Genomic DNA, 114403 nt, shown 5'->3' with positions numbered 1-114403 from the left:
AAGAAGGGCGCCATGGGGCGCCCTTCTTCGTTTCAGGATGGCGAAACCTTCGTCAGCGACGCTTGCCGCCCCCGAGCAGGGAACCCATCAGCCCCCTCACCAGTTGCCGTCCCAGCTGGTTGGCGGCCTGGCGCACGGCGGTCTTCATCGCCTGGCTGGCGAAGGTGCCCAGCAACTCGCCGGCCAGATCGCCGATTCCGGACTGACTGGCCGTCGGCTTGCCCGGCGTCTGCTCCGGCTCGCCCACGGGCGCCTGGGCCGCCCGGGCGGTGAGCATTTCGTAGGCGGACTCGCGGTCGACCGGTTTGTCGTAGCGCCCGGCCAGGGGCGAGCTGCGCACCAGCGCCGCGCGCTCGGCGGCGTCCAGCGGCCCGATACGGGATTGGGGTGGCGCGATGGCGACCCGCTGAACCATGGCCGGGGTGCCCTTCTCTTCCAGGGTTCCCACCAGGGCTTCGCCGATACCCAACTCGGTGAGCACCTTGAGGGTGTCGAAATCCGGGTTCGGCCTGAAACCGTCGGCCACCGCCCGCAGGGATTTCTGCTCCTTGGCAGTGAAGGCCCGCAGGCCGTGCTGGATACGCAGGCCGAGCTGGGCCAGCACATCGTCCGGCAGGTCGCTGGGCGACTGGGTGACGAAGTAGACGCCGACGCCCTTGGAGCGGATCAGCCGCACCACCTGCTCCAGGCGTTCCTGAAGGGCCTTGGGCGTATTGGTGAAGAGCAGGTGCGCTTCGTCGAAGAACAGCGCCAGCACCGGCTTGTCGGCATCGCCCCGCTCCGGCAACTGCTCGAACAGCTCCGCCAGCAGCCAGAGCAGGAAGGTGGCGTAGACCTTGGGGGCCTCGTGGACCAGCCGACTGGCATCCAGAAGATGGATGCGCCCACGGCCGTCGCGGTCGGGCTGGAGGATGTCTTCCAACTGCAGGGCGGGCTCGCCGAAAAGCGCCTCTGCGCCCTGCTGTTCCAGGGTCGCCAGGCGACGCAGCAGGGCCTGGGCCGAGGCACCGGCGAACAGCGCACGGTCCTCGCCCAGCAACTCGGGGTGATCCTTGAGGTGGTTGAGCAGCGCCTTCAGGTCCTTCAGGTCGAGCAGCAGCAGGCCCTCGCGATCCGCCACCTGGAAGGCGGCGTAGAGTGCCGCCTGCTGGCTGTCGGTCAACTCCAGCAGGTTGCCCAGCAGCAGCGGCCCCATCTCGCTGAGGGTGGTTCGCAGGGGATGGCCCGACTGGCCCGCGACATCCCAGAGGCTGACCGGATAGGCCTTGGGCGAATGCCCCAGCCAGGGCATCGACGCGATGCGCTCGGCCACCTTGCCCCGGGGATTGCCGGCGGCGCCCAGGCCGCAGAGATCGCCCTTGATGTCCGCCGCGAAGACGGCGACACCGGCATCGCTGAAGGCTTCCGCCAGGCGCTGCAGGGTGACCGTCTTGCCGGTCCCGGTGGCGCCCGCGACCAGACCGTGACGATTGGCCAGTTTCATCGCCTGCGCGACCGCTTCGCCTTGCGGATCGGCGCCTAGGATCAGGGAGAGATCTTCGGGCATTTTGCCCTCCTCGAATTAAAGCTTTCTGGGGTTCCCGCCGATAGATAAACCGACGTTTTCGCTCGGCTTTTTCAGCACGCGAGTGCCACGAAAAGACTGATGCCTGACCTAACCGGACGCAAGCAAACATGATCAAAAACCTGCGGTTCAGCCACAAGATTCTGCTTGCCGCCTCGCTGGTGGTAATAGCAGCGTTCTCGCTGTTCACCCTGTACAACGATTATCTGCAAAGGAATGCGCTCCGTAACGACCTGGAAAACTACCTGCAGGAAATGGGGGATGTGACCGCCAGCAACATCCAGAACTGGCTCTCGGGCCGGATCCTGCTGGTGGAAAGCGTGGCCGAATCCCTGGCCGCCAACCCCTCGGCCGAGGCGGTGCCCGGCATCCTGCAGCAGCGGGCCCTGGCCTCCACCTTCGCCTTCACCTACTTCGGCAGCCAGGACGGCCAGTTCACCATGCGCCCGGACAGCGCCATGCCCGAAGGCTACGATCCGCGCACCCGCCCCTGGTACCAGGGCGCCAAGACCGCCGGCGGCACGACCCTCACCGAGCCCTATGTGGACGCGGCCACCGGCCAACTGATCATGACCATCGCCACGCCCGTGCAGTCCCTGGGCGTGGCGGGTGGCGACCTCAGCCTGGAAACCCTGGTGAAGATCATCAACGCCCTGGACTTCGACGGCATGGGCTACGCCTTCCTGGTCAGCGCCGACGGCAAGATCCTGGTCCACCCGAACAAGGACCTGGTGATGAAGAGCCTGCGCGACGTCTTCCCGCAGAACACGCCGAGCATCAGCACCGGCTTCTCCGAGGTGGAACTGGACGGCGCCACGAACATCCTCACCTTCGCCCCGGTCAAGGGCCTGCCGACGGTGAACTGGTACATCGGCGTCGCCGTGGAGAAGAGCAAGGCCTACGGCATGCTCACCGAGTTCCGCACCTCCGCCCTCATCGCCACCGTAATCGCCGTGGTGCTGATCATCCTGCTGCTGGGCATGCTCATCCGCGTGCTGATGCAACCCCTGCACACCATGGGTCGCGCGATGCAGGACATCGCCCAGGGTGAAGGCGACCTGACCCGCCGCCTGGCGATCCACGCCCAGGACGAGTTCGGCGAGTTGGCCAGCGCCTTCAATCGCTTCGTCGAACGCATCCACGGCTCCATCCGCGAGGTGTCCTCGGCCACCGGCCAGGTCAGCCAGGTGGCCCGACTGGTGCTCAGCGCCTCCAACTCGTCCATGAGCAACTCCGACGAGCAGGCCAACCGCACCAACAGCGTGGCCGCGGCCATCAACGAACTGGGCGCCGCCGCCCAGGAAATCGCCCGCAACGCCGCCGACGCCTCCCACCAGGCGTCGTCCGCCCGCACCCTGGCGGAAGACGGGCGCCAGGTGGTGGAACGCACCATCGGCGCCATGAACGAGCTGTCCACGAAGATCCGCGCCTCCTGCGGCAATATCGAGACCCTGAACAGCAAGACGGTGAACATCGGGCAGATCCTCGAGGTCATCAAGGGCATCTCCGAGCAGACCAACCTGCTGGCGCTGAACGCCGCCATCGAGGCCGCCCGCGCCGGTGAGGCCGGTCGTGGCTTCGCCGTGGTGGCGGACGAGGTGCGCAACCTCGCCCATCGCACCCAGGAATCGGCCCAGGAAATCCAGAAGATGATCGAGGAGCTCCAGGTGGGGGCCCGCGAAGCGGTGGAGACCATGACCGAGAGCCAGCGCTACAGCGAGGAAAGCGTGCAGATCGCCAACCAGGCCGGCGAGCGCCTGGGCAGCGTGACCCAGCGTATCGGCGAGATCGACGGCATGAACCAGTCGGTGGCCACCGCCACCGAGGAGCAGACCGCCGTGGTGGACTCGCTGAACATGGACATCACCGAGATCAACACCCTGAACCAGGAAGGCGTGGAAAACCTCCAGGCCACCCTGCGCGCCTGTGCCGACCTCGACCAGCAGGCCGCGCGCCTGCAGCAACTGGTAGGCAGCTTCCGCATCTGAGGCGGCAGTCCCCCGGATGGAAGAAAGGCGCCCTAGGGCGCCTTCTTCTTGTCCTCCCGCTCGCGCCGCATCCGCTCCCAGAGCGCCTCGGCACCGGGGAAATCGGTGCCATGCTCCTCGCTCAGCTCGTCGGGGTCGTAGCGACGGACACAACCCTCTCCCAGGGTCGGTGGTGGCGTGGCGGTGGCGCGATCGAGGGGATCGGACATGAGCGGATTCCTCAGACTTCCGGCGGCTGGTCGCGCTCATGCTGGGCGAAGGCCTTCACCGCCCGCAAGACGTCGCGACGGCTGATCACCCCCACCAGCACGCCCTCCTCCACCACCGGGAACTGCTCGCGGCCTTCCCGCAGGAATCGCTGGCAGATCTCGATGATGTCGGCGTCGGGGGAAACCGTCTCCAGCTGGGTGCACATGTAGTTGGCGACGCAGCCGCCGACTTCTTCGTAGTAGGCACCGGAGAGGATGCCGCGCAGGCAATCGCCATCCGAGATCAGGCCGATCAGGTGGCCCTGGGAATCCACCACCGGTGCGCCGTTGATGCGGTGTTCCAGCAGGCGCTCGATGGCGAGGAAGAGGTCGGTGTCGGACCGGAACGTCACCTGATGGTGAGTCATGTAGTCACGCACCTTGATGGACTTGAGCATGGCGGGCTCCTTTGGCCGTCGACCGGCAATGGCGCCCGCCGACGGGATCAATCGAAGACGACCGTCTTGTTGTCGTGCACCAGCACCCGGTCTTCAAGGTGATAGCGTAGCCCACGGGACAGGACCATCTTCTCCACGTCCTTGCCGAGGCGAACCATGTCCTCGACGCTGTCGCGGTGAGAGACCCGCACCACGTCCTGTTCGATGATGGGGCCGGCGTCCAGTTCTTCCGTGACGTAGTGACAGGTGGCGCCGATCAGCTTCACCCCGCGCAGGGAGGCCTGGTGATAGGGCTTGGCGCCCACGAAGGACGGCAGGAAGCTGTGATGGATGTTGATCACCTGGTGGGCATAGCGCTGGCACAGCGCCGGCGGGAGGATCTGCATGTAGCGCGCCAGTACCACGGTATCGGCGTTGTGCTCCTCCACCAGGCGGGAGACCTCGTCGAAGGCCGGCTGCTTGTCCTTCGGGTCCACCGGGACATGGAAGTAGGGGATTCCGTGCCATTCCACCATGCTGCGCAGGTCGTCGTGGTTGGCGATGACGCAGGGAATCTCGCAATCCAGTTCACCGCTGTGCCAACGGTGCAGCAAGTCCGCCAGGCAGTGGGACTCGCGACTGGCCATCAGCACCACGCGTTTCTTCACTTCCGAGTCGGTCACCCGCCACTCCATGGAGAACTGACGGGCGATGGGGGCGAAGGCCTGGCGAAAACCCTCCAGGTCGAACGGCAGGGAGTCGGCCCGGATTTCATGGCGCATGAAGAACCAGCCGCTCTGATTGTCCGAATGATGGCTGGCTTCGGTAATCCAACCGTTATAGGTAGCCAGGAAGTTGCTGACCTTGGCTACGATGCCGACGCCGTCCGGACAGGCAATCACCAGACGAAATGTGCGCATGGGGGAACACTCCAGAGACTTCGCGAAGGCGGCCATTCTAGCCACAGCGCGGGAAAACTTCAGTAACCCCGTGAAGCCCGGGGCTGAAGGTCGTCCGGATCAATTCAGAGGCCATAACTAAGAGCGGTGAACCCATCGAAATTAGCCTCTGCCGCAGCATAAATAGGTGGCACCCGGTCTACGCGACTAATATCAACTAGGCGCAACCAGGAAAGCGTACAAAAGTTTTCCTGCTTATTTACTTGCAGATAATCGCTGTCTATTATTGCTGACACTTAGCTAACGCAAGTCATCACTAGATTCCAACAAGGGACGCCGTCATGTCGCTGATCAACGAATACCGGGCCACGGAAGAAGCCATCAAGGAGCTCCAGGAGCGCCTGAAGAACCTGTCCCAGGACGACAAACTGCAGAAAGAACTCGAGTTCGAAGGCAAACTGCGCGCACTGATGGGTGAATACCAGAAGTCGCTGCGCGACATCATCGCCCTGCTCGACCCCGAATCCCGCAACGCGAAACTGCCCCGCGCCACCAAGGCCGCGGCGCCCACCGCCAAGCGCGCTCGCAAGGTCAAGCAGTACAAGAACCCGAACACCGGTGAGGTCATCGAGACCAAGGGCGGCAACCACAAGACTCTGAAAGAGTGGAAAGCCAAGTGGGGCGCCGACACTGTTGAAAGCTGGGCCACCATTCTGGGCTGAGTCTCGCGCAATTAAGAACGCCAGCAATCGCTGGCGTTTTTTATTGCCCGAAGAAATGCCCGGATTGTTTTCCGGGTCTTTCTCACAACTGATAGCGCGTGCGCAGCTCCGTGGCATATCGACGCCACTCCAGCAACACCGCCTGCTGTGCGGGCTCTGCCTTTGACTGGAACTCCTCCAGGGCCTGGAAAAAACTCTCCAAGGTATTAGGCGCCCCGAATTCCGGGCTCTTCAGGCGATTTCTGCAAAACTCGACCCAGCGCGAGCGGTCGACTTCCGACAAAGTTTCGGGGAAGTTTCTGGCGCGGTAACGGAATAGCAACTCCGGCAAGCGCGGATCATCGAATGGCCAGTTCTCCAGACCAAGGCGCTGTGGGTCGGCGCGTCGAACTTGTTCGCACAATCGACGATCGCGATCCCCGAGGAATCCGTCATACAACTGCTGCTCCGGATCATCCAGGGCCGTGAACGCTTCCTCGGCATAAAGGATCGGCAACTTCGGTTGCCAGAGCGGAGCTTCTTCCACCAGCAGGGCGGCGCGGCGCTGGCAGAGTTCCAGGTCGACGCCCAGGCGCTGGCGATCGCCCTCCCGCAGCACGTTCAAGGGCGCCACCACCGGACAACGATTGATGTGCAGCAGCTTGAGGGGCACCGGCAACTCGCCCTCGGCCAACTCGTCGCGACGGGTATAGAGGCGCTGCCGCAGCTGTTCGGCGGACAGCTCCAGCAGGGGCGCCGGATCGGCCTGCAGGTCGAGCACGACCAGCGCGTTGCGATTGCGCGGATGCCAGGCCAGGGGCAGGGACACCGACAGGAAATGCCGCTCCGCCGAGAAGCGCCCCGAGATATGAACCAAAGGCTGCAGCAGGCGGACCTGATCCTGGACCTTGTGCTTGCTGCGCAACTGGAAGAGGTAATCGAACAGCTTCGGCTGGCGCTGGCGCACCAGGCGCGCCAGCGCGATGGTGGCGCGCACGTCGGACAGCGCATCGTGGGCCTGGCCATGGTCGATGCCGTTGGCGGCGGTGAGCAGCTCCAGGCGCAGGCTGACCCGCCCGTCCTGCTGCGGCCACTCGATGCCCTCCGGGCGCAGGGCGTAGGCGGTGCGCATGAGGTCGATCAGGTCCCAGCGGCTGTTACCCCCTTGCCATTCGCGGGCATAGGGGTCGTAGAAGTTGCGGTAGAGGCTGTAGCGGGTGACCTCGTCGTCGAAGCGCAAGCTGTTGTAGCCGGCGCCACAGGTTCCCGGGAGCGACAGTTCGGCATGCACCCGGTGCATGAACTCGGCCTCGCCCAGGCCTTTCTCCGCCAGGGTGCCCGGCAGGATGCCGGTCACCAGGCAGGCGGCGGGATGAGGCAGGATGTCGTCGCTCGGCCGGCAGTAGAGGTTGATCGGCTCACCGATCTCGTTGAGCGCTTCGTCGGTGCGGATGCCCGCCACCTGCAGCGGCCGGTCGCAGCGCGGATTGATGCCGGTGGTTTCGTAGTCGTGCCAGAAGATGCTGGAAGTCACGGCGTCCCCCCTTGTTGGTGAGGCCGCAGTCTAACACCGGGGCCCGGGCGCCCCACGGCCGGAGCGGTTGCCGAGCGGATCGGCCCACCCCTAGAATCGCCGCCACCCGACGATCTCCAAGGACAAGGAAGGCCCCATGCCCAGACTCCCCCACGCGACGAGCACCTCTCGCTCCGGGCGTATCGCCGGTCGCCTCTGCAGTCCTCTCACGGCATGACGCCCAGCCCCGCCCCTGCCGGTTGCCTCGATACCGGCCGCTCGCTAGCATCGGGCTTTCCCCTCGACGCCCCGCCGATGCCCGCCACCCGACCAGACCACGCCGACACGCCGTCCTTCCCCCTGGATACGCGCTACCAGGTGGAAACGCCCGAAGGCATCGACCTGGTGCTGCGGCCGGCCGGGGTCCTGCCACGTGCGCTCGCCTACGCGATCGACCTGGGCCTGCGTGGCGTCATCATGCTGGTCCTGTTCGTCGTGCTCGCCCTGCTCGGGCAGTTCGGCTTCGGTCTCGGGCTGATCCTGATGTTCCTGCTGAACTGGTGGTACATGGTGCTCTTCGAGGTGCTCAACCAGGGACGCTCACCCGGCAAGCACATCATGGGACTGCGCGTCGTGCATGACGACGGCACGCCCATCGGCTGGGCCTCCTCCCTGGTGCGCAACCTGCTGCGCGTGGTCGACCTCCTGCCCTTCGGCTACTGCGTGGGCCTGGTCAGCAGCCTGCTGCACCCGGCCTTCAAGCGATTGGGCGATATCGCCGCCGGCAGCCTGGTGGTCTACCGCGAGGGTCGCGGCGAACGGCCGGCCCTGCCCGAGGCGACGGCGGAACGCGCGCCCTTCTCCCTGACCCTCGCCGACCAGCGCGCCCTGATCGGCTTCGCCGAACGCCAGGCGAGCCTTTCGCCGGCCCGCCGGACGGAATTGGCCGCCCTGCTCGCCGAGCCCCTGGGCACCTCGGCGGAACAGGCCCAGGCCCGGATCAATGGCATCGCACGCGGGCTGATGGGGACGGAGACGCCATGAAGCAGGTCCTCTTCGAGCGCCAGCACCAGGCCCGCTGGAACGCCTTCGCCGAAACCCTGGCACGCCTGGAGAAGGGCAAGGCCGCGCGCCGACTGGACGACTTCGCCGCCGACTACCGGCAACTCTGCCAGCACCTCGCCCTGGCCCAGGAGCGTGGCTACAGCAGTCACCTGGTGGAGTACCTGCAAGGCCTGGCCATGCGCGGCCACCAGCAGTTCTACCGCCATCGCAGCCACCTCGGCTCGCGGCTGCTGGGCTTCATCCTTGGTGGTTTTCCGCGTCTGGTGCGCAGCCAGTGGCGCAGCATCCTCGCCGCGAGCCTGCTGTTCTACGGCAGCCTGCTGCTCATGGGCCTGCTGGTCCACACCTGGCCGGACCTGGTCTACAGCCTGATGGACCCGGAACAGGTGTCCTCCATGGAAAGCATGTACGACCCGGACGCCCGCCGGATCGGCCCCATGAGCGAGCGCGACTCCGGCGATGACTGGATGATGTTCGGCCACTACATCATGAACAACATCGGCATCGCCTTCCGCACCTACGCCGGCGGCCTGCTGTTCGGCGTCGGCAGCCTCTTCTTCCTGCTGTTCAACGGGCTCTACATCGGCGCCGTGGCCGGCCACCTGACGCAGATCGGCTTCGGCCAGACCTTCTGGTCCTTCGTCATAGGCCACGGCGCCTTCGAGTTGACCGCCATCGCCTTCGCCGGGGGCGCCGGGCTGCAGCTCGGCTGGGCCCTGCTCGCGCCGGGGCGCCTGAGTCGCGGCGAGGCCCTGCGCCTGGCCGCCGCACGCAGCATCAAGCTGGTAGCGGGCGTCATCCTGCTGCTGGTGATCGCAGCCTTCGTCGAGGCCTACTGGTCGTCCATGACCCAGGTGACGCCCCAGGTGAAGTACGCCGTGGGCGCCGCGCTCTGGCTGCTGGTGGGGCTCTACTTCGGCCTGGCCGGCAGGAGGTCCCATGCGGCTGACTGACGCCAGCGTCGCGATTCGCCCCCGAACCAGCTGGGAGGCCCTGGACCTGGGCGTGCTGCTGGCGCGCCGGCACTTCGGCCTGCTGATGGGCAGCTGGGCCCTGGTGACCCTTCCGCTGTTCGCCCTGCTCAGCGCCCTCTGCTGGAGCTACCCAGGCCTGGCCGTGTTCCTCTTCTGGCTGCTGAAGCCGGCCTACGAACGCCTCCCGCTGTACATCCTCTCCCGCGCTCTGTTCGGCGACACCCCCAGCCTGAAGGAGGCGCTGCGCGCCTTCCCACGCCTGCTGAAACCGCAGCTGATCGCCAGCCTCACCTGGCGTCGACTCAGCCCCACCCGCAGCTTCGACCTGCCGGTGCTGCAACTGGAGGGGCTTTCCGGGCAGGCCCGCAGTCAGCGCCTGGTGGTGCTGGGCCAGCGCGATGCCGGTGGCGCCACCTGGCTGACCCTGATCGGCGTCCACCTGGAACTGGTGCTCTGGTTCGGCCTCACCAGCCTGCTGTACCTGATGCTGCCGGAACAGGTCACCGAGGAATGGAGCTGGCAGAAACTCCTGGAAATGGCCTCCGGCGACTGGCTCTGGCTGGAGCACCTGTCCAACGGCTTCTACGCCCTGGCGCTGGTGCTCTGGGGGCCGATCTACGTGGCGTGCGGCTTCACCCTCTACCTCAACCGCCGTACCGCGCTGGAAGCCTGGGACATCGAGCTGCAGTTCCGCCGACTGCGCCAGCGCCTCACCGGAACCGCCTATGCCGTGCTGCTGGGCCTGGGTCTGCTGCTGGCCCAGGCGCCCCCACCGGCGCTGGCGGCCTCCCCCATCGCCACCTGCCCCGCGCCCCAGGCCTTCCTCGACGGCCCCTCGGCGCAGCGCCTGACCCAACAGGCCCTGACCGGCGCCCAGGCCCAGGCGGACATCCAGGCCCTGCTGGACCAGCCGCCCTTCCAGAACCGTGAGACCGTCACCCTCTGGCGCCTCGGGGGTGACCGGCCCGCAGCGGAAGGCAGCGACGACAACCAGGGCTGGCGCGACTTCATCCGCCGCCTCTTCGACTTCGCCCAATACGCCCGGGGCCTGGACAGCGTCACCCTGGTGGCCAAGGCCCTGCTCTGGGGCCTGGTTATCGGCCTGCTGGTCCTGCTGCTGTGGCGCTACCGGGACTGGATCAGCGCCTTCGCCGAACGCGTCGGCCTGCCCCGACGGCGAACCCGCGAAGCCCCGGCCGTGCTCTTCGGGCTGGAACTGGCTCCCGAAAGCCTGCCCGAGGATGTCGCCGGTGAAGCCGAGCGGCTCTGGGCGGAGCATCCCCGGGCAGCCCTGGGCCTGCTCTATCGCGCCCTGCTGAGCCGATTGCTGCATGACTTCCGCCTGCCCCTCAGGCCCTCCCACACCGAAGGCGAAGTCCTGCAACTGGTGGGCAGCCTCGGCCAGGATGAACTGGAAGCGTACAGTCGGACACTTACCCGCCATTGGCAGGACCTGGCCTACGGCCACCGCCTGCCCGAGTCGACACTGCGCCAGGACCTCTGCGACGGCTGGCGGCGCGTATTCGCCACGGCGGCCACGCCATGAGCCTGCGACCGCGTTTCCTCATCGGCACCACCGTGCTGCTGCTCCTGGGGCTGGCGCTCGTCTACATCGTCGGGCGCCTGGAGCCCTACACCGAAACCCTCGAGCACGGCCCCTCGCCCGAGGCCAGGGGCAACCCCTACCTCGCCGCCGAACACTTCCTGCGCAAACAGGGGCTGGACGTGAACCGCGCCGACGGCCTGGAGGTGCTGGACCGGTTGCCAAGCGCCGGCCATACCCTGCTGCTGCTCGGCAGCCGTGAACGGATGACCCCGCGCCAGGCCGACCGCCTGCTGGACTGGACCAGTCGCGGCGGCCACCTCCTGTTCATCGCCGAACGGCTCTACGACGAGGACACCGGCAAGAGCGGCGACCTCCTGGCGGACCGCCTGGGCGTCCAGCAGTACGAAAGCTCCGACCTCAAGGAAGACGCTGAGGGCGAAGAATCGGCGGATGGCGATGCCGCCCCAGCCGATAAGGACGGGGAGCGGGCCGAGCACGACCCCTTCCCCGAGCTGACCAAGCTCTACCTGGAGAACGAACGGGCCCCCGCCTACGTCAGCTTCGACACCGGGTTCCACCTCTACGACAGCCAGAACCGTGCCCACGCCTGGGCCAACAGCGCCCATGCGACCCACATGCTCCAGCTCAACCAGGGCGACGGAGTGGTCACCGTGCTCACCGACGGCTGGATCTGGCAGAACAACGAGATCGACCAGTACGACAACGCCTGGCTGCTCTGGTACCTCAGCCAGGACAGCGCCGTCACCCTGCTCTATCGCGCCGAACGGGACAGCCTCGCTACCCTGCTCGGCCGCCACTTTCCCGAAGCCCTGGTGGCCCTTGGACTGCTCCTGATCCTGTCGCTCTGGCACCTTGGCCAGCGCCAGGGCCCCCTGCAGGCTCCCGCCAGCCTCGCCCGTCGGCAACTGGAGGAGCACCTGCGCGGCAGCGCCGACTTCCGCCTCCGCCACAGTGGCCAGGCCGGCCTGCTACAGGGCCTGCAGAAAGACATCCAGCGCCGCGCCCGGCACCGCCACCCCGGTTTCGAGCGGCTGCCCGTGGCCGACCAGTGGCAGGTGCTGGGTCGCCTGACCCGCCTGCCACCGAGCGCCATCAGCCAGGCCATGCGCCCGCTGCCGAAGCAACGGCTCAACGCCGCCGAATTCACCCGCCAGGTCGCCCACCTGCAAACCCTCAGGAATGCCCTATGACGAGCGAACAGATACCCGACCCGTCGCCCTCCGAAACCGGCGGCGCCGTTCCCTCGGCCGCCACCCAGCGAGCCCGCGCGACCCAGTTGGCCCAGGCCCTGCGCCAGGAACTGCAGAAGGCCGTGGTGGGCCAGGCTGCGGTCATCGACGACGTGCTGACCGCCCTGCTCGCCGGCGGCCACGTGCTGGTGGAAGGTGTCCCCGGACTCGGCAAGACCCTGCTGGTACGCGCCCTCGCCCGTTGCTTCGGTGGCGAGTTCTCGCGCATCCAGTTCACCCCGGACCTGATGCCCAGCGATGTCACCGGCCACGCCGTGTACGACATGCAGAGCGAACAGTTCAAGCTGCGCAAGGGGCCGGTCTTCACCCACCTGCTGCTGGCGGACGAGATCAACCGCGCCCCGGCCAAGACCCAGGCCGCCCTGCTGGAAGTGATGCAGGAACGCCAGGTGACCCTGGAGGGCCGGGCGCTACCGGTGCCCCAGCCCTTCCTGGTGCTGGCCACCCAGAACCCCATCGAGCAGGAGGGCACCTACCCCCTGCCGGAGGCGGAACTGGATCGCTTCATGCTCAAGCTGCGCATGGACTACCCGGCCGCCGACGAAGAACTCAGTCTGGTGCGCCAGGTCACCCGCTCCGCCAGGGCCGACATGCTGGACGTGACGCCCCTGCGCACCCTGCTCCAGGCCCGGGACGTGCTGGCCCTGCAGAAGATCGCCAGCGAACTGCCGGTGGATGACCAGGTGCTGGACTACGCGGTGCGCCTGGCGCGCGCCACCCGCAGTTGGCCGGGGCTGGTCATGGGAGCCGGCCCCCGCGCCTCCATCGCCCTGGTACGTGGTGGCCGCGCCCGCGCGCTGCTGCGGGGCGGGGACTTCGTGCTGCCTGACGACATCAAGGGCTGCGCCCTGGCCGTGCTGCGCCACCGCGTGCGCCTGTCGCCGGAACTGGATATCGAGGGCCTGTCGGTGGACCAGGTGCTGCAACAACTGCTCGACCAGGTGCCGGCACCCCGCCTATGAAGCCTTCCTCCACGCTGCTGGCGCTGACCGGAGGCTTGCTGGCGCTGGCCCTGGCACTGGGCGTCACGTCGGCCCTGGGCGTCCGCGTGCCGGCACAACTGGAGCCCCTCTGGTGGGGCCTGCTGGGGGCGTTGCTCCTGCTCGCCCTGCTGGATGCCCTCTGGCTGCGCCGCCTGCCCTCGCCACGCCTAGAACGCACCCTGCCGGGCAACCTGGCCCTGGGACGCTGGAGCGAGGTGCGCCTGACCCTGCATCACGACTACGACCGCTCCGTGCAGGTGGAGCTGTTCGACCAGGTACCGGGCGCCATGGCGTTCGAAGACCTGCCAAGACGGGTGGCGCTGCACCCGGGCGAGCACACCGACTTCGGTTACCGGGTGCGCCCTGTACGGCGAGGGCACTTCCACTTCCCCGCCTGCGAGTTGCAACTGCCCAGCCCCCTGGGCCTGTGGCGACAGCGGCGCGCACTCGAACTGCCCGGTGAAGCCCGCGTCTACCCCGACTTCGCCCGCCTCTATGGCGCCCAGCTGAAGGCGGTGGATGACTGGTTGAGCCAGATCGGCGTGCGCCAGCGGCCGCGCCGTGGCCTCGGCCTGGAATTCCACCAGCTACGGGACTTCCGTGATGGCGACACCCTGCGCCAGATCGACTGGAAGGCCACCGCCCGCAAACGCACCCCCATCGCCCGGGAGTACCAGGACGAGCGGGACCAGCAGATCGTCTTCCTGCTGGACTGCGGTCGTCGTATGCGCAGCCGGGACGGCGACCTGTCCCACTTCGATCACGCCCTCAACGCCAGTCTGCTGCTGAGCTACGTCGCCCTGCGCCAGGGCGATGCGGTCGGCCTGGCCACCTTCGCCGCCGACCGGGACCGCTACCTGCCCCCGGTCAAGGGGCCGGCCCAACTCAATGTATTGCTCAATGGCGTCTACGACCTGGACAGCACCTTGCGCCCAGCCGATTTCACCGCCGCCGCCGACACCCTGCTGGCCCGCCAGCACCGCCGCGCGCTGGTGGTCCTGGTGAGCAACCTGCGGGACGAGGACGACGCCGAGCTGTTCAACGCGGCCAAACGGCTGGGCCGCCAGCATCGCCTGCTGGTGGTGAGCCTCCGCGAAGAGGTGCTCGACCACCTGCGCCAAGCCCCGGTGCAAGGGTTCGAGGACGCCCTGGCCTACTGCGGTACGGTGGACTACCTCAACGCCCGCAACGGCCTTCACGAACGCCTCGTCGCCCACGGCGTCCCGGTGCTGGACGCCCGCCCCAGCGAGCTGGGGCCGGAGCTGGTGAGCCGCTACCTGGCCTGGAAGAAGGCGGGAGCCCTGTAACCCCGGGAGCCGGCGGACCGCTTCGCGGGCAAGCCCGCTCCTACAGGGCTGCGGCGTGAACTGGTTTCGCAGGAGCCGGCTCGCCGGCGAATGACACGGACCTATTCGCGGGCGAGCCCGCTCCCACAGGGCTGCGGCGTGACCTGGTTTCGTAGGAGCCGGCTCGCCGGCGAATGACGCGGACCTATTCGCGGGCAAGCCCGCTCCTACAGGGCTGCGGCGTGGCCTGGTTTCGTAGGAGCCGGCTCGCCGGCGAATGACGCGGAGCGCTTCGCGGGCAAGCCCGCTCCTGCGACGAAAAAAAGGCGAAGCCACCGGCTTCGCCTTTCTCATTCGTCATATCCGTGAACCGGACACTCAGTGGTGCTTGCGCGGCACCGGCTTGAGCAACTCGGCCGGAGGGGTCTCGCAATTGATCTTGCGCCCCAGCAGCGCCTCGATGGGCGGCAGGGCGAAGGCATCGTCCTCGCCCGCGAAGCTGATGGAGGTGCCACTGGCGCCGGCGCGGCCGGTACGGCCGATGCGGTGCACGTAGTCGTCCGGGTCTTCCGGCAGGGTGAAGTTGATCACGTGGCTGATGCCGTCGATGTGGATGCCACGGCCCGCCACGTCGGTGGCCACCAGCACGCGGATCTTGCCTTCGCGGAAGCCTTCCAGGGTGCGGATGCGCTTGTGCTGGGGCACGTCACCGGACATCTGGGCGGCACTGATGCCGTCCTTGGTCAGGCGTTCCTCGATGCGGCGCACCTCGTCCTTGCGGTTGGCGAAGACCATCACCCGCACCCAGTTGTTCTGGGCCACCAGGTTGTAGAGCAGCTTGTACTTGTCGCTGCCGGCCACGGCGTAGACATGCTGCTCAACGGTTTCGCTGGCCACGTTCTCCGGCTCGATCTCGACGATGGCCGGGTCGACGGTCCACTGCTTGGCGAGGTTCATCACGTCTTCGGTGAAGGTCGCGGAGAACAGCAGGGTCTGGCGCTCGCCCTTGTAGGGAGTCTGGCGAATGATCTGGCGAACCTGGGGGATGAAGCCCATGTCCAGCATGCGGTCGGCCTCGTCCAGCACCATCACCTCGACCATGTCCAGGTGCACCTCGCCGCGCTGGTTGAAGTCCAGCAGGCGACCGGGCGTGGCCACGAGGATGTCGCAGAAGCGGGATTCCAGCTGCTTGAGCTGCTTGTCGAAGTCCATGCCGCCCACGAAGCTCATGACGTTGAGCCCGCTGTACTTGGTCAGGCCCTCGGCATCCTTGGCGATCTGCACCACCAGCTCGCGGGTCGGCGCGATGATCAGCGCACGGGGCTCGCCCATGTAGCGCTCCTTCGGCGGCGGAGTCTGCAGCAGCTGGGTGATGGTCGAGATGAGGAAGGCGGCGGTCTTGCCGGTGCCGGTCTGGGCACGGCCGATCGCGTCCTTGCCCTTGAGGGTATGGCCGAGCACCTGGGCCTGGATCGGGGTGCAGTAGGGGAAGCCCAGGTCGTGGATGGCATGCATCAGCCGAGGGTCGAGGTTGAAGTCATGGAAGCGGGTCTTGCCTTCCTGGGGCTCCACCACGAAGTCCTCGAGCTTCCAGGTGTCGACCTGCGCCGCAGCCTTGGCCGGACGCTCACGACGCGGTTTATCGGACCTGGGCTTGTCGCTGCGCGGTTTTTTCTCAGCGCGTGGCGCACGTTCGCCCGCGTCCTGGGCCTTTTCACCGGCCTCGCGGGGCGCTTTCTTAGGTTTGGCCGGACGCTCGTCCTTCGGGGCCTGAGTGGGGGTTGGAGCGGTAGGAGCCGGAGCGGCCTGGGGGGCCTCGCCCTTGCTGAAAATCTTCTTGAGTGCCTTGAGCACGGTGATCTCGTCGATTGATTAAGGAATGAACGGCTGCCAGTGTAAAGCAAGATGCCCGCCAGGCGAAATGCCACGGGCATCTCCGCTCTTGACTTGGCCTATGGAAGTGTCTCCAGCAGCAGCCGACGTACATTGCCGCCCATGATCGCGGCGATATCGGCATCGCTGAAGCCATCCTCCTTCAGCCCCTGGGTCAGCAGGGCCAGGCCGCTGGTATCGAAGGGCGTATGCACGGTGCCATCGAAGTCCGAGCCCAGGGCGACATGGGCCACCCCTACCCGGTCGGCGGTGTAGCGGATGGCGCGGACGATGGCCTTGACCGAGGTGTCGCAGACGGCGGTGTCCCAATAGCCGATGCCGATCACCCCGCCGGTGGCGGCGATGCCCCGCAAGTGGGCGTCGCTCAGGTTGCGCGTCCCGGGACAGGTGCCTTCGACACCGGTGTGGGACACCAGCACCGGGCGCTCGGCCATCTTCAGTACATCGTCGATGAGGGCCCGGGACGCATGGGCCAGGTCCACCAGCACCTTCTTCTCTTCCAGGTGGGCGATGACACGACGCCCGAAGGGGGTCAGGCCTCCTTTTTCCAGGCCATGGGCGGAGCCTCCCACCTCGTTGTCGAAGAAGTGGGTTAGGCCGGCGATACGGAATCCCGCGTCATAGAGACGGTCGACGTTTTCCAGCCTGCCCTCGAGGGGGTGCAGGCCTTCGGTGGCGAGCAGGGCGGCGACCCGGTTGGGGTCCCGCTCCCAGGCCGCCAGGTAGTCGGCGAAGTCCTGGCGGCTGCGCACCAGGACCAGCTTGCCCTGGCTGCGGGCGGCGGCATCCTGCAGGCGCTGCGCCTGGTAGAGCGCACGTCCCAGCAGGCTGTTCCAGGTCGACTTGGGCCAGCGCTGCGCCAACACCAGGAGGGTGATGTTGTCGCTGTCGGCGCCGTTGCGTTCGTAATTCAGCCCGCGCGGAGTCTTGGTGACCGTGGAGAACACCTGCAAGCCCACGCGCCCCTCCAGCAGTCGCGGAAGGTCGCTGTGGCCGAAGTCGTGGCGCTCCAGCAGGTCGCGGTTCCAGAGCAGCGCATCGTCATGCAGGTCGGCGACGAACAGGGTCTTGTGCAGGTTCTCGGCTGCACCGGACGCCTGGTAGGGCGGCGGCGTCGCCACCGTGTTCATGTTGCGGTCGATCAGTTGCGGCAGGAAGAAGAACAGGCCCAGCCCCACGGGGAGCAGCACCAGCAGAGCGATCAAGAGTTTGCGCATAACAGCATCCCGGCTTTGTCATTGTGCGGCGACTCTAGCAGACCGTTGATGACCGGATGGCTCGCGCTCCGGCGCGAACCTGGCACCCGCCTCCTCTCCAGCGCGGACCATGGGCTGTCGGCATCACTAGCCACTCAAACGATTCCGGCCGTCCTGCTTGGCCTGGTAAAGCGCTTCGTCGGCCCTTCCGATCAGGGCCTGGAGGCTGTCCGGGCGGCGCATCTCCGCCAGCCCGATGGACACGGTGATGCCGGGCAGGACCCCCAGCGGGGAATAGAAGGAAGGAATCTGCGCCAGGCTGTGGCGCAGTCGCTCGCCGATGACGCGGGCCTCGTCACCGGCTATCTCCGGCAGGAGGATGACGAACTCCTCGCCTCCGAAACGGGCCATGCTGTCTTTGGGCCTCAACTGGTTCCGCAGGGTATGGGCCACCAGGCAGAGCGCGTAGTCGCCGGCCAGGTGGCCGTGGCAGTCGTTGTAGGCCTTGAAGTGGTCGACATCCAGCATGAGCAGCGACAACGGTTGCTCATTGAAGGCGCAGCGGTTGCTCTCCCGCTGGTAGATATGCTCCAGCCAGCGGCGGTTGAAGAGCCCGGTCAGGGTATCGATCTTGGCGCTCTGCTCGGTGTCGAGAATGACCCGGTTCCCCTGGCGCACGCGCTCGCAGAGCACCTCCAGCAGGTTCTGCATCAGTTGCGGCGCCTGCTGGAACAGGCTGGCCAGGGAGTGTCGATGCAGGCGCAGGGCACTGGTGGGCTCGCTGGCGACCACGTAGGCGCAGGGGCGGTCGTTGTCGATGAAACTGATCTCGCCAGCGCACTCCCCGGGCTCGACGGTGCTCACCGGGCTGTTGTCCAGGGACCCCAGGTAGACCTTCAGCCGCCCCTTGAGCACCAGGTAGAGGTACTGGTTGCGATTGAAGGGCGAAAGCACGACCTCGCCCGCCTCCAGGTCGCAGGCGTGAAACTCCTTCAGCAACAGCTGGAGGTTGCTTGCGGCGACGTTCTGGAACAGGCGCAGGCGACTCAACAGCGCCAGGTCTTCTTGCCAATGGACATGCTTCATGGCTGCAACGACCTCGGGAGGCAGTCGAAGCGGACGACACCGCTGACCATCCCTGTCTCAAGTGTTAACCCGGTGCGACAGTATTCCCGCACTTTTTGTCTGGCAATGCCTGCCCCCCAGCTGACCGACAGACGGCCGGATCACTGTCAGGAACGCGACGATTCCGTTCATTCGCAACCGTTTTGCAACAGGTTTCAGGGCGCGCAACGGTACCCGGGCGAGCGTCCCCGAGCGCGACGGTTCAATGGATGGAGGCGATGGAGAGCCGCCCGGAAGGGCGGCCCGCGCCTGGAGTATAGATAGCTCCTGGCCATCAGTCGGAACTTCGCGCCACAGTCCACCGGGCGGGTCAGGTCCGGGAGGCGGGATCAGCTGTGCAGGCGCTCCACCAGCCAGGCGCCGATGTCGCGGACCTGCTGCGGCAGCACCTCGTGGGCCATCGGGTAGTCACGCCAGCCCACCGGAACCCCGGCGGCGGCCAGGCGGTCATGGGCGGCACGGCCCATCGCGGGCAGCACCACATCGTCGAGGGTGCCATGCAGGCAGAGCACCGGCAGTTGCCGTTTCGCATCCGGCAGCGTCATGCCGTCGGTGAAGGTGGGGCCATAGGTGGACAGCGCCAGCACGCCCCCCAACTCGTCTTCCCAGCGCAGGAAGGCGGTGTGCAGCACCACGGCACCTCCCTGGGAGAATCCGGCGAGGAAGATGCGGCGCGGCTCGATGCCGCCATCCACCTGGGCCTGCGCCAGGGCCATCACCTGCTGCGCGGAGGCCTCCAGCTGCGCCTCGTCGATGGCCCGCTCCGGACTCATGGCGAGGATGTCGTACCAGGACGGCATGGCCCAGCCGCCATTGATGGTGACCGCGCGGGTCGGGGCCTGGGGCAGCACGAAGCGCGTGGTGCCGAGCACGTCCTGCAACGCCTCGGCCACCGGCAGGAAGTCATAGCGGTCCGCGCCCAGGCCGTGGAGCCAGATGACGCAGGCATCGGCACGGTGTGTGGGTTCGAGGATCAGTGTGTCGCTCATGTGGGGCTCCGTTGTGGTGCATCTGCACATTCGTAGGGCATCACCCTCTGAAGGGGTGGTTTGATAACTGAAAAATATGTCGCACCGCTAAAACTTTACCTATTGACCTATCGGAATCGGCCTACTGGCACCTTGCTGGTACGCCCCTTGCAGAAATACCCGGGACTGATTCACGTGCGGTGGGCGGTAACACAGGCCCCGCCGTGCAACGGGTTGGGCAGCGGCCAGGCCGCTGCCTTGCAGGTGGGCCGCCGTTGCCATTCCGGCACCGAGCGGGTCGCAAATCCGTCTCCAGCCCACTCGACCAGTGGGCGAGGAAAGGTCTGGTGGCGAGCGGAGCAGCGCCAACTAGACTCCTTCCTTAGGTCTGACACACCGGTTGACCTTTTCCAGTGCATGAAAGGTCGAACCTGCCTCACGAGGGTACGGCGGTGGGACCGAGACTCCAACACCAATAAAAGCAACTGGAGGTTTTGATGAAGATGGTGAAATCCACCCTGGCCGTGCTGACCGCGGCAACCGTTCTCGGTGTCAGCGGTTTCGCTCAGGCGGGCGCCACCCTGGACGCGGTGAAGAAGAAGGGCTACGTGCAGTGCGGCATCAGTGACGGCCTCCCGGGCTTCTCCTACGCCGATGGCAAGGGCAACTACAAGGGCATCGACGTGGACGTGTGCCGCGCCGTCGCCGCCGCCGTGTTCGGCGACGCCAGCAAGGTCAAGTACAGCCCGCTGACCGCCAAGGAACGCTTCACCGCCCTGCAGTCCGGCGAAGTGGATGTGCTGTCCCGCAACACCACCTGGACCAGTTCCCGCGATGCCGCCATGGGCCTGAATTTCGCCGGCGTGACCTACTACGACGGCCAGGGCTTCCTGGTGAACAAGAAGCTCGGCGTTTCCAGCGCCAAGGAACTCGATGGCGCCACCGTCTGCATCCAGGCCGGCACCACCACCGAGCTGAACCTGTCCGACTACTTCCGCGCCAACAACCTGAAGTACACCCCCATCACCTACGACACCTCCGACGAGAGCGCCAAGTCCCTCGAGTCCGGTCGTTGCGACGTGCTGACCTCCGACCAGTCCCAGCTCTATGCCCAGCGCATCAAGCTGGCCGCACCGGACGAGTACGTGGTGCTGCCGGAAGTGATCTCCAAGGAACCCCTGGGCCCGTCCGTGCGCCAGGGTGACGAGGAGTGGTTCGACATCGTGCGCTGGTCGCTGTTCGCGATGGTCAACGCCGAGGAACTGGGCATCACCTCGAAGAACGTCGAGGAGATGGCCAAGACCACCAAGAACCCGGACATCGCCCGCCTGCTGGGCACCGAAGGCGAGTTCGGCAAGGACCTGAAGCTGCCGAAGGACTGGGCGGTGCAGATCGTCAAGCAGGTCGGCAACTACGGCGAGATCTTCGAAGCCAACGTCGGTGCCGGCAGCGAGCTGAAGATCGAACGTGGTCTCAACGCCCTGTGGAACAAGGGCGGTCTGCAGTACGCACCGCCGGTGCGCTGACCGTCGCCCGGCGGTGACATGAAGTCGCCGCCGGGTCTGAGTTCCATACAAGACGTGAACCCTGGCCGGCCGTCCCCCATCCGGCCGGCCAGCGGTTCCTAGAGGGCTGTCATGCAAAAACCCGCTACCGCCCCGCGTGCCCCGAAAGGCTCGGTCCTGACCGACCCCAAGGCGCGCGCGTGGCTATTCCAGATCATCGCCGTCATCGCGGTCGTCGCAATGGGCTGGTACCTGTTCCAGAACACCCAGCACAACCTCGAACAACGCGGCATCCTTTCCGGCTTCGATTTCCTCGAGCAGAGCGCCGGCTTCGGCATCTCCCAACACCTGATCGACTACAACGAGAGCCACAGCTACGCCCGGGTCTTCGTCATCGGCCTGCTCAACACCCTGCTGGTGTCGGGCATCGGCATCTTCTTCGCCACCCTGCTCGGCTTCCTGCTGGGCGTGGCGCGCCTGTCGCCGAACTGGCTGATCCGCAAGCTCGCCACCGTCTACATCGAAGTCTTCCGCAACATCCCACCGCTGCTGCAGATTTTCTTCTGGTACTTCGCGGTGATGCTGCCCATGCCGGGGCCGCGCCAGAGCCTGGCCCTCGGCGAGCACTTCTTCCTCAACAACCGCGGCCTGTACATGCCGGCCCCCACCATGGCCGAAGGCTTCTGGCCCTTCCTCGTCGCCGTGGCGCTGGCATTGCTCGGCATCATCGCCATCGCCCGCTGGGCCAAGGCCAAGCGTGAAGCCACGGGCCAGCGCTTCCCGGTGCTGCTCAGCGCCCTGGCGCTGCTGGTGGTGATCCCGGGGCTGGCGTCCCTGGCGTTCGGCTCGCCCTTCACCTGGAGCATGCCGGCGCTGCAGGGCTTCAACTTCCGCGGCGGCTGGGTGGTGATCCCGGAACTGATCGCCCTGACCCTGGCGCTGACCGTGTACACCGCCGCCTTCATCGCCGAGAACGTGCGCTCCGGTATCCAGTCGGTGAGCCACGGCCAGACCGAAGCGGCGCGCTCCCTCGGCCTGCCCGGCGGCAAGACCCTGCGCCTGGTGATCATTCCGCAGGCCATGCGCGTCATCATCCCGCCGCTCACCAGCCAGTACCTGAACCTGACCAAGAACTCGTCGCTCGCGGCCGGCATCGGCTACCCGGACATGGTCTCGCTGTTCGCCGGCACCGTGCTGAATCAGACCGGACAGGCCATCGAGGTGATCGCCATCACCATGAGCGTCTACCTGGCCATCAGCATCAGCATTTCGATGTTGATGAACTGGTACAACAAGCGCATCGCGCTGATCGAGCGGTGAGGCCCGAACCATGACGACACATGTATTCAAGCCCGACCAGCCGCCACCCCGGACCACCGTGGGCGCCGTCGGCTGGCTGCGCAGCAACCTCTTCTCCAATTGGTTCAACACCCTGCTGACCCTGCTCGCCATCTACCTGGTGTGGCTGATCGTGCCGCCGCTGCTGCAGTGGGCCTTCTTCCAGGCCGACTGGACCGGCACCACCCGCGCCGACTGCACCAGCGAGGGCGCCTGCTGGGTCTTCATCAAGGTGCGCTTCGCCCAGTTCATGTACGGCTTCTACCCGGAAGCCCTGCGCTGGCGCGTGGACCTGGCCGTCTGGGTGGCGATCATCGGTGCCGCACCGCTGTTCGTCCCCCGGTTCCAGTTCAAGGTGAAGTACGGCCTGGCCTTCCTGGTGATCTACCCGCTGGTGGCCTACTGGCTGCTGCATGGTGGATTCCTGGGGCTGGAAACCGTCTCCACCAGCCGCTGGGGCGGCCTGATGCTGACCCTGGTGATCGCCGCCGTGGGCATCGTCGGCGCGCTGCCGCTGGGCATCATGCTGGCCCTGGGACGACGCTCCAATATGCCGGCGATCAAGGTCATCTGCGTGACCTTCATCGAATTCTGGCGGGGCGTGCCGCTGATCACCGTGCTCTTCATGTCCTCGGTGATGCTGCCGCTGTTCCTGCCGGAAGGCCTGTCCTTCGACAAGCTGCTGCGGGCCCTGATCGGCGTGATCCTCTTCCAGTCGGCCTACATCGCCGAAGTGGTGCGGGGCGGCCTGCAGGCCATCCCCAAGGGGCAGTACGAGGCGGCCGGGGCCATGGGCCTGGGCTACTGGCGGATGATGGGCCTGGTGATACTGCCGCAAGCCCTGAAACTGGTGATCCCCGGCATCGTCAACACCTTCATCGCGCTGTTCAAGGACACCAGCCTGGTGATCATCATCGGCCTGTTCGACCTGCTCAACAGCATCAAGCAAGCCACCACCGACCCGGCCTGGCTGGGGATGGCCACCGAAGGCTACGTCTTCGCCGCCCTGGTGTTCTGGATCTTCTGTTTCGGCATGTCCCGCTACTCCATGAGCCTGGAGCGCAAGCTGGACACCGGCCACAAGCGTTAGGAGTCACCCCATGACTGAAGCAAGCAAGAAAACCGCCGGCGAACCCATCATCCGCCTGCAGGGCGTGAACAAGTGGTACGGCCAGTTCCACGTGCTCAAGGACATCAACCTGGACGTGCAGCAGGGCGAACGCATCGTCCTCTGCGGCCCGTCCGGTTCCGGCAAGTCCACCACCATCCGCTGCATCAACCGCCTGGAGGAACACCAGGCCGGCCGGATCATCGTCGATGGCACCGAACTGACCAACGACCTCAAGCACATCGAGGCGATCCGCAGCGAAGTGGGCATGGTGTTCCAGCACTTCAACCTGTTCCCGCACCTCACGGTGCTGCAGAACTGCACCCTGGCCCCGATGTGGGTGCGCAAGATGCCCAAGCGCCAGGCCGAGGAAATCGCCATGCACTACCTGGAGCGCGTGCGCATCCCGGAACAGGCGAACAAATACCCCGGCCAGCTCTCCGGCGGCCAGCAGCAGCGCGTGGCCATCGCCCGCGCCCTGTGCATGAAGCCGAAGATCATGCTGTTCGACGAGCCCACCTCCGCGCTGGACCCGGAAATGGTCAAGGAAGTCCTCGACACCATGGTCGGGCTGGCCCAGGACGGCATGACCATGCTCTGCGTGACCCACGAGATGGGCTTCGCCCGCACCGTGGCGGACCGGGTGATCTTCATGGACAAGGGCGAGATCGTGGAACAGAACGAGCCCCACGCCTTCTTCGACAACCCGCAGAACGAGCGGACCAAGCTGTTCCTGGGACAGATCCTGCACTGAGTACGGATGGCCGAATGAGAAAGGGAGCCCTCGGGCTCCCTTTTTCATGGCTTCGCGGATTGGCCCGCGGTACGCACCCTCATCAGTCGCCGTAGATATCGAAATCGAAGTACTTGGCCTGGATCGCCTGGTACTTGCCATTCTGCCGCAGGGCCTTGATCGCCCCATCGAACTGCTCACGGAGCGCGTCATCACCCTTGCGCACGGCGATCCCGGCGCCCTCGCCGAAATACTTGGGATCGTTCAGCACCGGCCCGACAAACTCGTAGTCCTTGCCGTTATCGGTCTTCAGGAAGCCTTCGTTCAGGGGGAAGACATCCGCCAGCACGGCATCCAGGCGGCCGGACAGCACGTCCAGGTAGATCTCGTTCTGGGTGCTGTAGCGCACCACCTTCACCCCCTTGGGCTCCAGCACCTCGGTGGCGAAGCGATCGGTGGTGGTGGAGCGCTGGGTACCGACGGTCTTGCCCACCAGGCTCTTGAACTCCGGATCCACCGCACTGCCCTTCTTCATCACCAGGCGCGCCGGGCTGTAGTAGTACTTGCCGGTGAAATCCACCGACTTGCGACGCTCCTCGGTGATGGTCATGGACGACAGCACCGCATCCACCTTCCTCACCTTGAGGGAGGGAATCAGCCCGTCGAACTCCTGCTCGATCCACTGGCACTTGACCTTCATTTCCTCGCACAGGGCATTGCCGATGTCGTAGTCGAAACCGGCGATCTGGCCGTCCGGGGTCTTGAAGGCGAAGGGCGGATAGGCGGCTTCGATGCCGATGCGCAGGGCATTGTCGGCGGCGAAGGCGCTGGAGGCGATGAGGCCGAGGGCAAGGCTGCCCAGGAGGACGAACTTCTTCATGGTGTGGCTCCCGCAGTACGGAATGGGGTCCGCCACGGTGCGTGACGAACCGGTTCGAAATGGATGTGCGAGGCAGCGAAGGAAACCGCGCCGAGGCGGTTTCGAGGGGGCGTTGGCTGATGCTGGGTCATCGTGGATGCCGCCGTTTTGTACTTGTGAGTCCATACTGGACTCAAATGTACACATCGTCAATCGCCCATGAAAAAGCCCGGCGAACCAGGCTTCGGAAGGGACCAGCAGCTTGTCGAGGCGCGCTCATCCACCCCGGCGATGCATCATTTCCAGCGTTCGGCGGCCGCCTTGTCGCTGCAGCGCCCTTCCACCCAGCGGGGGCCCTCGGGGGTGTCTTCCTTCTTCCAGAAGGGAGCGCGGGTCTTGAGGAAGTCCATGATGAAGTTGCAGGCGTCGAATGCCGCCTGGCGATGGGCGCTGGCGGTGCCGACGAAGACGATGGGCTCGCCCGGCTCCAGCCGGCCGATGCGGTGGAGGATCTCCACGTTGAGCAACGGCCAGCGCTCGCCGGCCTCAAGGGCGATCTTCTCCAGGGCCTTCTCGGTCATGCCGGGATAGTGCTCGAGGTACATGCCCGCCACGTCCTGGCCATCATTGAAATCCCGCACGTAGCCGACAAACCCCACCACCGCACCAATCCCCACGTTGGCGGCGTGCAGGGCATTGAGCTCCCGGCCCGGATCGAAGGCGGATTCCTGCACGCGAATGGCCATGTCAGCCTCCTGTCACGGTGGGGAAGAAGGCGACCTCGTCACCGTCGACCAGGGCCTCGTCCAGGCTGCACAGCTCCTGGTTGCGGGCGCACATCAGGTTCTGCTCCGCCAGCACGTCCCAGACGCCGCCACGGGCCAGCAGGTGCCGACGCAGGTCATCCAGCTTCGCGAAGGCCGAGTCCCAGTTGAGTTGCTCGCCGTCGATGCCGAGCGCTTCACGGTAACGGGCGAAATACTGCACGCGAATCATCTTCACTCCCCGGCCTTGTAGTGGCCGCTCTTGCCGCCCAGCTTCTCCAGCAGGCGCACCTGTTCGATGGTCATGCCGCGATCCACCGCCTTGCACATGTCGTAGATCGTCAGCGCCGCGACGCTGGCGGCGGTCAGGGCTTCCATTTCCACCCCGGTCTGCCCCGCCAGCTTGCAACGGGCGACGATGCGCACGCAGTCATCGCCCTCGGCATCCAGCTCCACCTTGACGCTGGTGAGCATCAGGGGGTGACACAGGGGAATCAGGTCGGAGGTCTTCTTCGCCGCCTGGATGCCGGCGATGCGCGCCACGGCGAATACGTCTCCCTTGGGGTGGCCGCCGGACTGGATCATGGCGAGGGTTTCCGGATGCATGCGCACACGGGCTTCGGCCGTCGCCTCACGGGCCGTCACCGCTTTTTCGGTGACGTCGACCATGTTGGCGCGACCTTCGGAATCGAGATGGGTTAGCACAGCAAGTCTCCTCGGGCAGGAGACCGATTGTATACAGAAATCCTCACCGGGCGGCAGGGGCCGCCCGGCGGGAGGTGAAGGTCACATGTGGGCTTCGGCGTACTCGGCCAGCACGGAGCGCGGCACACCCTGGAGGGTGATGTGCACGCCGTGGGGGAAGTCCTTGAAGCGTTCGGTGAGGTAGGTGAGGCCCGAGCTGGGGGCCGACAGGTAAGGGGTGTCGATCTGCGCCAGGTTGCCCAGACAGATCACCTTGGAGCCGGTGCCGGCACGGGTGATGATGGTTTTCATCTGGTGCGGCGTCAGGTTCTGGCACTCGTCGATGATGATCAGGCTCTGCTGGAAGCTGCGGCCACGGATGTAGTTGAGGGATTTGAACTGCAGCGGCACCTTGCTGAGGATGTAGTCCACGCTGCCATGGGTGTTCTCGTCGTCCATGTGCAGGGCTTCGAGGTTGTCGGTGATCGCCCCCAGCCAGGGCTCCATCTTCTCGGCCTCGGTACCCGGCAGGAAGCCGATCTCCTGGTCGAGCCCCTGTACGCTGCGGGTGGCGATGATGCGCCGGTAGCGCTTGCTCACCATGGTCTGCTCGATGGCGGCGGCAAGCGCCAGGATGGTCTTGCCCGAGCCCGCCGCGCCGGTGAGGTTGACCAGGTGGATATCCGGGTCCAGCAGCGCGTAGAGCGCCAGCGCCTGGTACACGTCACGGGGACGCAGGCCCCAGGCTTCCTGGTGCAGCAACGGCTCCTGGTGCAGGTCGAGGATCAGCAGTTCGTCGTTGCGGATGCCCTTGATCCAGCCGACGAAGCCCTGTTCATCGACGATGTACTCGTTGACATGGACCGCCGGCAGGTTGTCGGTAAGCTGCACCCGGTGCCAGGTCCGACCATGATCCTGGCGGGTTTCCACCTTGCTCACGCGGTCCCAGAAGGAGCCCGTCATGTCGTGGTAGCCCCGGGACAGCAGGGAGACGTCGTCCACCAACTGGTCGGTGTGGTAGTCCTCCGAGTCGATCCCGCAGGCACGCGCCTTCAGGCGCATGTTGATGTCCTTGGTCACCAGCACCACGGACATGCCCGGGCGACGACTCTTCAGCTCCACCAACTGGTTGATGATCTTGTTGTCGTTGAGGTCTTCCGGCAGCCAGGTGATAGGGGCTGCGCGCTTGCTCATGAGGATCGAGAGAAAGCCGCAGGGGCCGCTCTTCTCTCGCTGGATGGGGACTCCGTGCTCCACTTCCTCAGGGGTGGCACCGCTGAGGATCTTGTCGATGTTGCGAATGGCCTGCCGGCATTCAGCGGCGACCCCCTGCTTGCCGGTCTTGAGCTTGTCCAGTTCCTCCAGCACGGTCATGGGAATGGCCACGTGGTGTTCCTGGAAATTCAACAGGGCGTTGGGATCGTGAATCAGGACATTGGTGTCGAGCGCATACAAGGTTGGAGCGGTAGGGCGGGAGCGTCCGTGGTCATCCATACTCGTTCACCTTCTTATCGGGCCAGGCGACGGAATGCCAGGGAGGCGCTCCGCCGCGGGGGACCGCCAACCTCCTCGCTCCGGGTCATGCCGGAGCGAGGGAAGGTGCCAACGAGGTGAGGGCCATTGGCCGCCACCTGTCTGCAGGATTCGGCGGTCTTGGCTTTTTAATACTCCATTCGGGATGACAGGAAAAAGACTTTTTTTCCCTACCGGATCTTTTTTCACACCAGGAGAAAAAGACCTTGGCGCCCGGAAATCAGCCCGTTAAAGTCGAAAGTCCCGCTTCTCCCGAATACCTCCTTTCCCCGACGATCAACAGACGCCATCTGCGCGTCCGGCCCTCGCCAGCACCGCGTTCAACAGCACGTCCGCCCCCTGGGCCACATCACTGGGCAGGGCGTCTTCCGCCTCGTTGTGACTGAGGCCGCCCACGCAGGGAATGAACACCATGGCCGTGGGACAGAAACGCGCCAGGTGGATGGCGTCGTGGCCCGCACCGCTGACGATGTCCTGATGGCTGTATCCCAGGGCCTGGGCGGCAGCGCGTACCGCCGCCACGCAGTCGGCGTCGAAGGGTGTCGCCGGGCTCAACCAGTGGGGCTCGACCCGTGCGGCCAGTCCCCGCCCCTCGGCGACGGCGGCGATCAGCGCACGGGCCTCGCGCTCCATCCGCGCCAGCACGGCGTCATCCGGATTGCGCAGGTCGAGGGTGAACCTCATGTCGCCGGGGATGGTGTTGCGCGAGGACTTGGCGATCTCCAGCTGCCCGACCGTGACCAGACCGGCGGGGGCGAATCGCGCCGCCAGGCGCTCCAGCCCCTGGATCATCTCGGCGGCGCCGAACAGCGCGTCGCGGCGCAACGGCATGGGCGTGGTGCCGGCATGGGCGGCCTGCCCTTCCACCTGGATATCCAGCCAACAGATCGCCTGCCCGCCGGTGACCACGCCAATCACCTTGCCGTTGTCCTCCAGCACCGGCCCCTGTTCGATATGGGCCTCGAAGTAAGCGTCCAGCGGCACGCCCGGCGGGCGCTCACCGGCCTGTCCGCAAGCGGCCAGGGCCTCGGCCACGCTGATGCCCTCGGCGTCCCGCGAGGCCAGCGCGGCCTCCAGGGACATGGCGCCGGTGAAAGCCGCCGACCCCAGCATCGCCGGGGTGAAGCGGGCACCCTCCTCGTTGGTCCAGACGGCGATCTCCAGGGGCTTCTCGGTCTCGATGCCCAGGTCGTTCAGGGTCCTCACCACCTCCAGCCCGGCCAGCACGCCATAGACGCCGTCGAAGCGGCCGCCCTCGGGCTGGGTATCCAGGTGGCTGCCCATCATCACCGGGGCCAAGGCATCGTCCCGCCCGGCACGGCGGGCGAACAGATTCCCCACCGCGTCCCTGGACAGGCTCATGCCCGCCTCGCGGCACCATTGCCCGAACAGCTCGCGGCCGGCGGCATCCTCCTCGGAAAGGGCGAGGCGACGGCTGCCTCCGCGGGCCGTGGCGCCGACTTCGGCCATGGCCATCAGGCTGGCCCACAAGCGGGGGCCGTTGATTTTCAACATGACGCATTCCTCGTGTCCGATCAGGCGATACGACGCCTGCTCGGCGCCCTGGCCTTTTATCGCCGGCACCTGATAATCAAGCAAATTTCTAATCCTTATCATTAGAATAACGTCAGCTTATATTCGGACCGGACCATGGATGACAGACGCCCCCACCTCAACCGCCGCGCCCTCAACGAGCGGCTGGACTGGAACCTGCTGCGTACCTTCCTGGTGATCGGCCAGGAGCGCAGCATCAGCCGTGCCGCCGCGCGCCTGCACCTGACCCAGCCGGCCATCAGCCAGGCGTTGAAGCGTCTGGAGGAACAACTGGGTACCCCCCTGATCGCCCGACGCGGCCCGCGTTTCGACATCACCGAAGCGGGCGAGGAAGCCCTGCGCATCGCCGAGGAGATCAACGCCAACGTCTCGCGCCTGGGCATCGCCATGGACGAGCACCCGGAACAGGTGCTGGGCAAGGTGCGGCTGCTGTGCATCAGCCGTATCGAATCCGCCGCCTACGACGAGTTCCTCAGCGCCTTCCACAAGCGCCATCCCAGGGTGGAACTGGAGGTGGAGGTGATGCGCAGCGCCGACATCATCAGCGCCCTGCAGCAGCAGACCGCCAGCCTCGGCCTGTCGCTGTGCCGCGTACCAGTGGCGAAGCTGGAGCGCATCCGCGTCATGCGCCAGCGCTACGCCTTCTTCTGCGGCCGCCACCACCAGCTGTTCGGCCGCGACGACCTGACCCTGGACGACCTCAAGGGCGAGCATTTCGTCAGTTTCAGCAGCGACCAGATCGGTGGCAGCCTCTCGCCCCTGACCATCTTCCGCGACCAGCAGGGCTTCGCCGGGCGCATCGTCGCCAGCTCCCCCAGCCTGGAAGAGATCCGTCGCCTGGTGCATTGCGGCTTCGGCGTCGGCTGCCTGCCGGAGCACATCGTCCGCGACGACCTGGCGGCCGGCCGGCTCTGGCGCCTGCCGCCGGCCGAGGGCATCGCGGACGTCGACATCCACCTGTTGTGGAATCGCGAGCAGAAGCACTCCGTCGCCGAGCGCACCTTCCTCGACGAACTGCGCCAGCACCTGGAACGGGTGCCCCTCGAACAACGCCTATCGGCGGGATAGGTGGAGCCGAAGCCGGCAAATCCCTAGAATCCCCCGCATTCCCGAAGGAGACGATTCGATGCTGCTGGTGATTTCCCCCGCCAAGACCCTGGACTACGACACCCCGCCGGCGACCGCGCGCCATACCCAGCCGCAGTTCCTCGACCATGCCCAGGAGCTGATCCAGCAACTGCGCGAGCTGAGCCCCGCGCAGATCGCCGAGCTGATGCACCTGTCCGACAAGCTGGCCGGCCTCAACGCCGCCCGCTTCGGCAGCTGGCACCCGGACTTCACCCCCGACAACGCCAAGCAGGCCCTGCTGGCCTTCAAGGGCGACGTCTACACCGGCCTGAACGCCGAGGACTTCAGCGAGGATGACTTCGACTTCGCCCAGCAGCACCTGCGCATGCTCTCCGGCCTCTATGGCCTGCTCCGGCCGCTGGACCTGATGCAACCCTACCGCCTGGAAATGGGCACCCGGCTCGCCAACGCGCGCGGCAAGGACCTCTACGCCTTCTGGGGCGATCGCATCAGCGGCTGGCTCAACGAGGCCCTGGCGGCCCAGGGCGACGACATCCTGCTCAACCTGGCCTCCAACGAGTACTTCAGTTCGGTGAAGCGCAAGGCCCTCAATGCGCGGATCATCGACACCGAGTTCAAGGACCTGAAGAACGGCCAGTACAAGATCATCAGTTTCTACGCCAAGAAAGCCCGGGGGCTCATGGCCCGCTACGTGATCAAGGAGCGCCTGCGCGACCCGGAAGGCCTGAAGGACTTCAACGACCAGGGCTATCGCTATTCGGCGGAACACTCCGGTCCCGACAGCCTGGTGTTCCTGCGCGACGAACCCCGGGACTGAACACAGGAAACCCCGCCACCCGGCGGGGTTCTCGTTTCCCCCTCCGCGCCCCGCTCCCGATACCGCCCGTCCCGAGGGTGCGCAACGCACCCTGCCCTCCCTGCGATGCCATTCAAATGGCATCGCAATCATCAATATCACTTCAAGATCATATGGCCTGTATTTCGGGCTAATGAATACTGGCCAAGTTGTTTTCAAATACTGGCCAACTTGCAAAATGCAATCATCGAAAACTTGCAAATCGCACTGACTGGAACTTTTCCGGGACAGGCCAACTCTGAGAGTGCCACGAGAAAATCACGGAACTCAGTCAAGAAACTGCAACACTGAAATTCAAGGACGAACGGTAGGAACTATCCGAAAAGACGGACACTCATACCCCCCGTGACTTAATTCTTCACACCATGCTTCGGTGTGATTCCAAACTGCCTTGATGACTGTCGGCGTAAAGCCGAGGGGCAGACTTTATCTGGCGAAAGCCGAACAAGTTGATTGAGGAGAACTACGACAGACCCGACCCACTGGACAAAACCAAAGAGCCAGAGCCCTCGCGGCGATCAGCTCAGGACTTTACTGGGGCAAGCGTAATGACATGCCCGGTTCAGGCGCCCTGATATTGGCGTCCGGTATTACTCATGCCTGCGCACTTTGAAGTTGCAATAACAACATGACAGTGCAAACGGAAGTGGCAATAACGCCACTTATTTAACAGCGTGCTGAATGGACGAGGTGAATGCGATGCGAATCAGCATCTTCGGTTTGGGCTATGTAGGTGCAGTATGTGCTGGTTGCCTCTCTGCCCGTGGACATGAAGTTGTCGGCGTGGATGTTTCCCGCACCAAGATCGACCTGATCAACCACGGTAAATCCCCGATTGTGGAGCCCGGCCTCGAAGAACTTCTGCAACAGGGACTGAAGTCCGGCCGGCTGCGCGGAACGACCGATGTTTCCGCCGCCGTACAGGAAACCCAGGTGTCCTTCATCTGCGTCGGAACGCCGAGCAAGAAGAACGGCGACCTGTCCCTGGACTACATCGAAGGTGTCTGCCGCGAGATCGGCTTCGCCCTTCGCGACAAGGCCGAGCGCCACACCGTGGTGGTCCGCAGCACCGTGCTGCCGGGCACCGTCAAGGACGTGGTGATCCCGATCATCGAGGACTGCTCCGGCAAGCGCGCCGGCGTCGACTTCGGCGTGGCGGTCAACCCGGAGTTCCTCCGCGAGAGCACGGCCATCAAGGACTACGACTTCCCGCCCATGACCGTCATCGGCGAGCTGGACAAGGCCTCCGGCGACCTGCTGGAAACCCTCTACCGCGAGCTGGATGCCCCCATCATCCGCAAGCCCGTGGAAGTGGCGGAGATGATCAAGTACACCTGCAACGTCTGGCATGCCGCCAAGGTCACCTTCGCCAACGAGATCGGCAACATCGCCAAGGCCGTGGGCGTCGACGGCCGCGAGGTGATGGACGTGGTCTGCCAGGACCACAAGCTCAACCTCTCCAAGTACTACATGCGCCCGGGCTTCGCCTTCGGCGGCTCCTGCCTGCCCAAGGACGTGCGCGCCCTGAACTACCGCGCCACCTCCCTGGACGTCGAGTCGCCGCTGATCGGCTCGCTGATGCGCAGCAACGCGGCCCAGGTGCAGAAGGCCTTCGAGATCATCGCCAGCCATGACAAGCGTCGTGTCGCCCTGCTCGGCCTGTCCTTCAAGGCCGGCACCGACGACCTGCGGGAAAGCCCGCTGGTGGAACTGGCGGAAATGCTCATCGGCAAGGGCTTCGACCTGTCCATCTACGACCGCAACGTCGAGTACGCCCGCGTCCACGGCGCCAACAAGGACTACATCGAGTCGAAGATCCCCCACGTCTCCTCGCTGCTGAACAGCGACCTCGAAGCGGTGGTGGACAAGGCCGACATCATCGTCCTGGGCAACCGCGACGAACTCTTCGCCCCCCTGGCCAGCGCCGCGCCGCAGGGCAAGCAGGTGATCGACCTGGTGGGCTTCATGCCCAAGGGCACCCACGGCAACGCCGAGGGCATCTGCTGGTAAGCGCCTCCCCCTCCCTCCGGGGAGGGGGACCGCCCGCAACCGCCAGGAAGCATCCCTATGGAAAAGCTCAACAAAGGTCTGCTCGAAGCCTCGGGCTGGGTGTTCTATGTCATCGCGCTGATGCTGCTGGCGCTCGCCCTGCCCAAGTCGGTGTTCGACCCGGACTCCAAGCACTTCCTCCTGCTCATCGGCATCGTCGGCGTGTGGCGCTACTCCATGGGCGCCCTGCACTTCGTGCGCGGCACGCTGTTCCTCTACGTCGTCTACCCCTGGTACAAGCGCCGCCTGGCGAAGCTGGGCAGCGCCGCCGATCCCTCCCACGTATTCCTGCTGGTCACCAGCTTCCGCATCGAGGCGCTGACCACCGCCATGGTCTATCGCTCGGTGATCCGTGAGGCCATCGACTGCGGCTACCCCACCACGGTGGTCTGCTCCATCGTCGAGCTGTCGGACGAGCTGCTGGTGAAGAACCTCTGGGCGCGGATGGCGCCGCCGGAGCGGGTCAAGCTGGACTTCGTGCGGATTCCCGGCACCGGCAAGCGCGATGGCCTGGCCTACGGCTTCCGTGCCATCTCGCGGCAGCTGCCGGACGAGAACGCCGTGGTGGCGGTCATCGACGGCGATACCGTGCTCAACGAGGGCGTGGTGAAGAAGACCGTGCCCTGGTTCAAGCTCTTCCCCAACGTCGGCGGCCTCACCACCAATGAGTTCTGCGAGGTGCGCGGCAGCTACATCATGAGCGAGTGGCACAAGCTGCGCTTCGCCCAGCGCCACCTCAACATGTGCTCCATGGCCCTGTCCAAGCGCGTGCTGACCATGACCGGACGCATGTCGGTGTTCCGCGCACAGGTGGTGACCGACCCGGACTTCATCACCGACGTGGAAAGCGACTACCTGGACCACTGGCGACTGGGTCGCTTCCAGTTCCTCACCGGGGACGACAAGTCCAGCTGGTACAGCCTGATGCGCCTGGGCTACGACACCTTCTACGTGCCGGATGCCGCCATCAACACCGTGGAGCACCCGCCGGAGAAGCGCTTCGTCAAGGCCAGCCGCAAGCTGATGTTCCGCTGGTACGGCAACAACCTGCGGCAGAACGCCCGGGCCCTGGCCCTGGGACCGCGCCGCCTGGGCGCCTTCACCACGGTGGTGCTGGCCGACCAGCGCGCCTCCATGTGGACCTGCCTGCTGGGCCTGGCGGTGGCCATCATCGCCAGCCTCAAGTACAGCATCGCCTACCTGCTGGTGTACCTGCTCTGGATCGGCCTGACCCGCCTGGTGCTGACCCTGCTGCTGTCCGTCACCGGGCACCGCATCGGCCCGGCCTACCCACTGATCCTCTATTACAACCAGATCGTCGGGGCCCTGGTGAAGATCCAGGTCTTCTTCCGCCTCGACCAGCAGTCCTGGACCCGCCAGAACACCAAGCTCAACCGTGACCTCGCCAGCTTCACGCGCTGGTTCAACACCTGGTCCTCCCACGCCATGACCTTCTCCGCCACCAGCGTCTTCATCGCCACGCTGCTGGCCATCGTGTGAGCCACAGGAACCCGACAGGAATCGAAGCCATGAATACAGCCGTCAACCTCAATGTGGTCCATGAATCCGAAGCCCAGCGCCAGCACGCGCGGGTGAAGATCCCCGGCAGGATCCTCTTCATCGCCCGGGGCGAGCGCGTCGAAGCCTCCTTGCTGGACGTGTCCGCCGGTGGTTTCGCCTTCACCACCGATCGTCACTCGGCCAGCGTCGGCGACCACCACAAGGGGCGCCTGCTGTTCCAGATCGACGGTCTCAGCCTGGGTCTGGACGTGGAGTTCCAGGTGCGCAGCATCGACAGCCGCAACCACCGCGCCGGTTGCGTCTTCCACAGCCTGGCGCCCCGGGACATCGCCACCCTGCGCTACCTCATCAGCGCCCACCTGTCCGGCGAGCTGGTCACGGCCGGCGACCTGCTCAGCACCCTGCAACGGGAAAACTTCACCAAGCCACGCAAGCAAGGCGGCGGTGGCGGCATGGGCGCCCTGGGTCGCCTCAAGGCCGTGACCTTCAGCCTCGGGATCTTCGTGGTGGGGATCGGCGCCTTCGGCTACATCGCCAAGTCCCTCTACGGCCTCTATTTCGTCACCCACGCCGACTCGGCCCTGGTGGCGGTGCCCTCCATGCAGGTGACCATGCCCCGCGAGGGCACGGTGCAGAGCCTGGTGGGACCGGACGCCAGCATCGAGAAGGGCGCGCCCATCGCCTCCTTCAACGCCACCATGCTGGAGATGCTCAAGGGCCACCTCACCGACGATCAGCTCACCCCGGCCAATGTCGAGGAACTCTTCGGCAAACAGATGCAGGGCACCCTCACCAGCCCCTGCAACTGCAAAGTGGCGCGCCAGCTGGTGGCCGACGGCCAGTTCGCCAGCAAGGGCGACGTGATCTTCGAGCTGGTGCCCCAGGACAGCCTGGCCACGGTGCAGGCGCGCTTCCCCTTCCGCAACCTCGCCCAGGCCAAGCCGGGTGCCCGGGTAACCTTCCAGGTGGCCGGCGAGAACCACCCGCGCCACGGCCAGATCGTCAGCAGCAACCTGCATGACGGCAGCCTGTCCGCCGACATCCGCGCCACCATCCAGCCCGACGAGCCGCTGCCCAGCAGCCTCGCCGGCCAGCCGGTGGAAGTCAGCGTCGACCGGGGTCCGTCCCTGGACTGGCTGATCGACCGCGCCCTGGCCGCCGGCTTCTGAGGAGGCGCAGCCATGGCCCATCACGCCACTCCCGTCCTGCTGCTGGCCGCCGCCGTCGCCCTGGCCGGCTGCGCCGGGCTGCCGGACGAGCGCCTGGCCCGCGAAGCCCTGCAACGCGGCGACAACGCCACCGCCGAACGCAACTTCCGCCAGCTCGCCGAACTGGGTTACGCCGATGCCGCCGTCGGCCTGGCCGACCTGCAGGTGGCCAGCGGCGACCCGGCGCAACTGGAACAGGCCGAAGCCACCTATCGCCAGGCCATGGACCAGTCGCCCCGGGCCAAGGCCCGCCTGGGCAAGCTGCTGGCGCGCAAGACCGACCTTTCCCCTGCCGAGCGCCAGGAAACCGCACAGTTGCTGGAAGCGTCCTTCACCGCCGGTGAGGCCAGCAGCCTGCTGCCCCTGGCGATGCTCTACCTGCAATACCCCCAGGACTTCCCGGAGGTGAACCTGCCCGCACGCATCGCCCGCTGGCGCGCCGAGGGTTATCCACAGGCCGCCCTGGCGCAGATTCTCTATTACCGCACCCAGGGCACCTACGATCAGCACCTGGCGGAAATCGAACGCATCTGCACCGCCAGCCTGGCCAGCGCCGATGTCTGCTACGTGGAACTGGCCACGGTGTACCAGAAGCAAGGCAACGGCGAAGCCCGCGACACGCTGCTGGAACAGCTGATGGCCGGCTACCGTGCCGGCCGCATCCCCGCCCAGCGCGTGGATTCGGTGGCCCAGGTGCTGGCGGACGCCGAACTGGGCCAGCCGGCCGAAGCCAAGGCCCGGGAACTGCTGGAAGCCGTGGCCCCGGCCCATCCCGCCGCCTGGGTCAGCCTCGCCAAGCTGCTCTATGACTACCCTGGCCTCGGGGACACCGAGCAGATGCTGGGCTACCTGGAGAAAGGCCGAGCCGCCTCCCTGCCCCGCGCCGAACTGCTCATGGGTCGCCTCCACTACGAAGGCAAGCTGGTGCCCCAGGACCCGCAGAAGGCCGTTGAGCACCTGCTGCGGGCCGCCCCCAACGAGCCCGCCGCCCGCTACCTGCTGGGGCAGATCCACCTGCGCGGCTACCTCGGCGACATCGACCCGGACAAGGCGCTGGAATACCTGCTGGACGCGGCGCGCAACGGCCAGATCAACGCCGACTTCGCCCTCGGCCAGATGTTTTCCCAGGGCAAGGGCATCCAGCCGAACCCGGTCAACGCCTATGTCTTCAGCCAGTTGGCATTGCCCAAGAACACCCCGCAGGCCCTCGCACTGGCGCAGCAGGTCGAGCAGCAGCTCAGCCCGGAACAGCGCGCACGTGCCGAACGCCTGCTGCGCGAGGAACGCGCCGCCCGCGGCCTGACCGCGCCCGACACCCAGATGAGCAGCCTATGAGCCCCCTTCCCCGCCACGTCGGACCGAACCGTGGCCGGAGGAACGAGAGAGAAGAGAAACAGATGAACAAGCACCCCTGGATCAAGGCCGGCCTGGGCCTGTCCCTGTTGGCCGCGAGCATCGCCCACGCCGCCGAGCCCGAAGCCCGCAACTTCGGCCTCGATGTGAAGATCACCGCCCAGTCGGAAGACGACCGCGACCTGGGCACCCGCGATGGCGGCGACGTCAACGGCATCGGCCTGGACGTGCGCCCCTGGGTCTACGGCGAACGCGGCGACTGGAGCGCCTTGGCCCTGGGCCAGGCGGTCACCGCCACCGACACCGTCGAAACCGACACCCTGGAATCCGGCGATATCGACGCGGACGCCGGGCAGGCCAACAGCGGCCGCGAGCCGGACAAGAGCTACCTGGCCCTGCGGGAGTTCTGGGTCGACTACGGCGGCCTCACCGCCTACCCCGGCGAACACCTGCGCTTCGGTCGCCAGCGCGTGCGCAGCGACGAGGGCACCTGGTGGGACACCAACATCGAGGCCCTGCGCTGGAGCTTCGACACCACCCTGTTGCGCGCCCATGCCGGCATCGCCGAACGCTTCAGCGAATACCGCACCGACATCGACGAGCTGGCCCCCGAGGACGAAGACCGCCAGCACCTCTTCGGCGACATCTCCACCCAGTGGAAGCCTGGCCACTGGGTCGGCGCCAAGCTGCACCACAGCCGCGACAGCGGGGACCTGCCGGCCCCCGGCGAAGCCGTGGACGAAGGCTCCAAGCGCAGCACCGGCGACCTCACCTGGCTCGGCCTGGAAGCCGATGGCGGCTTCTTCGACCGCCGCTCCACCCTGCCCCTCAACTACTGGGCGCAGGCCACCTGGCTCACCGGTGACGCCGATGAACTGCAACAGACGGTGGTGGGCGACCAGGCCATCGCCAGTGGCCAGCGCCAGGTCGACGTCGACGCCTGGGCCCTGGACCTGGGCCTGCGCTGGACGCTCGATGACCAGTGGAAAGTGGGCGGCGCCTACGCCCGGGGCAGCGGTGGCGGCGATGACGACAGTTCCGAGCAGTTCCGCCAGACCGGCCTCGAAAGCAACCGCTCCAACTTCACCGGCACCGAAGCCCGCCTGCACCGTTTCGGCGAGGCCTTCCGTGGCGAGCTGAGCAACCTGCAGGTGGCCACCGCCTTCACCTCCTGGCAACTCGGCGAGGACTACGACGCCAGCCTGGTCTACCACCGTTTCTGGCGCGTCGACGACAACCAGGATGTCGGCCAGAGCGGAATCATCGCGCCCCTGGAAGACGGCGAGAAAGACATCGGCCAGGAAGTGGACCTGGTGGTGACCCGCTACTTCAAGCAGGGCCTGCTGCCGGCCTCCATGGCCGAGCACCTGGACGAGCGCTCGGCGCTGGTGCGCTTCCGTGGCGGCCTGTTCAAGCCGGGCGACGCCTATGGCGCCGGCACCGACTCGCTGATGCACCGCGCCTTCGTCGACTTCATCTGGCGCTTCTGATGAGTGCCCGGCGCATGGGAGGAACAACCGTGAAACGCGGCATGGGAACCACATTACTGGCGAGCGGCATCGTACTCGGTGCCCTGCAGTTCGCCGCCCCCTGGGTCCAGGGCGCCGAGCCCGCCCGGGGGCTCAAGGAAACCCGCAACTACACCGTCACCACCGCACCGGTGGATCAACTGCACCTCGAGACGCCCAAGGTGCCGGACCTCTCCGGCTACACCGCCGAGGCGGTGGAAGCGAAGATCGACCGTTCGCGGCCCGGCCGCGTCGTGGTCCGGCGCATGCTCCAGCAGGACGCCCTGAAGGACTTCATCGGCGGCGACGAACGCCTGCGGGAATGGGTCAAGCGCCAGCAGGGCATGCCCCAGGCGATCTTCATCGAAGGCGGCCATGTCACCCCCGCGGACATCGCCCGCGCGCTGCCCGACCACCAATTCGCCGAGGTCGAGCCGGGCGTCTACCTGTCCCGCCTGCCGCTGGTGGTGGCCCAGGACGCCAACCTGGAGATCGGCAAGGCCACCCGTGACTTCCGCCTGTCCCAGGAACGCGGTGCCTTCCTGGTCAACGACGGCAAGCTGTTCATCAAGGACAGCCGGCTCACCGCCTGGCGCGAAAAGGACAAGGCCCCGGCCCACTTCCGCTCGCCGTCGGAATTCCGCCCCTTCCTGGTGTCCTGGGGCGGCAGCGAGCTCTACATCGTCGGCAGCACCGTCACCAGCCTGGGCTACGACAACTCCAAGTCCTACGGCGTCTCCATCACCCAGTACACCCCGGGCATGCACGCGCGGCTGAAGCGCGCGGAACCCACCGGCTGGCTGCTGGACTCGGAGTTCGTCGACCACTGGTACGGCTTCTACTGCTACGAGGCGGCCAACGTGGTGATCAAGGGCAACACCTACCGGGACAACATCGTCTACGGCATCGACCCCCACGACCGCTCCCACGGCCTGATCATCGCCGACAACACCGTCCACGGGACGAAGAAGAAGCACGGCATCATCATCTCCCGCGAGGTGGACGACAGCTGGATCGTCAACAACCGGAGCTATGACAACAAGCTCTCGGGCATCGTCATCGACCGCAACTCGGTGAACAACCTGGTGGCCTGGAACGAGGTGTACCGCAACCACGCCGACGGCATCACCCTCTACGAGAGCTCCAACAACCTGCTCTGGGGCAACAAGATCCTCAGCAACAAGCGCCACGGCATCCGCGTGCGCAACAGCGTGAACATCCGCCTCTACGAGAACCTTTCGGCGGCCAACGGCCTGACCGGCGTCTACGGCCACATCAAGGACCTTTCCAACACCGACCGAAACGTCGAACTGGACCCCTTCGACACCAAGGTCTCGCTGATCCTGGTGGGCGGCAAGCTCGCCGGCAACGGCTCCAGCCCCCTGTCCATCGACTCGCCACTCTCGGTGGAACTCTACGACGTCGAGCTGCTGGCCCCGAGCAAGTCCACCGGCATCAGCTTCGCCGGCATCCTGGGCGAAAAGCAGGACGAGATCCTCGACCTGATGGTGCGCCGCAAGCAGGCGGTGCTGATCGACCCCGTCGAAAGCCAGGCCGAGCTCCAGGATTGAGGAACCCCGACATGCACACTTCCACCCGACTCCGCCTCGCCACCTCGGCCCTCGCCGCCAGCCTCCTGGCCGCCACGGGGAGCGCACAGGCCGCCCCCGAGTACAGCGTGCAACGCACCGGGCCGCTCTGCGCCATCGCCCAGGACCCGGCGAGCTACAACACCAAGTACCTGGACTTCTTCGCGGCCCTGGTGCAGGGCCAGGGCGACTGGCTGTTCCGCACGCGCTACGACCTGCGCACCGACTTCGGCACCACGGCCCTGGGCTGGCGAGAGCTGCGCCGGCTGCGGGATGCCCTGAAGGCCAGGGGCGTGGAGCTGATGGTGGTCTACCAGCCCACCCGGGGCCTGGTGAACCGCGACAAGCTGACCCCCGAAGAAAAGGCCCGCTTCGACTACGACCTGGCGAAGAAGAACTACCTGGCCGCCGTGGCGCAATTCCGCCAGGCCGGCATCTGGGTCACCGACCTCTCGCCGCTGTTCGACGAACGGGACCTGGGCACCGACTACTACTTCAAGGCCGACCATCACTGGACCCCGGCCGGCGCCGATCGCACGGCGAAACGGGTGGCCGAGACCCTGAAGCAGATCCCCGGTTTCGACGAGATTCCCACCCAGCGCTTCGAGAGCAAGGTGGTGGGCCTGCTGCCCAAGGCCGGCACCCTGCACAAGACCGCCGGCCAGCTCTGCGGCACCAGCTACGCCACCCAGTACGTGCCGCGCTACGAGACGGAAGCCGCCGGCGAGGCCAGCGGCGACAGCCTGTTCGGCGATGAATCCACCCCTCGGGTGGCCCTGGTGGGCACCAGCAACAGCGGCCCGGCCTACAACTTCGCCGGCTTCCTCCAGCAGCACGCCGGCGTCGAGGTGCTCAACCTGGCGGTCAGCGGCGGCGGCTTCGACAGCGCCCTGCTGCAGTACATGAGCAGCCAGGACTTCCACGACAACCCGCCCAAGGTGCTGATCTGGGAGTTCGCCACCCACTACGACATGGCCCAGCAGAGCTTCTACCGCCAGGCCGTGCCGCTGGTGAACAACGGCTGCGAGGGCCGCCCCGTGGCCCTGAAGAACAAGGTGAAGCTCCACGCCGGCGCCAACGAGGTGGTGGTCAATGGCAAGGGCGCCCCGCTCCGGGACCTGCGCGGCGGCGACTACCAGGTGGACCTCCGCTTCAGCGACCCCTCGGTGCATGAGGCCAAGGCGACCCTCTGGTACCTCAACGGCCGCCGCGAGAACTTCAAGCTGGAACAGAGCGACCGGGTCGACACCGGTGGACGCTACGTCTTCGAGCTGCGCAACGACCCCGACTGGGCCGACCTGAACCTGCTCGCGGTGGAAATCCACGGCCCCGAGCAGATTCCCCAGGACCTCAGCGTCGAGGTGAGCGTCTGCGCCCGGCCCGCCAAGGGCGAAAGCCCCCTCACGGCGCGCGCCGATTGAGGAAGGAGGAGATGATGAGCACCCGAACCTGGCACCTGGCCCCCCTGATGGCCGGCATCCTGCTCGCCGGCCAGGCAACCGCGTCGCAGCTGGTACCGCCACCCGGCTACTACGCCCCGGTGGAGGTCCGTGGCAAGGACGGCGGCAGTTGCAAGGCGCCGCCCAAGCCCTATACCGCCAAGCTGGAGTTCCGCAGCAAGTACGAGGGCTCCGACAAGGCCCGGGCCACCCTCAACCCCGAAGCGGAAAAGGCCTTCCGCGAAAAGACCGCCGACATCACCGACATGGAGCGCGGCGTCAGCAAGATGGTCACGGACTACCTGCGCAAGGGACAGCGCACCCAGCTGGAGTGCAGCCTGCAGTGGCTGGGCAGTTGGGCCCAGGCCAACGCGCTGCTGAGCACCGAGTACAACCACACCGGCAAGTCCATGCGCAAATGGGCCCTGGGCAGCATGGCCTCGGCCTACCTGCAGCTGAAGTTCTCCGACTCCCGGCCACTGGCCGCCTACGGCAGCCAGGCGCGGTTGATCGAGTCCTGGTTCTCGCACCTGGCCGACCAGGTGGTGAAGGACTGGAGCGGCCTGCCCCTGAAGAAGGTCAACAACCACGCCTACTGGGCCGCCTGGTCGATCATGGCCACCGCCGTGGCGACCAACCGCCGCGACCTCTACGACTGGTCGGTGGACCAGTTCCGCGTGGCCGCCGCCCAGGTGGACGACCAGGGCTTCCTGCCCAACGAACTCAAGCGCCGCCAACGCGCGCTGGCCTACCACAACTACGCCCTGCCGCCGCTGGCCATGATCGCCAGCTTCGCCCAGGCCAACGGCCAGGACCTGCAGGACGAGAACGACGGCGCCCTGAAACGCCTCGGCGAACGGGTGCTGGAGGGCGTCGACGACCAGGACGCCTTCGAGGACCGGACAGGCGAGAACCAGGATATGGGCGAATTGAAGAAGCACACCAAGTTCGCCTGGCTGGAACCCTGGTGCGCCCTCTACGGCTGCGAACCGAAGACCCTGGCCTGGAAGGACGAGATGGGGCCCTACACCACCTTCCGCCTGGGCGGCGACGTGACCCGGGTGTTCCACCCGAAACGGGAGGGCGGGAGCTGACCACGGACAACCCCCTCTCCCCCTGGGAGAGGGCTGGGGTGAGGGAAGTCGGACGCCGCACGGAGCCCGGCATCCCTCTCCCCCGGCCCCTCTCCCGAAGGGCGAGGGGAGCAACAACGCCAGCGCGGGACCAGGCCCTGGCACGGACAACCCCCTCTCCCCTGGGAGAGGGCTGGGGTGAGGGAAATCGACGCCGCACGAGGCTCGGCATCCCTCTCCCCCGGCCCCTCTCCTGAAGGGCGAGGGGAGCAACAACGCCAGCGCAGGACCAGGCCCTGGCACGGACAACCCCCTCTCCCCCTGGGAGAGGGCTGGGGTGAGGGAAGTCGACGCCGCACGAGGCTCGGCATCCCTCTCCCCCGGCCCCTCTCCCGAAGGGCGAGGGGAGCAACAGCGCCAGCGCAGGACCAGGCCCTGGCACGGACAACCCCCTCTCCCCCTGGGAGAGGGCTGGGGTGAGGGAAGTCGACGCCGCACGGAGCCCGGCATCCCTTTCCCCCGGCCCCTCTCCCGAAGGGCGAGGGGAGCAACAGCGCCAGCGCCGGACCAGGCCCTGGCACGGACAACCCCCTCTAGAGGGGAGAAATAAACACCGCCACCACGGCGGGCCAGACAACCCATGTTCAACGGAGAGACGCGGATGGTCTTCTCATCCAACGTGTTCCTGTTCCTGTTCCTGCCGAGCTTCCTCGGCCTCTACTACCTGATCGGGAACCGCTACCGAAACCTGCTGATCCTCGTGGGCAGCTACCTGTTCTATGCCTGGTGGCGAGTGGACTTCCTCGCCCTGTTCATCGCGGTGACCCTCTGGAACTACGGTTTCGGCCTGGCCATCCACGGGGCCGGCCAGGGCACCCGGAGCGCCCAGCGCTGGGTGCTCTGGGGCGTGGTGGGCAACCTGCTCACCCTGGGCTATTTCAAGTACGCCAACTTCGGCGCGGACAACCTCAACCGCCTGCTGGAAGCCCTGGGCTGGGAGCCCATGCTGCTGACCCAGGTGATCCTGCCCATCGGCATCTCCTTCTACATCTTCCAGTCCATCAGCTACCTGGTGGATGTGTACCGCCGTGACACCGAACCCACGCGCAACCTGATCAACTTCGCCGCGTTCATCGCCCTCTTCCCGCAACTCATCGCCGGCCCCGTGCTGCGCTACAAGGACCTGGCCGACCAGTTCACCCAGCGCAGCCACAGCCTCGACACCTTCTCCGAAGGCGCCACCCGCTTCATGCAGGGATTCGTGAAGAAGGTCTTCATCGCCGACAGCCTCGCGCCCCTGGTGGACCACAGCTTCGCCCTGCAGGACCCGAGCACCGGCGACGCCTGGCTGGGCATGCTGGCCTATACCGCGCAGCTGTACTTCGACTTCTCCGGCTACAGCGACATGGCCATCGGACTCGGCCTGATGATGGGCTTCCGCTTCATGGAAAACTTCAACCAGCCCTACATCAGCCAGTCCATCACCGAGTTCTGGCGCCGCTGGCACATCAGCCTCTCCACCTGGCTGCGGGACTACCTCTACATCCCCCTGGGCGGCAATCGCCACGGGACCCTCAGGACCTATCGCAACCTGTTCCTGACCATGCTGCTGGGCGGTTTCTGGCATGGCGCCAACTGGACCTTCCTGATCTGGGGTGCCTGGCACGGCCTCTGGCTCTCCATCGAGCGGGCCCTGGGCGTCAACGCCGCCCCCCGCGTGTTCCGGCCCCTGCGCTGGGCCTTCACCCTGTTCCTGGTAATGCTCGGCTGGGTGATCTTCCGCGCCGAGAACCTGGAAGTGGCCGGTCGCATCTATGTCGCGCTGTTCAGCTTCAACGGCTGGCAGCTCTCCGAGCTCAACCGCGCACAGATCAACGAACTGCAGATCGCCACGCTCTTACTCGCCTGGGCCGTGCTGGCCTGGTTCGGCCGCAGCCAGTTCCGCGCAGAAGCGCCGGTCGAAGGCCAACTGGTGGCCAACCCCGACGGCAGCCTCGCGCTGCGCCAGCCCCTGGCGATCGGCCTGCAGGCCTTCGCCTTGCGCTTCGCCCTGCTGGGCCTGTTCATCGCCTCGGTACTGAAACTCTCGGCGCAGAGCTTCTCCCCTTTCCTCTACTTCCAGTTCTGACGGAACCGCACCATGAATCGAACCCATGACCTGCTCTACGTCGGCGCCTTCACCGGACTCCTGGGGGGGCTCTGCCTCTGGTCCCTCGCCGGGATGACCGGCTTCGCCGTGGCCAAGGACACGCCGGTGCTCAATGGCAAGCTGGCCCAGGCCTTCGAGTCGCACTACGACGAGGCCTTCCCGGTCAAGCAACTGGGCACCAACCTCTGGGCCCTGGTGGACTTCGCCCTGTTCGAGGAGGGCCGCCAGGGGGTGGTGATTGGCGAGGACGGCTGGCTCTACTCGGACGAGGAATTCGACCCGGTGGCCGATGGCACGCGCCACCTGCGTGACAACCTGGCGCTGATCAAGGGCGTGCGCGACGAACTGGCCCGCCGCGACGTGCAACTGGTGCTGGCGATAGTTCCGGCCAAGTCGCGCCTTTACCCCGAGCACGTCGGCGAGGCCGAACCCACCGCCCTGCGCCAGGACCTTTACCAGCGTTTTCACGGTGCCGTACGCCGCGCCGGCATCACCGCACCGGACCTGCTGAGCACGCTGGAAGCGGCCAAGGACCAGGGCCAGGTATTCCTGCGCACCGACACCCACTGGACGCCCCTGGGCGCCGAGGCGGCGGCCGGACGCCTCGGCCAGGCGGTGGGCTCGCTGCCGCCCCTTGACGGCGAGCACCGCGCCTATGTGACGGAAGTCCAGGGCCAGGAGCCCTACAAGGGCGACCTGACCCGCTTCCTGCCCCTGGACCCGCTGTTCGCCTCGCTGATGCCCGCGCCGGACCAGTTGCAGAAGCGCAGCACCCGCAGCCTCGACGAAGGTGAGGCCGGCGCCGATGCCCTGTTCGCCGAGCACCGGGTACCGGTGGCCCTGGTGGGCACCAGCTACAGCGCCAACGAGCGCTGGAACTTCGCCGGCGCCCTGCGTCAGGCCCTGCAGCGCGACCTGGTGAACCACGCCGAGGATGGCCACGGCCCGATCCTGCCGATGCTCAAGTACCTGAAGAGCGAGGAGCTGAAAAGCGCCCCGCCGCAACTGGTGATCTGGGAATTCCCCGAACGCTACCTGCCGATGCACAGCGACCTGTCCGAGTTCGACCCCGAATGGGTCGCCGGGCTGCGCAAGGCCGGCGCGGGTGACGAACGCCTGGCCTCGCGCACGGGCGACTGAATGCCCCTCAGGGGCAGCACGGGGCCGCAACCGGCCCCTTTCAAGAGAGAAGATGGAGGTACACCTCATGAACCGACAGAAAAATCGCCACTGGATGTCCTGCGCCTGCGCCCTGGTGCTCGGTATCGGCGCCCTGCAGGGCGTGCAGGCCGACGAAGGCGGCCTGTACGGCCCGCAGGCGCCCAAGGGGTCCGCCTTCGTCCGCGCCTACAACGCCAGCAGCACCGAACTCAGTGTGAATGTCGGCAACACCGCGCTGACGGACGTACCGCCCCAGGGCTCCAGCGACTTCAAGTTCCTGCCCGCCGGCAACTACAGCGCCCAGGTCGGTAGCGGCAACCTCTCGGTGAAACTGGAGGCCGACCGCTACTACACCCTGGTGAACGAGACCGGCAAACAACCGCGCCTGGTGGAAGAGCCCCCCTACCGCAACAAGCAGAAGGCCCTGCTGCGGGTGCAGAACCTGTCCGACGCCACGCTCACCCTGAAGACCGCCGACGGCAAGACCCCGGTGGTGGAGGACGTGGCCCCCGACGGCCGTGGCGAGCGCGAGATCAACCCGGTGAAGGTGGGCCTGGCCCTGTTCGACGGCGACCGCAAGGTCAGCGACCTCAAGCCGGTTTCCCTGCAACGGGGCGAGGTGGTCTGCCTCTACGTGACCGGCAGCGGCGGCAAGCTGGCCCCGGTCTGGGTCAAGCGCCCGGTGGAGACCTGATCGCCGACTGAAGGAGCGACAACCGGCGCGGACCGAACCGCGCCGGCCAAAAGCCGCCCCGATCGAGGGTGGCGAAGAATGACATGTGATCGATGGAAGCAATGCTCTCAACCCATGACAGTTCCAGGAGAAACACCATGATTCCCGTGATCCTTTCTGGCGGTAGCGGCTCCCGTCTCTGGCCCCTCTCCCGCAAGCAGTACCCCAAGCAGTTCCTCGCCCTCACCGGCGAGAAGACCCTGTTCCAGCAGACCCTGCAGCGCCTCGACTTCGAGGGCATGCAGCCCGCCGTGCTGGTGGCCAACCAGGACCATCGCTTCATCGTCCAGGAACAGCTCGACGCCATCGGCCTGGAAGCCCAGTCGATGCTGCTGGAGCCCTTCGGCCGCAACACCGCGCCGGCGGTGGCCATGGCCGCCATGCAGCTGCTGGCCGAGGGCCGCGACGAGTTGATGCTGGTGCTCCCGGCGGACCATGTGATGAGCGACCAGCGGGCCTTCCAGCAAGCCCTGGCGCTGGCCACCCTCGCCGCTGAGAAAGGCGAGCTGGTGCTCTTCGGGGTGCCCGCCGAGCGGCCTGAAACCGGCTACGGCTACATCCGCAGCCAGGCCGATTCGGCCCTGCCGGACGGCATCAGCCGGGTCGAACGCTTCGTCGAGAAGCCCGATGAGGAAACCGCCCGCCAGTACGTGGCCTCCGGCGACTATTTCTGGAACAGCGGCATGTTCCTGTTCCGCGCCAGCCGCTTCCTCGACGAGCTCAAGCACCACGAGGTGGACATCTACGACACCTGCCTGCTGGCCCTGGAACGCAGCCAGCGCGACGGCAACGTCGTCACCATCGATGCCAACACCTTCGCCTGCTGCCCGGACAACTCCATCGACTACGCGGTGATGGAGAAGACCGCACGCGCCTGCGTGGTGCCGCTGACCGCCGGCTGGAACGACGTGGGCAGCTGGAGCTCCATCTGGGAAGTGCATGACAAGGACGCCGACGGCAACGTCACCAAGGGCGATGTGGTGGTCCAGGACAGCCACAACTGCCTGGTGCACGGCAACGGCAAGCTGGTGTCGGTGATCGGCCTGGACGATGTGGTGGTGGTGGAAACCAAGGACGCCATGATGATCGCCCACAAGGACCGGGTGCAGGACGTGAAGAAGCTGGTGAACAAGCTGGACGCCGAGGGCCGCAGCGAGACCCAGAACCACTGCGCCGTGTACCGCCCCTGGGGCTCCTACGACTCGGTGGACATGGGCGGCCGCTTCCAGGTCAAGCACATCACCGTCAAGCCCGGCGCGCAGCTGTCGCTGCAGATGCACCACCACCGCGCCGAGCACTGGATCGTGGTCTCCGGCACCGCCCAGGTGACCTGCGACGACAAGGTGTTCCTGCTCACCGAGAACCAGTCCACCTACATCCCCATCGCCTCGGTCCACCGCCTGGCCAACCCGGGCAAGATCCCCCTGGAGATCATCGAGGTGCAGTCGGGCAGCTACCTGGGCGAGGACGACATCGAGCGCCTCGACGACGTCTACGGCCGCGCCCCGCAAAGCGCCACGGTACACAGCATCGCCCGCTGACGGCGTCCAGCTGGGTTAGCATGGGAGGCCTCACACGGAGGTCCTCCCATGCTCATCGGCATCGTCCTCATCCTCACCTGGCTCATCCTCCTGCTGCGCTACCCGGCCAAGGCCCTGCCGCTGTCCATGGCGGCGGTGACCGGCCTGGGCCTGGTGGCCGCCTGGGTGCTCTGGCAGGAGCGCGTGGAAGAACGCCGCTTCGCCCGCCTGGAAATCCAGCTGCGCCTGGATGACACCTGTCCCGCCGACCGCCCCCTGGCCATCGTCGTCCACAATGGCGCCGACGCGGTGCTCCAGGACTTCGCCTGGCAGCTCCAGGCCACGCGTCCCGGCGACACCATCGACCTGGTCCAGCCCAGCTACGAGCACCCGCGCTACCTGGGCCCCCGCGAGATCCAGCCGGGCGCCGACTGGCGCGACTGCCTGCCCCTGCCGCCCATTCGCCAGGGTTATCGCGCACGATCCCTGGAGTTTCGCGCAAGCGATCTGCGTGGCACATTCGTCGACTGACGCTGCTCCCCTCTCCCCTCCGCCCAGCACAGAAGGACCTCGGATGCCCGCCCCCACCGCCCTGATCACCGGATGTTCCAGCGGCATCGGCCGCGCCCTGGCCGATGCCTTCAAGACCGCTGGCTACGACGTCTGGGCCAGCGCCCGCAAACCCGCCGACCTGGAACGGCTGGCCGACGCCGGGTTCAAGGCCGTGGAACTGGACGTCAACGACCCCGCCGCCGTCGCTACCCTGGCCCAGCGCCTGGAACGGGAAGCCGGCGGCCTCGATGTGCTGGTGAACAACGCCGGCTACGGCGCCATGGGGCCGCTGCTGGACGGCGGCGCCGAGGCCATGCGCCGCCAGTTCGAGACCAACGTCTTCGCCCTGGTGGACGTCACCCGCGCCTGCTTCCCGCTGCTGCGCACGCGCCGGGGCCTGGTGGTGAACATCGGCAGCGTCTCCGGCGTGCTGGTCACCCCCTTCGCCGGCGCCTACTGCGCCTCCAAGGCGGCGGTGCACGCCCTGTCCGACGCCCTGCGGCTGGAGCTGGCGCCCTTCGGCATCGAATTGATGGAGGTCCAGCCCGGCGCCATCGCCTCCAGCTTCGGCGCCAGCGCCACCCGCGAGGCCGAGGCGCTGATCGCCGAGGACTCGCCCTGGTGGCCGGTGCGCGAGGGCATCCGCACCCGGGCCCGTGCCTCCCAGGACAACCCCACCTCCGCGGAGGACTTCGCCCGTGCCTTGCTGGCCGCCGTGCGGCGTTCGCCCCGTCCGACGCTGGTACGCATCGGCAACGGCAGCCGCGCCCTGCCGCTGCTCGCCCGGCTGCTGCCCCGATCGCTGCTGGACCGGGTGCTGAAGAAGCGCTTCGGCCTCGATGTGACGCTGGAGCGCCCATGAACACGCCTCATCCCCTGGCCCTGCGCTACATCATGATCGGCGGCGTGGCGCTGGCCATGCTGCTCAACGTCGCCCTGCGCAGCCTGGTGCACCTCGGCGGGCTGCTGGCGACCCTGGTGATCGCCGGCGCCACCGCCCTGCTCATGTCCCTCGCCTTCCGCCTGCTGCACAAGCGCCCGCCCACCCGGGGCGAGGCCTGGCGCATCGTCATTGGCTACGGCGCCCTGCTCGCGGTCCTCTACCTGGGACTGCTGGGCATGATGACCCTGCAGAACGCCCCCGGCCCCATGGCCATCGCCCTGTTCGTCCTGCACTACCTCTGCTACCCCGTACTCGCCGGCGTCATCCTCCTTCGCCGTACCGGAGGCCACTCGTAGGACGAGACGGGCCTGCGAACCCCATGGACCAGCCCCACCACCGCACGGGCATCGCTTCGCTCAGCCTGATCCTACGAAGGCCGCGCGCAGCCACCCTCGGTGTGGGCGGGCGCTGCCCGGGGTTTCGGCTTGCGGAACACCAGCACATTGCCGGCCATCACCAGGACCAGGCCCAGCAGCGCCGGCAGGGTCCATTCATAGCCTTCGGCGAAGGCCGAGATGTTCAGGGCCACCACCGGGAAGAGCACGGTGCAGTAGGCGGCGCGCTCGGGGCCCATGCGCCCCACCAGGGTCAGGTAGGCGGTGAAGCCGATCACCGAGCCGGGAATGGCCAGGTAGAGCAGCGAGCCGATGTAGCGGGTGTTCCACTCCATGCCGAAGGGCGTGCCGCTGGCCAGGCACCAGGCCGAGAGCATCAGCGCGCCGTAGAACATGCCCCAGGCGTTGGTGGTGAGGGGCTTGAGGCCGGCCTTCTGCTGCAGGCTGGAGAGCAGGTTGCCGGCGGAGAAGCAGAGGGTCCCGAACAACGCCAGGCCCAGGCCGATCAGGGTCTCGCGGCTGGCGCTGTGATGGGCGAGTTCCGGCCAGAACAGCAGGGCCAGCCCCGCCAGCCCCAGGGCGCCACCGGCCAGCACGTTGGCGGCGATGCGCGCGCCGAAGAACAGCCGGGCATTGAGGGCGTTCCACAGGGTGGCGGTGGAGAAGACCACGGCGATCAGCCCGCTGGGGATCCACTGGCTGGCAGTGTAGAAGCACATGAAGTTGACGCAGAACAGGCACAGGCCCTGGGCCAGGCAGATGAGCTGGGCGCGGCCGTCGAGCTTCTGCAGCCGGCGCGACAGCAGCAGCACGGCGAACAGCACCGCGGCGGCCAGGGCGAAGCGGTAGGCGATGGACGCCGGGATGGCGACGCTGCCCATCTGCAGCTTGATGGCGATCCAGGTGGTGCCCCAGATGAGCACGGTGAGCAGGTAGAGCGAGAGGTTCATCGAGGCGGCTCCGGTGGCAGAGGTTGCAGTCTCCCGCCCGCCCGCCCCGGCCGCTTGCACAATCTTGCGCTTATCTCGTCGGGAGGCTGCCCGCGCGGGCAGGCGCGCGCTAGCATGGCAGGCAGTTACCCACAGGCCCGCCCATGTCGCTACTCGATCGGAACCAGGTCTTCCAGTCCCTCAGCAGTTCGCCCAACGCCCGCCTGGAGCACAGCGCGGAACTGGGCGACGGCCTGGGCGCGGCGCTCTGGAGCAACCACCACGATGCCCGCGACTACGCAGGGCCGCAGGTGCACACCCTCTCCTGCTACCTGGCCGGCGGCACCGGCACCTTTCGCCGCGAGCGCCCCGAAGCCAAGGGTGCGCCCGGCAAGCTGTGCATCCTGCCGGCGGGCCACGAGTCATCCTGGGTGATCAATGGCGAGATCCGCCTGGCCCACCTCTACTTCAGCACCCAGCACTTCGCCGAGGCGGCGGTCACCCTGCTGGACCGCGAGCCCCGGGAATTGCAGTTGCAGGAGCGGACCTTTCTCGACGACCCGCAGCAGGTCGCGCGCTTCCACCAGTTGATCCAGCTGGACTGGAAGGAGCCGGCCGAACGCCTTCGCGCCACCAGCATCGGCTTCGAGATGATCCATCACAATGTGCTGACCCAGGCGGGCCTTCGCGATGGGCTGCGGCTCAAGGGCGGGCTGGCGCCGGCCCTGCGCAAGCGGCTGATGGATTACATCGACTCGCGGCTGGCCGAGCCCATCAGCCTCGGCGAGCTGGCGGCCTTCGCCGCCCTGTCGGAGTACCACTTCGCGCGGATGTTCCGCGAGAGCTTCGGCATGCCTCCCCACCAGTACGTGCTGGCCCGCCGCCTGGAGCGCGCGCGTTGGCTGCTGCGAGAGACGGCGCTGCCCCTGGGTGAGGTGGCCCTGGCCTGCGGCTTCTCGAGCGCCAGCCATTTCAGCAACCGCTTCCGCGCGGCCATGGGCGGCTCGCCCGGGGCCTATCGGGCGGCCTTGCGCTGAATCAGAACACCATGTCGGACAGGCGCCAGACCTCGAAAGCGGGCGTCTCGTAGGGATGGGCCTTCTTCAGGGCCTTGACGACGTCGTGGATCAGTTCGTCGGCCACCACCATCTCCACCTTCCACTCCGCCACCTGCTCCACCACGCCGCTCTGGCCCAGGAAGGGGTTGCTGCCTTCGAGCGGCCGGAACTGGCCCTGGCCGAGCGATTGCCAGCAGCAGCTGTCATAGGCGCCGATACGGCCGCCACCAACGGCGAACACGGCCTTTTTCACCGGTTCCAGATGGCTTTCCGGCACATAGAAAGAGAGCTTGTACATCGGGTTCTCCGCAGGATCGTGTGGCGGGACTGCTTCGCGATAATGGCACTGCGATATCAATCCCTGCCGTGGTGTTCTTCACAGTCGGCAGATTTGACCGATGGCGAGGCCCGGCGTTCTACGGCAATTCGTCGAGAAACGCGACGCGCTACTCACCTTTCCAGAATCGTCGCCAACGCAGGCCAAGGGTGGGCGTGGGCGGGCTGTGGCTGCCATCGCACCAGGGGAGGCGCGAAGACCGGCCGCATCGGCACAGCAGCAGGCGCTGCTCGCGGCGGGCGGTGAAGGCGAGGCCATCCGGGCAGTCCGCCGGGCAATCCGGCAACAGCGGAGATCCCCCGCAGCGGCAGAGCCGGCAGCGCTCACCAGGTTGCAGCAGACGGACTTCAGGAAGCGGCGGTTCCGACATGGCGGCCCCAGAATGAAAAAGGCGGGAGAAGGGTGCCTTCTCCCGCCTTTTCCTGTCGATGACCGCATGGGCCAAACGGCGGGGGGGTTGGCTGAACCAGCCCTTTCCCGCCCTTCTGGCGCCCTCCCCCACCTGTGGGAGAGGGTCATCGGACCGCCTTCGGCCGGTTAATCCACCCAGACGCGGGCGTTGCGGAACATGCGCATCCAGCCGGCGTCTTCCTGCCACTCGTCGGGGCGCCAGGAGTTCTGCACGGCGCGGAAGACCCGCTCCGGGTGCGGCATCATGATGGTCACGCGGCCGTCGCGGCTGGTGAGGCCGGTGATGCCACGGGGCGAACCGTTGGGGTTGGCCGGGTAGGTTTCGGTGACCTTGCCGTGGTTGTCGACGAAGCGCAGGGACACGCAACCGGACAGGTCGGCTTCCAGCAGGGCTTCCTCGCTTTCGAACTCGGCATGGCCTTCACCATGGGCGATGGCGATGGGCATGCGCGAACCGGCCATGCCACGCAGGAAGATGGAGGACGATTCCTGCACCTGCACCATGGCGACGCGGGCCTCGAACTGCTCCGAGCGGTTGCGCACGAAGTGCGGCCAGAACTCGGTGCCGGGGATCAGCTCGTGCAGGTTGGACATCATCTGGCAACCGTTGCACACGCCCAGGGCGAAGCTGTCCTTGCGCTCGAAGAAGGCCTGGAAGCCATCACGGGCACGGGCGTTGAAGAGGATGGACTTGGCCCAGCCCTCGCCCGCGCCGAGCACGTCGCCGTAGGAGAAGCCACCGCAGGCCACCAGGCCCTTGAAGTCTTCGAGGCTGACGCGGCCGGCGAGGATGTCGCTCATGTGCACGTCGATGGCCGCGAAGCCGGCGCGGTCGAACGCGGCGGCCATTTCCACCTGACCGTTGACGCCCTGCTCACGCAGGATCGCCACCTGCGGACGCACACCCTTCCTGATGTAGGGCGCGGCGATGTCCTGGTTGACGTCGAAGCCGAGTTTCACCGACAGGCCGGGATTGTCTTCTTCCAGCAGGCCATCGAACTCCTGGTCGGCGCAGTCGGCGTTGTCCCGCAGCCGCTGGATGCGGTAGCTGGTCTCCGACCACTGGCGCTGCAGGAGGCGACGCTCGCCACCGAAGACGGCTTCGCCGTTGAAGCTGATGGCGACGTTGGCGCCGTTGACCGGCTGGCCGATCACCGCGACGCAGTCGCCGAGGCCGGCGGCGCTGAACTGGGCCAGCACTTCGGGCGTGGCGTCCTGGCGCACCTGGATCACCGCGCCCAGCTCTTCGTTGAACAGCACGGCGGGCAGGCCGTCGCGGTTGTCCGCCAGGGCATCGAGGTAGAGGTCCAGGCCGCAGTGGCCGGCGAAGGCCATTTCCAGCACGGTGGCCAGCAGGCCGCCGTCGGAACGGTCGTGGTAGGCCAGCAGGTGGCCATCGGCGTTCAGGCCCTGGATCACGGCGAAGAAGGCTTTCAGGTCCTCGGCGTCGTCGACGTCCGGTACCTGCTGGCCGAGCTTGCTGTAGACCTGGGCGAGGATGGAGCCGCCCAGGCGGTTCTGGCCACGGCCGAGGTCCACCAGGATCAGGTCGGTCTCGCCCTTGTCCAGGCGCAGTTGCGGAGTCAGGGTGGCGCGCACGTCCTGCACCGGGGCGAAGCCGGTAACGATCAGGGACAGCGGCGAAGTGACGGACTTGTCCACGCCCTCGTCCTGCCAGCGGGTCTTCATGGACATGGAGTCCTTGCCCACCGGGATGGTGATGCCCAGCGCCGGGCAGAGTTCCATGCCCACGGCCTTGACGGTGTCGTAGAGGCGGGCGTCTTCACCCGGATGACCGGCGGCGGCCATCCAGTTGGCGGACAGCTTGATATCGGAAAGCTTGTCGATCTTCGCGGCGGCCAGGTTGGTGATGGTCTCGCCGATGGCCATGCGGCCAGAAGCCGGGGCGTTCAGCAGGGCCAGCGGGGTGCGCTCGCCCATGGCCATGGCTTCGCCGGTGTAGACGTCGAAGCTGGTGGCGGTGACGGCGCAATCGGCCACCGGGACCTGCCAGGGGCCGACCATCTGGTCACGGGCCACGAGGCCGGTGATGGTGCGGTCGCCGATGGTGATCAGGAAGTTCTTGCTGGCCACGGCCGGGTGGTGCAGCACGCGGCTCAGGGCGTCGTCGATGTCCACCGCGCCGGCGAAGTCGTCGCCCAGCTCGGCTTCACGGCTGACGGAGCGGTGCATGCGCGGCGGCTTGCCCAGCAGCACTTCGAGCGGCATGTCCACCGGCTTGTTGCCGAAATGGCTGTCGCTGACGGTCAGGTGACGCTCCTCGATGGCTTCGCCCACGACCGCGAAGGGGCAGCGCTCGCGTTCGCAGATGGCCTTGAAGCGCTCGAAGTCGGCGGCGTCCACGGAGAGCACATAGCGCTCCTGGGACTCGTTGCACCAGATTTCCAGCGGGCTCATGCCCGGCTCGTCGTTGGGCACGGCGCGCAGCTCGAAACGGCCGCCGCGACCGCCGTCGTTGATCAGTTCCGGCAGGGCGTTGGAGATGCCGCCGGCGCCCACGTCGTGGATGAACTTGATGGGGTTCTCGGCGCCCAGCTGCCAGCAGCGGTCGATCACTTCCTGGCAACGACGCTCCATTTCCGGGTTGTCACGCTGCACGGAGGCGAAGTCCAGGTCGGCGGAGCTCGCACCGGTGGCCATGGAGGAGGCCGCGCCGCCGCCGAGGCCGATGAGCATGGCCGGGCCACCGAGGACGATCAGCTTGGCGCCGATGGAGATCTCGCCCTTCTGCACGTGCTCGGCGCGGATGTTGCCCATGCCGCCGGCGAGCATGATCGGCTTGTGGTAGCCGCGCACTTCCTCGCCGTGGGGCGTGTCGATGGCCTGCTCGAAGGTACGGAAGTAGCCGGTCAGGGCCGGGCGGCCGAACTCGTTGTTGAACGCGGCGCCGCCCAGCGGGCCCTCGATCATGATGTCCAGCGGGGTGACGATGCGCTCGGGCTTGCCGTAGGGCTTCTCCCAGGGCTGCTCGAAACCGGGGATCTGCAGGTTGGAGACGGTGAAGCCGGTCAGGCCCGCCTTGGGCTTGGCGCCGCGGCCGGTGGCGCCTTCGTCGCGGATCTCGCCGCCGGAGCCGGTGGAGGCGCCGGGGAAGGGGGCGATGGCGGTCGGGTGGTTGTGGGTTTCCACCTTCATCAGGATGTGCACGGGCTCCTGGGTGGCGCCGTACTGGCGGGTCGCCGGGTCCGGGAAGAAGCGGCCGGCGGTGGAGCCCTCGATGACCGAGGCGTTGTCCTTGTAGGCGGACAGCACGCCTTCGCGGTGCATCTCGTAGGTGTTCTTGATCATGCCGAACAGGCTCTTTTCCTGAGCCTGGCCATCGATGTCCCAACTGGCGTTGAAGATCTTGTGGCGGCAGTGCTCGGAGTTGGCCTGGGCGAACATCATCAGCTCGACGTCGTGGGGATTGCGGCCCAGTTCGACGAAGCTCTTCACCAGGTAGTCGATCTCGTCCTCGGCGAGCGCCAGGCCCAGTTCGACGTTGGCCTTCTCCAGCGCGGAGCGGCCGCCACCGAGGACATCCACGGCGGTCAGCGGTTTGGGCTGGGCATGGCTGAACAGGCCGGACGCCTCGTCCAGGCCGGCCAGCACCAGCTGGGTCATGCGGTCGTGCAGGGTGCTGGCCACGGCCTGGGCGTCGGCCTCGCTCAGCTCACCGGCGACGTAGTAGGCGATGCCGCGTTCCAGGCGCTCGATCTTCGCCAGGCCGCAGTTGCGGGCGATGTCGGTGGCCTTGCTGGACCAGGGCGAAATGGTGCCGAAGCGCGGCACCACCAGGAACAGGCGACCGCTGGGCTCCTGGACCGGGACGCTGGGGCCGTACTTGAGCAGACGGGCCAGGACTTGCTCCTCGTCCCCGGTGAGTACGCCCGTCACCTCGGCGAAATGGGCGAACTCGGCGTAGAGTCCGCTGACAGCGGGGACCTTCTGGGTCAGTTGCTCGAGCAGTTTGCCGTGGCGAAAGGCGGAAAGGGCGGGAGCACCGCGCAGGATCAACATCGTCGGGACAGCCTCTGGGGAAGGGGTGTGCTTGGAGGCCGTGCATTCTAGCGCAAAGCGCCGCTTTCCGGCACCTCCCGCGCTGCCTCGCGTCGCCTGATCGCTAGCAGAGAAGCCGGTCACTGTCGAGATATGGCGGCTGCCAGGCTTTGCGTATACTCCGTGGATGCTAAATCACCGCGTGTTCGGCACACGACGGGCCGTCTGGGCCCTGGCGACCGGATTCTTCCTGATGCTCGTCGGCTGCAAGCAGCCCACCACACTCGAGCGCATTCAGGAGGAAGGTGAGCTACGTGTCATCACCCGAAACAGTCCCGCCACCTATTTCGAGGACCGCAACGGCGAGACGGGTTTCGAGTACGAACTGGTCAAGCGCTTCGCCGAGGACCTGGGCGTCGAGCTGAAGATCGAGACCGCCGACAAGCTGGACGACCTCTTTTCGCGCCTGGGCCATGCCAACGGCCCGGTGCTGGCCGCCGCCGGCCTGGTGGCGAGCCCGGCGCGCAGCAACGAAGTGCGCTTTTCCCACTCCTACCTGGAGGTGACCCCGCAGGTCATCTACCGCAACGGCGAACGCCGCCCCACCCGCCCGGACGACCTCGTGGGCCGCCGCATCCTGGTGCTCAAGGGCAGCAGCCACGCCGAGCAGCTGGCAGGTCTCAAGGCCACCCTCCCCGCCCTCCAGTACGAGGAATCCGACGAAGTGGAGGTGGTCGACCTGTTGCGCATGGTGGACGAGGGCCAGATCGACCTGACCCTGGTGGACTCCAACGAACTGGCGATGAACCAGGTCTACTTCCCCAACGTGCGGGTGGCCTTCGACCTGGGCGACTCCACCGCCCTGGCCTGGGCCATGGCGCCGGGAGAGGACGACAGCCTCTACAACGAGGTCAACGCCTTCCTCGACAAGGTACGCAAGGACGGCACGCTGCAACGCCTGAAGGAGCGCTATTACGGCCACGTGGACGTGCTCGGCTACGTGGGCGCCTACACCTTCGCCAAGCACCTGCAGCAGCGCCTGCCGAAGTACGAGCAGCACTTCCACCAGGCCTCGCAGAAGAACAGCGTGGACTGGCGCCTGCTGGCGGCCATCGGTTACCAGGAGTCCCTGTGGCAGCCCACCGCCACCTCCAAGACCGGCGTGCGCGGCCTGATGATGCTGACCGAGAACACCGCCAAGGCCATGGGCGTCTCCAACCGCCTGGACCCACGCCAGAGCATCTACGGCGGCGGCAAGTACTTCGCGATGATCAAGGAAGGGCTGTCGGAGGATCTCAAGGAGCCCGACCGTACCTGGTTCGCCCTCGCCGCCTACAACATCGGCATCGCCCACCTCGGAGACGCCCGCAAGCTGGCCCAGGCCGAAGGGCTCAACCCCAACAAGTGGCTGGACGTGAAGAAGATGCTGCCGCGCCTGTCGCAGAAGCAGTGGTACCGCAAGACCCGCTACGGCTACGCCCGGGGCGGTGAAACGGTGCACTTCGTGCAGAACATCCGCCGCTACTACGACATCCTCACCTGGGTGACCCAGCCGCAGATGGAAGGCAGCCAGTTGGCCGAGAACGCCAGCCACCTGCCCGGCATCAACAAGACCCGCCCCGACGAGGAACAGCAGCGGGACGAGAAACTCTGAATCCCCGCTACGCCCAGGAAAAAGCCCGCGATGCGGGCTTTTTCGCTCCGGGCTGGGATCACCAGCCGGAGGGCAGCAGGTCCAGCGCGCTGCAGATGGCGTAGGCCGCGCTGGCCAGGTAGATCAGCACGATGACCACCTGGATGGCCGGGTGGGCGATCCAGCCGCATTGCCAGGCCGGTTGCAGGTCGCCGTGCTTGCGTGCGGAACGCAGCATGAGGATCGGCATGATCGACAGGATCACGCCGCTGAAGGCGCCAGCGAAGTAGAGCGCGTTGACGAACCCCACCATGCCGCTGTAAGCCAGCACGAAGGGCGGTACGCAGACCAGGCCCAGCACCATCAGACGGGTCTTGGGCTGCGACTCCGAGCCCAGGCGGTGGAACTTGTCGAAGATGTTGGTCAGGAAGCTGCCGCCCAGGCCCCAGTAGGAGGTCATCATGGCGCACAGGGCGAAGGTGTTGGCGGTGTAGAAGGCCCACTGCCCCAGGGCCTGGCCCCAGGCCAGGGTCGCCACTTCCGACTGATTCTCCAGCCCGGTAAGGCCGATGACCGAGGCCGGCACTATGGCCAGCAGCACGAAGGTGGCGAGCATGCCGGTGATCACCGCTTTGGGCAGGCGCGTCGGCTGGTCGCTGAAGCCACGGGCCATCTCCGGAACGATGTACTGGGCCGAGAAGCAGAACACGGCGATGTTGAACACCGGCACCATGTAGATCCAGTCGCCTTCCAGCAGGCGGGCCACCTCGGTGTTCTCGTTGAGCAGGGTGGCGATCACCAGGATCAGGATCATGCTGACCATGCCGATGCTGATGAACTTCTCGCCCTTGCCGATGGCGCCGAGGCCGAGGTAAAGCACCAGGGCGGCGGGCAGGAAGAACAGCAGGCTGCCCAGGGCCGGGCTGATGCCGAGGAAGGCGGCGAGGATCTTGCCGCTGCCGCTCATGTAGGCGATCAGGGCGCCGATGCTGTTGACCGCCACCGAGAGGAAGATCGCCCAGGAACCGAAGGAGCCAACGTAGCGCTGGGCCAGGCCGCTCAACTGGTGGTGGGCGCGGGTACGCAGCGCGGTTTCCGATACGTAGAGCATGGAAATCGTCGTGAAGACCCCGGCCACCGCCAGCCAGATCAGCAGCGGCACGAAGCCGGCCTTGCGGCTGGCGTAGGCCATGGACAGCACGCCCGCGCCGATGTTGGTCCCCACGATCATGGCCACGGCTTCGACGAAGCTCAGCCGCTTGACCTCCAGCCCCGACGACTCGGCGGCTTCGGCTGCCGGGCGCCCCTGCACGGACTGGACACCTGTATCACTCATCACAACACCCTCTACAACGGATTCAACGATTCAGGAGGGCCACCACCGAACTGCCATGGCCTTTCCTTCGATCGATGAAACGGGCATTGCGGGACAACGGAACTGCGGGCGCCTCCTGGCGACGGCCAAGCGGCCACCCAGATAACGGGACAACCGCTCTGGGCCGCCCTTTCGAGCGGGCGCGCACCTTAGCACACTGGCTGCGGAGGTCCAGCCGGACCGGCTCCGACCATGGTCGGATAGCCGCGACTCAAGCGTCCTTGCGAGCAGCCCGACGGGCCTGGAAGAAAGCGGACAGCAGCTCGCTGCAGTCCTGTGCCAGCACGCCACCCTCCACCAGCACGCGGTGATTGAGGAACTCCTGCTCGAAGAAGCGGCCGCGGCTGGCCACCACGCCCGCCTTGGGCTCGGTGGCGCCGTAGACGACGCGGGTAATGCGGGAATGCACGATGAGCCCGGCGCACATGCTGCAGGGCTCCAGGGTCACGTAGAGGGTGCTGCCCACCAGCCGGTAGTTCTCCAGGCGGCTGGCGGCATCGCGTACCGCCACCATCTCCGCGTGAGCGCTGGGGTCATGGCCGGAGATGGGGCAATTGAAGCCACGCCCGACGATCTCGCCATCCTTGACCAGCACGGCGCCCACCGGCACCTCGCCCAGTTGTGCGCCCTGGCGGGCGAGCTCCAGGGCCTCGCGCATGAAATGCTCGTCCTGGCTGCGGTCGATGATCAGAGGTTGGCGCATGGGGAACTCAAGCCACTTCGATGGCGGCCATCAGGCCGGTTTCCATGTGGTCGATCACATGGCAGTGGAACATCCACACGCCGGGATTGTCCGCCACCAGCGCGATGCGCGCGGTTTCGTTCTTGCCCAGCAGGTAGGTGTCGGTGAAATAGGGAATGATGGACTTGCGGTCCGAGTCCAGCACCTTGAAGGCCATGCCGTGGAGGTGGATCGGGTGGAGGTACTGGGCCATGTTGCGCAGTTCGAAGATGTAGTGGCCATCCTTCTTGAGCCTGGCGATGGGACGGTCGGCGCAGGACTTGTCGTTGATGTCCCAGGCCTTGCCGTTGATCTGCCAGTAGTTGCTGGCCTGCCCGGGGGCACTGGCCAGGGTCGCCGCCCACTCGAAGTTGAAGCGCAGCACCTCGGCCTTCTCCAGGTCGGGCTCGGCCACCGGGTTGGCCGGCAGTGCCGCCGGCCAGTCACCGGGCGCCTCGTCGCTGGGCACGCTCTTCAGCGTGGCCAGGCGCAGCGGGCCATTGCGCAGGGACAGCTCCGTCCCGGCGGCCGGTGCCCTGATACCCAGTTCGATGCGCATGCCCGGCCCCAGCCAGTACTCCTTGCCCAGGTCACGGGGCTCGACGGGATGGCCGTCGAGGGCGTAGATGCGCGCCTCCCCGCCCGGCAGGTTGAGCCGGTAGGTGACGGTGTTGTCGAGGTTGAGAATGCGCACGCGTACCACCTGGCCGGCGGGCAGCTCCACGGTGGGCAGGGGCTTGCCGTTGAGGGTCGTCAGGCGGCCCCGGGTGCCTTCGCGAGCGGCCTCGCGGGGAACGCTGAAGGCGGTGAAGGCGCCTTCCTGGTCCACATGCCAGGTCTTCAGGCTGAGCACCTTCTCATGACGGAAACCGCTCGGCTCCCGCTCCTCGACGATCAGCGGCCCCACCAGCCCGCGCCCCAGCTGGTGGGCGCTGGCCACATGGGGGTGGTACCAGAAGCTGCCGGCATCGTCGGTCTTGAAGCGGTAGTCGAAGTACTCGCCCGGCAGCACGGGCAGCTGCGACACATAGGGGACGCCGTCCATCTCCAGCGGCAGGCGGATACCGTGCCAGTGGATGGTGGTGGGCTCGTCCAGCCGGTTGATGAAGCGCACCCGCAACCAGTCGCCCTGGCGCGAGCGCAGTTCGACACCGGGCACCTGGCCGCCGAAGGCCCAGGCCGGGGTGATGTGGCCGGCCACCAGCTCGACGTCGAGGGGAGCGGCGATCAGCTCGTAGTCGTGGGTCCTGGCGTCGAGGGTGCCGCCCAGCCAGTAGCGGGCCCCGCCGGCGCCCAGGCCAACCACGCCCAGGCCGGCCAGGCCAGCGAGAATCTGTCTGCGGGTGAAGGTCATGGGGGGTCAGGCTCCTCTGGGGAAAACGGGGGCTGTCCCATCGGCTAATAGTGCCGGCCTCTGCCGGGCCGGCTTGCGCGGCGCACACGATACACCCGACCGCCGCGAAAGATAAGTGGAAGCATCCGCATCGACCGCGACCGATGGGCGCAGCCACCCCCCATCGCCAGGCGTAGGATGAAGCGGACAACTGGGAGGAATGGTCCATGTTCCCCACCCGTAGACAGCTGCTGCAATTCGGCCTCGGCGGCCTGGTGGTCCTGCACTGGCCGCGCCTGGGCCGAGCCGAGGCGGCCCGCGCCTGCCGGCTTTCCCCGGAGCAGACCGCCGGTCCCTTCTACCTGGACGACGCCCTGCTGCGCCAGGACATCACCGATGGCAAGCCCGGCCTTCCCCTCCGGCTGCAGTTCGAAGTGCTGCGACTGCACGACTGCCGCCCCCTGGATGGCGCCGCCCTGGAGATCTGGCACTGCGATGCCCAGGGCGCCTATTCGGGCGTCGGCGCCGACGCAGCGAGCCGCTACCTGCGCGGCGTGCAGATCACCGACGGCGAAGGCCGCGCCGAGTTCCGCAGCATCCTTCCGGGCTACTACCCGGGCCGCACCAACCACGTGCACCTCAAGCTGCACCTGGACAGGCGCGATATCCACACGGGCCAGCTCTACTTCCCCGAGGCCCTGATCCGCCCCGCCATGGCCCGCCCCCCGTACGCACACCCCGGCCAGGACTGGACACCCCTGGAGCAGGACTACATCTATCGCCGGCAGGACGGCGAACACTCGGTGGCCGAACTGGTGGAGGACGGAGCCGGATTCGTGGCGCGACTGACGCTGGTGGTTGAACGCCTTGGCACTAGCTGACTTGCTCCGACTTGAGCAGCAGAGGTACTTGCATTTCAAAAAAGCAACGGCCATAGCGGGAGAAGCTCCTATATGCTTCCGGGCATCCGCTCAAAGAAAGTGAAAAACCTGACGCGGACTTTGGAACAAGTTCACTTCCCGCCGCCGGTGATTATTGCGACATTCCAGACTCGGAAGTGCGCGAAAAGGCATCAGCAACTGCCTGTAATTGCCCACGAACTCGCTCGTAATCCAGCGTTGTCGACAACACTACGCCCCCAAATTGACGGAAAGTGCATCCGCCCCAACAAAACTGCATCAAAACGATCAGACATCCCCTGCTGAAGGTGGATGAGGACACCAAGACGATGTTGTTATCCAAACGCTTGCCCAGTTCGAGAACATTGCAGTGCTTTCTTGCTGTGGCGCAGGAGTTGAACTTTCGCAGTGCTGCGCAACTCTTGCACATGACGCAACCGCCCTTATCGCGCCAGATTCAGGGATTGGAGTCGCTACTTGGAGTGCAACTGATCCAGCGGAATACCAGTCACGTGACCCTGACCCCTGCAGGAGAAGCGCTCAGGATCGACGCCCACAATTTCCTTGCGGCACTTGACTCGGCGCTGGAGAACCTGCGAACTCGTTTCACCGATCATGATGAAAACGCGGATAGGGTCAGAATCGGTTTGACCAGTGTTGTCGACTACTCGCTGATTCCAAGCCTGCATGCATTGACAAGCGATCCTGATTTCTTCCGTGGATATCCATTGGAACGTGCCTTCTCCAAGCACCTCGTACAACGTGTCCTACAGGGCGAACTGGACATAGCCATCGTGGGAAACATTTCTGACCCGCCGGATGGACTGGTTGTCGAACCAGTCGGTACGGAAGCAATGGTCGTAGTTCTGCCCACCGTACATCCAGCCGCAATCAAACCAGTCGTCACATTTAGCGATCTTGTCGAACTTCCATTGCTCTGGTTCGCCCGCGCCGATAACCCCGCGTTCTACGACAAATGTGAAAATGTATTCAGAACCTATGGTTACACACCGCCCAAGCGACTTGAGCCTAGGGACTTCACCCTGCTGCTGGCTTCGGTAGCAGCAGGCGAAGGTGTAGCCCTGTGCCCCAAGTCAATGAGCGGCATATCCCGCGTTGGGATTACCTACCGCCCGCTTGAACCGGCACTGGAAAGACTGCTGGCCATTGATATTCACATGGTCACTCGGGCCCAGGAAGCGAGGGCCAGTGTTCTGGACAAGATGCAAGCTTTACGTGCCATATCGGCTTCGTGGTTGGCACCCTAGGCGGAATGTGTCGCCGGTATCAGGCATCAATCCCCTGCATTCCGGCACTACCATAACGCGCACCCCGTACCTCGGTTGAGGTCATAGCCTCGCCCAGGAACTTCAGATCCTCAGAACTTAGGCTCACCGTCAACGCACCAAGATTCTCTTGCAAGTAACTTGAGCGGCGAGTTCCGGGGATCGGCACGATGCAAGGCCCCTGAGCCAGTAACCATGCCAGAGCAACCTGGCCTCGAGTCACACCATAGTTCTCAGCAACATGTTGAATCGACTCGAGCAACCTCAGATTGTGCGAAAGGTTCTGCTCCTCAAAGCGTGGGTTGCTTAGTCTGAAATCTCCCACTGCCAGATCTGACCTGCTTTTCAGGCGGCCAGTAAGGAATCCACGCCCGAGAGGCGAATATGCGACAAAGCCGATGCCGAGCTTGTTCGCCGTTGGCAGAATGTCCTGCTCAACTTCTCGGCTCCACAGTGAATACTCTGTCTGCAACGCCGCCACCGGATGAACTCGATGTGCTCGTTCCAGAGTTTTGGCTGACACCTCGCACAATCCCACATGAGCGATCTTTCCCTCCCTTACCAGTTCGGCAAGGCAGCCCATGGTGTCTTCAATATTTACTTCTGGATCAACCCGGTGAATGTAATAAAGATCAATTCGGTCAACGCCAAGACGTTTCAGAGAACCCTCGCAGGAAGCTCGAATGTATGAAGGGGTGTTGTTGATACGCCGAGAGGACGACGAGGCACCGGAGCGTTCTATGCCACACTTCGTGGAAATTTTGAGTTGCCCGGACAGATGCATGTGAGGCTTCATTTTGAGCAAGTCACCAATGAGCTGCTCATTGTGACCCTGCCCGTACATGTCGGCGGTATCGATCAAAGTGACACCGCGCTCTACAACCTCTTGCAGAAGAGACCTGGAGGCTGCGTCATCCGAAGGGCCATAAAACTCGCTCATGCCCATGGCGCCAAAACCCAGTGCGGAAACGCGCAAGCCGTCCCCTAGCGTACGCGTTGGAAGAATGCCTTGGTGAGTAACTGTTTTCATACTTGCCTTACTCCTTGTTTGAGCGGGACTGGTGCCCCGCGAGCGCGGCTCGATAGGCCGTCAATCCATTCATGCAGGCTGGCACTCCTGCGTAGATCGCCATTTGAATCACGACTTCCAGTAATTCTGCTGGCTGAACCCCAACATTGAGAGCACCGCGCATATGGAACTCCAGTTGAGAAGGCGCATTGCCCAGTGCTGTTAGGGCTGCAACGGTCAGCATCTCGCGGGTCTTGAGGTCCAGCCCTGGTCGACCGAGTACGTCAGCAAACGCATAATCGGTAATCAGCTTCGCCAGCTGTGGGTCCAATTCCGACAACCTGTTCGTCACCCTCTCAGCTGTATTGGGTTCCAGCGCATCCATTAGACGGCGACCGCGCAGAGTCTTTTCGCTCATCGACTCGGATTGAGTGCTCATTTGTTGATCTCCTGCACGAACACCAGAGCAGGACGCCCCAGACCAGCGACCAGAAAGAGAGCCAGGGCACCGCCCAGCCCCGCGATCATCAATACGGTGGGGAGTCCTGCATGACTCAGAACCCAGGCACCCACCATGGCCCCGATTCCGATGGCTGCGTTGAAGATCGCGACGTAGACCGCTGATGCAGACATTGCCGCGGCTCCCGCTGTACGGAGTATCCAAGTCTGGAATCCGACAAAGATCGCGGAAACCGAGCTGCCCCACAGCACCAGCATGATGCTGACTCCTAGGCCTCCTAGACGGTCGTCCCACGCCCCCATGACCAGCAACGCCAGGGTCAGCAGAGTGAGTGCGAGCATCAGGAACGGTTTCAGATAGCGATCGATGAAGATCCCCGCAAGAAGGTTGGCAAACAGGCCTGCGGCACCGAAACCGAAGAGCAAGGCTGCGACGAGGATTGCCGACACATCGGGGACGCTACGCAGAAAAGGCTCGATGAAGGTAAAGGCTGCGAAATGTCCCGTAACTGCCAGCGCAGTTGCTGCGTAGATTCCCAATAGATCGGGCCTTCTCAACACTCCGGCAAGCGCGGTACGTCCCTGGCCAGATTGGAGTGGAAGGCCTGGAAGAATAGGTACCATAACGAGTGCCACCATCAGGCCAAGCGCCCCAATGCCACCAAAGGCAATGCGCCAACTACTGACCTGACCCACGAAATTGGCCAATGGAACACCAAGCACGCTGGCTGCCGAAACACCGCCAAAAACGATCGAAGTCGCAAGACCGACACTCCGAGCAGGCGCGATTTGCGCCGCGGTAGCAGCTATCACGGCCCAGAACAGTCCATGTGCAACGGCGCCGAACACACGAGCCAGGAGCAGCATGTCGAAGTCGCCCGCAAGCATGGCGAGCATGTTGGATAGCGCCAACCCAAGCATGAGACCAATCAGAAGCGGCTTGCGTGGCAGACGACTCAAAGTGAATGCAGCCAAGAGAGCGCTGAAGGCACCAATCCATGCATAGAGGGTGATGGTGAGACCAACCGTGGCCTCACTGCGGTCAAGCTCGAGCGCGATGGGGGACAGAAGTCCGATAGGTGCCAACTCGGTAGTGACAATAGTAAATGCACCAACTCCGAGTAACACGATAGCCAGCCAGACGCGCCAGCGAGGGAGTTCTTTAGCAGGTGCCGCCGACATATTTCGTTCCATATGAACTACTCCAAAGTATTTCTATCAGGACAGCACTCTCATAAACGCAGATGGCGCCAACCTCGGGACACAGCCAATACGGTCAGCTCACTGACACCGCCAACGGCGACAGGCTTGCCGACTGCTTCAAGCATTGGGAGATCGGAGACATCGTCGCCATATGCGTAGCAGTCCTGTGCAGCGCCATTGTTCTGCTGGAGGAAGACCCTGATGGCCTCGGCCTTTCCCTGGCCGATCGTCTGTGGTGACTCGATATCGCCCGTCAAGCGACCGTATGCATCGACCATCAACTTCGTGCACAGGCAATGCTCAACTTGCAAGGAGATCGCAAGTGGTTCAAGCAACGGCAGCATTGAGCCTGACACAAGAACAGGCACCTCCCCTGCCTTCTGGTGTGCTTTAAGTTGCGCGACTACCTGCTCTATATAAGGTGATCGAAGTCCGCAGAACCTACTCTCGAACCATTCTCGCCCCGCAGCCTCGAGGGCTGACATCGACTCCAGTTGAAAGAAGCCGTAATAGAGTCTATTGAGATGCTCTCTAGATCGCGCCTCCTCCCGCGCCTCCGCGAATGCCGCATCGAAGCGTTGCCTCAACTCTGGACTCTTCTGTCGCTCGCACCAGAAAGGGAAGAAGTCGAACATACTTTTCAACGTTATAAGTGTCTCGTCCACATCGAAGAACGCGAAGCATTTTCCTGGCTCAATGGGCTCCGAAACCAAACCGGTCAATCCATTCACTGGCTATCCTCATAACTCAGACGCCGACTCTGCTTTTTGAACTCTGGATCGGTGCCAAGTACTCCGGCATCCCCCCATCTGGAGGGCATGATCTCCGATATGTAAACTGATATTTTGTCGAGCGGAACGCCGCTCAATTCATGAACGACCCGTGTCACTCCCTCGATTATGGCTCGTGCGACTCGTTCATCCTCAATCGGCCATGTAGCGATATGTATTACAGGCATGGAATATCCTCGATAGGCTCATGCAATTTATTTTTAATGAATTGAATTTTATTTAGCCACATGTGAGTAGGCTGGAGAAACTATCGGCCTTTAGCTTCAACTGGGCATGTATATCTGCGCCCAATCCGTACCAACCGACAGCCCCGCCATGAGTCATCTGAGAACTCATGTACAATACGACCACATTGATAATACGGTTTGCACTGGGAAGGCTTGCATCGGGAAATGGATTGGGCAGGCGAGCCCAGTAGTAACCATTGCCCTCAGCATCTGTTATGAACGCGTTGGGTATGCCTAGCGGTCCTGGCCGGCTGGGGTTCTCGGGGCGAAGATCGTTTTGGCGCAAACTCATGACGGTATAGAGGCTGTCTGGCAGTAGATTTTTGCACTCAAGTTCAAACAAGGCAGTGCGACCACCATTATCCACACTGACCTTTAGTTCCCCGCTTGCTCGCAACCACTGCCTCAGAGTTATCGGAGACTTTCGCCTGCGACCATCCTCGGCACGAAGGTCAGGAACCGGCGCCTCGTGGAGGGGAAAACTAGAGCGGAATTCACTATGCGCCTGAGGCCGTTGCTCGGGTGCGAACAAAATTGGGTAATTATTGACCGGCAATGGCAGAGGCAGCGTGTGTAGTACTTGGTCGGCCAACTTTCCCAAGTTCGTCAAGTCGATCCACTTCAATACGTCATACACACCTAATTCATTGAATGTAGGGGCTTGGGTTGCGGAAGACACGATCGCTCCTCCCCAGGGAAGCGTGCCATCCGCTTGTGGAATGCGCCCGATCACGATGAAGTCCCCCGCTTCATTCATGATTTCGCTTGGCGGGTAAAGCGGTCCCTGGGTGGTAACGCTGAGGGAATAGACCTTGGTCATCGCTCAATCTCCAACGCCAGAGTCTTTCCGCCTGCAGGCTGGATGGAACGGTTGACCGTGTGAGGCATGAGCCCAAGCAGAGCCTCAGTGACTTGGTAGGCGAGCTCAGCCTCTTTTGGCGCAATACTGCTGGCAGGATATACGGTAAAAGACACCTCAGCAGTGGCACAAGCAACTTCATTTTGGACTGCAGACATGATCACTTTATAACGTGCACGTTTCCTGCTTCTGTTCGCCTCCAGAACTCGATAACTCACATGCGCTGGCAGCGGAAACAAGAAACTCGTGAAACTCACATTCATCATATTGATTACAAAATAGCTACTCTTGCTCTCAAGCGGAAAGAAAGCCTCCGTAACAGCCAAGAAGGACTGTCTGAAAGCTTCGATCACTATCATTCCTTGCACATGCTGCCCGGTCTGGTGATCCCCCATCAACTCGCAACGCTCATCAATATTCAACGGAATCAGAAATTCATCCTCGACGATTTTTTGCGGAGAGCCAATAAGGGTGTTGTATGGAAAACGTTTATGACTAATAACACTATCCGCACGATCTTTTACACGATGTAAATCCGATAATTCCAACAGTGCTTTGACTCCTCCTCTGCTCTCGTGCCTATTCAGGATTTCGCGCACTTCCTCTTCTTGCACACCTTGCCCCAACTTTAGTACGGCGCGGACATCCATAAATCCATCCGGAAGATCAGTCAGCGACCTTAATTGACTTAGGGTGAGAACATTCTTTCCCTCAGCGAAAGCCTTGAACTTATCGCCCACCACGAAATAGCATCGACGCTCCATATCAACCCCACCAAGGCAAAATAACCAATCATCCTAATAGAAAATATGAAAACCAAACCAACTCAAGCTAAAAGCCCTAGAATGTCAAACGAGAATAATTTCGCGTATACAAGCCATCCATGCCGCCGGTTATATAATTACTACCTGCCTGCCGAACGATTTCACGATACCGATCAGTTTCGAAAACTTCTTGATACTCAGCAGGGTCTCCTGAGAATCCAGCGATAAACATTACACCAGGCTGACCACTGACCATTGAGTGGTAGGCTAAAAAAACCTCAACAGCCACACTTTCCTTCACCACCTGAAAAATCGTACCAGCACGCCACTGTCGATATTCTGAATACTTTTCAGGTAAAACCTCAACATGACGAAGCTGGATATAGTCTGTATCAGGCAATTTAGAGTCGCATGGCTTGGGCGACTCAACATGCATGAGTAACTCCCTCACCACGTCCGCCGACATATACTCCCTGAAGCGCTCAACATCAGCTTCCAACTCATATTCATCCCCAGAAAAATCGGCAAGATCATCGTAGGCACGGAGCTGTAGAAGCTCCATTTCGTCATAATCCAAATAATAACGAACGCGATCAGACGAAATTAGATCAGCAAAAATCTCACCCTTAAACCGAGGTGAAAATTTAAAACGCGAGATGAGGACAACCTTGGAAGGCATGATTAACTCCCTGAACGGTACATGACGCTAAAAACAAATTAACTGCGAGAGCCCAAAGAATAATACCAACAGACACTCAAGATAATTGCTTTTTAAGCAATACCGTTTAGGAATCAGCAAACCTCCATCACAGACAAATAAAAAATTCACACACTCAAAATAAATGGAGGTCTAGATTTATTTTTAAGCAATCCACTGACCGAATGGCGCCCCCCAACTCACTCGGATTCAGTCACTCCGATTAACGAAAACAGTGCTGAGCAAGGACGAATTCACGACAGAAAAGAATATCCGTCTGTACTTGTGATCTAGCGTCATGAAAATTCACCGCCGGCGCCTCCAATACCGCTCCGTGAACGTAGGAGCGAAACGAAAACTCTTCACACGAAGCAGGAAAATCCAAAACGACTCCACGTAAAGGCGTTCGCCGGCTTCGGGTCCAGCCAGCTCATCAGCGACTGAGCTGACCACCGAGTTCCGACGGAAGCATCGTGATGCAGTTTTATTTGCCCAAAACGAAACCGGCCAGGCTTTGTGGGCCTGGCCGGTTCCTTCAACGCTCACCCGAAGGCGCGCCCATCACTCCCACTCGATGGTCGCCGGCGGCTTGCTCGATACGTCGTAGGTGACGCGGGAGATGCCTTCGATCTCGTTGATGATGCGGTTGGAGACCTTCTCCAGCAGCTCGTAGGGCAGGTGCGCCCAGCGCGCGGTCATGAAGTCGATGGTTTCCACGGCGCGCAGGGCGACGACCCAGGCGTAGCGACGGCCGTCGCCGACCACGCCCACGGATTTCACCGGCTGGAACACCACGAAGGCCTGGCTGGTCTTGTGGTACCAGTCGAAGTTGCGCAGCTCCTCGATGAAGATGTGGTCGGCGCGACGCAGCAGGTCGGCGTACTCCTTCTTCACTTCGCCGAGGATGCGCACGCCGAGGCCCGGGCCCGGGAAGGGGTGGCGGTAGACCATGTCGTAGGGCAGGCCCAGCTCGAGGCCGATCTTGCGCACTTCGTCCTTGAACAGTTCGCGCAGGGGTTCAACCAGCTCGAACTGCATGTCTTCCGGCAGACCGCCGACGTTGTGGTGGGACTTGATCACGTGGGCCTTGCCGGTCTTGGCGCCGGCCGACTCGATCACGTCGGGGTAGATGGTGCCCTGGGCGAGGAACTTCACGTCCTGGAGCTTGGTGGCCTCCTCATCGAAGACCTCGATGAAGGTGCGGCCGATGATCTTGCGCTTCTCTTCCGGGTCGGCGACGCCGGCCAGGCGGCCCAGGAACTTGTCCTCGGCGTTGGCGCGAATCACCTTCACGCCCATGTTCTCGGCGAACATGGCCATCACCTGGTCACCCTCGTGCAGGCGCAGCAGGCCGTTGTCGACGAAGACGCAGGTCAGCTGGTCGCCGATGGCCTTGTGCAACAGGGCCGCCACCACGGAGGAGTCGACGCCGCCGGACAGGCCCAGCAGCACCTTGGACGAACCCACCTGGGCGCGCACGGTGGCGATGGCGTCTTCGACGATGTTGGACGGGGTCCACAGGGCGGCGCAGCCGCAGATGTCCAGCACGAAGCGGGAAAGGATGCGACCGCCCTGCTTGGTGTGGGTCACTTCCGGGTGGAACTGCACGCCGTAGTACGCGCGGCTGTCATCGGCCATGGCGGCGATAGGGCAGCTCGGGGTGCTGGCCAGGATGTGGAAGCCTGCGGGCAGGGTGGTGACCTTGTCGCCGTGGCTCATCCACACGTCCAGGCCCAGCACGCCGTCGTCATCCACGTGGTCTTCGATGCCGTCCAGCAGGCGCGACTTGCCCACCACGTCGACGCGGGCGTAGCCGAACTCGCGCAGGTCCGAACCCTGCACCTTGCCACCCAGCTGCTCGGCCATGGTCTGCATGCCGTAGCAGATGCCCAGCAGCGGGACGTTCAGGTCGAACACCGCATGGGGAGCGCGCGGGCTGTCGGCTTCGTGCACTGACTCCGGGCCACCGGCGAGGATCACGCCACGGGGGGCGAAGGCGCGGATCGCCTCGTTGCTCATGTCGAAGGGATGGATTTCGCAGTACACACCGATCTCGCGAACGCGGCGGGCGATCAGCTGGGTGTACTGGGAGCCGAAGTCGAGGATCAGGATTCGGTGGGCGTGGATATCGTGATGGGCCATTTTCTTCCCCTGGGAAAGTGGCTGAAACGCTGAAGGCTGAAGACTGGACGAATAGCGCTCGTCCAGCCCCCAGCCTCCAGCCTCCAGCGAAGAATCAGTTAGCCGACGCGGTAGTTCGGCGCTTCCTTGGTGATCTGCACGTCATGCACGTGGGACTCCGCCATGCCCGCGCCGGTGATGCGCACGAACTGCGGCTTGGTACGCATTTCCTCGATGGTGGCGCAGCCGGTGTAGCCCATGGAAGCCCGCAGGCCGCCCATCAGCTGGTGGACGATGGCGGTCAGGCTGCCCTTGTAGGGAACGCGGCCTTCGATGCCTTCCGGAACCAGTTTCTCGGCGCCAGCCGAGGAGTCCTGGAAGTAGCGGTCGGACGAACCCTGGGACTGTGACATCGCACCCAGGGAGCCCATGCCGCGGTAAGCCTTGTAGGAACGGCCCTGGAAGAGTTCGACTTCGCCCGGGGCCTCTTCGGTACCGGCGAACATGGAGCCCATCATCACGCAGGAAGCGCCGGCCACGACGGCCTTGGACAGGTCACCGGAGAAGCGGATGCCGCCGTCGGCGATCAGCGGGATGCCGGAGCCGGCCAGGGCGGCGGCGACGTTGGCGATGGCGGAGATCTGCGGCACGCCGACACCGGCGACGATGCGGGTGGTGCAGATGGAGCCCGGGCCGATGCCGACCTTGACCGCGTCGGCGCCGGCTTCGGCCAGGGCCTTGGCGGCTTCACCGGTGGCGATGTTGCCGCCGATCACCTGGACCTGCGGGAAGTTGTCCTTGACCCAGCGCACGCGCTCGATCACGCCCTTGGAGTGACCGTGGGCGGTGTCCACCACCACCACGTCCACACCCGCGTTGACCAGGGCGGTCACGCGCTCGCCGGTATCGGCGCCGGTGCCCACCGCCGCGCCCACACGCAGGCGCCCCTGTTCGTCCTTGGACGCCAGCGGGTAGGTCTTGGCCTTCTCGATGTCACGGAAGGTCACCAGACCGCGCAGGTAGAAGTTGTCGTCGACCACCAGCATCTTCTCGATGCGGTTCTCGTAGAGCTTGGCCTTGATGTCATCCAGCGGCGTACCTTCGCGCACGGTGACCAGCTTGTCCTTGTGGGTCATGATCGCCGCCACGGTGTCGCCGGCGTTCGGCTTGAAGCGCAGGTCGCGGCCAGTGACGATGCCGACCAGCTCGCCCTCTTCCACCACCGGGAAGCCGGAGAAACCGCACTCGCGGGCGATCTGCAGCAGTTCGATGATCTTGGTGGAGGGGGTGACGGTGACCGGGTCACGGACGATGGCGGTCTCGTGACGCTTGACCTTGCGAACCTCGGCCGCCTGCTGCTCGATGGTCATGTTCTTGTGGATGATGCCGATGCCGCCTTCCTGGGCCATGGCGATGGCGAGGCGCGCTTCGGTCACGGTATCCATGGCGGCGGAAACCAGCGGGATGTTCAGTTCGATGCCGCGGGTCAGGCGGGTCTTGAGGCTTACGTCCTTGGGCAGGACCTCGGAATATCCCGGGATCAGGAGAACGTCGTCGAAGGTCAGGGCTTCTTGGCTGATGCGCAGCATGGCGGGGGGCTCCCAGGCGGGAAAATTGGAAGCGCGCCATTATAACGAGGCCAAGGCCTCCGCTCAACGCGGCTGAGCGGCATCCTCCCACTCTCCGACAAACCAGCATGGGGCCATCCTGCATCTGCGGGATAGTTCCTGCCCGAGCGCCCTCCGATACTGCCCCCGCACCTCCGCGATGCCCTGACAACAACGCCAACCAGGGGCACCTCCCATGGACGAACACCCACATGCCCGGGAATGGTCTTTCGTCCGGCGATGGGACCCCGACGAGGAACAGCGCCATGCTTGCGAAATCCCGCTTCCTGATCGCCGCCAGCCTGCTGGCCCTGAGCGTCGGCCTGCAGGCCGAACCCGCCACGCCACGCCCCTACCTCCCCGAAGACGCCCTGCCCCTGGCGGAATTCCTGCCGCCGCCACCCGCCCAGGGCAGCCCGGGTGACGTGCAGGACCTGCAAAGGGTGCTCGACGCCCAGGCGAACCGGACCCCGGAGCAGGTGGAGCAGGCGAAGCGGGACGATCACCTGACCGACGCCGCCTTTCCCTTCGCCCGGGGCATCTTCGGCCCGGACTTCACGGTGGAGAAGCATCCCCACACCGCCCGGATGTTCCGTCGGGTACTCAAGGACCTGGTACAGACCCTGATGCCGGCCAAGCACTACTACGCCCGACCGCGCCCCTACGAGCGCGACGACCGGGTGCAGCCGATACTGCCGCCACCCCAGGGCGAGTCCTACCCCAGCGGCCACACCATGGACGCCTACCTCACCGCCACGCTCCTGGCGCACATGGTTCCGGAACGGCGCCAGGCGTTGTTCGAGCGGGCCGACGCGGCGGCCCACAGCCGGGTCATCGCCGGCGTCCACTACCCGAGCGACCTGGACGGCGGGCGCGTCGCCGCAGCGGTGCTGGCCGGCGTGCTGCTGACCCGCGCGGAAATCCGCGAGGACTTCGAACTGGCCCGCCAGGAAGTCCGTCGCACCCTGCAACTGCCCTGAGCCCTCGCGGCCAGGACAGCGACGCCCTGGCCGCTCCCCCCGGAGAACCGCCATGCCCATCGTCACCAGGACGGTCCTGGCCGCCTGTCTGCCCGCGCTGCTCGCCTGCGGACACGCCCGCGCCGAGGACTGGACCGAGTTCATCACCGACAGCCACCTGCAGCTGCTCTTCAACAACCAGTTCTTCCAGCGTGACTACCGCGACGGCCCGAACAACGCCGGTCGCAACCGTTTCAAGCCCAAGACCGAGCGCAACGGCTACCGCCAGGAGTGGGGCCAGGCCTTGCAATTGCACTACCAAAGCGGCTTCACGCCGGGAACCCTCGGCCTGGGCGTGGACGCCTTCGCCATGCAGGCCTTCAAGCTGGACAGCGGAGGCGGACGCACCGGAACCGGCACCCTCGCGATCGACGGCCAGGGGCATCCCCGCGACCGGCACGGCAAGGCCGGCGGCTCGCTGAAACTGCGGGCCGCCAACACCCGGCTGCGCTATGGCGACTTCAGCACCCGGGCCCCAGTGCTGGCCGCCGACAACAGCCGGATCCTCCCCGGCGTGGCCCACGGCCTGCAGTTCACCGCCCAGTGGTCCGCCCTGGACCTGGAAGCCGCCCATCTCACCGCCCTGTCCGGGCCGACCGAGAGCAAGCGCCGGGGCCGGATATCCACCGTCTACGCCAAGCCTCACCGCCACGGCATCGACATCGGCAGCGCCAGCTACCTGGGCTTCGACACCCGCACCGATATGCCCTGGAACCTCAGCTACTACCTGGGCCGCCTGGAGGATGCCTGGACCCAGCACTACCTGCGCCTGGGCCATGAACTGGAGCTGGGCCCCGGGCGCGCCCTGGGCAACGAGTTCAGCCTCTACCTCACCCGCGACACGGGCGCCGCGCGCCTGGGCCCCCTCGACAACCGCATCTGGTCCCACGCCCTCAGCTACCGCCATGGCGTGCATCGACTGACCCTGGCCTTCCAGCGCTCCCACGCCGACACTCCCTTCGACTACATCGGCTTCGGCGACGGCCAGACAGGCCAGTCCATCTTCCTCGCCAACGCCGCCGCCTATTCGGACTTCAACGGCCCCCACGAACGTTCCTGGCAGCTGCGCTATGACCAGAAGCTGGCCTGGCTCGGGCTGCCAGAGCTGAACGCGTCGATCCGCCACCAGCGGGGCTGGGGCGTGGACGGCAGCCGGGCGCCGACGGACGGTCTCTATCACGGACTCTACGGCCGCGACGGCCGACACCATGAGTGGGACCTGGACCTGCGCTACACCCTGCCCGCCGGGCCACTGAAGAACCTGCAACTGCGGGCGACGCAGATCTGGCACCGGGGCAACCGCGCCCAGGCCGACGGTTCCATCGACCAGGTGCGGCTGCGTCTGATCTATCCGCTGGACATCCTCTAACGGGGCGCGGGGCCTTCGGCGTGGGTCCACACCTGGCGGACCGCGAACCCGAGGCGTTCGCCGAAGGCGTCGAGGAAGCCCTCGGTGAAGCGGGTATCGCCCCAGCCGTTGAAGATGAAGCCCAGGTTGGAAAAGCCGCAGGGCTGCAGGAAGAGGAAGCCGTTGATGTCGTCCTCGAAGCCGCACTCCGGGCAGGTGAAGTTGTCGGTGGTCCCCGGCCACCACTCCTCCAGGCTCTCGAACAGCGGTTCGCCGATTTCCTGCCGGCATTCGGGGCAACCCGCTTCATGGAGGAAATTCCGCGTGGGGGTATAGATGCAGCGTTTGTCCACCAGCTCCAGGCCGCTCACCGGCTGGCCGAACGGCAGCCGGTCGGGGTGTTCCACCACCTGCCGCGCACCGGGACCGATGACATAGGCCATGCGGTTGCCACGCAGGCCACAGGTACTGGGCAGCGCCTCGACCACCTGCCGCTGAGCCAGCCAGCGCAGCATGCGTCCTGCCAGGGCCTGGTGCCCGGGCACGCTGGACAGCTGGGGCACCAAGATCAGTTGACTGTATTCCATCCGTTTCCTCCGCCCGACGTGCAAAGGGGGCGCAGCTTAATCGCCACGCCTTGCACGTCAACTATGGTGCATGGCGACAAAGCCATTATCATTCCGCCCCATGCTCAAAGACCCTTTTCAACGGCTCGGCCTCGACCGCGAGGTGCTGACCGTCAGCCAACTGAACCAGCGTGCGCGCCACCTGCTGGAGGACGTGTTCCCCCAGGTCTGGGTGGAGGGCGAAATCTCCAACCTCGCCCGCCCGGCGTCCGGCCACCTCTATTTCACCCTCAAGGACAGCCAGGCCCAGGTACGTTGCGCCCTGTTCCGGCAGAACGCCCTGAAGGTCCGACAGGCCCTGCGGGACGGCCTCGCCGTGCGGGTACGCGGCAAGGTCTCGCTGTTCGAGGGACGCGGCGACTACCAGTTGATCGCCGATGCGGTCGAACCGGCCGGTGACGGCGCCCTGCGCCTGGCCTTCGAGGCCCTGAAGGAGAAGCTGGCGGCGGAGGGACTCTTCGCCGCCGAGCGCAAACGCCCGCTGCCGGCGCATCCCCGGCACATCGGCATCGTCAGCTCACCCACCGGGGCGGTGATCCGCGACATCATCAGCGTCTTCCGCCGCCGCGCACCGCAGATCCGCCTGACCTTGATCCCCACCGCCGTACAGGGCCGCGAAGCCACCGCGCAGATCGTCCGCGCCCTGGCCACGGCCGATGCCCGGGGCTTCGATGCCCTGATCCTCGCCCGGGGCGGCGGCTCGCTCGAAGACCTCTGGTGCTTCAACGAAGAGGCCGTGGCACGCGCCGTGGCCGCCTGCCGAACGCCCATCGTCAGCGCCGTGGGCCATGAGACCGACGTGTCCATCGCCGACTTCGTCGCCGATGTCCGGGCACCCACGCCCTCCGCCGCGGCGGAACTGCTGGCACCGGACGCCGGCGACCTGCAACGCCGCCTCGACAGCCTGCAGCGGCGCCTGGTGCTGCGCATGCGGGAGCAGCTGTCCCGCGAACGCCTGCGCCTGGACGGCATGGCCCGACGCCTGCGCCATCCCGGTGAACGCCTGCGCCAGCAAGCCCAGCGCCTGGATGACCTGGACATGCGCCTGCGCCGCGCCTTCGAGCGCCAGCGGCAGATTCGCCAGGAGCGGCTGGCGCGACTGGATACCCGACTCGCCGCGCAACATCCGGGACGCACCCTGGCGCTGCTGCGGCAGAAGCTGGACAGCCTGGCCGATCGCCTGCCCCGCGCGACCCGCGAGGTCCTCAAGGATCACCGCCAACGCTTGGAAACCCTGGCCCAGACCCTGAACGTGGTAAGCCCGCTGGCCACCCTCGGCCGCGGCTACAGCATCCTCCTCGACGAGCGCGGCAACGCCATTCGCAGTGCCGAGCAGACCCGCACCGGCCAGCGCCTCACGGCGCGCCTGGCGGAGGGCGAGCTGGAGGTGCGCGTCGAGGACAACCACCTGACTCCCGTGAACCTGTCCCTGCTGGATTGACCATGCGCCTGATCGCCTTCCTGCTCGCCGCCTGCCTCGCCCTCCCCGCCCAGGCGGAAGGTTTCATCACTCGCCTGCTGAACAAACCGGTGCCCGGCGGCGTCGCCGTGGTTCGGCTCGGCAGCGGCGGCGAGGCCCCCACGGCGCGCTTCCAGGGCAAGCCGGTGCTGGTGATCAAGGAGGAGAACCGCGACTGGATCGCCATCGTCGGAATTCCCCTGGGCACAGGGGCCGGGCAGCAGCGGATCGAGGTCGGCGACGGCCGCACGCTGTCCTTCGAGGTCGGCTCGCGCAGCTACCGCGAGCAGCACATCAAACTGGCCAATACCCGACAGGTGAACCCGCTACCGGAAGACCTCAAGCGCATCGATCGCGAGCTGGCCGAGCAGACCCGCGCCTACCGCAGCTTCAGCGCCGGCACCCCGAGCAACCTGCTGTTCGACAAACCGGTGAACGGCCCCCTCTCCAGCCCGTTCGGCCTGCGTCGCTTCTTCAATGGCGAGGAGCGCAACCCGCACTCCGGCCTGGATTTCGCCGTCGGCGCGGGAACCCCCATCAAGGCGCCGGCTGCCGGCAAGGTGATCCTCATCGGCGACTACTTCTTCAATGGCAAGACCGTGTTCGTCGACCACGGCCAGGGGCTGATCAGCATGTTCTGCCACCTGTCGAAGGTCGACGTGAAGCTCGGCCAAGCATTGCCCCGTGGCGGCGTGCTCGGGCGGGTCGGCGCCACCGGCCGCGCCACCGGGCCGCACATGCACTGGAACGTCAGCCTAAATGACGTGCGGGTGGACCCGGCCATTTTCATCGGCGCCTATAAACCCTGAGCCACGCGCCACCGCAGACGGGAACCGCGCCGACACCCGCGCTTACATCCCGAGGTTTGGACCGAAAGAATGATTTGCTAAGGTCCCGCGGTTCCCGGGCACGCGCCCACCCAATCGGATCATTGAAGGGAACAGCCCATGCAAGGCGAAATCACCCACTGGCTGGACTGGCTGCGGCAGCATCAGGAACTGCACACCATCGTCAGCACCTCCGTACTCCTCTTCCTGGCGTGGCTGTCCAACTGGATCGTGCGGCGCATCCTCCTGCGCGGCCTGTTCCGCCTCACCGGCGCGCAGATCCAGGACCACGGGCTGATCAAGCGCCTGGCCAATGTGGTGCCGGCCCTGGTGCTGGCCTTCGGCGTCAAGGTGGTGCCGAACCTTCCCGGCGCCCTGGTGGAGGTGATCACCAATGTCTGCACCGCCTTCATCATCCTCACCATCGCCCTGGCGCTCAGCGCCGCGCTGAATATCGTCAACAGCCTCTACCAGCGCCGCAAGGACGCCCACCTGCGCCCCATCAAGGGCTACATCCAGGTGCTGAAGATCGCCATCTTCGCCATCGCCACCATCCTGATGATCGCCAGCCTGATCGACCGCTCGCCGCTGATCCTGCTGTCCGGCCTGGGCGCCATGGCCGCGGTGCTGCTGCTGATCTTCCAGGACACGCTGCTGTCCCTGGTGGCCAGCGTGCAGATCACCTCCAACGACATCATCCGCGTTGGCGACTGGGTGGAGATGCCCCAGCTGAATGCCGACGGCGATGTGATCGACATCGCCCTGCACACGGTGAAGGTGCAGAACTGGGACAAGACCATCACCACCATTCCCACCAAGCGCTTCATCACCGACTCGTTCAAGAACTGGCGCGGCATGCAGGAGTCCGGCGGGCGCCGAATCAAGCGCTCCCTCTATCTGGACCAGAACAGCGTGCGCTTCCTGGACCGGGACGAGATCGCGCGGCTGCACGGCGTTCGATTGCTGGACGGCTACCTCAAGGCCAAGGAAAGCGAGCTGCTGTCCTGGAACAGCCAACTGGCCGAGCCCCATCGCCTGCCGATCAACAGCCGCCAGCTGACCAACCTCGGCACCTTCCGCGCCTACGTCGAGCATTACCTGCGGGAAACCCCGGATATCCGCAAGGACATGACCCTGCTGGTGCGGCAGATGGCGCCCACCGCCGACGGCCTGCCCCTGGAGCTCTACTGCTTCACCAACACCACCGCCTGGGCCCGCTACGAGGCCATCCAGTCGGACATCTTCGACCACCTGCTGGCAATCCTGCCGGAGTTCGGCCTGCGGGTATTCCAGCACCCGAGCGGCGCCGACATGCGCGCCCTGCGCCTGCCCGCCGCTGATTGAGTCCTGCCTGCCCACGAATTGCCTGATCCAGGGTGATTCGTGGGGGGACTTCCGCGCGCCCCAACACCAAGCGCAACTCAATCAAGAAATACGCAAAGCTTCCGCAATAAATAACTCACTTGCAGATTCTTGCGCTCTTTTTCACCATTTTTTCTGGGATGCTTGCCATATTCACTCACGATGAATAGGGTTAGCCCCTATGAAAACCGCACATACCCTCATCCTCCTGCGTCAACACGCCTGCCTGCGACTGGTCAGCCCGCGACTGCGTAGCTGAATCCCCCCGCCGCGCACACCCCACTCGCAATCAGGCCGCCCGCCTGCGGCCCGCAGAACAAGGATTCGTCCCATGACCATGCTGAAAGATCCGTCCAAGAAGTACCGCGCCTTCCCCGCCATCGACCTGCCGGACCGTACCTGGCCGTCGAAGACCATCACCGAAGTGCCGATCTGGTGCAGCTCCGACCTGCGCGACGGCAACCAGTCGCTGATCGAGCCGATGGACGCGCAGAAGAAGATGCGGTTCTTCAAGACCCTGGTGCAGGTGGGCCTGAAGGAGATCGAGGTGGCCTTCCCCTCCGCCTCCGATACCGACTTCAACTTCGTCCGCGAACTGATCGAGGGCGGCCACATTCCCGATGACGTGACCATCCAGGTGCTGACCCAGGCCCGCGAGGACCTGATCACCCGCACCTTCGAGTCCCTGAAGGGCGCGAAGAAAGCCATCGTCCACGTCTACAACGCCACCGCGCCGTCCTTCCGCCGCATCGTCTTCAACCAGGACAAGGCCGGCGTGGTCGACATCGCCGTGAAGGCCGCCACCCTGATCCGCGAACTGGCCGCCAAGCAGCCGGAAACCGACTGGACCTTCCAGTACTCGCCGGAGATCTTCAGCTCCACCGAGCTGGACTTCGCCGTCGAGGTCTGCGACGCCGTGATCGGCGTCTGGCAGCCCACTCCCGAGAAGAAGATCATCCTCAACCTGCCGGCCACCGTGGAATGCGCCACCCCGAACGTGTACGCCGACCAGATCGAGTGGTTCGGCCGCCGCATCAGCCGCCGCGACTCGGTGATCATCAGCCTGCACACCCACAATGACCGGGGTACCGGCGTGGCCGCCACCGAGCTGGGCCTGATGGCCGGTGCCGACCGCGTGGAAGGCTGCCTGTTCGGCAACGGCGAGCGTACCGGCAACGTCGACCTGGTGACCCTGGCGCTGAACATGTACACCCAGGGCCTGCACCCGCAGCTGGACTTCTCCGACATCGACGCCGTGCGCAAGGTGGTGGAGGAGTGCAACCAGCTGCCGGTCCACCCGCGTCATCCCTATGTGGGCGACCTGGTGCACACCGCCTTCTCCGGCTCCCACCAGGACGCCATCCGCAAGGGCTTCGCCCAGCAGCAGGACGACGCCCTCTGGGAAGTGCCCTACCTGCCGATCGACCCGGCCGACATCGGCCGCAGCTACGAGGCGGTCATCCGCGTCAACAGCCAGTCCGGCAAGGGCGGCATCACCTTCCTGCTGGAGCAGGAGTACGGCATCAGCCTGCCCCGCCGCATGCAGATCGAGTTCAGCCAGGTGGTGCAGAAGGAGACCGACCGTCTCGGCCTGGAGATGACCGCCGAGCAGATCTACGCCCTGCTGGACAGCGAGTACCTGCAGGCGACCACGCCCTACACCCTGAAAGGCCATCGCCTGCAGGAGGAGAACGGCACCAGCGCGGTGGATATCGAAGTCCAGGTCAAGGGCGACACCCAGCACCTGCGCGGCATGGGCAAGGGCCCGCTGGAGGCCCTGGTGGCCAGCCTGCCGGTGAAGGTGGAGGTGATGGACTACTCCGAGCATGCCATCGGCGCCGGCACAAACGCCAAGGCCGCCGCGTACATCGAGCTGCGGGTCAATGGCGGTCGTGCACTGCACGGCATCGGCATCGACGAGAACCTCACCACCGCCAGCTTCCGTGCCCTGTTCAGCGCGCTGAACCGCGCCCTGAGCCAGGCCGAGGCTGAAGCGGCCTGAGTGGTACGACGCTGAAAAAGAACCCCGCCGGTCGGCGGGGTTCTTCGTTTCGGGGGCGGGAGAACGCCGGGACTAGCCCTGCTGCTGCCAGTGGCACTTGCCCCAGGCGCACATGGCATCCAGCACCGGACGCAGGCTCAGGCCGTGCTCCGTCAGGCTGTACTCCACCCGGGGCGGCATTTCGGCGTAGACGGCGCGGACCACCACCCCGTCCCGCTCCAGCTCCCGCAGTTGCTGGGCCAGCACCTTCTCGGTGATGTCCGGCACCAGACGGCGCAGCTCGGAGAATCGCCGGGTGCCCGGAATCAGGTGGTAGAGCAGCAGGGCCTTCCACTTGCCGCCGATCACGGCCAGGGTGACCTCCACCGGCGTGTTGTAGACCTTGTCCCCCAATGCCAGCCTCGAACCCGAGGCTGGCAGGGCATGATGTTCACTCATGGGTGCATTCCCGCCGCGTTGCGCAATGGAGGAATGCTAAGGAGTTGGCGACCGGCCCGCCAGTGGCAGGCCGGTCGCCGGGCCTCAGCGGCAGGTTCCCTGGTCGCGCCAGACCTTGCCGCTGCCATCGGCGCCGGTGAAGGCCGGATTGCCGGGTTCGCTGCCCCGGGTCCACCAACGGGCCTGGTAGAGGCGCCCGCCATGGGTGACCTGGTCCTGTTCCCGGTAGACGGCGCCAGCGGACCAGGGTTGGGCGCAGGCCCCGGGGTGCTGGGTCGGCTCGCCCTGTACCCGTACCTGGTGGTTGCGGGTCACCTGGTGGTGACCGTTGCCGAGCACCAGGCTGAAGCTGTAGGTCTGGTCCTTGTCCAGTTTCGGCGCGACAAAGCTCAGGTCGGCGCCCTTGGCCTGGAAGTCCAGGGACGGCGTCACGCTCCAGCGGTAAGTCAACGGCAGGCCATTGGGATCGCTGGACCCAGCGGCGCTGAGCCTGACGCTGTCACCGGCACGGGCCTCGGACAGCCCATCGATGCTGGCCTGGGGTGGCAGAATCGCGGGCGGCTCGGCCGGCGGGGTTTCGGGTTTGGCGTCTCCCTGGCAGGCGCCGAGGTCACTCCAGACCTTGCCGCTGCCTTCGCCACCGGTGAACGCGGGATCCCCGGGCCGCTGGCCACGGCTCCACCAGCGGGCCTCGAACAGCCTTCCGCCGAGCTGTACCTTGTCCCCCTGCCAGTAGATGGTCTGGGCACTCCAGTCCGGCTGACAGCCAAGGCTGCGATGGGCCTTGACCAGCACCGGGTGCTGGCTGCTGGCGCTCTTGCGGCCATTGTCCAGGGTCAGGGTGAAGACGTAACGCGTGTCCCGGTCCAGTTCCGGGGCCTTGAACGCCAGCCTTGGGCCATCGAACTCGTAATCCAGGCGCGGCGTTACCGACCAGGCGTAACTCAGGGCGCCGCCCTGGGGATCGCTGGATGCGGAGGCGTCCAGGGTGACGGCTGCGCCGGCCTCGGCTTCGGTCACCCCGGCGATCGCCACCAGGGGCGGCTGGGCCGCCTCGCGGGCTTTCAGGCCGGCTACCTGGACATCGTTGGTGGCGGCGAACTCGCCCTCGCCCAGCAGCGACCAGTCGCCCGTCGGGGAATCGCTGCCATAGATGCGGTAGCCCTTGATGTTTCCCTCCAGGCCGCGCACCTGCTGGGGCAGGTAGTGGAGCTGGGAGAAGCGCTGCTCCGCTCCCAGGTCGATGACCATCTCATGGGGGTAGGCGGCGCCCGGCACCGTGGTCCAGTAAGAGTTGGCACGGCCATCGATGGCATGGCTGCCTCCCTCGGATGCCGCGTTCGCGCTGCTCACCGAGTGAACTCGCCAGCCCTCCCGGGACAGCAGTCGCCCCCTGGCATCGGCCAGGTTCAACTCGGCGGCGCTGGCCAGCGCCTTGCCATCGATGGAAGACGTGGCCACCAGGCGCAGGTAGCGCGCCTTGGCGTGATCCTTCTCGACGGCATAGGCGAAGCTCTGAAGGTGCATATCCTCCAGCGCCCTGCCCTTCTCGGGGCGAACCGCCAGGTACCAGCGTCCCGGGGCCGGTTCATCCAGGGCCAGGAAGGGCGAGATGCTGTCCCGGGAGGCCAGGTCATGATCGTCGGCGGTGGGCTTCGCACCTCGCTTGAGCAACAGGGCAGCCCGGTCGTTGCCTCGGTCGGAGCCGTCCCCCAGGCTGCCCAGGATTACCAGGCGCCGGGTGCCTTCCGGCACGTCCAGCGGGATGTAGTGCCACTGGTCGCGGCCCAGGCTCACACGCTCTTCCAGCAGGCGGTCTTGCCGCTCTTCCTCCAGCGCGACGACCGAAGGGCTGTAGGCCGACATCTTCGCCGCGTTTTCCCGCCAGACCCGGGCCATATTGGCGGTTCTCGCGTCTCCCAGAGGCAGGCCGAGGCGGTCTTTCAGTTCGGGGTTGGAGAAGAACGGCACCTGGTTGCCGCAGAGGATGGTGCCCACCCGTCCGTTGTTGTAGCCGAACTTGTGGCTGCTGCCGTCGGAGCAGTGGCTGCCGCCGGCGTTATGCGCCACCTCATGACGGAACACCGCCGCCGAGTTGATGTAGTTAATGCTGTAGCGACCATTGACATAGGCCCAGCCCACGGCGGTGTCCTGCTTAGGCTCCCCCACCACGAAGGCGGCCACCAGGTCCGGGCTGTAGCGGCCCATGCCGTCGGCGAAGAGACTGCCGAGCCGACTCAGGCTGGCCGTGGTGACGGGGAGGTCATCCGGCAAAACCTGGGTTCCCACCAGGCGCAGGCGCACGCCCGGTACCCGGGATTGCTCGAGGGCGCGGTTGACCGACGCCACCTGGGCCAGCGCATAGGCCTCGTGGTCGCCGATGTAGGTCGCCGATCTGGCCGAGAATCCCGCCAGCAAGTCGATGACCAGTTCGCCCGCAGCGTTGCGGTTCAGGGCCAGGCTGCGCTGGCCGCTACGGCTTTCCATCGTTCCGGGCAACTCCTGTCGCAGTGGCTCCAGGGAGTCGACCACATGGGGCGCGTGAGCGTGGAGCGCGTCGAAGCGGATCAGGGTCTGCTCGCCGTCCGCATCGCCACGGATGATGGTCCCGGCATCCGGCAGCAGCGCCACGAAGCGACCATCGTCGCGGGTGGCGATGTAGATCTCGCTGGCACCCATGGCGTTGCGCTGGCGGTTCTCGGCACGTCCGATCAGTACCTGCAGCCCGGGGAAGCGGTCGTGGCCGTCGGCTTCCAGGCGGCGGATATCCAGGCCGGTTTCTTCCCTCAGGCGCTCGCTGCCCACGGGGACCTGGTTGCGCAGCAGGGTCGGCTTGAAGGCCCGGGTATCGATGAAGTGTCCCTTGAGCGTGGTCACTTCATGGTCGGTCGGACCCGGGGCCCGGATCGTATCGGCCTGTGCCGGCGCGACCAGGGGCAGCAGCGCGGCGGTGCCAAGGGAGGCCACCCAGTGGCGGGTGGAACGGGATAACGCAGTCAGTCTAGGGCTCGGCATGACCAGTCCTGAAGGTTTCCAGCGCGACACCTGGCACAGCGGCACAGGCAAGCGATCCGCGCTGGGAAATGGAAGGAAGGGGGTTATTGCCGGCGGGGTGGATCCTAGGCGGGGGCCCGGGTTCCTGTAAAACAAAGGCGGGTCATTTCGGACGGGTACTAGACGGAAGCGACCTGGCGGGCCCTGAGCGCCCACCAGGCGATGGCGGCTGGATCATCTCGCCAGGGTGAAATCATCCGCATCCAGGTAGGCGGGGAAGCGCTCTCGGTAGGCCGCCAGTTGCGCGGCGGAGAGGCTCGCGTGAAACACGCCGTCGCCGTCGCCGGCGTCCAGCAGGGACTCGCCCTGGAAGTCCAGCACCTGGCTGTCGCCGCTGTAGGGGTGGCCCTTGCCGTCGGTGCCTACGCGGTTCACCGCCGCCACATAACAGAGGTTCTCGATGGCCCGCGCGGGAATCAGGCGATTCCAGTGGTGACGGCGCGCGGCCGGCCAGTTGGCGGTGTAGAGCAGCAGGTCGGTGTCCTGGGAGTCACGGCTCCAGACCGGGAAGCGCAGGTCGTAGCAGATCAAGGGCCGCACCCGCCAGCCCTTGAGTTCGAACAGCGCCTGCACCTCGCCCGGGCTGTAGTGCTTGTGCTCGCCGGCCATGCGGAACAGGTGGCGCTTGTCGTAATGCAGCACCTCGCCATCCGGGCGCGCCCAGAGCAGGCGGTTGCGGTGCGTACCATCCGCGACGCGGATGATCAGGCTGCCGGTGATCACCGCATCGATCCGCTTGGCCTGTTGACGCAGCCAGGCGTGGGTCGGTCCCTGTTCGGGCTCGGCCAGATTTTCGGAGTCCATGGAGAAGCCGGTGGTGAACATCTCCGGCAGGATCACCAGGTCGGCGCCTCGGGCCTGGTCCAGCAACGCCTCGAAACGGGCCAGGTTGGCCTCACGGTCGTGCCAGGCCAGGGTGGTCTGTACCAGGGCCAGCTTCAGGTCGGGCAGGGAGCTCAGATCGCGCATAGTTTCTCCGCTGCCTGACGCAGCGTCTCCTCACGTTTGGCGAAGCAGAAGCGCACCAGCCGCAGGTCCCTGGGGGCCTCTCGGTAGAAGACCGATACCGGAATGGCGGCCACGCCGTGCTCGCGGGTGAGCCATTCGGACATGGCCACATCGTCCAGGTCGGGGCGGATGGCGCTGTAGTCCACCAGTTGGAAGTAGGTCCCGGCGGCACGGGTGAAACGGAAACGGGAGTCCGCCAGCAAGTCGCAGAAGAGGTCGCGCTTGGCCTGGTAGAAGCCCGGCAACTCGGCCAGGTGCTCCGGGTGGGCGGCCATGAAGTCGGCCAGCGCCCACTGCAGCGGCGTGACGCCGCAGAAGTTGACGTACTGGTGGACCTTGCGCAGCTCCGCCGACAGCGCTGGCGGCGCCACCACATAGCCGGTCTTCCAGCCGGTGACGTGGTAGGTCTTGCCGAAGGAGCTGACCACGAAGGCGCGGGCATAGAGTTCGTCGTGAGCCAGTACGCTGACGTGACCCACGCCGTCGAACACCAGGTGTTCGTAGACCTCGTCGGAAACCAGGTAGATGTCGCGGTCACGGATCAGCGCCGCCAACCAGTCCAGCTCGGCGCGGGAAATCAGCGCACCGCTGGGATTGTGGGGGCTGTTCAGGATGATCATGCGGGTGCGGGGGCTCAGGGCGTCCGTCATCCGCTGCCAGTCGATGGAGAACCCCGGCAATGCCAACGGCACGTGAACGCAGCGGCCGCCAGCGAGCTCCACCGAGGGCTCGTAACTGTCGTAGCAGGGGTCGAGGACGATGACCTCGTCACCGGCGCGCACCACCGCCTGGAGGGCGCAGAAGATGGCTTCGGTAGCGCCCGGGGTGATGGTCACCTCGCTGTCGGCGCTGACCGAACGCCCATAGAAGCTGGCGACCTTGCTCGCCACCTGCTCACGCAGGGCCGGCAGGCCGGTCATCGGGGCGTACTGGTTGTGGCCCAGGGCGATGTGCTTGCCCACGGCCTCGCACAGCGCCACCGGCGCGGGAAAGTCGGGAAAGCCCTGGGACAGGTTGATGGCGCCGACTTCGGCGGCCAGTTGGGACATCTGGGTGAAGATGGTGGTGCCGACGTTGGGCAGCTTGCTGGTGATCATTGCAATCCGGCTGTTGGCGATTGGGAGATGCGCCATAGCTTAACGCGGGAAACGACTCTGTAGGAGCGAGCACCGCTCGCGGTGCCGTTCGCGAGCGCGCTCGCGTCTACCGGGACCGCACGCCCCGAGGGCGGAAACGAAAAAGGCGCCCGCAGGCGCCCTCCTCGTTCGTCCGGAATCAGCGCTTCTTGTCGCGGCGCTTCTTCTCGGCCTTCTTGTGGTGCGACATGAGGCGACGCTTCTTGTTCACCTGACGCTCGGTGAGCTTGTTGGTCTTGCCCTCGTAGGGGTTATCGCCGCCCTTGTACTCGATGCGGATCGGCGTGCCCACCAGCTTCAGCACGCGGCGATAGGTGTTCTCCAGGTAACGGGAGTAGGACTTGGGCACCGACTCCACCTGGTTGCCGTGGATCACGATCAGCGGCGGGTTCGCGCCACCCAGGTGGGCGTAGCGCAGCTTGATGCGACGGCCGTTGACCAAAGGCGGCTGGTGCTCCTGCACCGCGTCCTCGAGGATCTGGGTCAGGCGGCTGGTGGGCCAGCGGGTGATGGCGGAGCGGAAGGACTCCTGCACCGACTTGTACAGGTGGCCGACGCCGGTGCCATGCAGCGCGGAGATGAAGTGGATATCCGCGAAGTCGACGAAGAACAGCCGGCGCTCCAGCTCGGTCTTGACGTAGTCGCGCTCGCCGGAATCCATGCCGTCCCACTTGTTCAGGGCAATCACCAGCGCACGGCCGGTTTCCAGCACGAAGCCCAGCAGGTTGAGGTCGTGCTCCACCACGCCTTCCCGGGCGTCCATGACGAAGATCACCACGTTGGCGTCCTGGATCGCCTGCAGGGTCTTGACCACGGAGAATTTTTCCACCGCCTCGAAGATTTTGCCGCGACGGCGCACGCCGGCGGTGTCGATGAGGGTGTACTTCTCGTCGTTGCGTTCGAAAGGGATGTAGATGCTGTCGCGGGTGGTGCCGGCCTGATCGTAGACGATCACCCGCTCCTCGCCGAGCATGCGGTTCACCAGGGTCGACTTGCCGACATTGGGGCGGCCGATGATGGCGATCTTGATGCCGTCCTTCTCGCTCGGGCCGGGAATGCGCTTGGCTTCCTCGCCTTCGGCGACCACTTCGGCTTCGGCGGCCTCCTCCTCGTCAGCCCCCTCGTCGCGGGCGAACTCGCCCAGGGCGGCCTGCAGCATCTGGCCGATGCCCCGGCCATGGGCCGCGGCGATGGGCAGGGCGTCTCCGAGGCCCAGCGGGCTGAACTCGGCGCGGGCGATGTCCGGGTCGACGGTGTCCACCTTGTTGGCCACGAGGAAGCTGCGCTTGTTCCGCTTGCGCAGGTGCTCGGCGATCATCTGGTCGGCGGCGGTCATGCCGGCGCGGGAATCGACCATGAAGAGCACCGCATCGGCCTCTTCGATAGCCTGCAGGGACTGCTCGGCCATCTTCGCGTCGATACCTTCCTCATCTCCGGAGATACCGCCGGTGTCGATGACGATGTAGGTGCGACCCTGCCATTTCGCCTCGCCGTACTGGCGGTCACGGGTCAGACCGGCGTACTCCGCGACGATGGCGTTTCGGGTCTTGGTCAGGCGGTTGAACAGGGTGGACTTGCCGACGTTGGGCCGACCCACCAGGGCGATTACGGGAACCATGAGGCTCTCCACTGGTTATTTCAGAAAACACAAAGGCCGCTGCCGTATTCCGGCAGCGGCCGCACATCGCATTCCAGCTTAGCGGATGGTCAGGCCGACCAGCTCTCCACCGTTGCCGAATGCATAGAGCCAGTCGCCGATCACCAGCGGACGGGCACGCAGGCCGTCGCCGTCGATCTTCACGCGGCCGACGAAGTGACCATCCACCTGGCTGAGCAGGTGCAGGTAGCCTTCGAAGTCACCCACGGCGACGTAGCTGGAAAAGACCTCGGGCGCGGACAGTTGGCGACGGGCCAGCGCGTCATTGCTCCAGAGGGCGGAGGCGGAGCGCTCGTCCACGCCTTCCACGGTACCGTTGGCCAGGCTGACGTAGACGTTGCCGAACCCCTGGGCGACGCCGGCGTAGCTGGAGGCCTCGCGCTGCCAGAGCACACGGCCGCTTTCCAGGTCCAGGGCGGCGACCCGGCCCTGGTAGGTGACGACGTAGAGGTTGCCACCGGACAGCAGCAGGCCACCGTCGATATCCACGACGCGATCCAGTTCGGAACGCCCCTGGGGCACGGCGACACGTTGCTCCCAGACCGGGATGCCACGCTGGATGTCGAGGGCCAGCACCTTGCCGGTGGAAAGGCCGGCCACCACCAGGTTGTTGGTGACGACGGGGGAACCGGTACCCCGAAGGGTCAGCACCGCCGGGGTGTTCTCGTAGATCCAGCGCTGGCTGCCGGTGGCGGCGTCGAAGCCGAACAGGGTGTCGTTCTGGGTTTGAACCACCACCACGTCACCGTTGTTGGCAGGCGGGGCCAGGACCTCGCCGTTGACCCGGGCGCGCCAGCGTTCTTCACCGCTGGAGGCATCCAGGGCCACCACTTCACCCTTGAGGGTGCCGACCATCACGAGACCGTAACCCACGCCCACGGCGCCGGATACCGGCAGCTCCAGGTCCTGTTTCCACTTGACGTCGCCGCTGAAGCGGTCGATGGCCATCACGCGGCCGTTCACGTCGCCGGCGTAGATCACGTCGCCGTCGACTGCGGGAACCAGCAGGTTGTAGGTTTCGCCCTGGCCATCGCCGACTGAGCGGCTCCAGTTCTTCTGAAGCGTCACTTCCTCGGTGATATCGGGCAGTTCCGCCGGCGGCAGTTCCTTCTTGCTGTTGCTGCTGCAGCCCACGGCCAGAATGGCCAGGGCCAGCACTGCGGCATTCTTCCAGCGCATCACGTCACGCATCCCCTTTTGCCAGGTCGTCGAGCTTCATCTGCAGGCCACCCACGGCGGCGTCTTCGGGCAGTGCGGCCTTGGCTTTCAGGTAGGCGGCATGCGCGTCGTCGGTACGATCCAGCTGCACCAGCAGGTCGCCCTTGAGTTCTTCGCGGCTGGCGAGGAAGGCCTTGTCGGCATCGCCCTCCAGCAGCTTCAGCGCTTCGTCGGCCTTGCCCTGGGCAGCCAGGACACGCGCCAGGCGCTGGCGAGCCAGCTCACCCAGGGTGGCATCGGCCGGCTTGTCCAGCACGGCCTTGAGTTCGGTCGCGGCGTCGTCCAGCTTGCCGGATTCCACAGCCACCTTGGCCACGAACAGGCTGCCGTACTGCGCGTAATGGGTGCCACCGAAGTCGCTCTTCAGCTTGCCGGCCAGTTCCGCCACCTTGGCGGCGTCGGGGGTGCCGCTGGGTTCGAGGGCGGTTTCCAGCAATTGCTGGTAGACGATGGAGGCGCCCTGGGACTGGTTGGACTGGTACTTCTGCCAGGCCTGCCAACCGAAGACCACCGCCAGCGCGAGGGCGCCGCCAGTGAGCAAGGGCTTGCCGTTGCGCTGCCACCAGTCCTTCAGTTGCGCAATCTGTTCTTCTTCGGTCTGCATGCTTGTCCCCGTACTCCTGATCTTTGAATGCTCACGCCTGCTGCAGGCGGGCTTTGAGGTGCTCGGCGAGAGCATCCCAGGCAATGCTTTGTTGTTCGCTGTCGTCGCGAAGCGGCTTGAAACCTACCACGCGCTTGGCCAGTTCGTCGTCCCCCAGGATCAGTGCGTAGCGGGCGCCACTCTTGTCGGCCTTCTTGAACTGGCTCTTGAAGCTGCCGGCTCCGGCATTGACCAGAAGGCGAATCCCCGGCAAGGCGTCGCGCAGTTGCTCGGCCAGGCCCAGGGCGGCCAGCTCGGCGGGCTCGCCGAAGGCGCAGAGGTAGGCATCGGCGGGGTTGTTCAGCTCGTCCGGCACCAGGCCCAGGGTTTCCAGCAGCAACACCAGGCGCTCGACGCCCATGGCGAAGCCGACGCCCGGGGTGGGCTTGCCACCGAACTGGGTGACCAGGCCGTCGTAACGGCCACCGGCGCAGACGGTGCCCTGGGAACCGAGCTTGTCGGTCACCCACTCGAAGACGGTGCGGCTGTAGTAGTCCAGGCCACGCACCAGCTTCTGGTTGATCTCGTAGCGGATACCCACGGCGTCCAGGCGAGCCTTGAGGCCCTCGAAGTGGGCCACGGACTCCTCGTCGAGGTAGTCGTGCAGGGTCGGCGCATCCACCAGCAGGGCCTGGGTTTCCGGGTTCTTGCTGTCGAGGATGCGCAGCGGGTTGGTGGTCAGCCGGCGCTGGCTGTCCTCGTCCAGGCGGTCGAAACGCTCCTTCAGGTAGGCCACCAGGGCGTCACGATAACGCGCGCGGGCCTCGCTGGAGCCCAGGCTGTTAAGCTGCAGGGTCACGGCGTCGGCCATGCCGAGCTGTTTCCACAGGCGCCAGGTGAGCACGATGAGCTCGGCGTCGATGTCCGGCCCCGGCAGGTTGAAGACTTCCACGCCGATCTGGTGGAACTGGCGGTAGCGTCCCTTCTGCGGCTTCTCGTAGCGGAACATCGGGCCGGTGTACCAGAGCTTCTGAACCTGGCCGCCTCCCGTGAGGCCATGCTCGAGCACGGCACGGACGCAGCCGGCGGTGCCTTCGGGGCGCATGGTCAGGGATTCCTCGTTGCGGTCGAGGAAGGTGTACATCTCCTTGTCGACCACGTCGGTGCCCTCGCCGATACCCCGGGCGAAGAGTTCGGTGAACTCCAGGATGGGGAGGCGGATTTCCTTGTAGCCGTAGCCTTCCAGCAGGCCGGCGAAGGTGCCTTCCAGATAACGCCAGGACGGCGTCTGGTCCGGCAGGATGTCGTTCATGCCACGAATGGCTTGCAGGGTCTTGCTCACGTGGATTCCTTGTCTCAGCTACGGGCGATGAGGGCCGCGTCAGCTTCGGCCTTGGCGGCCGCCTTTTCGCGGATGAGCCGCTCCAGCTCGTCCACCAGGTTGTCGTTGGTCAGCTTCTGCGCCGGCTTGCCGTCGATGTAGACCAGGTTGTTGGGGGTGCCGCCGGTCAGTCCGATATGGGCTTCCTTGGCTTCCCCGGGGCCGTTCACCACGCAGCCGATCACGGCGACGTCCATGGGTACCAGCAGGTCCTCAAGACGGCCTTCCAGCTCATTCATGGTCTTGACCACATCGAAGTTCTGCCGCGAGCAGCTCGGGCAGGCGATGAAGTTGATGCCACGGGAACGCAGGTGCAGGGATTTGAGGATGTCGAAGCCGACCTTGACCTCCTCCACCGGGTCCGCCGCCAGGGAGATCCGGATGGTGTCGCCGATGCCTTCGGCCAGCAGCATGCCCAGGCCCACCGCGGACTTGACGGTACCGGAGCGCAGGCCACCGGCTTCGGTGATGCCCAGGTGCAGCGGCTGGATGATCTGCTTGGCCAGCAGGCGATAGGCCTCGACGGCCATGAAGACGTCGGACGCCTTCACGCTGACCTTGAAGTCCTGGAAGTCCAGCTTGTCCAGGTGCTCGACATGGCGCAGGGCGGATTCCACGAGCGCCTCGGGCGTCGGCTCGCCGTACTTCTTCTGCAGGTCCTTTTCCAGGGAACCGGCGTTGACGCCGATGCGGATCGGGATGCCCTTGTCGCGGGCCGCGTCCACCACGGCCCTGACCCGGTCTTCGCGACCGATGTTGCCCGGGTTGATGCGCAGGCAATCGACGCCCAGCTCGGCGACGCGCAGGGCGATCTTGTAGTCGAAGTGGATGTCCGCCACCAAGGGGACCTGGACCAGCTGCTTGATGCGGCCAAAGGCCTCGGCGGCGTCCATGTCAGGTACCGAGACACGGACGATATCGACGCCGGCATCCACCAGTCGCTGGATCTGGCCAACGGTGGCGGCGACGTCACAGGTGTCGGTGTTGGTCATGCTCTGCACGGCGATGGGCGCATCGCCACCCACCGGCACGGAGCCAACCCAGATTTTCCGCGAAACGCGGCGTTTGATCGGGGATTCGCAATGCATCGCTTATTGCCCCAGCTTCAGGCGAGCGGTTTCGCCACGGACATAGGGGGAGACGTCGACTGCCTGGCCGTTGTAGCTGAGCTGCGCGCCCCGGGCGAAGCCCAGGCGAACTTCCAGCGGGGCCTTGCCTGCCAGTTCGAGGCTGTCGCCCTTGCGCTTCAGCCCGCTGACCAGGACCTTGCCGTCGGCATCGGTGACCTGGGTCCAGCAGTCGGCGACGAACTGGACACGCACCAGGCCCTGGCCCGCCTGGGCCACGACCGGAGCCGGCACTTCGGCGGCAGCGGCCGGTGCAGGAGCAGGAGCAGGAGCAGGAGCAGGAACTGTAGCCGGCTGCGCGGAGGCCACGACTGCAGGCTGGCTCGGCTCGGCACCGGCCGGTACGGCGGGTTGGGAAAGGGATTCGGCCGAGCCCGGTGCAGGCGTCACCGGCGTTGCAGGTACGCTGGCGGTGGCGTCGATGGCCGGAGCGGTAGCGACGCCTTCAGCCGCCTGTTGCCCGGGCTGGCCGGCGGCCTCCGGGCTCACCGGAGCGGGCGCCTGCCCGTCCTGCTGGGCCTCGGCCACAGCCTGATCCTCCGGCTCGTCGAGGGGGTGAATCTGGGTGGTGCCGTCGGCACTCTCCACTTCCACGTGCTCGATATTCACGCCGGCAGCTTCCTCGCTCGCACGATTGGAATGCTCCTGCCACCAGAAGAATCCCACGGCGCCGAGGGCGACGAGAATGACGAAGCTGACGATGCGCAACAGGCTCTGGGAAAGGCGCACCGGTTCCTCGATGCGACCCAGGCTGTGGACGCTGCTGCCCTGGGCGTCGGTACCGGTGTACTGGTCGAACTGCGCAACCAGGTCGGCCTGGTCCATGCCCAGCAGCTTGGCGTAGGCGCGGACATAGCCCCGGGCGAAGGTGTGACCGGGCAACTGGTCGAAGGCGCCGGCCTCGAGCTGGCGCAGGGCGTGCTCGGTCAGGTTGAGGAGGCGGGCGACTTCGCCCAGGCTCAAGTCCTCGCTCTCGCGGGCCAGACGCAGGGTTTCACCTGGGTTGGCGCGGGTCGCCGCTACAGCTTCGGGATGCGACGCTTTCATCATTGCTCCGACAGGTATTGCTGATATTCCGGCGTACCGGGATAAAGACGCTTGAGTTGCAGTCCCAGGCTCGCGGCCTGGTTGCGATCTTCGAACAGGGTCGCCAGACGCGCGCCGAGCAACAGGCTGCGTGCATTCTGCGGCGCGATACGGGTGAAACGCTCGTAGAAATCGCGGGCGGGCACGTACTGCTTGTCCTCGTAGGACAGCTGGGCCATCTCCAACAACGCCAGCGGCTGCTGGCGGTTCAGGCGCAAGGCCTTGTCGAGATGCTGCTTGGCGAGCTCACGATCGTTCAGCTTCAGGGCGGTAAGGCCGAGGTTCTCGAAGACCCGGGAGCGTTCCGGGTAGAGATTGTCGTCGGCGGCCTGCTGGAAGCGCTCGTAGGCTTCCTTGTAGCGCCCTTGCTCGAACAGGAAGCTGCCGTAGTTGTTGAGGATGCGGGCATCGCTGCGCGCCGACAGCGCCTTGCGATAGTGCTCATCCGCCAGCTCGGGTTCCATTTCGGTCTGGAACACCAGGGCGAGCGCCGCGTTGGCGTCCGCGTTGGAGGAGTCCAGTTCCAGGGCTTTCTTCAAAGGCACCTTGGCCCGCTCGGTCGCCCCCTGCTTGAGGTAGCCGATTCCGAGCTCGATATAAGCGTCACGCGCTGCGTCACGGCCTTGATCGGTCTTCATGGGGTCGACCTGACCGGTCGACACACAGGCTGCGAGCAATGCGGTGGAAAGGATGAGCAGCGCGGAGCGCAGGGTCATGGGGTGTCCTTCTTCAGGTCCGGTTCGCGGCGCTGCCGGGCGCCTCCGACTCGGCGTTCAACTGGCGCACGGCAATGTAGCGCTCGCTGCGGCGGGTGCGGTCCATGACCTGGCCCACCAACTGGCCGCAGGCGGCGTCGATGTCATCACCACGGGTGGTGCGCACGGTGACATTGTGGCCGGCCTTGTGCAACAGGTCCTGGAAGCGGCGGATGGCGTTGTTGCTCGGCCGCTCGTAGCCCGAATGCGGGAAGGGGTTGAACGGGATCAGGTTGATCTTGCAGGGAAATTCCTTCAGCAGCTCGATCATCTGCGCGGCGTGCTCGGGCTGGTCGTTCACATCCTTGAGCAGGGTGTATTCGACGGTGAGCACACGCTTCTCGCCAAGACGCGAGATGTAGCGGCGGCAGGCGTCCAGCACCACCGACAGGGGGTACTTCTTGTTGATCGGCACCAACTGGTTGCGCAGCGGGTCATTGGGCGCGTGCAGCGACAGCGCCAGGGAGACGTCGATCACCTCGCCCAGCTTGTCGATCATCGGCGCCACGCCCGAGGTGGACAGGGTCACCTTGCGCTTGGAAATGCCGTAACCGAGGTCGTCCATCATGATGTTCATGGCGGCGACGACGTTGTCGAAATTCAGCAGCGGCTCGCCCATGCCCATCATCACCACGTTGGTGATGGCACGGTCGATCTTCGCGGGAATGGTCCCGAAGGACTTGTTGGCGATCCAGACCTGACCGATGACTTCGGCCGCGGTGAGGTCGCTGTTGAAACCCTGCTTGCCGGTGGAGCAGAAACTGCAATCCAGGGCGCACCCAGCCTGGGAGGAGACGCAGAGCGTTCCACGACCACCCTGGGGGATGTACACGGTTTCGACGCAGCTGCCGGAGGCCACGCGGACCACCCATTTGCGGGTGCCATCGCTGGAGATGTCCTGGCTGACCACTTCCGGGCCACGAATCTCGGCAGAGGCCTTGAGCTTGTCGCGCAAGGCCTTGCCGATATTGCTCATGGCATCGAAATCATCGACGCCAAAGTGGTGAATCCATTTCATCACCTGGCCGGCGCGGAAGCGCTTCTCCCCGATGGATTCGAAGAAGCTTTCCAGTTGCGGCTGGGTCAGGCCCAGCAGGTTCACTTTACCGGTCGATTCAGTCATGGCTTCACCCTCTCTCATCCGCGATCAGCGAATGCGAGCGCACACCTCGGTGGCGGCGAAGAAGTAGGCGATCTCACGGGCGGCGGAAGCCTCGGAGTCGGAACCGTGTACGGCGTTCTCGTCGATGGAAACGGCGAAATCGGCGCGGATGGTACCGGCATCGGCTTTCTTCGGATCGGTGGCGCCCATCAGCTCGCGGTTCTTGGCGATGGCGTTCTCACCTTCCAGGACCTGAACGACGACCGGACCGGAGGTCATGAAGGAAACCAGGTCCTTGAAGAAGGGGCGCTCTTTGTGCTCGGCGTAGAAACCACCGGCTTCGCGCTCGGAAAGCTGAACCATCTTGGAAGCGACGACGCGCAGGCCGGCTTTCTCGAAACGGGTCAGGACTTCGCCGATGACGTTCTTGGCAACGGCGTCCGGCTTGATGATGGAGAGGGTACGTTCAACAGCCATGGAATAACTCCAGAAACTATGGATTAAAGCGAAAAATTAAACCCGCGAATTATACGCGGGTCAGGGGGAAATGCGTAGGGCCGGAGCCCAGCGGTGCAGGCGCTCAGTCGGCTTCTTCGATCCAGGCGGCCTGGACGGCCTCCAGAACCTTCTCGCCGCCCCGATTGGGGTCGTCGGAGAAGTCCGGCAGGGCGACGATCCAGTTGTGCAGATCGACGAAGTTCACGTAGCGCGGATCCACATCCGGCTTTGTTTCAGCCAGCTGGATGGCGATCTCCAGCACATCGGTCCATTTGAGGCTCATGCATCTGCTCCGAAAGCGATTCCGAAACCTGCCCGCCGGCACCAGGGTGTCCAGCGAGGGCGAAGAGTTTACAGTGTGCGGCCGAGCCCGTCATTCCACGGAGTCGGCTGGACGTCCCCGGGGGGATCAGTGGCCTTCGGACACCTGGTTGATGGTGTACTTGGGAATTTCCACCACGAGGTCCTCTTCGTCCACGAGCGCCTGGCAGGACAGCCGCGAATGAGGTTCGAGCCCCCAGGCCTTGTCGAGCATGTCGTCCTCGAGTTCATCGGACGCCTCTAGGGACCCGAAGCCCTCGCGCACCACGACGTGGCAGGTGGTGCAGGCGCACGACTTCTCGCAGGCATGCTCGATCTCGATACCAGCGCGCAGGGCAGCGTCCAGGATGCTTTCGCCAGGCTGAGCCTCGATCACGGCACCCTCGGGGCAATGCTCGGCGTGGGGCAGGAAAATGATCTGGGGCATGTGTGGATCAATCCTCGATTTCGTTGAGTCGGCGACCGGAGAGCGCTGCCTTGACGGCCGCGTCCATCCGACGCGCGGCAAAGGCGTCGGTTACCTGGGAGAGGCGCTTGACCTGGGCCTCGATGGCCGCGACATCAGTGCCAAGTGCGACCTCGCGCAGGGTTTGCATGGTATCCAGGATGGCGTCCCGCTCGACCTCGTCCAGCAGGCGCTCGCCATCGGCTTCGAGGGCGGCCTGGACAGCTTCCAGCAGGCGCTCGGCCTCCACCTGCTGTTCGCGCAGGGCGCGGGCGTTCTTGTCTTCGCCCGCATACTGGAAGGAGTCCTGCAACATGCGGGAGATTTCGCCATCGGTCAGGCCGTAGGACGGCTTGACCTGGATGCTGGCCTCCACGCCCGAGGCCAGTTCGCGGGCAGTCACGCCCAGCAGGCCATCGGCGTCGACCTGGAAGGTCACGCGGATCTTCGCGGCACCCGCCACCATGGGCGGAATCCCGCGGAGCTCGAAGCGGGCCAGGGAACGGCAGTCCTTGATCAGTTCGCGCTCACCCTGGAGCACATGGATCATCATGGCCGTCTGGCCATCCTTGTAGGTGGTGAAGTCCTGGGCACGAGCCACTGGAATGGTGGTGTTGCGCGGAATCACCTTCTCCATCAGCCCCCCCATGGTTTCCAGGCCCAGCGACAGGGGGATCACGTCCAGCAACAGCAGCTCTTCGCCGCGCTTGTTGCCGGCAAGGATATCGGCCTGAACGGCGGCACCGATGGCCACCACCTGGTCGGGATCGATATCGGTCAGGGGCTGGCGCCCGAACATTTCGGCGACAGCCTCGCGAACGCGCGGCACACGGGTCGAGCCCCCCACCATGACCACGGCCTCGACCTCGTCCACTTCGATGCCGGCATCACGCACTGCACGACGACAGGCCTTGAGGCTGCGAGCCACCATGGGCTCGATCAGGGCATCGAACCCGGCCCGGGTGAGTTCGCCGCGCCAATCGCCATAGGCGACCTCCACACGGTCGGCGCTGGTCAGGGCTTCCTTGGCGTCACAGGCAGCGCGAAGCAGGCTGCGCTGGGCGCCCGGATCCAGATCGGCGGACAATCCGGCCTGTTCCAGCACCCAACCGGCGACGGCATGATCGAAGTCATCACCACCCAGGGCACTGTCGCCCCCGGTCGCCAGCACCTCGAACACACCACGCGTCAGGCGCAGGATCGAAATATCGAAGGTTCCGCCACCCAGGTCATAGATCGCGACGATCCCTTCGGCCTGCTTGTCCAGGCCGTAGGCGACAGCCGCGGCCGTCGGCTCGTTGAGCAGGCGCAGGACATTGAGGCCGGCCAGCCGCGCGGCGTCCTTGGTCGCCTGGCGCTGGGCCTCGTCGAAGTAGGCGGGAACGGTGATCACGGCACCCACCAGCTCCCCACCAAGGGTCTGCTCGGCACGCTGGCGAAGGGCCTTCAGGATGTCGGCAGAGACCTCCACCGGGCTCTTGGCACCCTGAATGGTCTCGATGAAGGGCATGTGGGATTCGCCACCGATAAAGCGGTAGGGCAGTTGCTCGCCCAGCAGCTTGACGTCTTCCAGCCCACGCCCCATGAAGCGCTTCACGGAGATGATGGTGTTCAGAGGATCGGCGGAAGCGGCCTGCTTGGCGCTGCCCCCCACCTCGACACGCTCGGCGTGATAGCGCACGGCGGATGGCAGGATGACCTGCCCGTCGGCGTCTGGCAGGGGCTCGGCAACGCCGCTGCGGACCGCAGCGACCAGCGAATTGGTGGTACCCAGGTCGATGCCCACCGCCAGGCGGCGCTGGTGAGGCTGAGGGCTCTGCCCGGGTTCGGCGATCTGCAGTAGGGCCATGCTTGTCTATTTATCAGGCGTACCGGCAACCAGGACGGCATCGCGGGGTTAATCGTCGAGGCGCTCTTCCAGTTGGCGCACTTCATGGGTCAGCTTGTCGAGGAACTGCATGCGACGCACCAGCCGTTCGGCTTCCTCGCGGCGCGAGGCGTCATCCCAACAGTCGGCAAAGTCCGCATCCAGTTCGGACTGGGCGGCCTTCAGTCGACGCTTGAACGCACCCACGCCATCCAGATCGGCGCTGTCGTGCAGGTCTTCCAACTCCTCTCGCCACTGCATCTGCTGAAGCAGGAACTGAGGATCCTGGACCGTCGCCTCAAGGGGCAGCTCGCGCCCCTTCAGGGCGAGCAGGTAGAGCGCCCGGCGCGGCGCGCTCTTCAGCGTCTGGTAGGCATCGTTGAGCTGCGCGGCGCGCTCCAGCGCCAGGCGCTGCTCCCGATCGGACGCGTCGGCGAAGCGATCGGGGTGGACAGTGCGAGCCAGGTCTCGGTAGCGAGCCGCCAGTTGATCGAGGTCCAGCCGATAATCCGGCTTCAAGTCGAACAGCGCAAAATGACAGGGAGTTCCCACAAAGGCCTCAGACGTTGAAGCTCTCGCCGCAGCCGCATTCGCCGCGCACGTTCGGATTGTTGAACTTGAAGCCCTCATTGAGCCCTTCGCGGACGAAGTCCAGCTCGGTGCCATCGAGGTAGGTCAGGCTCTTGGGATCGATGATCACCTTGACGCCATGACTCTCGAATACCAGGTCTTCCGAAGTCAGCTCGTCGACGAACTCCAGCACGTAGGCGAGACCGGAGCAGCCAGTCGTACGCACCCCCAGACGGATACCCTCACCCTTGCCACGCCCCTCGAGGGAGCGCTGCACGTGACGGGCGGCGGATTCGGTCATGCTGATGGCCATTGCAACTCCTTACTCGTGCGAGCGCTTAGAGCAGACCCTTCTTCTGCTTGTAGTCGTTGACGGCGGCCTTGATGGCGTCCTCAGCGAGCACCGAGCAATGGATCTTCACCGGCGGCAGGGCCAGCTCTTCGGCGATGGTGGTGTTCTTGATGGAAGCGGCTTCATCCAGGGTCTTGCCCTTCATCCACTCGGTGGCGAGGGAGCTGGAGGCGATGGCGGAGCCGCAACCATAGGTCTTGAACTTGGCGTCTTCGATCACGCCCTGTTCGTTGACCTTGATCTGCAGGCGCATCACGTCGCCGCAGGCCGGCGCACCGACCATGCCGGTACCGACATTGGGATCAGCGGCGTCGAGCTTGCCGACGTTGCGCGGGTTTTCGTAGTGGTCGATGACCTTGTCGCTGTATGCCATGGTAACTATTCCTCACTCATCAGGGTGGCGTCAGTGCGCCTGCCATTCGACCTGGGACAGGTCGACGCCCTCTTTATACATATCCCACAACGGGGACAGTTCACGGAGCTTGTCGACCGCTTCACGCACCTTGGCAGCGGCGTAGTCCACCTGTTCCTCGGTGGTGAACCGACCAAAGGTGAAGCGGATGGAGCTGTGCGCCAGCTCGTCGTTGCGGCCCAGGGCACGCAGCACATAGGACGGCTCCAGGGAGGCCGAGGTGCAGGCGGAGCCGGAGGAGACCGCGAGGTCCTTGAGCGCCATGATCAGCGACTCGCCCTCGACGTAGTTGAAGCTGACGTTCAGGTTGTGAGGCACGCGAGCGGTGGCACTGCCATTCAGATAGAGCTCTTCCATGTCCTCGATCCGGGACCAGAAGCGATCGGCCAGGGCCTTGATACGCTGGTTTTCGCTGGCCATCTCTTCCTTGGCGATGCGGAAGGCTTCGCCCATGCCGACGATCTGATGGGTCGCCAGGGTGCCGGAGCGCATGCCACGCTCATGGCCACCGCCGTGGGTCTGGGCTTCCAGGCGCACGCGCGGCTTGCGACGCACGTAAAGGGCGCCGATACCCTTGGGGCCGTAGGTCTTGTGGGCGGAGAAGGACATCAGGTCGACCTTCAGCTTCTCCAGGTCGATTTCCACCTTGCCAGTGGACTGGGCGGCGTCGACATGAAAGAGGATGCCGCGGGACCGGGTCAGCTCGCCGATGGCGGCGATGTCGTTGATGGTGCCGATCTCGTTGTTCACATGCATGACCGAAACCAGGATGGTGTCGTCGCGCAGGGCGGACTCCACCAGCGCCGGAGTGATCAGGCCGTCTTCACCCGGCTCCAGGTAGGTGACCTCGAACCCTTCGCGCTCCAGTTGGCGGGTGGTATCCAGTACCGCCTTGTGCTCGATCTTCGAGGTAACGATGTGCTTGCCCTTGCCACTGTAGAAGTGGGCCACGCCCTTGATGGCAAGGTTGTCGGATTCGGTGGCACCGGAAGTCCAGACGATTTCACGAGGGTCGGCATTGACCAGCTCAGCCACCTGACGACGAGCATTCTCCACCGCTTCCTCGGCCTTCCAGCCGAACACGTGAGAGCGCGAGGCCGGGTTGCCGAAGTTGCCGTCCGCCAGCAGGCATTCGCTCATCTTCTGGGCGACGCGCGGGTCCACCGGCGTAGTGGCGGAGTAGTCGAGGTAGATCGGCAATTTCATCGGGGCTCTCCTATCAGGTATCGGGGCCAATCACGGGCCGGCGCCCTGCTCAATCGATGGCGGACGCTTCAATCTTATCGAGGTGCGGCGTCCTGCCATTGCTTCCACAGCGGCGTTGATCCTGCCGCTGAGCGACTTCCTGCACCTCGCGGCGGTTGACCAGGTCAGCCAGGCTGATGCCACTCAGGAATTCATGGATTTGCAGACTGAGGTCGCACCACAGGTGATGGGTCAGGCAGGTATCGCCGGAATGGCAGTCGCCAAGCCCCTGACAACGGGTGGCATCCACCGACTCATTGACCGCATCGATCACCTGAGCCACATGGATGCCGTGCATGTCTCGGGAAAGCTGGTAGCCACCACCGGGACCGCGGACGCTGCTAACGAGATTGCCGCGGCGGAGCTTGGCGAAAAGTTGTTCAAGGTAAGACAGGGAGATTCCCTGACGTTCGGAAATATCTGCCAGAGACACCGGCCCCTGCTGCGCATGCAGCGCCAGGTCGAGCATGGCGGTGACGGCGTATCGGCCTTTGGTGGTCAGTCGCATGGTGAGTACCACGGGTCGCTGGAATGCAGCGAGTATGCGATTCCCGACTATTTAAGTCAACTATAAGACCTATCAAAATAGTCGGGTTTACAACTTGCAGGGGCCCGAATGATATCAGAACCACAGCCCGTTAGCACCCTAATAGTCCGCCCCATAAAGGCAGAGCTCCGGGACGGACTCCAGGCCTCAGGCCACCGGTTTGCGTTCCTCATCCTTGACGCCTGCAAAGTCCTCGTCACGAAGCTCGGGCAGGGCCTTGGCACAGTAGTCGCTACCCAGGGCGGTCAAGGCCTTGCACATGCCCTCAAGACGCTCGTCGACCGCCTGAACATGATCCAGCAGCTGACCGATAGCCCGCGCGACCGGGTCAGGCATGTCCTGCCCCACGCCGTAGGCATCGAAGCCGAAACGCTCGGCGATCGCCTGGCGCTTGGCCTCCTGCTCGGGATCGGCCTTGACGATGATGCGTCCGGGAATACCGACAGCCGTCGCACCCGCTGGCACCGCCTTGGTCACCACCGCATTGGAGCCGATCTTGGCTCCAGCTCCCACAGTAAAGGGCCCCAGCACCTTGGCGCCCGCACCGACGACGACGCCATTCTCGAGCGTCGGATGGCGCTTGCCCTTGTTCCAGCTGGTGCCACCGAGCGTCACGCCCTGATAGAGGGTCACGTCATCGCCGATCTCGGCGGTTTCACCGATCACGATCCCCATGCCGTGATCGATGAAGAAACGGCGACCGATCTTGGCCCCCGGATGAATCTCGATACCAGTCATCCAGCGACCGAAATTGGAGACCAGTCGCGCCAGCCACTTCCAGCCCGAGACCCAGAGCGCATGGCCGACACGATGCAACCAGATGGCATGGAGACCGGGGTAACAGGTGAGCACCTCGAAGGCATTGCGTGCCGCCGGATCGCGGTGAAATACGCTTTGAATGTCTTCTCGAATGCGCTCGAACATCAGGTGTCACTCCGCTTTTGGGTTTCGCCCCGCGCCGCCTTCTGGGTTTCCGTCAGAATGCCGCGCAGGATATTCATTTCCAGCTTGCTGATACCGCTGCGGCCGTAGAGCCTGCGCAGGCGCGACATGAGATGCCGAGGCTTCTCGGGGTCGAGAAAGCCGATATCCACCAACGTGCTTTCCAGGTGACCGTAGAACCGCTCGAGCTCATCGGCTGTGACCGGCTGCGCGTTGAGCATCGCCGTGGTCTCGATCTTCTCCACCTTGCTCGGCAACCCTTCCTGGGCGAGCCATGCCATGCGCACCTCGTAGACCAGCACCTGGACAGCCGCCGCGAGGTTCAGGGAGGAGAACTCCGGATTGGATGGAATGTGCACGTGGTACTGACAGCGCTGCAGCTCTTCATTGGTGAGGCCGGCATACTCGCGACCGAACACCAGTGCCACTTCGCCGCCGACCTGGACCTGATCGACCGACGCCTTGCCGCACTCCCTCGGATCCAGCAAGGGCCAGGGGATGCGCCGGTCGCGGGCGCTGGTGCCCACCACAAGACTGCAGCCAACCAGGGCTTCCTCCAGCGTAGCGACCACGTCGGCCGACTGCAGGATGTCATCGGCACCTGATGCACGGGCGCTGGCCTCAGGACTGGGAAAGTCCTCAGGATCCACCAGGATGAGCCTGGACAGCCCCATGTTCTTCATGGCGCGAGCCGCACCACCGATATTGCCGGGATGGCTGGTATTGACCAGTACCACGCGAATGTTCTGCAGCAACGCTCTAGTCTCTCAGCGGAACCTCAAGGGAGCGGGATATTACCGGAGGGAGGGTTCCGACGCCACGAATCACGCGCCCGCCCCTGCCGACCCATTCCATTTTCTGATACCATGCGCGGCTTTCTTCTTTAACGACCCAGGTGACTCTCCCATGCAGCCTATGCTGAATATCGCCCTGCGCGCCGCTCGCAGCGCCGGTGAACTGATCTTCCGCTCGATCGAACGCCTGGACGTTATCTCCATCAACGAGAAGGACGCCAAGGATTACGTCACCGAGGTCGACCGGGCCGCTGAACTGTCCATCGTCCAGGCCCTGCGCAAGGCCTACCCGACCCACGGCATCCTCGGTGAAGAGGGCGGACTGCTGGAAGGCAAGGGAGAAGGCGCCGATTACCTGTGGATCATCGACCCCCTGGACGGCACCACCAACTTCATCCGCGGCGTCCCCCATTTCGCCGTGAGCATCGCCTGCAAGTACAAGGGTCGCCTGGAGCACGCCGTGGTGCTCGACCCGGTGCGCCAGGAGGAGTTCACCGCCAGCCGTGGCCGGGGCGCAGCCCTCAATGGACGCCGCCTGCGCGTCAGCCCGCGCAAGAGCCTGGAAGGCGCCCTGCTGGGTACCGGCTTCCCCTTCCGCGACAGCCAGCTGGACAACCTGGACAACTACCTGGGCATGTTCCGCTCCCTCGTGGGCCAGACCGCAGGCCTGCGCCGCGCCGGCACCGCGAGCCTGGACCTGGCCTACGTGGCCGCCGGTCGTTTCGACGCCTTCTGGGAATTCGGCCTGTCCGAGTGGGACATGGCAGCAGGCGCCCTGCTGGTGCAGGAAGCCGGCGGCCTGGTGAGCGACTTCACTGGCGGTCACGACTTCCTTGAGAAAGGCCACATCGTGGCTGGCAACACCAAGTGCTTCAAAGCGGTCCTGACCGCCATCCAGCCGCACCTCCCGCCGTCGATGAAGCGCTGATCCACTTCATCCGGACATGAAAAACCCGGCCGCGGCCGGGTTTTTCTTTGCCTGGAGATACCGGTTACTGCTGGACGCCGGCAACACCGCCCTTGGACTGCTCGGCGCCACCGTCCATCCGCCCCAGGATCAACTGGCCATCCTCGCCGAGCGGGATCCTGCTGCCCGGATCGTGATCCATGCGCACCTGACCCACCTTGCCATCCACCTGATACTTCACGTCATAGCCCACCAGCTTCTCGCTAGTGTCGGTGACGGTCTTGCAGCGGGTTTCAGTGGTGGTATAGGTGTCACTCTCCTGCATGTGCTCCTGCACCTTGTTACCGGCGTAGCCGCCGCCGACGGCACCGGCGACGGTGGCGATCTTCTTGCCGGTACCACCGCCGACCTGGTTGCCCAGCAGGCCGCCCGCCACCGCGCCGATCACGGTACCGGCGATCTGGTGCTGATCCTTCACCGGGCGCTGGCGGGTCACCGCTACCTCGTTGCAGACCTCACGGGGAGTCTTGATGGTTTCGTTGATCGGCTGCACCGCCAGCACCTCGGCATACTCCGGCCCGCTGTTGCTGACCAGGTTGTAAGTGGCAACGGCGCCGCCGGCGGTCACACCCACCGCGCCCAGCACAGCACCTACGAGCATCGACTTGTTCACTGGAACCTCCTGACTCTTCCATGCGGGCATGCATGCCCTTCTCCCTGCCTTGGATGAAAGAGCCATTACCGAGTTCCCGAATCCTACGGAAGATTCCGACAAATGGGACGAATGTCTCACACTCCGAAAGCGACAAGGCCCGACGAATGCCGGGCCTTGCTCACAACAGGAATCGCCTCAGGGACGCTCATCCACCTCGGCGGCATTCGCCGGCGGAATCAGGTCCTCGGAGGTCAGTTTCAGCCAGATCAGCACGGGCGCGCTGATATAGATGGAAGAGTAGGTACCTACCACCACACCCACCAGCAGGGACAGCGCGAAACCGTGCAGGCTGTCACCCCCAAAGACCAGCAGGGCGATCAGGGCCAGCGCGGTGGACATCGAAGTCGCAATGGTCCGCAGGAGGGTCTGGGTGCAGGACACGTCGATGTTCTCGATCAGGTCCGCCTTGCGCAGCACGCGGAAGTTCTCGCGGATACGGTCGAAGATGATGATGGTGTCGTTCAGCGAGTAACCGATCATCGCCAGAACAGCCGCCAGGACGGTGAGGTCGAAGGGAACCTGGAAGAAGGCCAGGATGCCCAGGGTGACCACGACGTCGTGAATCAGGGAAGCGATGGCACCCACGCCGAACTTCCACTGGAAGCGGAACGCCAGGTACAGCAGGATGCCGCCCAGCGCCAGGAGCATGGCCAGACCACCCTGGTCACGCAGCTCCTCGCCGACCTGCGGACCGACGAACTCGACTCGCTTGAGTTCGAACTTGCTCTCCGCATCGACGCTGCGCAGGGCGTCGGCCACCTTGTTGCCCAACTGGGGATCATCGCCCGCCATGCGCACGAGCACATCGGTGGAGGCGCCAAAGCTCTGAACCACGGCATCCGGGTAACCCGCCTGACCCAGCTCTTTCTTGATCATTTCCAGATCGGCGGGCTTTTCGTAGGACAGCTCGATCAGGGTACCGCCGGTGAAGTCCAGGCCGAAGTTCAGGCCCTTGGCGAACAGCGCGCCGATACCGATAAGGCTGATGACCACGGTAATGGCGAACGCAACATTGCGTATCGCCATGAAACGAATGGTTGACTTGATCATGACAGGCCTCAAATCCACAGTTTCTTGAAGTTGCGGCCACCGAAGATCAGGTTGACCAGGCCGCGGGTGAACATGATGGCGGTAAACATCGAAGTGATGATCCCGAGGGACATGGTCACGGCGAAGCCCTTGATCGGACCGGTGCCGAGGGCGAACAGGATGCCGCCCACCAGCAGGGTGGTGAGGTTGGAGTCGACGATGGCAGTGTAGGCACGGTCGAAGCCCTCATGGATGGCGCGCTGGACCGACAGGCCATTGGCCAGCTCCTCACGGATACGCGAGTAGATCAGCACGTTGGCATCCACCGCCATGCCCAGGGTCAGCACGATACCGGCGATACCCGGCAAGGTCAGGGTAGCGCCGATCACCGACATCAACCCCACCAGCAGTACCAGGTTGAACGCCAGGGCGATGGTGGCCAGGAAGCCGAAGAAACGGTAGATCGCGATGATGAACAGCGACACGAAGATCATCGCCCACTCGGTGGACTCGATGCCCTTGACGATGTTCTCGGCCCCCAGGCTCGGACCGATGGTCCGCTCTTCAGCGAAGTACATCGGAGCGGCCAGGCCGCCGGCACGCAGCAGCAGGGCCAGCTCGGAGGACTCGCCCTGGCCGTCCAGGCCGGTGATACGGAACTGACTGCCCAGCGGCGACTGGATGGTCGCCAGGCTGATGATCTTCTTCTCTTCCTTGAAGCCCTGAATCGCCACTTCCTGCGGAACGCCATTGACGTCCTGCGTCACGTAGCGAGTGACCGGGCGCTGCTCGATGAAGATCACCGCCATGCTGCGCCCCACATTGTTGCGGGTAGCGCGGTTCATCAGGTCGCCGCCGTGGCCATCAAGACGGATGTTCACCTGCGGACGACCGTTCTCGTCATAACTGGCCTGGGCGTCGGTCACCTGGTCACCCGTGATGATCAGGCTTCGCTCCAACGGCACCGGCGGACGACCCGGTTCACGGAACTCGAAGGACTCGGTGGACGCCTTGGTGGCGGTCGGCTCCGCCGCCAGGCGGAATTCCAGGTTGGCGGTCTTGCCGAGGATACGCTTGGCCTCGGCGGTATCCTGCACGCCCGGCAGCTCAACCACAATGCGGTTGGCGCCCTGGCGCTGAACCAGGGGCTCGGCCACGCCCAGTTCGTTCACGCGGTTACGAACGGTAGTGAGGTTCTGCTTGACGGAGTACTCGCGAATCTCGGCGAGCTTGGCCTGGGTCAGGGTGAGTTGCAGGACCTGCATCTCACCACGGGTATTGGCGACCAGGTCGAAATCGTTGAAGGACTTGCGGATCAGCGACTGGGCCTTGTCCAGGGAGTCCTGATCGGTGAAGCCCAGCTGGAAGCCGTTCGTTTGGGCCGGCAGGCTGCGGTAGCGGATGCGCTCCTTGCGCAGCAGGGTACGCACCTCACCCTCGTAGATCTTCAGGCGCGCATCGATCGCCTTGTCCATGTCCACTTCCAGCAGGAAGTGCACACCGCCAGAAAGATCGAGACCCAGCTTCATGGGGGCGGCGCCAAGGTTGCGCAGCCAGTCGGGCGTCGTGGGCGCCAGGTTCAGGGCCACCACGTAATCGTCGCCGAGGGCCTTGCGGATGGCGTCCTTCGCGGGCAACTGATCGGCCAGCTTGTTCAGGCGCAGCAGCCCCCCGGTCTCGGAGAGGCTGGCGGCCTTGAGTTCGATACCGGCCTGCTTCAGCGCGTCGCCCGCCTTGTCCAGGTCAGCCTGCTGGATCTTCAGCGCGGTGCTGGTGCCGGTGATCTGGATGGCCGGATCGTCCGGATAGAGATTGGGTGCGGAATAGACCAGGCCGATCGCCAGCACCGCCAGGATCAGCAGATATTTCCACAGAGGGTACTTGTTGAGCATGACTCCGCCCGTTATGACGCGGGGCGCCTGTTGGCGCCCCGTCGGTGTTGATCCATGGATCGTTAGATGGCTTTGAGGGTGCCCTTTGGCAGGGTCGCCGCGATCGCGCCTTTCTGGAACTTCAGCTCGACGTTATCGGACACTTCGATGACCACGAAGTCATCGGCAACCTTGGTGACCTTGCCGGCGATACCGCCGGAGGTGACCACCTCGTCGCCCTTCTGCAGGCCGGAGAGGAGGTTCTTGTGCTCCTTGGCACGCTTGGCCTGGGGACGCCAGATCATCAGGTAGAAGATGACCAGGAAACCGATCAGGAAAACCCACTCGAAACCGGTACCAGCGGGACCGGCAGCGGCCGGTGCGGCGGCATCGGCGTAGGCGGCGGGAATCAGAAAGCTCATTTAGCACTCCTGTTGCGGAAGTTTGGAGAATATTCGAACGGGAAAAATGCGGCTTATCAGTCCAAGGGCGGAGTCGGAAGTCCGCGCCGGGCATAGAAGGCATCGACAAAGGCGGCCAATTTACCCTGTTGGATTGCCTCGCGCAAACCAGCCATCAGACGCTGGTAATGCCGCAAGTTATGGATTGTATTCAACATGCTGCCGAGCATTTCGCCGCATTTGTCCAGATGGTGCAGATAAGCACGGGAGAAGTGTTTGCAGGTGTAACAATCGCAGGTCGGATCCAGAGGCGACTCGTCATGCTTATGCACCGAGTTGCGGATCTTCAGGACGCCGGTCTCGATGAACAGATGGCCGTTGCGGGCGTTCCGGGTCGGCATCACGCAATCGAACATGTCGACTCCCCGACGCACGCCCTCAACCAGATCCTCCGGCTTGCCCACCCCCATGAGGTAACGCGGCTTGTCCGCCGGCATGCGGCCCGGCATGAAGTCCAGCACCCGCAGCATCTCTTCCTTGGGTTCACCGACCGACAGCCCGCCGATGGCCAGACCATCGAAATCGATCTCCATCAGGCCTTCCAGGGAGCGCATGCGCAGCTCCTCGTGCATGCCACCCTGGACGATGCCGAACAGCGCCGCAGTGTTCTCGCCGTGAGCCGCCTTGGAACGCTTGGCCCAGCGCAGGGACAGCTCCATGGAGCGCTTGGCGGTATCGAAGTCGGCCGGGTAAGGCGTGCACTCGTCAAAGATCATCACGATGTCGGAACCCAGGTCCCGCTGCACCTGCATGGACTCCTCGGGCCCCATGAAGACCTTGGCACCGTCCACCGGCGAAGCGAAGGTCACGCCTTCCTCCTTGATCTTGCGCATGGCCCCCAGGCTGAACACCTGGAAACCGCCGGAATCCGTGAGGATCGGGCCCTGCCACTGCATGAAATCATGCAGGTCGCCATGGCGCTTGATCACCTCCATCCCGGGGCGCAGCCAGAGGTGGAAGGTGTTGCCGAGGATGATCTGCGCACCAATGCCCTCGATATCGCGCGGCAGCATCCCCTTGACGGTGCCGTAGGTGCCTACAGGCATGAAGGCCGGCGTCTCGACTACGCCACGGGGAAAGGTCAGGCGACCACGACGGGCCTTGCCGTCAGTGGCCAGCAACTCGAAGTTCATCCGGCAGGTGCGGCTCATGCGTTGTCCTCGGGTCCGCGCGGAGCGGGATTGCGGGTGATGAACATGGCATCACCGTAACTGAAGAAGCGATAGCCCTGCTCCACCGCCGCCGCGTAGGCGGCCATGGTCTCCGGATAGCCGGCAAAGGCCGAGACCAGCATCAGCAGGGTAGATTCGGGAAGATGGAAGTTGGTGACCAGCGCATCCACCACATGGAAGGGGCGCCCGGGGTACAGGAAGATGTCCGTGTCGCCACTGAACGCCTTGAGCTCACCGTCCCGCGCCGCGCTCTCGAGGGAACGCACACTGGTGGTCCCGACAGCGACGACACGACCACCGCGAGCGCGGCAGGCGGTCACCGCATCCACCACATCCTGGCCCACTTCGAGCCATTCGCGGTGCATGTGGTGGTCCTCGATACGCTCCACCCGCACAGGCTGGAAGGTTCCCGCCCCCACATGCAGCGTGACGAAGGCACGTTCGACCCCCTTGGCAGCCAGAGCCTCGAGCAAGGCCTCATCGAAGTGAAGACCGGCGGTGGGAGCGGCAACCGCACCGGCATGGCGGGCATAGACCGTCTGGTAACGCTCGCGATCCGCTTCCTCATCGGGCCGATCGATGTAGGGCGGCAGCGGCATATGGCCGACACGGTCCAGCAACGGCAGGACTTCTTCGGCGAACCGCAGCTCGAAGAGGGCATCGTGGCGAACGACCATCTCGGCCTCGCCGCCGCCGTCGATCAGCAGGCGCGTGCCGGGTTTCGGGGACTTGCTCGAACGCACATGGGCCAGCACGCGATGACTGTCCAGCACTCGCTCGACCAGGATCTCCAGCCGGCCGCCTGAGGCTTTCTGACCGAACAGCCGCGCCGGGATCACCCGGGTGTTGTTGAACACCATCAGGTCGCCCGGGCGCAGGTAATCCAGAAGGTCGGGAAATTGGCGGTGACTGAGCTCACCGCGCGCGCCATCCAGCACGAGCAGGCGGCTTGCGCGGCGTTCGGCCAGGGGATGACGGGCAATAAGAGCTTCGGGAAGCTCGAAATGAAAATCGGCTACACGCATGGTGGGGGGTCGTATCGCAGGGGCGCAAATAGTACAGGAAACACCCGATCCTGACCACGGAGATGGATTGACCGGCCCGGGGCACCTCCCTATACTGCGCCGCCATCGTGCCTCGGTGGCGGAATGGTAGACGCGGCGGATTCAAAATCCGTTTCTGGCGACAGAGTGAGAGTTCGAGTCTCTCCCGGGGCACCACGATATCCCCCCAACCCCTGCAACGGGGGCATCTTTGTGCCTGGCAGCCCCTCCGACCAGGACCCTTCTCCCCCCGTCAAAGATTAGCCTTTCAGGGCTTGGCTTTTGCGCAAAAGTTAGCGTAGAGTTGGTCAACTGTGTTTGCATGGGTCGCTGTTGAATCGTGACCTGATGCGGTAGATCACCAGATCCGCTACATCCCGCTCGACTTCTCTTACCTCTTTGCAACCAGTTTCCAGCCCTACTGACGCGCGCGCGGACAGCAGGCTGTCATCAACTTCAGTTTCAAGGAAAAAGATATGTCGAATCGTCAAACCGGCACCGTCAAGTGGTTCAACGACGAGAAAGGTTTTGGTTTCATCACTCCGGAAAGCGGCCCGGATCTGTTCGTTCACTTCCGCGCCATCGAAGGCTCCGGCTTCCGCAGCCTGAAAGAAGGCCAGAAGGTTTCCTTCGAAGCCGTTCAAGGCCAGAAAGGCATGCAGGCTGACAAGGTTCAGGTCATCAACTGATCCTGAGCTTCGCCGAGAGCCCCTGACGGAGACGTCAGGGGCTTTTTTGTGCCCGCTGATCGGCTGCTAGAATGGCGCGCCCTTCCCTCGCCAAGAGCCCGCAATGCCGAAACATCAGTTGCGCCCCCAGGGCGACTTCCCCGCCGTCGGGCTGGTTCGCCGCCTCGCCGCGATCTTCTACGACTTCCTCCTCTGCGTCGCACTGCTCATGGTGGTCACCCTGATCTACCAACAGGTGGTTCTCCGCCTGATCTACGGTGGCGAACGCCTGCGCCAGCTGGCCGATCAGGGCCTGCTGGCCCACGACCCGGTCCTCTCCACACTCCTGGTGTTCGCCCTGTTCGGTTTCTTCGCGAAGTTCTGGACCCACAATGGCCAGACCCTCGGCATGCAAGTCTGGGGCATCCGTGTGCAGAACCAGGACGGCTCCGCAATCACCCTCTGGCAGGCCCTTCTGCGCTTCGTCATCGCCATCGCGTCCTGGCTGGCACTGGGCCTTGGCTTCTTGTGGAGCCTCTGGGACAAGGAAAAGCGGACCTGGCATGACATCTACTCGGAATCCCGGGTCGTGCGCCTGCCAAAGGAAGCGCACAAGAAGAAGTAATCCCCCAGAACGAGAAAAGCCGGCTTGACGCCGGCTTTTTCCTGCCTCGTGAAACGGTCACCCCGCCCGACGGAGCAACCAGAGCCCCGCCAAGGCGCAGATGCCCGCCGGCACCAGCACCGCGAACAGCGGCGAGAAGCCGAACACCAGGCTCGATGGACCGAGCAGATCCTGACTGATACGCACCACGAAGCCGATCACCACACCGGTGAACACACGCTGCCCCAGGGTGACCGAGCGCAAGGGGCCGAAAATGAAGG

The 114403-nt window shown here is 65.1% G+C and carries 105 protein-coding genes and 1 tRNA gene (1 of these 106 only partly in view); 43 read left to right on the top strand and 63 right to left on the bottom strand.

The window, feature by feature from the left end:
• Positions 1-52 precede the first annotated feature (52 nt).
• Positions 53-1546: a helicase HerA-like domain-containing protein gene (locus KF707C_RS05790; protein WP_003448929.1), complete on the bottom strand. Its 1494-nt coding sequence runs from the start codon at positions 1544-1546 to the stop codon at positions 53-55.
• A 128-nt stretch (positions 1547-1674) separates the two neighbouring features.
• Between KF707C_RS05790 and KF707C_RS05785 the strand changes: the two genes are divergently transcribed.
• On the top strand, positions 1675-3552 hold the full coding sequence (locus KF707C_RS05785; protein ID WP_003448919.1) for a methyl-accepting chemotaxis protein: 1878 nt from the start codon (positions 1675-1677) through the stop codon (positions 3550-3552).
• Between the two features lie 32 nt (positions 3553-3584).
• On the opposite strand, the gene KF707C_RS29435 is transcribed toward KF707C_RS05785, so the two are convergent.
• The 3 genes from KF707C_RS29435 to purU are packed head-to-tail and all read right to left on the bottom strand — an operon-like array spanning position 3585 to position 5097.
• On the bottom strand, positions 3585-3761 hold the full coding sequence (locus KF707C_RS29435; RefSeq protein WP_003448907.1) for a hypothetical protein: 177 nt from the start codon (positions 3759-3761) through the stop codon (positions 3585-3587).
• Between the two features lie 11 nt (positions 3762-3772).
• Entirely contained in the window at positions 3773-4198 is a 426-nt protein-coding gene (locus KF707C_RS05780; protein ID WP_003448906.1) for a CBS domain-containing protein, read from the bottom strand.
• 47 nt (positions 4199-4245) lie between these two features.
• On the bottom strand, positions 4246-5097 hold the full coding sequence (purU, locus tag KF707C_RS05775; protein WP_003448905.1) for a formyltetrahydrofolate deformylase: 852 nt from the start codon (positions 5095-5097) through the stop codon (positions 4246-4248).
• A 320-nt stretch (positions 5098-5417) separates the two neighbouring features.
• Here purU and mvaT point away from each other — a divergent pair, with 320 nt between their 5' ends.
• On the top strand, positions 5418-5798 hold the full coding sequence (gene mvaT / locus KF707C_RS05770) for a histone-like nucleoid-structuring protein MvaT (protein ID WP_003448904.1): 381 nt from the start codon (positions 5418-5420) through the stop codon (positions 5796-5798).
• An 82-nt stretch (positions 5799-5880) separates the two neighbouring features.
• Here mvaT and sbcB read toward each other — a convergent pair whose 3' ends face one another.
• Complete coding sequence (gene sbcB / locus KF707C_RS05765; RefSeq protein WP_003448903.1) at positions 5881-7311, bottom strand: exodeoxyribonuclease I; 1431 nt, start codon at positions 7309-7311, stop codon at positions 5881-5883.
• A 294-nt stretch (positions 7312-7605) separates the two neighbouring features.
• Between sbcB and KF707C_RS05760 the strand changes: the two genes are divergently transcribed.
• The 6 genes from KF707C_RS05760 to KF707C_RS05735 are packed head-to-tail and all read left to right on the top strand — an operon-like array spanning position 7606 to position 14436.
• Complete coding sequence (locus tag KF707C_RS05760; protein WP_003448902.1) at positions 7606-8334, top strand: RDD family protein; 729 nt, start codon at positions 7606-7608, stop codon at positions 8332-8334.
• The gene (locus KF707C_RS05755) at positions 8331-9308 is read left to right on the top strand and encodes a stage II sporulation protein M (RefSeq protein WP_003448901.1); all 978 of its coding nucleotides are present in this window, start codon (positions 8331-8333) and stop codon (positions 9306-9308) included. The genes KF707C_RS05760 and KF707C_RS05755 overlap by 4 nt, the downstream gene beginning before the upstream one ends.
• A complete protein-coding gene (locus KF707C_RS05750; protein ID WP_003448900.1) occupies positions 9295-10875 on the top strand; it encodes a DUF4129 domain-containing protein in 1581 nt (526 codons plus the stop codon). The genes KF707C_RS05755 and KF707C_RS05750 overlap by 14 nt, the downstream gene beginning before the upstream one ends.
• Positions 10872-12086 (top strand): DUF4350 domain-containing protein, encoded by a 1215-nt coding sequence (locus tag KF707C_RS05745; RefSeq protein ID WP_003448899.1) that lies wholly within the window; start codon positions 10872-10874, stop codon positions 12084-12086. Before KF707C_RS05750 ends, KF707C_RS05745 begins: the two co-directional genes overlap by 4 nt.
• Positions 12083-13108 carry an AAA family ATPase gene (locus KF707C_RS05740; protein WP_003448898.1) on the top strand — a complete coding sequence of 342 codons (1026 nt, stop codon included), beginning with the start codon at positions 12083-12085 and terminating at the stop codon, positions 13106-13108. Before KF707C_RS05745 ends, KF707C_RS05740 begins: the two co-directional genes overlap by 4 nt.
• Entirely contained in the window at positions 13105-14436 is a 1332-nt protein-coding gene (locus KF707C_RS05735) for a DUF58 domain-containing protein (RefSeq protein ID WP_003448897.1), read from the top strand. Before KF707C_RS05740 ends, KF707C_RS05735 begins: the two co-directional genes overlap by 4 nt.
• A gap of 357 nt (positions 14437-14793) precedes the next feature.
• Here KF707C_RS05735 and rhlB read toward each other — a convergent pair whose 3' ends face one another.
• The 4 genes from rhlB to KF707C_RS05715 all read right to left on the bottom strand — a co-directional run bounded on the left by rhlB (position 14794) and on the right by KF707C_RS05715 (position 19618).
• Entirely contained in the window at positions 14794-16269 is a 1476-nt protein-coding gene (gene rhlB, locus KF707C_RS05730) for an ATP-dependent RNA helicase RhlB (RefSeq protein ID WP_003448896.1), read from the bottom strand.
• A 98-nt stretch (positions 16270-16367) separates the two neighbouring features.
• Positions 16368-17525, bottom strand: a complete 1158-nt coding sequence (locus tag KF707C_RS05725) for a dipeptidase (protein ID WP_003448895.1) — start codon at positions 17523-17525, stop codon at positions 16368-16370.
• A 126-nt stretch (positions 17526-17651) separates the two neighbouring features.
• Positions 17652-18590: a GGDEF domain-containing protein gene (locus KF707C_RS05720; protein ID WP_003448894.1), complete on the bottom strand. Its 939-nt coding sequence runs from the start codon at positions 18588-18590 to the stop codon at positions 17652-17654.
• A 368-nt stretch (positions 18591-18958) separates the two neighbouring features.
• The gene (locus tag KF707C_RS05715) at positions 18959-19618 is read right to left on the bottom strand and encodes an alpha/beta hydrolase (protein ID WP_003448892.1); all 660 of its coding nucleotides are present in this window, start codon (positions 19616-19618) and stop codon (positions 18959-18961) included.
• Positions 19619-20094: 476 nt separating this feature from the next.
• On the opposite strand from KF707C_RS05715, the gene KF707C_RS05710 reads away from it, so the two are divergent.
• The 4 genes from KF707C_RS05710 to KF707C_RS05695 all read left to right on the top strand — a co-directional run bounded on the left by KF707C_RS05710 (position 20095) and on the right by KF707C_RS05695 (position 24302).
• Entirely contained in the window at positions 20095-21123 is a 1029-nt protein-coding gene (locus KF707C_RS05710) for an amino acid ABC transporter substrate-binding protein (RefSeq protein WP_003448888.1), read from the top strand.
• A gap of 111 nt (positions 21124-21234) precedes the next feature.
• Positions 21235-22422, top strand: coding sequence for an amino acid ABC transporter permease (locus tag KF707C_RS05705; RefSeq protein WP_003448886.1), 1188 nt, complete (start codon positions 21235-21237; stop codon positions 22420-22422).
• 10 nt (positions 22423-22432) lie between these two features.
• On the top strand, positions 22433-23530 hold the full coding sequence (locus tag KF707C_RS05700; RefSeq protein WP_036991426.1) for an amino acid ABC transporter permease: 1098 nt from the start codon (positions 22433-22435) through the stop codon (positions 23528-23530).
• Positions 23531-23540: 10 nt separating this feature from the next.
• A complete protein-coding gene (locus KF707C_RS05695) occupies positions 23541-24302 on the top strand; it encodes an amino acid ABC transporter ATP-binding protein (RefSeq protein ID WP_003448882.1) in 762 nt (253 codons plus the stop codon).
• Between the two features lie 82 nt (positions 24303-24384).
• Here the strand turns inward: KF707C_RS05695 and KF707C_RS05690 are convergent, their stop codons facing one another.
• The 6 genes from KF707C_RS05690 to KF707C_RS05665 all read right to left on the bottom strand — a co-directional run bounded on the left by KF707C_RS05690 (position 24385) and on the right by KF707C_RS05665 (position 29636).
• The gene (locus tag KF707C_RS05690; RefSeq protein ID WP_003448880.1) at positions 24385-25161 is read right to left on the bottom strand and encodes an ABC transporter substrate-binding protein; all 777 of its coding nucleotides are present in this window, start codon (positions 25159-25161) and stop codon (positions 24385-24387) included.
• A 275-nt stretch (positions 25162-25436) separates the two neighbouring features.
• Positions 25437-25886: a molybdopterin synthase catalytic subunit MoaE gene (moaE, locus tag KF707C_RS05685; protein ID WP_003448874.1), complete on the bottom strand. Its 450-nt coding sequence runs from the start codon at positions 25884-25886 to the stop codon at positions 25437-25439.
• 1 nt (position 25887) lies between these two features.
• Positions 25888-26136: a MoaD/ThiS family protein gene (locus tag KF707C_RS05680; protein ID WP_003448872.1), complete on the bottom strand. Its 249-nt coding sequence runs from the start codon at positions 26134-26136 to the stop codon at positions 25888-25890.
• A 2-nt stretch (positions 26137-26138) separates the two neighbouring features.
• Positions 26139-26609 carry a cyclic pyranopterin monophosphate synthase MoaC gene (moaC, locus tag KF707C_RS05675; protein WP_003448869.1) on the bottom strand — a complete coding sequence of 157 codons (471 nt, stop codon included), beginning with the start codon at positions 26607-26609 and terminating at the stop codon, positions 26139-26141.
• A gap of 81 nt (positions 26610-26690) precedes the next feature.
• Positions 26691-28082, bottom strand: a complete 1392-nt coding sequence (locus KF707C_RS05670) for a PhoH family protein (RefSeq protein WP_003448867.1) — start codon at positions 28080-28082, stop codon at positions 26691-26693.
• 315 nt (positions 28083-28397) lie between these two features.
• The gene (locus KF707C_RS05665; protein ID WP_036991424.1) at positions 28398-29636 is read right to left on the bottom strand and encodes a Zn-dependent hydrolase; all 1239 of its coding nucleotides are present in this window, start codon (positions 29634-29636) and stop codon (positions 28398-28400) included.
• 135 nt (positions 29637-29771) lie between these two features.
• On the opposite strand from KF707C_RS05665, the gene KF707C_RS05660 reads away from it, so the two are divergent.
• The 17 genes from KF707C_RS05660 (at position 29772) to KF707C_RS05580 (ending at position 50714) form a co-directional block, all read left to right on the top strand.
• Positions 29772-30743 (top strand): LysR family transcriptional regulator, encoded by a 972-nt coding sequence (locus KF707C_RS05660; protein WP_003448862.1) that lies wholly within the window; start codon positions 29772-29774, stop codon positions 30741-30743.
• Between the two features lie 58 nt (positions 30744-30801).
• Positions 30802-31581, top strand: a complete 780-nt coding sequence (yaaA, locus tag KF707C_RS05655) for a peroxide stress protein YaaA (protein ID WP_003448860.1) — start codon at positions 30802-30804, stop codon at positions 31579-31581.
• A gap of 738 nt (positions 31582-32319) precedes the next feature.
• Positions 32320-33630 (top strand): GDP-mannose 6-dehydrogenase, encoded by a 1311-nt coding sequence (gene algD / locus KF707C_RS05650; protein WP_036991453.1) that lies wholly within the window; start codon positions 32320-32322, stop codon positions 33628-33630.
• 57 nt (positions 33631-33687) lie between these two features.
• Positions 33688-35169, top strand: a complete 1482-nt coding sequence (gene alg8, locus KF707C_RS05645; RefSeq protein WP_003448858.1) for a mannuronan synthase — start codon at positions 33688-33690, stop codon at positions 35167-35169.
• Positions 35170-35198: 29 nt separating this feature from the next.
• Positions 35199-36359: an alginate biosynthesis protein Alg44 gene (locus tag KF707C_RS05640; RefSeq protein WP_003448857.1), complete on the top strand. Its 1161-nt coding sequence runs from the start codon at positions 35199-35201 to the stop codon at positions 36357-36359.
• A 12-nt stretch (positions 36360-36371) separates the two neighbouring features.
• Entirely contained in the window at positions 36372-37733 is a 1362-nt protein-coding gene (gene algK / locus KF707C_RS05635; protein WP_003448856.1) for an alginate biosynthesis TPR repeat lipoprotein AlgK, read from the top strand.
• 62 nt (positions 37734-37795) lie between these two features.
• Positions 37796-39241, top strand: coding sequence for an alginate export family protein (locus tag KF707C_RS05630; protein WP_003448855.1), 1446 nt, complete (start codon positions 37796-37798; stop codon positions 39239-39241).
• A gap of 41 nt (positions 39242-39282) precedes the next feature.
• Complete coding sequence (gene algG / locus KF707C_RS05625) at positions 39283-40830, top strand: mannuronan 5-epimerase AlgG (RefSeq protein WP_036991451.1); 1548 nt, start codon at positions 39283-39285, stop codon at positions 40828-40830.
• An 11-nt stretch (positions 40831-40841) separates the two neighbouring features.
• Positions 40842-42269 carry an alginate O-acetyltransferase gene (locus KF707C_RS05620; RefSeq protein WP_003448853.1) on the top strand — a complete coding sequence of 476 codons (1428 nt, stop codon included), beginning with the start codon at positions 40842-40844 and terminating at the stop codon, positions 42267-42269.
• Positions 42270-42280: 11 nt separating this feature from the next.
• A complete protein-coding gene (locus tag KF707C_RS05615) occupies positions 42281-43381 on the top strand; it encodes a mannuronate-specific alginate lyase (RefSeq protein ID WP_003448852.1) in 1101 nt (366 codons plus the stop codon).
• 640 nt (positions 43382-44021) lie between these two features.
• The gene (locus tag KF707C_RS05610) at positions 44022-45488 is read left to right on the top strand and encodes an MBOAT family O-acyltransferase (protein WP_003448850.1); all 1467 of its coding nucleotides are present in this window, start codon (positions 44022-44024) and stop codon (positions 45486-45488) included.
• 12 nt (positions 45489-45500) lie between these two features.
• Positions 45501-46649 carry an alginate O-acetyltransferase gene (locus KF707C_RS05605; RefSeq protein ID WP_003448849.1) on the top strand — a complete coding sequence of 383 codons (1149 nt, stop codon included), beginning with the start codon at positions 45501-45503 and terminating at the stop codon, positions 46647-46649.
• 67 nt (positions 46650-46716) lie between these two features.
• Positions 46717-47364, top strand: coding sequence for an alginate O-acetyltransferase AlgF (locus KF707C_RS05600; RefSeq protein ID WP_003448847.1), 648 nt, complete (start codon positions 46717-46719; stop codon positions 47362-47364).
• A 137-nt stretch (positions 47365-47501) separates the two neighbouring features.
• Complete coding sequence (locus KF707C_RS05595) at positions 47502-48944, top strand: mannose-1-phosphate guanylyltransferase/mannose-6-phosphate isomerase (RefSeq protein ID WP_003448845.1); 1443 nt, start codon at positions 47502-47504, stop codon at positions 48942-48944.
• Positions 48945-48992: 48 nt separating this feature from the next.
• Positions 48993-49454, top strand: coding sequence for a hypothetical protein (locus tag KF707C_RS05590; protein WP_003448843.1), 462 nt, complete (start codon positions 48993-48995; stop codon positions 49452-49454).
• 43 nt (positions 49455-49497) lie between these two features.
• Positions 49498-50337, top strand: coding sequence for an SDR family oxidoreductase (locus KF707C_RS05585; RefSeq protein ID WP_003448841.1), 840 nt, complete (start codon positions 49498-49500; stop codon positions 50335-50337).
• Positions 50334-50714: a hypothetical protein gene (locus KF707C_RS05580; RefSeq protein ID WP_003448838.1), complete on the top strand. Its 381-nt coding sequence runs from the start codon at positions 50334-50336 to the stop codon at positions 50712-50714. The genes KF707C_RS05585 and KF707C_RS05580 overlap by 4 nt, the downstream gene beginning before the upstream one ends.
• Positions 50715-50785: 71 nt before the next feature.
• Here KF707C_RS05580 and KF707C_RS05575 read toward each other — a convergent pair whose 3' ends face one another.
• Positions 50786-51703 (bottom strand): DMT family transporter, encoded by a 918-nt coding sequence (locus KF707C_RS05575; protein WP_003448835.1) that lies wholly within the window; start codon positions 51701-51703, stop codon positions 50786-50788.
• 143 nt (positions 51704-51846) lie between these two features.
• Here KF707C_RS05575 and KF707C_RS05570 point away from each other — a divergent pair, with 143 nt between their 5' ends.
• A complete protein-coding gene (locus KF707C_RS05570) occupies positions 51847-52719 on the top strand; it encodes a helix-turn-helix domain-containing protein (protein ID WP_003448833.1) in 873 nt (290 codons plus the stop codon).
• Position 52720: 1 nt separating this feature from the next.
• Here the strand turns inward: KF707C_RS05570 and KF707C_RS05565 are convergent, their stop codons facing one another.
• The 3 genes from KF707C_RS05565 to purL all read right to left on the bottom strand — a co-directional run bounded on the left by KF707C_RS05565 (position 52721) and on the right by purL (position 57508).
• A complete protein-coding gene (locus KF707C_RS05565) occupies positions 52721-53038 on the bottom strand; it encodes a Nif3-like dinuclear metal center hexameric protein (RefSeq protein ID WP_003448831.1) in 318 nt (105 codons plus the stop codon).
• Between the two features lie 148 nt (positions 53039-53186).
• A complete protein-coding gene (locus KF707C_RS05560) occupies positions 53187-53447 on the bottom strand; it encodes a CDGSH iron-sulfur domain-containing protein (RefSeq protein ID WP_081608037.1) in 261 nt (86 codons plus the stop codon).
• 167 nt (positions 53448-53614) lie between these two features.
• A complete protein-coding gene (gene purL / locus KF707C_RS05555) occupies positions 53615-57508 on the bottom strand; it encodes a phosphoribosylformylglycinamidine synthase (RefSeq protein WP_003448829.1) in 3894 nt (1297 codons plus the stop codon).
• Positions 57509-57674: 166 nt separating this feature from the next.
• On the opposite strand from purL, the gene mltF reads away from it, so the two are divergent.
• Positions 57675-59141, top strand: a complete 1467-nt coding sequence (mltF, locus tag KF707C_RS05550) for a membrane-bound lytic murein transglycosylase MltF (protein WP_036991418.1) — start codon at positions 57675-57677, stop codon at positions 59139-59141.
• Positions 59142-59199: 58 nt separating this feature from the next.
• Here the strand turns inward: mltF and KF707C_RS05545 are convergent, their stop codons facing one another.
• The 3 genes from KF707C_RS05545 to KF707C_RS05535 all read right to left on the bottom strand — a co-directional run bounded on the left by KF707C_RS05545 (position 59200) and on the right by KF707C_RS05535 (position 62570).
• Positions 59200-60456: an aromatic amino acid transport family protein gene (locus KF707C_RS05545; protein ID WP_003448823.1), complete on the bottom strand. Its 1257-nt coding sequence runs from the start codon at positions 60454-60456 to the stop codon at positions 59200-59202.
• Between the two features lie 250 nt (positions 60457-60706).
• A complete protein-coding gene (gene tadA / locus KF707C_RS05540) occupies positions 60707-61198 on the bottom strand; it encodes a tRNA adenosine(34) deaminase TadA (RefSeq protein ID WP_003448821.1) in 492 nt (163 codons plus the stop codon).
• A 7-nt stretch (positions 61199-61205) separates the two neighbouring features.
• A complete protein-coding gene (locus KF707C_RS05535) occupies positions 61206-62570 on the bottom strand; it encodes a multicopper oxidase family protein (RefSeq protein WP_003448818.1) in 1365 nt (454 codons plus the stop codon).
• Between the two features lie 206 nt (positions 62571-62776).
• On the opposite strand from KF707C_RS05535, the gene KF707C_RS05530 reads away from it, so the two are divergent.
• Complete coding sequence (locus tag KF707C_RS05530; RefSeq protein ID WP_003448816.1) at positions 62777-63430, top strand: intradiol ring-cleavage dioxygenase; 654 nt, start codon at positions 62777-62779, stop codon at positions 63428-63430.
• A gap of 347 nt (positions 63431-63777) precedes the next feature.
• Positions 63778-64716 carry a LysR family transcriptional regulator gene (locus tag KF707C_RS05525; protein WP_036991416.1) on the top strand — a complete coding sequence of 313 codons (939 nt, stop codon included), beginning with the start codon at positions 63778-63780 and terminating at the stop codon, positions 64714-64716.
• 19 nt (positions 64717-64735) lie between these two features.
• On the opposite strand, the gene KF707C_RS05520 is transcribed toward KF707C_RS05525, so the two are convergent.
• From KF707C_RS05520 to guaB, 10 genes are all read right to left on the bottom strand, one after another.
• A complete protein-coding gene (locus tag KF707C_RS05520; RefSeq protein WP_003448811.1) occupies positions 64736-65764 on the bottom strand; it encodes an aldo/keto reductase in 1029 nt (342 codons plus the stop codon).
• A 7-nt stretch (positions 65765-65771) separates the two neighbouring features.
• Positions 65772-66182: a carboxymuconolactone decarboxylase family protein gene (locus tag KF707C_RS05515; protein WP_051050686.1), complete on the bottom strand. Its 411-nt coding sequence runs from the start codon at positions 66180-66182 to the stop codon at positions 65772-65774.
• On the bottom strand, positions 66179-67396 hold the full coding sequence (locus tag KF707C_RS05510) for an MFS transporter (RefSeq protein WP_197704972.1): 1218 nt from the start codon (positions 67394-67396) through the stop codon (positions 66179-66181). The genes KF707C_RS05515 and KF707C_RS05510 overlap by 4 nt, the downstream gene beginning before the upstream one ends.
• A 38-nt stretch (positions 67397-67434) precedes the next feature.
• Positions 67435-68136 (bottom strand): HAD family hydrolase, encoded by a 702-nt coding sequence (locus KF707C_RS05505; RefSeq protein WP_131679664.1) that lies wholly within the window; start codon positions 68134-68136, stop codon positions 67435-67437.
• Positions 68133-68363 (bottom strand): tautomerase family protein, encoded by a 231-nt coding sequence (locus KF707C_RS30075; RefSeq protein ID WP_081608036.1) that lies wholly within the window; start codon positions 68361-68363, stop codon positions 68133-68135. The genes KF707C_RS05505 and KF707C_RS30075 overlap by 4 nt, the downstream gene beginning before the upstream one ends.
• Positions 68364-68415: 52 nt before the next feature.
• On the bottom strand, positions 68416-69243 hold the full coding sequence (locus KF707C_RS05495; protein ID WP_081608035.1) for a hypothetical protein: 828 nt from the start codon (positions 69241-69243) through the stop codon (positions 68416-68418).
• The gene (locus KF707C_RS05490) at positions 69240-70046 is read right to left on the bottom strand and encodes an AfsA-related hotdog domain-containing protein (RefSeq protein ID WP_051050684.1); all 807 of its coding nucleotides are present in this window, start codon (positions 70044-70046) and stop codon (positions 69240-69242) included. Before KF707C_RS05490 ends, KF707C_RS05495 begins: the two co-directional genes overlap by 4 nt.
• A gap of 76 nt (positions 70047-70122) precedes the next feature.
• A complete protein-coding gene (locus tag KF707C_RS05485; protein WP_036991411.1) occupies positions 70123-70725 on the bottom strand; it encodes a hypothetical protein in 603 nt (200 codons plus the stop codon).
• A gap of 579 nt (positions 70726-71304) precedes the next feature.
• A complete protein-coding gene (gene guaA, locus KF707C_RS05480) occupies positions 71305-72885 on the bottom strand; it encodes a glutamine-hydrolyzing GMP synthase (RefSeq protein WP_003448806.1) in 1581 nt (526 codons plus the stop codon).
• Positions 72886-72983: 98 nt separating this feature from the next.
• A complete protein-coding gene (gene guaB / locus KF707C_RS05475) occupies positions 72984-74453 on the bottom strand; it encodes an IMP dehydrogenase (RefSeq protein WP_003448805.1) in 1470 nt (489 codons plus the stop codon).
• 284 nt (positions 74454-74737) lie between these two features.
• Here guaB and KF707C_RS05470 point away from each other — a divergent pair, with 284 nt between their 5' ends.
• Positions 74738-75451, top strand: coding sequence for an acid phosphatase (locus tag KF707C_RS05470; RefSeq protein WP_003448804.1), 714 nt, complete (start codon positions 74738-74740; stop codon positions 75449-75451).
• A gap of 52 nt (positions 75452-75503) precedes the next feature.
• Positions 75504-76859: an OprD family outer membrane porin gene (locus tag KF707C_RS05465; RefSeq protein ID WP_003448803.1), complete on the top strand. Its 1356-nt coding sequence runs from the start codon at positions 75504-75506 to the stop codon at positions 76857-76859.
• On the opposite strand, the gene KF707C_RS05460 is transcribed toward KF707C_RS05465, so the two are convergent.
• Complete coding sequence (locus KF707C_RS05460; protein ID WP_003448802.1) at positions 76856-77425, bottom strand: hypothetical protein; 570 nt, start codon at positions 77423-77425, stop codon at positions 76856-76858. The genes KF707C_RS05465 and KF707C_RS05460 overlap by 4 nt on opposite strands.
• A 100-nt stretch (positions 77426-77525) precedes the next feature.
• Between KF707C_RS05460 and xseA the strand changes: the two genes are divergently transcribed.
• From xseA to leuA, 4 genes are all read left to right on the top strand, one after another.
• Positions 77526-78905, top strand: coding sequence for an exodeoxyribonuclease VII large subunit (xseA, locus tag KF707C_RS05455; RefSeq protein ID WP_003448801.1), 1380 nt, complete (start codon positions 77526-77528; stop codon positions 78903-78905).
• 2 nt (positions 78906-78907) lie between these two features.
• Complete coding sequence (locus KF707C_RS05450; RefSeq protein ID WP_003448800.1) at positions 78908-79732, top strand: peptidoglycan DD-metalloendopeptidase family protein; 825 nt, start codon at positions 78908-78910, stop codon at positions 79730-79732.
• Between the two features lie 138 nt (positions 79733-79870).
• The gene (locus tag KF707C_RS05445; RefSeq protein WP_003448799.1) at positions 79871-81094 is read left to right on the top strand and encodes a mechanosensitive ion channel family protein; all 1224 of its coding nucleotides are present in this window, start codon (positions 79871-79873) and stop codon (positions 81092-81094) included.
• A gap of 349 nt (positions 81095-81443) precedes the next feature.
• Entirely contained in the window at positions 81444-83114 is a 1671-nt protein-coding gene (gene leuA / locus KF707C_RS05440; RefSeq protein ID WP_003448798.1) for a 2-isopropylmalate synthase, read from the top strand.
• A 72-nt stretch (positions 83115-83186) separates the two neighbouring features.
• Here the strand turns inward: leuA and KF707C_RS05435 are convergent, their stop codons facing one another.
• The 23 genes from KF707C_RS05435 to trmJ form a co-directional block, all read right to left on the bottom strand.
• Positions 83187-83552, bottom strand: a complete 366-nt coding sequence (locus tag KF707C_RS05435; RefSeq protein WP_051050683.1) for a winged helix-turn-helix transcriptional regulator — start codon at positions 83550-83552, stop codon at positions 83187-83189.
• Between the two features lie 84 nt (positions 83553-83636).
• Positions 83637-86567 (bottom strand): carbohydrate-binding protein, encoded by a 2931-nt coding sequence (locus tag KF707C_RS05430; RefSeq protein ID WP_036990973.1) that lies wholly within the window; start codon positions 86565-86567, stop codon positions 83637-83639.
• A gap of 213 nt (positions 86568-86780) precedes the next feature.
• Positions 86781-87575 (bottom strand): amidohydrolase, encoded by a 795-nt coding sequence (locus KF707C_RS05425; RefSeq protein WP_003448360.1) that lies wholly within the window; start codon positions 87573-87575, stop codon positions 86781-86783.
• On the bottom strand, positions 87563-88711 hold the full coding sequence (locus KF707C_RS05420) for a pyridoxal phosphate-dependent aminotransferase (protein ID WP_003448361.1): 1149 nt from the start codon (positions 88709-88711) through the stop codon (positions 87563-87565). The genes KF707C_RS05425 and KF707C_RS05420 overlap by 13 nt, the downstream gene beginning before the upstream one ends.
• Positions 88712-88889: 178 nt before the next feature.
• Positions 88890-90368, bottom strand: a complete 1479-nt coding sequence (gene der, locus KF707C_RS05415) for a ribosome biogenesis GTPase Der (RefSeq protein WP_003448363.1) — start codon at positions 90366-90368, stop codon at positions 88890-88892.
• Positions 90369-90446: 78 nt separating this feature from the next.
• A complete protein-coding gene (gene bamB / locus KF707C_RS05410) occupies positions 90447-91598 on the bottom strand; it encodes an outer membrane protein assembly factor BamB (RefSeq protein ID WP_003448364.1) in 1152 nt (383 codons plus the stop codon).
• Positions 91591-92229 (bottom strand): YfgM family protein, encoded by a 639-nt coding sequence (locus KF707C_RS05405; RefSeq protein WP_003448365.1) that lies wholly within the window; start codon positions 92227-92229, stop codon positions 91591-91593. The genes bamB and KF707C_RS05405 overlap by 8 nt, the downstream gene beginning before the upstream one ends.
• 31 nt (positions 92230-92260) lie before the next feature.
• Positions 92261-93550 carry a histidine--tRNA ligase gene (hisS, locus tag KF707C_RS05400; RefSeq protein WP_003448366.1) on the bottom strand — a complete coding sequence of 430 codons (1290 nt, stop codon included), beginning with the start codon at positions 93548-93550 and terminating at the stop codon, positions 92261-92263.
• 14 nt (positions 93551-93564) lie between these two features.
• Positions 93565-94677 (bottom strand): flavodoxin-dependent (E)-4-hydroxy-3-methylbut-2-enyl-diphosphate synthase, encoded by a 1113-nt coding sequence (ispG, locus tag KF707C_RS05395; RefSeq protein ID WP_036990976.1) that lies wholly within the window; start codon positions 94675-94677, stop codon positions 93565-93567.
• Between the two features lie 3 nt (positions 94678-94680).
• On the bottom strand, positions 94681-95766 hold the full coding sequence (locus tag KF707C_RS05390) for a RodZ domain-containing protein (RefSeq protein ID WP_003448368.1): 1086 nt from the start codon (positions 95764-95766) through the stop codon (positions 94681-94683).
• Positions 95763-96518, bottom strand: a complete 756-nt coding sequence (pilW, locus tag KF707C_RS05385) for a type IV pilus biogenesis/stability protein PilW (RefSeq protein WP_003448369.1) — start codon at positions 96516-96518, stop codon at positions 95763-95765. Before pilW ends, KF707C_RS05390 begins: the two co-directional genes overlap by 4 nt.
• Before the next feature lie 13 nt (positions 96519-96531).
• Complete coding sequence (rlmN, locus tag KF707C_RS05380) at positions 96532-97680, bottom strand: 23S rRNA (adenine(2503)-C(2))-methyltransferase RlmN (RefSeq protein WP_036990978.1); 1149 nt, start codon at positions 97678-97680, stop codon at positions 96532-96534.
• A gap of 24 nt (positions 97681-97704) precedes the next feature.
• Positions 97705-98136: a nucleoside-diphosphate kinase gene (gene ndk, locus KF707C_RS05375; RefSeq protein WP_003448371.1), complete on the bottom strand. Its 432-nt coding sequence runs from the start codon at positions 98134-98136 to the stop codon at positions 97705-97707.
• A gap of 103 nt (positions 98137-98239) precedes the next feature.
• The gene (gene iscX, locus KF707C_RS05370; protein WP_003448372.1) at positions 98240-98440 is read right to left on the bottom strand and encodes a Fe-S cluster assembly protein IscX; all 201 of its coding nucleotides are present in this window, start codon (positions 98438-98440) and stop codon (positions 98240-98242) included.
• Between the two features lie 126 nt (positions 98441-98566).
• Positions 98567-98905 carry an ISC system 2Fe-2S type ferredoxin gene (gene fdx / locus KF707C_RS05365; RefSeq protein ID WP_003448373.1) on the bottom strand — a complete coding sequence of 113 codons (339 nt, stop codon included), beginning with the start codon at positions 98903-98905 and terminating at the stop codon, positions 98567-98569.
• A gap of 7 nt (positions 98906-98912) precedes the next feature.
• Entirely contained in the window at positions 98913-100772 is a 1860-nt protein-coding gene (hscA, locus tag KF707C_RS05360; RefSeq protein WP_003448374.1) for a Fe-S protein assembly chaperone HscA, read from the bottom strand.
• A gap of 48 nt (positions 100773-100820) precedes the next feature.
• Complete coding sequence (gene hscB, locus KF707C_RS05355; RefSeq protein ID WP_003448375.1) at positions 100821-101342, bottom strand: co-chaperone HscB; 522 nt, start codon at positions 101340-101342, stop codon at positions 100821-100823.
• 7 nt (positions 101343-101349) lie between these two features.
• Positions 101350-101673 carry an iron-sulfur cluster assembly protein IscA gene (iscA, locus tag KF707C_RS05350; protein ID WP_003448376.1) on the bottom strand — a complete coding sequence of 108 codons (324 nt, stop codon included), beginning with the start codon at positions 101671-101673 and terminating at the stop codon, positions 101350-101352.
• Between the two features lie 25 nt (positions 101674-101698).
• A complete protein-coding gene (iscU, locus tag KF707C_RS05345) occupies positions 101699-102085 on the bottom strand; it encodes a Fe-S cluster assembly scaffold IscU (protein WP_003448377.1) in 387 nt (128 codons plus the stop codon).
• 30 nt (positions 102086-102115) lie between these two features.
• On the bottom strand, positions 102116-103330 hold the full coding sequence (locus KF707C_RS05340) for an IscS subfamily cysteine desulfurase (RefSeq protein ID WP_003448378.1): 1215 nt from the start codon (positions 103328-103330) through the stop codon (positions 102116-102118).
• Positions 103331-103379: 49 nt separating this feature from the next.
• Positions 103380-103877: a Fe-S cluster assembly transcriptional regulator IscR gene (gene iscR / locus KF707C_RS05335; RefSeq protein ID WP_003448379.1), complete on the bottom strand. Its 498-nt coding sequence runs from the start codon at positions 103875-103877 to the stop codon at positions 103380-103382.
• A gap of 186 nt (positions 103878-104063) precedes the next feature.
• Positions 104064-104840, bottom strand: a complete 777-nt coding sequence (gene cysE / locus KF707C_RS05330; protein ID WP_003448380.1) for a serine O-acetyltransferase — start codon at positions 104838-104840, stop codon at positions 104064-104066.
• The gene (trmJ, locus tag KF707C_RS05325; protein WP_003448381.1) at positions 104840-105613 is read right to left on the bottom strand and encodes a tRNA (cytosine(32)/uridine(32)-2'-O)-methyltransferase TrmJ; all 774 of its coding nucleotides are present in this window, start codon (positions 105611-105613) and stop codon (positions 104840-104842) included. Before trmJ ends, cysE begins: the two co-directional genes overlap by 1 nt.
• A gap of 151 nt (positions 105614-105764) precedes the next feature.
• Between trmJ and suhB the strand changes: the two genes are divergently transcribed.
• Positions 105765-106580, top strand: a complete 816-nt coding sequence (gene suhB / locus KF707C_RS05320) for a type III secretion system regulator SuhB (RefSeq protein ID WP_003448382.1) — start codon at positions 105765-105767, stop codon at positions 106578-106580.
• Positions 106581-106644: 64 nt separating this feature from the next.
• Here suhB and KF707C_RS05315 read toward each other — a convergent pair whose 3' ends face one another.
• The 6 genes from KF707C_RS05315 to queA all read right to left on the bottom strand — a co-directional run bounded on the left by KF707C_RS05315 (position 106645) and on the right by queA (position 112832).
• Positions 106645-107232: a glycine zipper 2TM domain-containing protein gene (locus tag KF707C_RS05315; RefSeq protein WP_003448383.1), complete on the bottom strand. Its 588-nt coding sequence runs from the start codon at positions 107230-107232 to the stop codon at positions 106645-106647.
• Between the two features lie 177 nt (positions 107233-107409).
• Positions 107410-108324 carry a protein translocase subunit SecF gene (gene secF / locus KF707C_RS05310; protein WP_003448384.1) on the bottom strand — a complete coding sequence of 305 codons (915 nt, stop codon included), beginning with the start codon at positions 108322-108324 and terminating at the stop codon, positions 107410-107412.
• A gap of 8 nt (positions 108325-108332) precedes the next feature.
• Positions 108333-110195: a protein translocase subunit SecD gene (gene secD, locus KF707C_RS05305; protein ID WP_003448385.1), complete on the bottom strand. Its 1863-nt coding sequence runs from the start codon at positions 110193-110195 to the stop codon at positions 108333-108335.
• A gap of 62 nt (positions 110196-110257) precedes the next feature.
• Complete coding sequence (gene yajC, locus KF707C_RS05300; protein ID WP_003448386.1) at positions 110258-110596, bottom strand: preprotein translocase subunit YajC; 339 nt, start codon at positions 110594-110596, stop codon at positions 110258-110260.
• Positions 110597-110652: 56 nt separating this feature from the next.
• Positions 110653-111768 carry a tRNA guanosine(34) transglycosylase Tgt gene (tgt, locus tag KF707C_RS05295; RefSeq protein WP_162497255.1) on the bottom strand — a complete coding sequence of 372 codons (1116 nt, stop codon included), beginning with the start codon at positions 111766-111768 and terminating at the stop codon, positions 110653-110655.
• Between the two features lie 14 nt (positions 111769-111782).
• Positions 111783-112832 carry a tRNA preQ1(34) S-adenosylmethionine ribosyltransferase-isomerase QueA gene (gene queA, locus KF707C_RS05290; protein ID WP_003448388.1) on the bottom strand — a complete coding sequence of 350 codons (1050 nt, stop codon included), beginning with the start codon at positions 112830-112832 and terminating at the stop codon, positions 111783-111785.
• 109 nt (positions 112833-112941) lie between these two features.
• Between queA and KF707C_RS05285 the strand changes: the two genes are divergently transcribed.
• The 3 genes from KF707C_RS05285 to KF707C_RS05275 all read left to right on the top strand — a co-directional run bounded on the left by KF707C_RS05285 (position 112942) and on the right by KF707C_RS05275 (position 114143).
• Positions 112942-113027 (top strand) — tRNA-Leu (locus tag KF707C_RS05285).
• Between the two features lie 299 nt (positions 113028-113326).
• The gene (locus KF707C_RS05280; RefSeq protein ID WP_003448389.1) at positions 113327-113539 is read left to right on the top strand and encodes a cold-shock protein; all 213 of its coding nucleotides are present in this window, start codon (positions 113327-113329) and stop codon (positions 113537-113539) included.
• Between the two features lie 103 nt (positions 113540-113642).
• Positions 113643-114143, top strand: a complete 501-nt coding sequence (locus tag KF707C_RS05275; protein WP_003448390.1) for an RDD family protein — start codon at positions 113643-113645, stop codon at positions 114141-114143.
• Positions 114144-114200: 57 nt separating this feature from the next.
• On the opposite strand, the gene lptG is transcribed toward KF707C_RS05275, so the two are convergent.
• A protein-coding gene (gene lptG, locus KF707C_RS05270) for an LPS export ABC transporter permease LptG (protein ID WP_003448391.1) crosses the window boundary here: on the bottom strand, positions 114201-114403 show its final stretch. It continues 859 nt past the right edge of the window; only the last 203 of its 1062 coding nucleotides appear in the window; its start codon lies beyond the right edge, outside the window; it ends in the stop codon at positions 114201-114203.

This window comes from Pseudomonas furukawaii (assembly GCF_002355475.1).
In the GTDB taxonomy this organism is placed as follows: domain Bacteria; phylum Pseudomonadota; class Gammaproteobacteria; order Pseudomonadales; family Pseudomonadaceae; genus Metapseudomonas; species Metapseudomonas furukawaii.
This window is presented reverse-complemented; position numbering and strand designations above follow the sequence as displayed.

Coding starts and splice junctions, on each gene's coding strand:
- KF707C_RS05665 (WP_036991424.1), bottom strand. CDS start 29,636: ATGTTGAAAATCAACGGCCCCCGCTTGTGGGCCAGCCTGATGGCCATG.
- mvaT (WP_003448904.1), top strand. CDS start 5,418: ATGTCGCTGATCAACGAATACCGGGCCACGGAAGAAGCCATCAAGGAG.
- KF707C_RS05520 (WP_003448811.1), bottom strand. CDS start 65,764: ATGAAAACAGTTACTCACCAAGGCATTCTTCCAACGCGTACGCTAGGG.
- KF707C_RS05535 (WP_003448818.1), bottom strand. CDS start 62,570: ATGACCTTCACCCGCAGACAGATTCTCGCTGGCCTGGCCGGCCTGGGC.
- xseA (WP_003448801.1), top strand. CDS start 77,526: ATGCTCAAAGACCCTTTTCAACGGCTCGGCCTCGACCGCGAGGTGCTG.
- fdx (WP_003448373.1), bottom strand. CDS start 98,905: ATGCCCCAGATCATTTTCCTGCCCCACGCCGAGCATTGCCCCGAGGGT.
- KF707C_RS05605 (WP_003448849.1), top strand. CDS start 45,501: ATGAATCGAACCCATGACCTGCTCTACGTCGGCGCCTTCACCGGACTC.
- KF707C_RS05585 (WP_003448841.1), top strand. CDS start 49,498: ATGCCCGCCCCCACCGCCCTGATCACCGGATGTTCCAGCGGCATCGGC.
- KF707C_RS05450 (WP_003448800.1), top strand. CDS start 78,908: ATGCGCCTGATCGCCTTCCTGCTCGCCGCCTGCCTCGCCCTCCCCGCC.
- KF707C_RS05595 (WP_003448845.1), top strand. CDS start 47,502: ATGATTCCCGTGATCCTTTCTGGCGGTAGCGGCTCCCGTCTCTGGCCC.
- KF707C_RS05750 (WP_003448900.1), top strand. CDS start 9,295: ATGCGGCTGACTGACGCCAGCGTCGCGATTCGCCCCCGAACCAGCTGG.
- KF707C_RS05710 (WP_003448888.1), top strand. CDS start 20,095: ATGAAGATGGTGAAATCCACCCTGGCCGTGCTGACCGCGGCAACCGTT.
- mltF (WP_036991418.1), top strand. CDS start 57,675: ATGCTAAATCACCGCGTGTTCGGCACACGACGGGCCGTCTGGGCCCTG.
- KF707C_RS05640 (WP_003448857.1), top strand. CDS start 35,199: ATGAATACAGCCGTCAACCTCAATGTGGTCCATGAATCCGAAGCCCAG.
- cysE (WP_003448380.1), bottom strand. CDS start 104,840: ATGTTCGAGCGCATTCGAGAAGACATTCAAAGCGTATTTCACCGCGAT.
- leuA (WP_003448798.1), top strand. CDS start 81,444: ATGACCATGCTGAAAGATCCGTCCAAGAAGTACCGCGCCTTCCCCGCC.
- secD (WP_003448385.1), bottom strand. CDS start 110,195: ATGCTCAACAAGTACCCTCTGTGGAAATATCTGCTGATCCTGGCGGTG.
- KF707C_RS05510 (WP_197704972.1), bottom strand. CDS start 67,396: ATGGAACGAAATATGTCGGCGGCACCTGCTAAAGAACTCCCTCGCTGG.
- KF707C_RS05575 (WP_003448835.1), bottom strand. CDS start 51,703: ATGAACCTCTCGCTCTACCTGCTCACCGTGCTCATCTGGGGCACCACC.
- KF707C_RS05590 (WP_003448843.1), top strand. CDS start 48,993: ATGCTCATCGGCATCGTCCTCATCCTCACCTGGCTCATCCTCCTGCTG.
- alg8 (WP_003448858.1), top strand. CDS start 33,688: ATGGAAAAGCTCAACAAAGGTCTGCTCGAAGCCTCGGGCTGGGTGTTC.
- KF707C_RS05715 (WP_003448892.1), bottom strand. CDS start 19,618: ATGAGCGACACACTGATCCTCGAACCCACACACCGTGCCGATGCCTGC.
- KF707C_RS05420 (WP_003448361.1), bottom strand. CDS start 88,711: ATGATCACCAGCAAGCTGCCCAACGTCGGCACCACCATCTTCACCCAG.
- KF707C_RS05405 (WP_003448365.1), bottom strand. CDS start 92,229: ATGCAGACCGAAGAAGAACAGATTGCGCAACTGAAGGACTGGTGGCAG.
- bamB (WP_003448364.1), bottom strand. CDS start 91,598: ATGCGTGACGTGATGCGCTGGAAGAATGCCGCAGTGCTGGCCCTGGCC.
- KF707C_RS05280 (WP_003448389.1), top strand. CDS start 113,327: ATGTCGAATCGTCAAACCGGCACCGTCAAGTGGTTCAACGACGAGAAA.
- KF707C_RS05340 (WP_003448378.1), bottom strand. CDS start 103,330: ATGAAATTGCCGATCTACCTCGACTACTCCGCCACTACGCCGGTGGAC.
- ndk (WP_003448371.1), bottom strand. CDS start 98,136: ATGGCTGTTGAACGTACCCTCTCCATCATCAAGCCGGACGCCGTTGCC.
- iscA (WP_003448376.1), bottom strand. CDS start 101,673: ATGGCCATCAGCATGACCGAATCCGCCGCCCGTCACGTGCAGCGCTCC.
- purL (WP_003448829.1), bottom strand. CDS start 57,508: ATGTTGATCCTGCGCGGTGCTCCCGCCCTTTCCGCCTTTCGCCACGGC.
- KF707C_RS05620 (WP_003448853.1), top strand. CDS start 40,842: ATGCACACTTCCACCCGACTCCGCCTCGCCACCTCGGCCCTCGCCGCC.
- KF707C_RS05780 (WP_003448906.1), bottom strand. CDS start 4,198: ATGCTCAAGTCCATCAAGGTGCGTGACTACATGACTCACCATCAGGTG.
- KF707C_RS05745 (WP_003448899.1), top strand. CDS start 10,872: ATGAGCCTGCGACCGCGTTTCCTCATCGGCACCACCGTGCTGCTGCTC.
- algD (WP_036991453.1), top strand. CDS start 32,320: ATGCGAATCAGCATCTTCGGTTTGGGCTATGTAGGTGCAGTATGTGCT.
- KF707C_RS05445 (WP_003448799.1), top strand. CDS start 79,871: ATGCAAGGCGAAATCACCCACTGGCTGGACTGGCTGCGGCAGCATCAG.
- KF707C_RS05700 (WP_036991426.1), top strand. CDS start 22,433: ATGACGACACATGTATTCAAGCCCGACCAGCCGCCACCCCGGACCACC.
- KF707C_RS05580 (WP_003448838.1), top strand. CDS start 50,334: ATGAACACGCCTCATCCCCTGGCCCTGCGCTACATCATGATCGGCGGC.
- suhB (WP_003448382.1), top strand. CDS start 105,765: ATGCAGCCTATGCTGAATATCGCCCTGCGCGCCGCTCGCAGCGCCGGT.
- KF707C_RS05790 (WP_003448929.1), bottom strand. CDS start 1,546: ATGCCCGAAGATCTCTCCCTGATCCTAGGCGCCGATCCGCAAGGCGAA.
- KF707C_RS05390 (WP_003448368.1), bottom strand. CDS start 95,766: ATGATGAAAGCGTCGCATCCCGAAGCTGTAGCGGCGACCCGCGCCAAC.
- KF707C_RS05680 (WP_003448872.1), bottom strand. CDS start 26,136: ATGATTCGCGTGCAGTATTTCGCCCGTTACCGTGAAGCGCTCGGCATC.
- guaA (WP_003448806.1), bottom strand. CDS start 72,885: ATGGCCCATCACGATATCCACGCCCACCGAATCCTGATCCTCGACTTC.
- KF707C_RS05530 (WP_003448816.1), top strand. CDS start 62,777: ATGTTCCCCACCCGTAGACAGCTGCTGCAATTCGGCCTCGGCGGCCTG.
- tgt (WP_162497255.1), bottom strand. CDS start 111,768: ATGAACTTCGAGTTGCTGGCCACTGACGGCAAGGCCCGTCGTGGTCGC.
- KF707C_RS05545 (WP_003448823.1), bottom strand. CDS start 60,456: ATGAGTGATACAGGTGTCCAGTCCGTGCAGGGGCGCCCGGCAGCCGAA.
- KF707C_RS05705 (WP_003448886.1), top strand. CDS start 21,235: ATGCAAAAACCCGCTACCGCCCCGCGTGCCCCGAAAGGCTCGGTCCTG.
- hscA (WP_003448374.1), bottom strand. CDS start 100,772: ATGGCCCTACTGCAGATCGCCGAACCCGGGCAGAGCCCTCAGCCTCAC.
- KF707C_RS05755 (WP_003448901.1), top strand. CDS start 8,331: ATGAAGCAGGTCCTCTTCGAGCGCCAGCACCAGGCCCGCTGGAACGCC.
- KF707C_RS05760 (WP_003448902.1), top strand. CDS start 7,606: ATGCCCGCCACCCGACCAGACCACGCCGACACGCCGTCCTTCCCCCTG.
- der (WP_003448363.1), bottom strand. CDS start 90,368: ATGGTTCCCGTAATCGCCCTGGTGGGTCGGCCCAACGTCGGCAAGTCC.
- ispG (WP_036990976.1), bottom strand. CDS start 94,677: ATGCATTGCGAATCCCCGATCAAACGCCGCGTTTCGCGGAAAATCTGG.
- KF707C_RS05275 (WP_003448390.1), top strand. CDS start 113,643: ATGCCGAAACATCAGTTGCGCCCCCAGGGCGACTTCCCCGCCGTCGGG.
- KF707C_RS05615 (WP_003448852.1), top strand. CDS start 42,281: ATGATGAGCACCCGAACCTGGCACCTGGCCCCCCTGATGGCCGGCATC.
- KF707C_RS05565 (WP_003448831.1), bottom strand. CDS start 53,038: ATGTACAAGCTCTCTTTCTATGTGCCGGAAAGCCATCTGGAACCGGTG.
- KF707C_RS05660 (WP_003448862.1), top strand. CDS start 29,772: ATGGATGACAGACGCCCCCACCTCAACCGCCGCGCCCTCAACGAGCGG.
- KF707C_RS29435 (WP_003448907.1), bottom strand. CDS start 3,761: ATGTCCGATCCCCTCGATCGCGCCACCGCCACGCCACCACCGACCCTG.
- KF707C_RS05630 (WP_003448855.1), top strand. CDS start 37,796: ATGAACAAGCACCCCTGGATCAAGGCCGGCCTGGGCCTGTCCCTGTTG.
- KF707C_RS05485 (WP_036991411.1), bottom strand. CDS start 70,725: ATGCCTTCCAAGGTTGTCCTCATCTCGCGTTTTAAATTTTCACCTCGG.
- KF707C_RS05465 (WP_003448803.1), top strand. CDS start 75,504: ATGCCCATCGTCACCAGGACGGTCCTGGCCGCCTGTCTGCCCGCGCTG.
- KF707C_RS05470 (WP_003448804.1), top strand. CDS start 74,738: ATGCTTGCGAAATCCCGCTTCCTGATCGCCGCCAGCCTGCTGGCCCTG.
- yaaA (WP_003448860.1), top strand. CDS start 30,802: ATGCTGCTGGTGATTTCCCCCGCCAAGACCCTGGACTACGACACCCCG.
- KF707C_RS05560 (WP_081608037.1), bottom strand. CDS start 53,447: ATGTCGGAACCGCCGCTTCCTGAAGTCCGTCTGCTGCAACCTGGTGAG.
- KF707C_RS05515 (WP_051050686.1), bottom strand. CDS start 66,182: ATGAGCACTCAATCCGAGTCGATGAGCGAAAAGACTCTGCGCGGTCGC.
- iscX (WP_003448372.1), bottom strand. CDS start 98,440: ATGAGCCTCAAATGGACCGATGTGCTGGAGATCGCCATCCAGCTGGCT.
- KF707C_RS05425 (WP_003448360.1), bottom strand. CDS start 87,575: ATGCGCGATCTGAGCTCCCTGCCCGACCTGAAGCTGGCCCTGGTACAG.
- moaE (WP_003448874.1), bottom strand. CDS start 25,886: ATGGCCATTCGCGTGCAGGAATCCGCCTTCGATCCGGGCCGGGAGCTC.
- algG (WP_036991451.1), top strand. CDS start 39,283: ATGGGAACCACATTACTGGCGAGCGGCATCGTACTCGGTGCCCTGCAG.
- KF707C_RS05690 (WP_003448880.1), bottom strand. CDS start 25,161: ATGAAGAAGTTCGTCCTCCTGGGCAGCCTTGCCCTCGGCCTCATCGCC.
- KF707C_RS05695 (WP_003448882.1), top strand. CDS start 23,541: ATGACTGAAGCAAGCAAGAAAACCGCCGGCGAACCCATCATCCGCCTG.
- tadA (WP_003448821.1), bottom strand. CDS start 61,198: ATGCGCCAACCTCTGATCATCGACCGCAGCCAGGACGAGCATTTCATG.
- KF707C_RS05525 (WP_036991416.1), top strand. CDS start 63,778: ATGTTGTTATCCAAACGCTTGCCCAGTTCGAGAACATTGCAGTGCTTT.
- KF707C_RS05600 (WP_003448847.1), top strand. CDS start 46,717: ATGAACCGACAGAAAAATCGCCACTGGATGTCCTGCGCCTGCGCCCTG.
- queA (WP_003448388.1), bottom strand. CDS start 112,832: ATGCGTGTAGCCGATTTTCATTTCGAGCTTCCCGAAGCTCTTATTGCC.
- KF707C_RS05610 (WP_003448850.1), top strand. CDS start 44,022: ATGGTCTTCTCATCCAACGTGTTCCTGTTCCTGTTCCTGCCGAGCTTC.
- pilW (WP_003448369.1), bottom strand. CDS start 96,518: ATGACCCTGCGCTCCGCGCTGCTCATCCTTTCCACCGCATTGCTCGCA.
- KF707C_RS05490 (WP_051050684.1), bottom strand. CDS start 70,046: ATGGAGCGTCGATGCTATTTCGTGGTGGGCGATAAGTTCAAGGCTTTC.
- KF707C_RS05670 (WP_003448867.1), bottom strand. CDS start 28,082: ATGGATGACCACGGACGCTCCCGCCCTACCGCTCCAACCTTGTATGCG.
- KF707C_RS05570 (WP_003448833.1), top strand. CDS start 51,847: ATGTCGCTACTCGATCGGAACCAGGTCTTCCAGTCCCTCAGCAGTTCG.
- algK (WP_003448856.1), top strand. CDS start 36,372: ATGGCCCATCACGCCACTCCCGTCCTGCTGCTGGCCGCCGCCGTCGCC.
- KF707C_RS05460 (WP_003448802.1), bottom strand. CDS start 77,425: ATGGAATACAGTCAACTGATCTTGGTGCCCCAGCTGTCCAGCGTGCCC.
- KF707C_RS05740 (WP_003448898.1), top strand. CDS start 12,083: ATGACGAGCGAACAGATACCCGACCCGTCGCCCTCCGAAACCGGCGGC.
- purU (WP_003448905.1), bottom strand. CDS start 5,097: ATGCGCACATTTCGTCTGGTGATTGCCTGTCCGGACGGCGTCGGCATC.
- rlmN (WP_036990978.1), bottom strand. CDS start 97,680: ATGACTGAATCGACCGGTAAAGTGAACCTGCTGGGCCTGACCCAGCCG.
- KF707C_RS05495 (WP_081608035.1), bottom strand. CDS start 69,243: ATGACCAAGGTCTATTCCCTCAGCGTTACCACCCAGGGACCGCTTTAC.
- KF707C_RS05725 (WP_003448895.1), bottom strand. CDS start 17,525: ATGCGCAAACTCTTGATCGCTCTGCTGGTGCTGCTCCCCGTGGGGCTG.
- KF707C_RS05785 (WP_003448919.1), top strand. CDS start 1,675: ATGATCAAAAACCTGCGGTTCAGCCACAAGATTCTGCTTGCCGCCTCG.
- iscU (WP_003448377.1), bottom strand. CDS start 102,085: ATGGCATACAGCGACAAGGTCATCGACCACTACGAAAACCCGCGCAAC.
- KF707C_RS30075 (WP_081608036.1), bottom strand. CDS start 68,363: ATGCCTGTAATACATATCGCTACATGGCCGATTGAGGATGAACGAGTC.
- yajC (WP_003448386.1), bottom strand. CDS start 110,596: ATGAGCTTTCTGATTCCCGCCGCCTACGCCGATGCCGCCGCACCGGCC.
- KF707C_RS05720 (WP_003448894.1), bottom strand. CDS start 18,590: ATGAAGCATGTCCATTGGCAAGAAGACCTGGCGCTGTTGAGTCGCCTG.
- secF (WP_003448384.1), bottom strand. CDS start 108,324: ATGATCAAGTCAACCATTCGTTTCATGGCGATACGCAATGTTGCGTTC.
- KF707C_RS05430 (WP_036990973.1), bottom strand. CDS start 86,567: ATGCCGAGCCCTAGACTGACTGCGTTATCCCGTTCCACCCGCCACTGG.
- guaB (WP_003448805.1), bottom strand. CDS start 74,453: ATGCTGCGCATCAGCCAAGAAGCCCTGACCTTCGACGACGTTCTCCTG.
- iscR (WP_003448379.1), bottom strand. CDS start 103,877: ATGCGACTGACCACCAAAGGCCGATACGCCGTCACCGCCATGCTCGAC.
- KF707C_RS05435 (WP_051050683.1), bottom strand. CDS start 83,552: ATGAGTGAACATCATGCCCTGCCAGCCTCGGGTTCGAGGCTGGCATTG.
- KF707C_RS05735 (WP_003448897.1), top strand. CDS start 13,105: ATGAAGCCTTCCTCCACGCTGCTGGCGCTGACCGGAGGCTTGCTGGCG.